The 107,469-nt window shown below is 62.8% G+C and carries 92 protein-coding genes, 1 tRNA gene and 1 pseudogene (1 of these 94 only partly in view); 45 read left to right on the forward strand and 49 right to left on the reverse strand.

Translation table 11 applies throughout. From position 1 onward, the window contains the following. From ACEWE8_RS15225 to ACEWE8_RS15235, 3 genes are all read left to right on the forward strand, one after another. Nucleotides 1–196, forward strand: partial view of an EAL domain-containing protein gene (locus ACEWE8_RS15225; RefSeq protein WP_046787565.1) — the 3' end only. 3,548 nt of this gene lie to the left of the window's left edge; the window shows 196 of its 3,744 coding nt (coding positions 3,549–3,744); its start codon lies beyond the left edge, outside the window; it ends in the stop codon at nt 194–196. Between the two features lie 16 nt (nt 197–212). Beyond that, nucleotides 213–289 (forward strand) — tRNA-Ile (locus ACEWE8_RS15230). A gap of 269 nt (nt 290–558) precedes the next feature. Then, complete coding sequence (locus ACEWE8_RS15235; RefSeq protein WP_046787564.1) at nt 559–1,698, forward strand: Fic family protein; 1,140 nt, start codon at nt 559–561, stop codon at nt 1,696–1,698. A gap of 120 nt (nt 1,699–1,818) precedes the next feature. Here ACEWE8_RS15235 and ACEWE8_RS15240 read toward each other — a convergent pair whose 3' ends face one another. After that, nucleotides 1,819–2,376 (reverse strand): serine acetyltransferase, encoded by a 558-nt coding sequence (locus ACEWE8_RS15240; RefSeq protein ID WP_046787563.1) that lies wholly within the window; start codon nt 2,374–2,376, stop codon nt 1,819–1,821. A gap of 124 nt (nt 2,377–2,500) precedes the next feature. Between ACEWE8_RS15240 and ACEWE8_RS15245 the strand changes: the two genes are divergently transcribed. From ACEWE8_RS15245 to ACEWE8_RS15290, 10 genes are all read left to right on the forward strand, one after another. Further along, complete coding sequence (locus ACEWE8_RS15245) at nt 2,501–2,962, forward strand: Lrp/AsnC family transcriptional regulator (protein WP_046787562.1); 462 nt, start codon at nt 2,501–2,503, stop codon at nt 2,960–2,962. 190 nt (nt 2,963–3,152) lie between these two features. Next, nucleotides 3,153–4,835: an NAD(P)/FAD-dependent oxidoreductase gene (locus tag ACEWE8_RS15250; protein ID WP_012316579.1), complete on the forward strand. Its 1,683-nt coding sequence runs from the start codon at nt 3,153–3,155 to the stop codon at nt 4,833–4,835. A 14-nt stretch (nt 4,836–4,849) separates the two neighbouring features. Next, complete coding sequence (locus ACEWE8_RS15255) at nt 4,850–5,644, forward strand: carbon-nitrogen hydrolase family protein (protein ID WP_046787561.1); 795 nt, start codon at nt 4,850–4,852, stop codon at nt 5,642–5,644. 65 nt (nt 5,645–5,709) lie between these two features. After that, complete coding sequence (gene pqqF / locus ACEWE8_RS15260) at nt 5,710–7,992, forward strand: pyrroloquinoline quinone biosynthesis protein PqqF (RefSeq protein ID WP_046787560.1); 2,283 nt, start codon at nt 5,710–5,712, stop codon at nt 7,990–7,992. Nucleotides 7,993–8,160: 168 nt separating this feature from the next. Next, nucleotides 8,161–8,232: a pyrroloquinoline quinone precursor peptide PqqA gene (gene pqqA, locus ACEWE8_RS15265; RefSeq protein WP_008365141.1), complete on the forward strand. Its 72-nt coding sequence runs from the start codon at nt 8,161–8,163 to the stop codon at nt 8,230–8,232. 89 nt (nt 8,233–8,321) lie between these two features. Further along, entirely contained in the window at nt 8,322–9,233 is a 912-nt protein-coding gene (gene pqqB, locus ACEWE8_RS15270; protein ID WP_046787559.1) for a pyrroloquinoline quinone biosynthesis protein PqqB, read from the forward strand. A 9-nt stretch (nt 9,234–9,242) separates the two neighbouring features. Continuing rightward, entirely contained in the window at nt 9,243–9,998 is a 756-nt protein-coding gene (gene pqqC / locus ACEWE8_RS15275; RefSeq protein ID WP_046787558.1) for a pyrroloquinoline-quinone synthase PqqC, read from the forward strand. Next, the gene (gene pqqD, locus ACEWE8_RS15280; protein WP_012316584.1) at nt 9,995–10,270 is read left to right on the forward strand and encodes a pyrroloquinoline quinone biosynthesis peptide chaperone PqqD; all 276 of its coding nucleotides are present in this window, start codon (nt 9,995–9,997) and stop codon (nt 10,268–10,270) included. Before pqqC ends, pqqD begins: the two co-directional genes overlap by 4 nt. Continuing rightward, complete coding sequence (gene pqqE, locus ACEWE8_RS15285; RefSeq protein ID WP_046787557.1) at nt 10,242–11,390, forward strand: pyrroloquinoline quinone biosynthesis protein PqqE; 1,149 nt, start codon at nt 10,242–10,244, stop codon at nt 11,388–11,390. The genes pqqD and pqqE overlap by 29 nt, the downstream gene beginning before the upstream one ends. After that, nucleotides 11,356–13,179, forward strand: coding sequence for a S9 family peptidase (locus ACEWE8_RS15290; protein ID WP_046787556.1), 1,824 nt, complete (start codon nt 11,356–11,358; stop codon nt 13,177–13,179). Before pqqE ends, ACEWE8_RS15290 begins: the two co-directional genes overlap by 35 nt. Nucleotides 13,180–13,210: 31 nt before the next feature. On the opposite strand, the gene ACEWE8_RS15295 is transcribed toward ACEWE8_RS15290, so the two are convergent. Together ACEWE8_RS15295 and ACEWE8_RS15300 are read right to left on the reverse strand one after the other, a co-directional pair. Then, complete coding sequence (locus tag ACEWE8_RS15295; RefSeq protein ID WP_012316587.1) at nt 13,211–13,369, reverse strand: YqaE/Pmp3 family membrane protein; 159 nt, start codon at nt 13,367–13,369, stop codon at nt 13,211–13,213. A 194-nt stretch (nt 13,370–13,563) separates the two neighbouring features. Then, nucleotides 13,564–14,844, reverse strand: a complete 1,281-nt coding sequence (locus tag ACEWE8_RS15300) for an aspartate aminotransferase family protein (protein WP_046787555.1) — start codon at nt 14,842–14,844, stop codon at nt 13,564–13,566. 208 nt (nt 14,845–15,052) lie between these two features. Here ACEWE8_RS15300 and ACEWE8_RS15305 point away from each other — a divergent pair, with 208 nt between their 5' ends. Beyond that, nucleotides 15,053–15,976: a LysR family transcriptional regulator gene (locus tag ACEWE8_RS15305; protein ID WP_046787554.1), complete on the forward strand. Its 924-nt coding sequence runs from the start codon at nt 15,053–15,055 to the stop codon at nt 15,974–15,976. 259 nt (nt 15,977–16,235) lie between these two features. Here ACEWE8_RS15305 and ACEWE8_RS15310 read toward each other — a convergent pair whose 3' ends face one another. From ACEWE8_RS15310 to bioB, 9 genes are all read right to left on the reverse strand, one after another. Continuing rightward, entirely contained in the window at nt 16,236–18,014 is a 1,779-nt protein-coding gene (locus ACEWE8_RS15310; RefSeq protein WP_046787553.1) for an acyl-CoA dehydrogenase C-terminal domain-containing protein, read from the reverse strand. A 123-nt stretch (nt 18,015–18,137) separates the two neighbouring features. Further along, nucleotides 18,138–19,421 (reverse strand): GGDEF domain-containing protein, encoded by a 1,284-nt coding sequence (locus ACEWE8_RS15315; protein ID WP_046787552.1) that lies wholly within the window; start codon nt 19,419–19,421, stop codon nt 18,138–18,140. A gap of 211 nt (nt 19,422–19,632) precedes the next feature. Beyond that, nucleotides 19,633–21,438 carry a phenylacyl-CoA dehydrogenase gene (locus ACEWE8_RS15320; RefSeq protein ID WP_046787551.1) on the reverse strand — a complete coding sequence of 602 codons (1,806 nt, stop codon included), beginning with the start codon at nt 21,436–21,438 and terminating at the stop codon, nt 19,633–19,635. A 307-nt stretch (nt 21,439–21,745) separates the two neighbouring features. Beyond that, complete coding sequence (locus ACEWE8_RS15325; protein WP_012316593.1) at nt 21,746–22,042, reverse strand: hypothetical protein; 297 nt, start codon at nt 22,040–22,042, stop codon at nt 21,746–21,748. Nucleotides 22,043–22,160: 118 nt separating this feature from the next. After that, a complete protein-coding gene (gene bioD, locus ACEWE8_RS15330; RefSeq protein WP_046787550.1) occupies nt 22,161–22,841 on the reverse strand; it encodes a dethiobiotin synthase in 681 nt (226 codons plus the stop codon). 10 nt (nt 22,842–22,851) lie between these two features. Continuing rightward, nucleotides 22,852–23,670: a malonyl-ACP O-methyltransferase BioC gene (bioC, locus tag ACEWE8_RS15335; RefSeq protein WP_046787549.1), complete on the reverse strand. Its 819-nt coding sequence runs from the start codon at nt 23,668–23,670 to the stop codon at nt 22,852–22,854. Further along, nucleotides 23,663–24,394, reverse strand: coding sequence for an alpha/beta fold hydrolase (locus ACEWE8_RS15340; RefSeq protein ID WP_046787548.1), 732 nt, complete (start codon nt 24,392–24,394; stop codon nt 23,663–23,665). The genes bioC and ACEWE8_RS15340 overlap by 8 nt, the downstream gene beginning before the upstream one ends. Continuing rightward, entirely contained in the window at nt 24,387–25,559 is a 1,173-nt protein-coding gene (gene bioF / locus ACEWE8_RS15345; RefSeq protein WP_046787547.1) for an 8-amino-7-oxononanoate synthase, read from the reverse strand. Before bioF ends, ACEWE8_RS15340 begins: the two co-directional genes overlap by 8 nt. A 1-nt stretch (nt 25,560) precedes the next feature. Continuing rightward, entirely contained in the window at nt 25,561–26,619 is a 1,059-nt protein-coding gene (gene bioB, locus ACEWE8_RS15350) for a biotin synthase BioB (protein ID WP_046787546.1), read from the reverse strand. 89 nt (nt 26,620–26,708) lie between these two features. Between bioB and ACEWE8_RS15355 the strand changes: the two genes are divergently transcribed. The 4 genes from ACEWE8_RS15355 to rarD all read left to right on the forward strand — a co-directional run bounded on the left by ACEWE8_RS15355 (nt 26,709) and on the right by rarD (nt 30,235). Beyond that, a complete protein-coding gene (locus ACEWE8_RS15355; protein ID WP_046787545.1) occupies nt 26,709–27,446 on the forward strand; it encodes a ComF family protein in 738 nt (245 codons plus the stop codon). 26 nt (nt 27,447–27,472) lie between these two features. Then, nucleotides 27,473–28,237: a TOBE domain-containing protein gene (locus ACEWE8_RS15360; RefSeq protein ID WP_046787544.1), complete on the forward strand. Its 765-nt coding sequence runs from the start codon at nt 27,473–27,475 to the stop codon at nt 28,235–28,237. Between the two features lie 71 nt (nt 28,238–28,308). Further along, nucleotides 28,309–29,283: a serine/threonine protein kinase gene (locus ACEWE8_RS15365; RefSeq protein ID WP_039602860.1), complete on the forward strand. Its 975-nt coding sequence runs from the start codon at nt 28,309–28,311 to the stop codon at nt 29,281–29,283. Between the two features lie 64 nt (nt 29,284–29,347). Beyond that, complete coding sequence (gene rarD, locus ACEWE8_RS15370; RefSeq protein ID WP_046787543.1) at nt 29,348–30,235, forward strand: EamA family transporter RarD; 888 nt, start codon at nt 29,348–29,350, stop codon at nt 30,233–30,235. 228 nt (nt 30,236–30,463) lie between these two features. Here rarD and ACEWE8_RS15375 read toward each other — a convergent pair whose 3' ends face one another. After that, a complete protein-coding gene (locus ACEWE8_RS15375) occupies nt 30,464–30,982 on the reverse strand; it encodes a glycine cleavage system protein R (protein WP_012316603.1) in 519 nt (172 codons plus the stop codon). 456 nt (nt 30,983–31,438) lie between these two features. Between ACEWE8_RS15375 and ACEWE8_RS15380 the strand changes: the two genes are divergently transcribed. After that, nucleotides 31,439–33,616, forward strand: coding sequence for a malate synthase G (locus tag ACEWE8_RS15380; protein ID WP_367903898.1), 2,178 nt, complete (start codon nt 31,439–31,441; stop codon nt 33,614–33,616). 96 nt (nt 33,617–33,712) lie between these two features. Here the strand turns inward: ACEWE8_RS15380 and ACEWE8_RS15385 are convergent, their stop codons facing one another. Next, nucleotides 33,713–34,156 (reverse strand): response regulator, encoded by a 444-nt coding sequence (locus tag ACEWE8_RS15385; protein ID WP_012316605.1) that lies wholly within the window; start codon nt 34,154–34,156, stop codon nt 33,713–33,715. A gap of 185 nt (nt 34,157–34,341) precedes the next feature. Between ACEWE8_RS15385 and ACEWE8_RS15390 the strand changes: the two genes are divergently transcribed. From ACEWE8_RS15390 to ACEWE8_RS15425, 8 genes are all read left to right on the forward strand, one after another. Next, nucleotides 34,342–36,279: a putative nucleotidyltransferase substrate binding domain-containing protein gene (locus ACEWE8_RS15390; protein WP_046787541.1), complete on the forward strand. Its 1,938-nt coding sequence runs from the start codon at nt 34,342–34,344 to the stop codon at nt 36,277–36,279. Then, entirely contained in the window at nt 36,276–36,986 is a 711-nt protein-coding gene (locus tag ACEWE8_RS15395) for a PolC-type DNA polymerase III (protein WP_046787540.1), read from the forward strand. The genes ACEWE8_RS15390 and ACEWE8_RS15395 overlap by 4 nt, the downstream gene beginning before the upstream one ends. A gap of 159 nt (nt 36,987–37,145) precedes the next feature. Then, nucleotides 37,146–37,664 carry an RNA polymerase sigma factor gene (locus tag ACEWE8_RS15400; protein WP_046787539.1) on the forward strand — a complete coding sequence of 173 codons (519 nt, stop codon included), beginning with the start codon at nt 37,146–37,148 and terminating at the stop codon, nt 37,662–37,664. Next, nucleotides 37,661–38,617: a FecR domain-containing protein gene (locus ACEWE8_RS15405; RefSeq protein WP_046787538.1), complete on the forward strand. Its 957-nt coding sequence runs from the start codon at nt 37,661–37,663 to the stop codon at nt 38,615–38,617. Before ACEWE8_RS15400 ends, ACEWE8_RS15405 begins: the two co-directional genes overlap by 4 nt. Nucleotides 38,618–38,777: 160 nt before the next feature. Then, on the forward strand, nt 38,778–41,213 hold the full coding sequence (locus ACEWE8_RS15410; RefSeq protein ID WP_046787537.1) for a TonB-dependent siderophore receptor: 2,436 nt from the start codon (nt 38,778–38,780) through the stop codon (nt 41,211–41,213). 55 nt (nt 41,214–41,268) lie between these two features. Further along, the gene (locus ACEWE8_RS15415) at nt 41,269–42,381 is read left to right on the forward strand and encodes a PepSY domain-containing protein (RefSeq protein WP_046787536.1); all 1,113 of its coding nucleotides are present in this window, start codon (nt 41,269–41,271) and stop codon (nt 42,379–42,381) included. After that, a complete protein-coding gene (locus ACEWE8_RS15420; protein WP_174141951.1) occupies nt 42,378–42,554 on the forward strand; it encodes a hypothetical protein in 177 nt (58 codons plus the stop codon). The genes ACEWE8_RS15415 and ACEWE8_RS15420 overlap by 4 nt, the downstream gene beginning before the upstream one ends. Nucleotides 42,555–42,620: 66 nt before the next feature. Continuing rightward, nucleotides 42,621–45,419: a dermonecrotic toxin domain-containing protein gene (locus ACEWE8_RS15425; RefSeq protein ID WP_367903897.1), complete on the forward strand. Its 2,799-nt coding sequence runs from the start codon at nt 42,621–42,623 to the stop codon at nt 45,417–45,419. On the opposite strand, the gene ACEWE8_RS15430 is transcribed toward ACEWE8_RS15425, so the two are convergent. The 8 genes from ACEWE8_RS15430 to glnE form a co-directional block, all read right to left on the reverse strand. Further along, the gene (locus ACEWE8_RS15430; protein ID WP_046787534.1) at nt 45,380–46,822 is read right to left on the reverse strand and encodes a lipopolysaccharide kinase InaA family protein; all 1,443 of its coding nucleotides are present in this window, start codon (nt 46,820–46,822) and stop codon (nt 45,380–45,382) included. The genes ACEWE8_RS15425 and ACEWE8_RS15430 overlap by 40 nt on opposite strands. Continuing rightward, nucleotides 46,822–47,574, reverse strand: a complete 753-nt coding sequence (locus ACEWE8_RS15435) for a lipopolysaccharide kinase InaA family protein (RefSeq protein WP_046787533.1) — start codon at nt 47,572–47,574, stop codon at nt 46,822–46,824. The genes ACEWE8_RS15430 and ACEWE8_RS15435 overlap by 1 nt, the downstream gene beginning before the upstream one ends. After that, the gene (locus tag ACEWE8_RS15440) at nt 47,571–48,305 is read right to left on the reverse strand and encodes a lipopolysaccharide kinase InaA family protein (RefSeq protein WP_046787532.1); all 735 of its coding nucleotides are present in this window, start codon (nt 48,303–48,305) and stop codon (nt 47,571–47,573) included. The genes ACEWE8_RS15435 and ACEWE8_RS15440 overlap by 4 nt, the downstream gene beginning before the upstream one ends. Next, a complete protein-coding gene (rfaP, locus tag ACEWE8_RS15445; RefSeq protein WP_046787531.1) occupies nt 48,305–49,111 on the reverse strand; it encodes a lipopolysaccharide core heptose(I) kinase RfaP in 807 nt (268 codons plus the stop codon). The genes ACEWE8_RS15440 and rfaP overlap by 1 nt, the downstream gene beginning before the upstream one ends. Continuing rightward, nucleotides 49,108–50,232 carry a glycosyltransferase family 4 protein gene (locus tag ACEWE8_RS15450; RefSeq protein WP_046787530.1) on the reverse strand — a complete coding sequence of 375 codons (1,125 nt, stop codon included), beginning with the start codon at nt 50,230–50,232 and terminating at the stop codon, nt 49,108–49,110. Before ACEWE8_RS15450 ends, rfaP begins: the two co-directional genes overlap by 4 nt. Continuing rightward, entirely contained in the window at nt 50,232–51,290 is a 1,059-nt protein-coding gene (gene waaC, locus ACEWE8_RS15455; RefSeq protein WP_046787529.1) for a lipopolysaccharide heptosyltransferase I, read from the reverse strand. The genes ACEWE8_RS15450 and waaC overlap by 1 nt, the downstream gene beginning before the upstream one ends. Further along, a complete protein-coding gene (gene waaF, locus ACEWE8_RS15460; protein ID WP_046787528.1) occupies nt 51,291–52,340 on the reverse strand; it encodes a lipopolysaccharide heptosyltransferase II in 1,050 nt (349 codons plus the stop codon). Nucleotides 52,341–52,512: 172 nt separating this feature from the next. Further along, nucleotides 52,513–55,446, reverse strand: a complete 2,934-nt coding sequence (gene glnE, locus ACEWE8_RS15465) for a bifunctional [glutamate--ammonia ligase]-adenylyl-L-tyrosine phosphorylase/[glutamate--ammonia-ligase] adenylyltransferase (RefSeq protein WP_046787527.1) — start codon at nt 55,444–55,446, stop codon at nt 52,513–52,515. Between the two features lie 383 nt (nt 55,447–55,829). Between glnE and aceE the strand changes: the two genes are divergently transcribed. The 5 genes from aceE to ACEWE8_RS15490 all read left to right on the forward strand — a co-directional run bounded on the left by aceE (nt 55,830) and on the right by ACEWE8_RS15490 (nt 64,484). Continuing rightward, the gene (gene aceE / locus ACEWE8_RS15470) at nt 55,830–58,475 is read left to right on the forward strand and encodes a pyruvate dehydrogenase (acetyl-transferring), homodimeric type (RefSeq protein ID WP_012316622.1); all 2,646 of its coding nucleotides are present in this window, start codon (nt 55,830–55,832) and stop codon (nt 58,473–58,475) included. A gap of 13 nt (nt 58,476–58,488) precedes the next feature. Then, entirely contained in the window at nt 58,489–60,132 is a 1,644-nt protein-coding gene (gene aceF, locus ACEWE8_RS15475) for a dihydrolipoyllysine-residue acetyltransferase (RefSeq protein WP_281868238.1), read from the forward strand. Nucleotides 60,133–60,392: 260 nt separating this feature from the next. Further along, nucleotides 60,393–63,083, forward strand: a complete 2,691-nt coding sequence (locus ACEWE8_RS15480; protein ID WP_046787526.1) for a bifunctional diguanylate cyclase/phosphodiesterase — start codon at nt 60,393–60,395, stop codon at nt 63,081–63,083. Nucleotides 63,084–63,188: 105 nt separating this feature from the next. Continuing rightward, nucleotides 63,189–63,857, forward strand: a complete 669-nt coding sequence (gene msrA, locus ACEWE8_RS15485; protein ID WP_046787525.1) for a peptide-methionine (S)-S-oxide reductase MsrA — start codon at nt 63,189–63,191, stop codon at nt 63,855–63,857. A gap of 3 nt (nt 63,858–63,860) precedes the next feature. After that, on the forward strand, nt 63,861–64,484 hold the full coding sequence (locus ACEWE8_RS15490; protein WP_046787524.1) for a glutathione S-transferase: 624 nt from the start codon (nt 63,861–63,863) through the stop codon (nt 64,482–64,484). Between the two features lie 153 nt (nt 64,485–64,637). On the opposite strand, the gene creD is transcribed toward ACEWE8_RS15490, so the two are convergent. The 4 genes from creD to ACEWE8_RS15510 form a co-directional block, all read right to left on the reverse strand. Next, a complete protein-coding gene (gene creD, locus ACEWE8_RS15495; RefSeq protein ID WP_046787523.1) occupies nt 64,638–65,966 on the reverse strand; it encodes a cell envelope integrity protein CreD in 1,329 nt (442 codons plus the stop codon). A 108-nt stretch (nt 65,967–66,074) separates the two neighbouring features. After that, nucleotides 66,075–67,508 carry a two-component system sensor histidine kinase CreC gene (creC, locus tag ACEWE8_RS15500; protein ID WP_046787522.1) on the reverse strand — a complete coding sequence of 478 codons (1,434 nt, stop codon included), beginning with the start codon at nt 67,506–67,508 and terminating at the stop codon, nt 66,075–66,077. Then, on the reverse strand, nt 67,508–68,188 hold the full coding sequence (gene creB / locus ACEWE8_RS15505) for a two-component system response regulator CreB (RefSeq protein ID WP_046787521.1): 681 nt from the start codon (nt 68,186–68,188) through the stop codon (nt 67,508–67,510). Before creB ends, creC begins: the two co-directional genes overlap by 1 nt. 89 nt (nt 68,189–68,277) lie before the next feature. Then, nucleotides 68,278–68,778, reverse strand: a complete 501-nt coding sequence (locus ACEWE8_RS15510; protein ID WP_012316630.1) for an ATP-dependent zinc protease — start codon at nt 68,776–68,778, stop codon at nt 68,278–68,280. 182 nt (nt 68,779–68,960) lie between these two features. Between ACEWE8_RS15510 and ACEWE8_RS15515 the strand changes: the two genes are divergently transcribed. Further along, nucleotides 68,961–69,848, forward strand: coding sequence for an acyltransferase (locus tag ACEWE8_RS15515; protein ID WP_046787520.1), 888 nt, complete (start codon nt 68,961–68,963; stop codon nt 69,846–69,848). Nucleotides 69,849–70,051: 203 nt separating this feature from the next. Further along, nucleotides 70,052–70,945 carry an RHS repeat-associated core domain-containing protein gene (locus tag ACEWE8_RS15520; protein WP_052750477.1) on the forward strand — a complete coding sequence of 298 codons (894 nt, stop codon included), beginning with the start codon at nt 70,052–70,054 and terminating at the stop codon, nt 70,943–70,945. 67 nt (nt 70,946–71,012) lie between these two features. Here the strand turns inward: ACEWE8_RS15520 and ACEWE8_RS15525 are convergent, their stop codons facing one another. The 3 genes from ACEWE8_RS15525 to ACEWE8_RS15535 form a co-directional block, all read right to left on the reverse strand. Continuing rightward, nucleotides 71,013–71,588 (reverse strand): DUF2780 domain-containing protein, encoded by a 576-nt coding sequence (locus ACEWE8_RS15525; protein WP_046787519.1) that lies wholly within the window; start codon nt 71,586–71,588, stop codon nt 71,013–71,015. Between the two features lie 183 nt (nt 71,589–71,771). Further along, nucleotides 71,772–72,044 carry a DUF3077 domain-containing protein gene (locus tag ACEWE8_RS15530; protein WP_012316633.1) on the reverse strand — a complete coding sequence of 91 codons (273 nt, stop codon included), beginning with the start codon at nt 72,042–72,044 and terminating at the stop codon, nt 71,772–71,774. Between the two features lie 18 nt (nt 72,045–72,062). Further along, entirely contained in the window at nt 72,063–72,311 is a 249-nt protein-coding gene (locus ACEWE8_RS15535) for a hypothetical protein (protein ID WP_046787518.1), read from the reverse strand. Nucleotides 72,312–72,720: 409 nt separating this feature from the next. On the opposite strand from ACEWE8_RS15535, the gene ACEWE8_RS15540 reads away from it, so the two are divergent. Then, nucleotides 72,721–73,602 carry an RHS repeat-associated core domain-containing protein gene (locus ACEWE8_RS15540; protein ID WP_080952174.1) on the forward strand — a complete coding sequence of 294 codons (882 nt, stop codon included), beginning with the start codon at nt 72,721–72,723 and terminating at the stop codon, nt 73,600–73,602. A 111-nt stretch (nt 73,603–73,713) separates the two neighbouring features. Beyond that, nucleotides 73,714–74,604 carry an RHS repeat-associated core domain-containing protein gene (locus tag ACEWE8_RS15545; protein ID WP_189339974.1) on the forward strand — a complete coding sequence of 297 codons (891 nt, stop codon included), beginning with the start codon at nt 73,714–73,716 and terminating at the stop codon, nt 74,602–74,604. 45 nt (nt 74,605–74,649) lie between these two features. Here the strand turns inward: ACEWE8_RS15545 and fdhA are convergent, their stop codons facing one another. The 7 genes from fdhA to ACEWE8_RS15580 form a co-directional block, all read right to left on the reverse strand. Beyond that, nucleotides 74,650–75,849: a formaldehyde dehydrogenase, glutathione-independent gene (fdhA, locus tag ACEWE8_RS15550; RefSeq protein WP_046787516.1), complete on the reverse strand. Its 1,200-nt coding sequence runs from the start codon at nt 75,847–75,849 to the stop codon at nt 74,650–74,652. A 273-nt stretch (nt 75,850–76,122) separates the two neighbouring features. Continuing rightward, nucleotides 76,123–76,980, reverse strand: a complete 858-nt coding sequence (gene purU / locus ACEWE8_RS15555) for a formyltetrahydrofolate deformylase (RefSeq protein WP_039603955.1) — start codon at nt 76,978–76,980, stop codon at nt 76,123–76,125. A gap of 10 nt (nt 76,981–76,990) precedes the next feature. After that, nucleotides 76,991–77,623 carry a sarcosine oxidase subunit gamma gene (locus ACEWE8_RS15560; protein WP_046787515.1) on the reverse strand — a complete coding sequence of 211 codons (633 nt, stop codon included), beginning with the start codon at nt 77,621–77,623 and terminating at the stop codon, nt 76,991–76,993. 179 nt (nt 77,624–77,802) lie between these two features. Then, entirely contained in the window at nt 77,803–80,820 is a 3,018-nt protein-coding gene (locus tag ACEWE8_RS15565; protein WP_046787514.1) for a sarcosine oxidase subunit alpha, read from the reverse strand. Continuing rightward, nucleotides 80,817–81,152: a sarcosine oxidase subunit delta gene (locus ACEWE8_RS15570; RefSeq protein ID WP_046787513.1), complete on the reverse strand. Its 336-nt coding sequence runs from the start codon at nt 81,150–81,152 to the stop codon at nt 80,817–80,819. The genes ACEWE8_RS15565 and ACEWE8_RS15570 overlap by 4 nt, the downstream gene beginning before the upstream one ends. Nucleotides 81,153–81,166: 14 nt before the next feature. Beyond that, nucleotides 81,167–82,417, reverse strand: coding sequence for a sarcosine oxidase subunit beta family protein (locus ACEWE8_RS15575; RefSeq protein ID WP_012316642.1), 1,251 nt, complete (start codon nt 82,415–82,417; stop codon nt 81,167–81,169). 15 nt (nt 82,418–82,432) lie between these two features. After that, on the reverse strand, nt 82,433–83,686 hold the full coding sequence (locus tag ACEWE8_RS15580; protein WP_046787512.1) for a serine hydroxymethyltransferase: 1,254 nt from the start codon (nt 83,684–83,686) through the stop codon (nt 82,433–82,435). Between the two features lie 324 nt (nt 83,687–84,010). Here ACEWE8_RS15580 and ACEWE8_RS15585 point away from each other — a divergent pair, with 324 nt between their 5' ends. Next, entirely contained in the window at nt 84,011–85,051 is a 1,041-nt protein-coding gene (locus ACEWE8_RS15585; protein WP_046787511.1) for a low specificity L-threonine aldolase, read from the forward strand. A gap of 106 nt (nt 85,052–85,157) precedes the next feature. Here ACEWE8_RS15585 and ACEWE8_RS15590 read toward each other — a convergent pair whose 3' ends face one another. From ACEWE8_RS15590 to ACEWE8_RS15605, 4 genes and pseudogenes are all read right to left on the reverse strand, one after another. Continuing rightward, nucleotides 85,158–85,895, reverse strand: coding sequence for a methyl-accepting chemotaxis protein (locus ACEWE8_RS15590; RefSeq protein ID WP_395589324.1), 738 nt, complete (start codon nt 85,893–85,895; stop codon nt 85,158–85,160). Between the two features lie 126 nt (nt 85,896–86,021). Beyond that, a pseudogene (locus ACEWE8_RS15595) lies at nt 86,022–87,095 on the reverse strand (cache domain-containing protein); the annotation flags it as partial. A gap of 135 nt (nt 87,096–87,230) precedes the next feature. Beyond that, nucleotides 87,231–87,533: a cell division protein ZapA gene (locus tag ACEWE8_RS15600; protein WP_012316646.1), complete on the reverse strand. Its 303-nt coding sequence runs from the start codon at nt 87,531–87,533 to the stop codon at nt 87,231–87,233. Continuing rightward, complete coding sequence (locus tag ACEWE8_RS15605) at nt 87,530–87,760, reverse strand: hypothetical protein (protein ID WP_012316647.1); 231 nt, start codon at nt 87,758–87,760, stop codon at nt 87,530–87,532. Before ACEWE8_RS15605 ends, ACEWE8_RS15600 begins: the two co-directional genes overlap by 4 nt. 276 nt (nt 87,761–88,036) lie before the next feature. On the opposite strand from ACEWE8_RS15605, the gene ACEWE8_RS15610 reads away from it, so the two are divergent. After that, on the forward strand, nt 88,037–89,662 hold the full coding sequence (locus ACEWE8_RS15610) for a methyl-accepting chemotaxis protein (protein ID WP_046787509.1): 1,626 nt from the start codon (nt 88,037–88,039) through the stop codon (nt 89,660–89,662). Nucleotides 89,663–89,813: 151 nt separating this feature from the next. On the opposite strand, the gene gbcB is transcribed toward ACEWE8_RS15610, so the two are convergent. Next, entirely contained in the window at nt 89,814–90,914 is a 1,101-nt protein-coding gene (gene gbcB, locus ACEWE8_RS15615) for a glycine-betaine demethylase subunit GbcB (protein ID WP_046787600.1), read from the reverse strand. A 296-nt stretch (nt 90,915–91,210) separates the two neighbouring features. Here gbcB and gbcA point away from each other — a divergent pair, with 296 nt between their 5' ends. Then, entirely contained in the window at nt 91,211–92,503 is a 1,293-nt protein-coding gene (gene gbcA / locus ACEWE8_RS15620) for a glycine-betaine demethylase subunit GbcA (RefSeq protein WP_012316650.1), read from the forward strand. An 8-nt stretch (nt 92,504–92,511) separates the two neighbouring features. Here the strand turns inward: gbcA and ACEWE8_RS15625 are convergent, their stop codons facing one another. The 7 genes from ACEWE8_RS15625 to ACEWE8_RS15655 form a co-directional block, all read right to left on the reverse strand. After that, on the reverse strand, nt 92,512–93,351 hold the full coding sequence (locus ACEWE8_RS15625) for an RHS repeat-associated core domain-containing protein (protein ID WP_395589323.1): 840 nt from the start codon (nt 93,349–93,351) through the stop codon (nt 92,512–92,514). Between the two features lie 393 nt (nt 93,352–93,744). Continuing rightward, a complete protein-coding gene (locus ACEWE8_RS15630; RefSeq protein WP_046787599.1) occupies nt 93,745–94,515 on the reverse strand; it encodes an electron transfer flavoprotein subunit beta in 771 nt (256 codons plus the stop codon). Between the two features lie 10 nt (nt 94,516–94,525). Then, on the reverse strand, nt 94,526–95,758 hold the full coding sequence (locus tag ACEWE8_RS15635; RefSeq protein ID WP_046787507.1) for an electron transfer flavoprotein subunit alpha/FixB family protein: 1,233 nt from the start codon (nt 95,756–95,758) through the stop codon (nt 94,526–94,528). After that, on the reverse strand, nt 95,758–97,710 hold the full coding sequence (gene dgcB, locus ACEWE8_RS15640; protein WP_046787506.1) for a dimethylglycine demethylation protein DgcB: 1,953 nt from the start codon (nt 97,708–97,710) through the stop codon (nt 95,758–95,760). The genes ACEWE8_RS15635 and dgcB overlap by 1 nt, the downstream gene beginning before the upstream one ends. 208 nt (nt 97,711–97,918) lie before the next feature. Then, the gene (gene dgcA / locus ACEWE8_RS15645) at nt 97,919–99,979 is read right to left on the reverse strand and encodes a dimethylglycine demethylation protein DgcA (protein ID WP_046787505.1); all 2,061 of its coding nucleotides are present in this window, start codon (nt 99,977–99,979) and stop codon (nt 97,919–97,921) included. A gap of 15 nt (nt 99,980–99,994) precedes the next feature. Continuing rightward, the gene (locus tag ACEWE8_RS15650; protein WP_012316656.1) at nt 99,995–100,525 is read right to left on the reverse strand and encodes a DUF5943 domain-containing protein; all 531 of its coding nucleotides are present in this window, start codon (nt 100,523–100,525) and stop codon (nt 99,995–99,997) included. 77 nt (nt 100,526–100,602) lie between these two features. Continuing rightward, nucleotides 100,603–101,580 carry a dipeptidase gene (locus ACEWE8_RS15655; RefSeq protein ID WP_003257506.1) on the reverse strand — a complete coding sequence of 326 codons (978 nt, stop codon included), beginning with the start codon at nt 101,578–101,580 and terminating at the stop codon, nt 100,603–100,605. 285 nt (nt 101,581–101,865) lie between these two features. Here ACEWE8_RS15655 and ACEWE8_RS15660 point away from each other — a divergent pair, with 285 nt between their 5' ends. Further along, nucleotides 101,866–102,267, forward strand: coding sequence for a lysozyme inhibitor LprI family protein (locus ACEWE8_RS15660; protein ID WP_046787504.1), 402 nt, complete (start codon nt 101,866–101,868; stop codon nt 102,265–102,267). Nucleotides 102,268–102,324: 57 nt separating this feature from the next. Here ACEWE8_RS15660 and ACEWE8_RS15665 read toward each other — a convergent pair whose 3' ends face one another. After that, nucleotides 102,325–103,269: a GlxA family transcriptional regulator gene (locus ACEWE8_RS15665; RefSeq protein ID WP_046787503.1), complete on the reverse strand. Its 945-nt coding sequence runs from the start codon at nt 103,267–103,269 to the stop codon at nt 102,325–102,327. 146 nt (nt 103,270–103,415) lie between these two features. On the opposite strand from ACEWE8_RS15665, the gene choX reads away from it, so the two are divergent. The 5 genes from choX (at nt 103,416) to ACEWE8_RS15690 (ending at nt 107,389) form a co-directional block, all read left to right on the forward strand. Beyond that, on the forward strand, nt 103,416–104,360 hold the full coding sequence (choX, locus tag ACEWE8_RS15670) for a choline ABC transporter substrate-binding protein (protein WP_046787502.1): 945 nt from the start codon (nt 103,416–103,418) through the stop codon (nt 104,358–104,360). Between the two features lie 166 nt (nt 104,361–104,526). After that, nucleotides 104,527–105,411: a 3-keto-5-aminohexanoate cleavage protein gene (locus ACEWE8_RS15675; protein WP_046787501.1), complete on the forward strand. Its 885-nt coding sequence runs from the start codon at nt 104,527–104,529 to the stop codon at nt 105,409–105,411. Nucleotides 105,412–105,427: 16 nt separating this feature from the next. After that, nucleotides 105,428–106,393, forward strand: coding sequence for an L-carnitine dehydrogenase (locus ACEWE8_RS15680; RefSeq protein WP_046787500.1), 966 nt, complete (start codon nt 105,428–105,430; stop codon nt 106,391–106,393). A 10-nt stretch (nt 106,394–106,403) separates the two neighbouring features. Beyond that, a complete protein-coding gene (locus ACEWE8_RS15685; RefSeq protein ID WP_115273095.1) occupies nt 106,404–106,877 on the forward strand; it encodes a thioesterase family protein in 474 nt (157 codons plus the stop codon). A gap of 254 nt (nt 106,878–107,131) precedes the next feature. After that, a complete protein-coding gene (locus tag ACEWE8_RS15690) occupies nt 107,132–107,389 on the forward strand; it encodes a hypothetical protein (protein ID WP_039604371.1) in 258 nt (85 codons plus the stop codon). Nucleotides 107,390–107,469 lie beyond the last annotated feature (80 nt).

The following is a 107,469-nucleotide window of genomic DNA, read 5'->3' on the forward strand; positions in this document are numbered from 1 at the left end:
CAGCATGCAGTTGACCATCATTGCCGAAGGCGTGGAGAACCAGGCGCAGCAACGGTTCCTGGCCGCCGAAGGTTGTGAACAGATCCAGGGCTATATCGTCAGCCTGCCGCTGCCACCAGATGATTTTGCAGCGGCGTTTCTTCGCATAGCACTAACCGATCTTTCGGATGGCACGCTTTCGAAACCCTCGTTATAATCCGGGCACTTACTGAGGGCCTATAGCTCAGTTGGTTAGAGCAGAGGACTCATAATCCTTTGGTCCACGGTTCGAGTCCGTGTGGGCCCACCAAACTCAAAGCCGCGCATTGCGCGGCTTTTTCATGTCTGCAGGAAAACAGCTACACCGATCCTACGGCCCAAGGGTAAAGATCCCCAAGATCGGCGCTTGCCTGCTGAGGAAGAACGCCCCCCGCCGCTGACAACACCACCACAAATGAGGCTTGTATTCTGAGTTCCTGACACTAGTGGAGTTGGACAGGGAGCCGAATAGCCGGCATTATCGGCTCACCAAATGAGCCGAATAAGCTCGTTAATCGGCTCAAAAAAGAGCACCCCTCCATGAATGAACCGCTCTGGATCTGGCAGCAGCCCAACTGGGCGCACTTTAGCTGGCAAGCCGATGCACTTGCCCCGCTGCTGCGCGCTTGCGGCCAGGCTCAAGGCCGCTTGCTCGGGATGCTGGGAGCTGTAAGTAGTGACACGCAAGTGCAGAGCAGCCTGGATGCCCTACTGCAGAATATCGTCACTTCATCCGCCATCGAGTGTGAGCAGCTGAATGTCGGCTCGGTACGCTCGTCGCTGGCGCGGCGCCTGGGGCTGAACGAGGAAGGTCGCACCACCTCTCGATCCGAAGGCCTGGCGCAACTGCTGCTCGATGCCACCCGCGCCTATCAGCAGCCGCTCGTTCTGCAGCGGCTGTTCGCCTGGCATGCTTGGCTGTTCCCCAGCGATGACCACTTGATGGCCCGCCCGCTACGCGTCGGCATGCTGCGCGGCGAAGAGCCCATGCAGGTAGTTTCCGGTCGTCTCGAGCGCCCTACCGTACATTTCGAGGCCCCACCTCGCGCCGGGCTGGAAGCGCAACTGGACGACTTCTTTGCCTGGTTCCAGAGCAGCCGCAGCGATGCGAGCCTCGACCCATTCTTGCGTGCCGGCATTGCGCACTTCTGGTTCGTTACCCTGCACCCATTCGATGACGGCAATGGTCGTCTTACACGCGCCATCACCGACTTGGCTTTGGCTCAGGGCGAACAGCAGGCTATCCGCTTTTACGCCATGTCGGCTAGCATCCTCGACGATCGTGCCGGCTATTACCGCATCCTGGAGGCCAGCCAGAAGGGCACGCTGGATATCACCGCCTGGCTGCAATGGTTCCTCGCAACGCTGCTCAAGAGTCTGGAGCAAGCCCTTGCTCGTATAGACCGCGTGCTGGCCAAGGCGCGCTTCTGGCAGGCTCACCGCAACCAAGCCTTATCTGCCGAGCAGGTCAAAGTGCTTAACCGCCTGCTCGATGGCGGCGAGAGAGATTTCGAGAACGGCATCAGCGCCGCGCAATACCAGGCCGTGGCCAAGGTCTCGAAAGCCACCGCCACGCGCCACCTGAGCGATCTTGTCGAGAAGGGCTGCCTTGCCCGACTGCCCGGCGGCGGGCGCAGCACGCGCTACCAGCTACAGCACCCGGAAAACGCTCAAGGCTGACCTCGCAGCGACAAAACAGCGCAACGCGACACGATCCTGCCATTACGCCAGTTCGAGTCCGTGTGGACACCCGATACAAGAAAGCCGCGCGATTGCGCGGCTTTCTTCATTTTCAGGCTCTCAAGAATCCTGCCGTGGCTGTAGATTCCGCTGGCGCGGGTTGTAGAAGGTGCTATCGGGAGGAATGTCTCGGGTCACCAGAGACATGGCCCCAATGACCACGTTGTTGCCGATGCTGATGTGGTCAGCAACGATGCAGCTATTGGCACCGAGGCTGACGTTCTCGCCTATGCACAGCGAGTAATGGTCCAGGCCAAGGGTCTTGATCCCGACCGAGCAATTCTGCCGTATGAAAAAGTTACGCCCGATGCTTGCGTGGCGGGTGATCACCACGCCTGGCAGATGGGCGATACGAAGGCCGGGAGCTATTTGCGCGCCGATGTCGATATCCACGGCGTACTTGAGATTGAGTCGCTGCTGCATGCCGCGGGCGTACCGCCTGCTCAGGCCGCCGCGGGCATCAAGGTACTGCGCCAGGCGGTAGGCGAAAAGAAAGCGCAGCTTGTTGTCCTTGCGCGCACGTCGCAGCACGTTGAAGAACAGGCTGGTACGGCGCCCGGGCTTTTTCTTGTTGGAGACTTCCTGCCGCCAGCATTCCAGCAAAGTTTCGAAGTTCACACGGTGGGTCCACTAAAGTCTGCCAATCATCATGCCGCAATTAAGTCAGCCACGCAGCAGCACTTTGCCTTGCCCTGATTGGCGCTGCGTGGCTAGGCTAGCAAGCCCACTGTAGAGACTCGCCATGTCGAATCCCCGCCCAATCGCCCTCGATGAAATCGATCACCAACTGATCGCCCTGCTGCAGATCAATGCCCGCGAAAGCGTCGCCACCCTTGCCCGCCATCTGGGTATCGCTCGCACCACCGTCAACTCGCGCCTGGCGCGGCTGGAGAAGGGAAAAGTCATCACCGGGTATGGCGTGCGCCTGGGCCAGCGCCTGGTCGATGGCGGCCTGCAAGCCTATGTCGGGATCAAGGTGCAACCGCGCTCCGGCAAGGACGTGGTGCGGCGCCTGGCTGCCATGGGGCAAGTGCAGCAATTGTGCGCGGTCAGCGGCGAGTTCGATTACGTAGCGTGGCTGCGCAGCGATTCGCCAGAACAACTGGACCAGCTGCTGGACCAGATCGGCAGCGTCGAGGGCGTGGAGAAGACCACCACCTCGATCATCCTCAGCAGCAAAGTGGACCGCGGCCAGCCCGTCTAGATGACAGCGGTACAGTTGCAGAGCAAAAATCGTCACAAGTATTTATAGCCATGTCGTTATGACGAAAATAAAGCCAATACGACGGCGTTTTGCATCTTAATTACGAACCCCCCGCTCCCTAAAATGACCACCAGGCATCTCCTATACTCAGGCTCCGCCCCTGCGCAGCCGCTCTGGCAAGGTCACTGCAATGAACAAGAAAAACCGCCACCCGGCCGACGGCAAGAAACCCATCACCATCTTCGGCCCGGACTTCCCGTTCGGCTTCGACGACTGGCTGGAGCACCCGGCTGGGCTGGGCAGCATTCCGGCTGATCGCCACGGTGAGGAAGTCGCTATCGTCGGTGCCGGCATCGCAGGCCTGGTGGCGGCCTACGAGCTGATGAAGCTGGGGCTCAAGCCTGTGGTGTACGAGGCCTCGAAAATGGGTGGCCGACTGCGCTCGCAGGCCTTCAACGGCACCGACGGGGTCATCGCCGAGCTCGGCGGCATGCGCTTTCCGGTGTCCTCCACCGCCTTCTACCACTATGTGGACAAGCTGGGCCTGGAAACCAAGCCCTTCCCCAACCCGCTGACACCGGCATCCGGCAGCACGGTGATCGACCTGGAAGGCCAGACCTACTACGCCGAAAAAGTCAGCGATTTGCCCAAACTGTTCCACGAGGTAGCCGATGCCTGGGCCGACGCACTGGAAAGCGGCGCGCAGTTCGCCGATATCCAGCAGGCGATCCGCGATCGCGATGTTCCGCGCCTCAAAGCGCTGTGGAACAAGCTGGTACCGCTGTGGGACGACCGCACCTTCTACGACTTCGTCGCCACCTCGCGCTCGTTCGCCCAACTGAGCTTCCAGCACCGTGAGGTGTTCGGCCAGGTCGGCTTCGGCACAGGCGGCTGGGACTCGGACTTCCCCAACTCGATGCTGGAAATCTTCCGTGTGGTGATGACCAACTGCGACGACCACCAGCACCTGATCGTCGGCGGTGTGGAGCAGGTACCGCAGGGCATCTGGCGCCATGTACCGGAGCGCTGCGCCCACTGGCCCGAGGGCACCAGCCTGAGCGCGCTGCATGGCGGCGCACCACGCACCGGGGTAAAGCGCATCGCCCGCGCAGCCGACGGGCGCCTGGCCGTCACCGACAACTGGGGCGACACCCGCCACTACGGCGCCGTGCTCGCCACCTGCCAGAGCTGGCTGCTGACCACCCAGATCGACTGTGAAGAGTCACTGTTCTCGCAAAAGATGTGGATGGCCCTGGACCGTACCCGCTACATGCAGTCGTCGAAAACCTTCGTCATGGTCGACCGGCCGTTCTGGAAGGACAAAGACCCGCAAACCGGCCGCGACCTGATGAGCATGACCCTCACTGATCGGCTGACCCGCGGCACCTACCTGTTCGATAACGGCGACGACAAGCCCGGCGTGATCTGCCTGTCCTACGCCTGGATGAGCGACGCCCTGAAGATGCTCCCGCACCCAGTGGAGAAACGCGTGCAACTGGCCCTGGATGCACTGAAGAAGATCTACCCCAAGACCGATATCGCCGGGCATATCATCGGCGACCCGATCACCATTTCCTGGGAGGCCGACCCGCACTTCCTCGGTGCCTTCAAGGGCGCACTGCCTGGCCATTATCGCTACAACCAACGGATGTACGCGCACTTCATGCAGCAGGACATGCCAATGGAGCAGCGCGGGATGTTCATTGCCGGCGATGACGTGTCGTGGACCCCGGCCTGGGTCGAGGGGGCAGTGCAGACTTCGCTGAATGCGGTGTGGGGTATCATGAACCACTTCGGTGGCCAGACCCATCCGGACAATCCAGGCCCAGGCGACGTGTTCGACGAGATCGGGCCGATCGCCCTGGCAGACTGAGACAAGGAGGCAGCATGCGCATCGCTCTGTTCCAGGGCACGCCCAACCCGCTGGACGTGCCCGGCAACCTGCAACGGCTGCGCCACCAGGCGCAGTTGGCGGCCGAGCGCGGCGCGCAGTTGCTGGTGTGTCCGGAGATGTTCCTGAGCGGCTATAACATCGGGTTGGCACAGGTAGAACGCCTGGCAGAGGCCGATGATGGCCCGTCGGCCATGGAGGTGGTGGAGATCGCCCAGGCGCATCGCATCGCCATCGTATACGGCTACCCCGAGCGCACTGACGATGGCGCGATCTACAACAGCGTGCAACTGATCGACGCCCATGGCCGCAGCCTGTGCAATTACCGCAAGACGCACCTGTTCGGTGAGCTGGACCGCGCCATGTTCAGCCCCGGTGCCGACCACTTTCCGGTGGTCGAGCTGGAGGGCTGGAAGGTGGGGCTGCTGATCTGCTACGACATCGAGTTTCCGGAGAATGCCCGGCGCTTGGCGCTGGATGGCGCTGAGCTGATCCTGGTGCCGACCGCAAACATGACCCCGTATGATTTTGTCTGCCAGGTGACCGTGCGCTCCCGGGCCCAGGAAAACCAGTGCTACCTGGTGTATGCCAACTATTGCGGGGCCGAGGGCGAGATCCAGTACTGCGGCCAGAGCAGCATCATCGGGCCGGATGGCAGCCTGCTGGCCATGGCCGGTCGGGATGAGTGCCAGCTGCTGGCACAACTGGAACATGAACAGGTGGTGCAGGGGCGCAAAGCGTTTCCTTACCTCGCAGATCTGCGCCAGGAATTGCATCTGCGGCGAGGCTGAGAACAGCCTCTGTCGGCGGTCAGGCCAACTAATTTGTTAGCATGAGTGCTTACCCCGGAGCCCCCATGCCTGATGCCACTCGCCACCTCGTATTAGCCAACGGCCTGCAGCTCACCCTGCGCCATGCCCCGCGGCTCAAGCGCTCGGCTGCTGCGCTGAGGGTCCACGCGGGCAGCCACGATGCCCCGGCAAAATGGCCTGGGCTCGCGCACTTTCTCGAGCATCTGTTCTTCCTCGGCACTCCTCGATTCGCCTTGGATGACGGCCTGATGCGCTACGTCCAGACCCTCGGCGGGCAGGTCAACGCCAGCACCCGCGAACGCACCACCGATTTCTTCTTTGAAGTCCCGCCCGCAGCCTTGGCCGGCGGGCTGGAGCGCCTTTGCCAGATGCTCGCCGAACCCGACCTGGGTAGCGAACGCCAGCGCCGCGAGCGTGAAGTGATCCATGCCGAATTCATCGCCTGGTCGCGCAACCCTAAGGCCCAGAAGGATTTTGCCCTGCTGCAATCAGTGTCGGCTGGCCATCCGCTAGGCGGTTTTCATGCTGGCAACCGGTATACCCTGGCGTTGCAGGATCCCGCCTTTCAGCGGGCCCTCACAGATTTCCATCAACGCTACTACCACGGTGGCCAGATCACCTTGAGCCTGTGTGGGCCGCAACCGCTGGATGAGCTCGAACAGCTTGGCAGGCACTACGCTGGTTTGTTTGCCTTCGGCGAACGCACGCCACAAACACCACCACCTGCCCTGTCGAACACGAACACAGCCCTGGTATTCACCCATGAAAACCTGCCCCCTGGTGGCGAACGAGCATTGGAGTTGCTGATTGCCGGTTTGAGCGACAGCAGGCCGGGCACCTGGCTGGATGCACTGCGCCAACGTAGCTGGCTGCAATCTTTCAAGGCTGAAATGCTGTATGCCTTCGCCGGGCAGATGCTCTGGCACATCGAGCTCGAACTCAGCGCAGACGCCTGTGCAGAGGAAGTACACGCCCTGCTGCACGGATGGTTCGGCTTTATCCGGCAATCCGGCCCGGCGCACCTGAACGCCGAATTCGGCCTTCTGCAACAGAGCCGCGAACGCAACGCCAGCCCCCTCGAGTTGGCCCGCCGTGACAGCGCAGGCCAGCCATTGGCGGCACTTGATGCACAAGCACTCTGCGCACTTCAGGCACTGCTCGAAGGCCTGCCATCGCGCAAGCATGGGCAATGGCAGCTGCCAGCACCCGAGCCTTTGCTGTTTACCGGCTTGCCCCCAACGCAGGCGCCTCAATTGCCTGCAGCGCTGACGGTCAGTGAGCAACTGCCGGCGGCACGCCAACACGGGGCAGTTCACCTGCGCTGGCAAGTGCCTTCGGCCCTGCGCCAGGGCTTGCACGCCGTGCTCGAACGCGCCCTGCAGCCGCTACAGGCGCGATGCGAGCGTGCCGCGTTGCAACTGCAGTTCAGTGCCGCAGGCGAAAATTGGCAGCTGCGTTGCATTGGCCTGCCCGCAGCGGTCACGAGGGCCGTCGAACTCGCGATGGCGTGCTTGCGTTCGCCCGCTGACTGGGAGCCTGCGACACAACAGCCCCCCTTGCTGATCCCGATCAGGGCCCTGCTCAACCAACTGCCAGATGCACTCACCGGCGCAGTGCCAACGCCCGAAGCAACCCGCGCGCTCAATCAACAGGCACTCGACGATGCATGGCAGCACAGCCGATGGCATGGCCTGGCTGTGGGGTTCGACGCAACCGCCCTGCAAGCCCTGAGCGCAGCATTGCAAGGCTGCCCCGGGCAGTTTGGCATGCCGGTACCGCCGCCCGACTGGCAGGGCCGCCGCTGGCATCACGCCAAGGTGCCGGGCAGCGAACCCGCACTGTTGCTTTTTTGCCCCGTGCCTGACCATCAGCAAGCCTGCGGCCGGCTTCTCGCCCAGTTGCTGCAAGGGCCCGTGTACCAAAGGCTACGGGTGGAATTGCAGCTGGGTTACGCGGTATTCAGTACCTTTCGTCAGGTCGAGGGCATCGGTGGGCTGCTGTTCGGCGTGCAATCGCCCCGTGCCACCCACGCCGAGATCCTCGGTCACCTGCTCACCCTCCTGCGCCAAGGTGTATGTCTCGACGCTGCTGCACGGCAAAGGTTGGCGGCGCAGTTCGACGAGCCAGCCATGGCCAACGCGGAGCTTGCAGATTGGGCATGGCAGACACACTTGGCTACACTACCCGGCGATCTGCCCGCGTTACGCGTGGCTATCCTGAAGACGCAACAGGCGCATCTGGACGATTTGCTGGGCCGCTTGCTCGCAGCCGATTCACCCTTGCTCTGCCTGGCCAATGGGCCTGCGCCAGCGGGGGCCTGGCACTGATCCGGGGTCAATTGTTACGTATACCGCAAGGGCGCTTTTCGAAGAATTAACCTTTCGGTACAAGATTTTCTTGTAAGATAACGCTATCTCAGCCGCCGGAACCTTCGGCGCGAGGCGACGCCAAACAAATAGCTGAACCCTCTACCCTAACCCGGAAGGAGCAAAACCATGTGGACCAAACCTGCATACACTGACCTGCGTATCGGCTTCGAAGTGACCATGTACTTCGCAAGCCGCTAAGCACTGCCTGCGTTTCAACGCCTCGGCCAGCCGGGGCGTTGTCGTTTTTTCGGCTACGGTTCTTCGCACAGTTCGGATAGAGAGCAACCATGTACATCCAGATTCTCGGTTCCGCCGCCGGCGGTGGCTTCCCGCAGTGGAACTGCAACTGCGCCAACTGCAAGGGCTATCGCGATGGCAGCCTGCGCGCCACGGCACGCACCCAGTCGTCGATAGCCCTGTCCGACGACGGTGTGCACTGGATCCTGTGCAACGCCTCACCCGACATCCGTGCACAACTGCAGGCCTTCGCGCCAATGCAGCCGGCCCGTGCCCTGCGCGACACTGGCATCAACGCCATCGTCCTGCTCGACAGCCAGATCGACCACACCACCGGCCTGCTCAGCCTGCGCGAAGGCTGCCCGCATCAGGTCTGGTGCACCGACATGGTCCATCAGGACCTGACCACCGGCTTCCCGCTGTTCAACATGCTCAGCCACTGGAACGGTGGCCTGCAGTGGAACCGCATCGAGCTCGAGGGCAGCTTTGTCATCCCGGCCTGCCCCAACCTCAGGTTCACTCCGTTCCCGCTGCGCAGCGCCGCACCGCCTTACTCCCCGCACCGCTTCGACCCACATCCGGGCGACAACCTGGGGCTGCTGGTGGAAGACACCCGCACCGGCGGCAAGCTGTTCTACGCGCCCGGCCTGGGCCAGGTCGACGACAAGCTGCTGGCAATGATGCACGGCGCTGACTGCCTGCTGGTCGACGGCACGCTGTGGGAGGATGATGAAATGCAGCGCCGCGGCGTCGGCACCCGCACTGGCCGCGAAATGGGTCACCTGGCGCAGAACGGCCCCGGCGGCATGCTCGAGGTGCTGGACGGTTTCCCACGCCAGCGCAAGGTACTTATCCACATCAACAACACCAACCCGATTCTGGACGAAGACTCCCCCGAACGCGCCGAGGTCCAGCGCCGCGGTGTGGAAGTCGCCTTCGACGGCATGAGCATCGAGTTGTAAGGAGGCCCGATGAGCGAGGCACTGCCACTGTCGCCTGCCGAATTCGAGCAGGCCCTGCGCGCCAAGGGCGCCTACTACCACATTCATCACCCCTATCACGTGGCGATGTACGAAGGGCGCGCTACCCGCGAACAGATCCAGGGCTGGGTAGCCAACCGCTTCTACTACCAGGTGAACATCCCGATGAAGGATGCCGCGATCCTGGCCAACTGCCCGGACCGCGAAGTGCGCCGCGAGTGGATCCAGCGCCTGCTCGATCACGACGGAGCCCCGGGCGAAGACGGTGGTATCGAAGCCTGGCTGCGCCTGGGCCAGGCCGTGGGGCTCGACCCGGACCAGCTGCGTTCCCAAGAGCTGGTGCTGCCAGGTGTGCGCTTCGCCGTCGATGCCTACGTGAACTTCGCCCGCCGTGCCAGCTGGCAGGAAGCGGCCAGCAGCTCGCTGACCGAACTGTTCGCCCCACAGATCCACCAGTCGCGCCTGGACAGCTGGCCGCAACACTACCCGTGGATCGATCCTGCCGGCTACGAGTACTTCCGCACCCGCCTGGGCCAGGCCCGGCGCGATGTCGAGCACGGCCTGACGATCACCTTGCAGCACTACACCACCCGGGCGGGCCAGGAGCGTATGCTGGAAATCCTGCAGTTCAAGCTGGATATCCTCTGGAGCATGCTCGACGCCATGAGCATGGCCTACGAGCTGCACCGCCCGCCGTATCACACCGTCACCCAGCAACGGGTATGGCACAAGGGGATTGCCCTATGAGTTTCGACCGCAAGCAAGTGCCGAACTGGCGCCCCGGTTACCGGTTCCAGTACGAACCGGCGCAGAAAGGCCACGTGCTGCTCTACCCTGAGGGCATGATCAAGCTCAACGACAGCGCCTCCCTCATAGGCGGCCTGATCGACGGCAAACGTGATGTGAACGCGATCATCACCGAGCTCGAACAGCAATTCCCTGGTGTGCCCGAAGTCGCTGATGACATCGAGCAATTCATGGAGGTGGCCCGTGGCGAACACTGGATCACACTCGCCTGAGGTACCGGTCGGCCTGCCGCTGTGGCTGCTGGCCGAACTGACCTATCGCTGCCCGCTGCAGTGCCCGTACTGCTCCAACCCCCTCGACTTCGCCGAACAGGGCAAGGAGCTGTCGACCGCGCAGTGGTTCAAGGTGATGGCCGAGGCCCGTGAAATGGGTGCCGCGCAGATCGGCTTTTCCGGCGGTGAGCCGCTGGTGCGCCAGGACCTCGCCGAGCTGATCGGCGAAGCGCGCCGGTTGGGTTACTACACCAACCTGATCACCTCCGGCATCGGCCTGACCGAGGCACGTATCGCCAACTTCAAGGAAGCCGGCCTGGACCACATCCAGATCAGTTTCCAGGCCAGCGACGAGCAGGTGAACAACCTGCTGGCGGGGTCGAAAAAGGCCTTCGCACAGAAGCTGGAGATGGCCCGGGCAGTGAAAGCCCATGGCTATCCGATGGTGCTCAACTTCGTCACCCACCGGCACAACATCGACAAGATCGACCGCATCATCGAGCTGTGCGTAGCGCTTGAAGCCGACTTCGTCGAACTTGCAACCTGCCAGTTCTATGGCTGGGCGCACCTCAACCGCCTGGGCCTGCTGCCGACCCGTGAGCAGCTTGAGCGCGCTGAACGCATCACCAACGAGTACCGTGCAAAGCTCAAGGCCGAAGGCAACCCGTGCAAGCTGATCTTCGTCACGCCGGACTACTACGAAGAGCGCCCCAAGGCTTGCATGAATGGCTGGGGCAGCCTGTTTTTGACCATCACGCCGGACGGCACTGCCCTGCCTTGCCATGGCGCACGTCAGCTGCCGGTGCAGTTCCCGAATGTCCGCGATCACGACCTCAAGCACATCTGGTACGACTCGTTCGGCTTCAACCGTTTCCGTGGTTATGACTGGATGCCCGAGCCCTGCCGCTCGTGCGACGAGAAAGAAAAGGACTTCGGCGGCTGCCGCTGCCAGGCCTTCATGCTCACCGGCGATGCCAGCAACGCCGACCCGGTGTGCGCCAAGTCGAGCGACCACCGCATCATCCTCAAGGCCCGCGAGGAGGCAGAAACGGCCGACCTCGCCATTGAACAGATGACCTTCCGTAATGAGCGCAACTCACGTGTCATTGCCCGCGGGTGAATTCAGTGCCGCGCAGGCCGTCGCCGCCGGCACCGATTTCGCCGAACTCAAAGCCAGCCCCCAAGGCCTGTTCTGGAATGAATTTCGCCCGGCCGACGGTGCTTGCCGCATCTGGTGCTGGCGTGACCAGCAGGCACGCTGCCTCACGCCTGACGGCTTCAGCGTGCGCAGCCGGGTCTATGAATACGGTGGAGGCAGTTTCTGCCTGAGCGATGACGCAGTGCTGTTCGTCAACGAGAAGGACCAGCAGGTCTATCACCAGGGACTTGATGGCGCGCCACCGCATGCGTTGACCCAGAATGCCCAATGCCGTTACGGCGACCTGCAATGGCACGACGGCCAAGTGCTGGCGGTCGAGGAGTGCCATGGCGAGAGTGTGGAACATCGCCTGGTGGCATTGGGTGAGGCCGCCGTTGAAGTGCTCGCCGCAGGCGCTGATTTCTATGCATCCCCCACGATCAGCGCCGATGGCACACGCCTGGCCTGGATCGAATGGGACCGGCCGGCGCAGCCATGGACAGTCACACGGCTGATGTGTCGCGAACGGCAAAGTGACGGTAGCTGGGGCGCGCCGCGCTGCATCGCGGCGAATGACGAGTCCCTTCAGCAACCTCGCTTCGACGCGCAAGGGCGCTTGTACTGCCTGTCCGACCGTAATGGTTTCTGGCAGCCCTGGGGCGAGTTGGACGGGCTATGGCAAGCCTTGCCCGCCGAGCCTGCAGACCACGCTGCCGCACCCTGGCAACTGGGCAACAGCACCTGGCTGGCAATCGGACCACAAAGCTACCTGGCCAGCTGGTTCGAAGGTGGCGTCGGGCAACTCGGGCTACGCACCGTCGACGGCCAGATGGAGCGTTTCGCCAGTGCCTATAGCCGTTTTCGTAGCCTGGCCATCGACGCCGGGCATCTCTACGCAATCGCTGCCTCGCCGATCAGCCCGCCAGCCGTCATTGCCATTGACCGGGCAAGCCACGAAGTACGGGTTCTGGCAGGCGGCGCCGAGTTACTGCCAGCCGATTGCATCAGCCTGCCGCAATCCATCCTCTACGACAGTGGCGGCGAGGTTGCCCATGGTTTCTTTTACCCTGCAGCCGGCGCCAAAGGGCCTTCCCCGCTGGTGGTGTTCATCCATGGTGGGCCAACCTCAGCCTGCTATCCGGTGCTGGACCCACGGGTTCAGTACTGGACCCAGCGTGGCTTCGCCGTTGCCGACCTGAACTATCGGGGCAGTACTGGTTATGGTCGCGAATATCGCCAGGCCCTGCACTTGCGCTGGGGCCAGAGCGATGTACAGGATGCCTGCGCGGCGGTCGAACACCTGGCCGAACGCGATTTGATCGACCCCCGCAAAGCCTTCATACGTGGTGGCAGTGCCGGCGGTTATACCACCCTGTGCGCCCTGGCGTTCCATGACGTATTCCGTGCCGGTGCCAGCCTCTACGGGGTAAGTGACCCGGTTGCGCTGGGCCGCGCCACGCACAAGTTCGAAGGCGATTACCTCGACTGGCTGATCGGTGACCCGCAACAGGATGCCGAGCGCTATCGCCAACGCACCCCACTGTTGCATGCCGACCAGATCAACGTACCGGTGATTTTCTTTCAGGGTGAACTGGATGCTGTGGTGGTGCCGGAGCAGACGCGCTCGATGCTTGAGGCGTTGAAGGCCAATGGCATCGAGGCCGAGGGGCACTTCTACGCGGGCGAACGGCATGGCTTTCGAAAGGCCGAAAACCTTGCACATGCCCTCGAGGAGGAATGGAAGTTCTATTGTCGGGTGCTGGCCCAGTGAAACCTGGGGCCGCCCTGCGGCCCCAGCAGATTCAGCGCTTGGCGATGATGTACACCGCATGCACGATACCCGGAATGTACCCCAGCAAGGTCAGCAGGATATTCAGCCAGAACGCCCCGCCGAACCCGACCTGCAGAAACACACCCAGCGGCGGCAGGATGATGGCGATGATGATGCGAATGATGTCCATGCAAGTTTCTCCTCAAAGGGTCTAAACAGAGACTAGCTGGGCATCGCAGAGGTTCCACCGGTGCATGCCGTGGTTTTTTTGCAGCGCTCAGGCACCTTGCCAAGGGCCTGCCCCCCACAAAAAAAACGCCCCGGGCCAAATGAATCAGGCCAGGGGCGATGCGCAGAAACGCCAGACGGTTCGTAGAATTCGTATCAGGCCGAAACTTCACGGCGGGCATGCTGCTGCGCGTGCAGGCGGGCGAAGGCCCGGGCCAGGCGCAGGAGCATTTCATCGATGTTGCCTTTGCTCACCGTCAACGCCGGTGTAAAACGCACCACATCGGCCTGCGGGGCATTCAAAAGCAGGCCCTCGTGCAAGGCCGCCTGCACCAGGTCCTTGGCCAGGTGTTCCTGTAGCTGAAGCGCCCAGAGCAGGCCTTGGCCGCGTACTTCGCCCTGGCCATAGCGGCCGGCCAGGCGGCTCAGGCCATCGCGCAGATGGCGGCCACTGTCCTGGACATGCTCGAAAAAGCCCGGCTCCAGTACGGTATCCAGTACCGCAAGGCCTGCAGCGCACATCAGCGCATTACCATGGTGGCTGCCCTCCAGCTCGCCGGGGGCCGCGCAGCAAGCGGTACCACGAGCAAGCAAGGCCGCCAGCGGCACGCCGGCTCCCAGGCCTTTGCCCAAGGTAATGATGTCAGCGCGCACCCCGTAGGTTTCCTCGGCCAGCAATGCTCCGCAGCGGCCAATGCCGGTCTGCACCTCGTCAAGGATCAGCAGGATGCCCAGCTCACGGCATAACCGCTCGACGCCTTTGAGGTATTCCCTTGTCGCGGGAATCACGCCTGCCTCGCCCTGGACCGGCTCGAGCATGATTGCCACAGTTCGCGAGTCGACTTCTGCATGCAGCGCCGCCAGGTCGTTGAATGGCACTTTGCTGAAGCCCGGCAGGCCGGGTTCACAGCGGTTGCACGGCAGCGGATCGGACGCCGACAGGGCCCCCAGGCTGCGGCCATGGCAGCCCTGGCTGGCAGTGATGATGTGATAGGCGCCATTGCGGTGTAGTTGGCCCCATTTGCGCGCCAGCTTGATCGCCCCCTCGCAGGCCTCGGCGCCACTGTTGAGCAGGTACGCCTGATCGCTACCGGTGCTCTGGCACAAGCGGTTGGCCAGCGTCAGCAAACCACGGCTATGGAAACCGGCCCCCGGGTTGATCAACGCCTGGGCCTGATTGCCAAGCGCCTTGACCAATACGCTGGGGCTGTGGCCCAGGCTATTTACCGCGCCGCCCTGGGTAAAATCCAGGTAGGCATGCCCTTCGTTATCCCACAACCAGGAACCCTGGCCACGCACGAACACTTGTGGCGCACGTTCGGCGCCGGGCATCAGGCGCTCGCGGGACAACGCCGATGCGTCTGGCACGCTTACCGGCGCACGCTTGGGCACGACAGCCGCGGCGGGGGCCGATCGGCGCAGGTTGAACAGGTTCATCGGGGGCTCCGGCCAGTCACGGCAAAGGGCAACGTCCGGTCTTGGCGCCGGCGCTTGATAATTTTGCCTTTCCTATCAAAAGTGTTTCTCAAACGGGGTAACAATGCGCGAATTGATCGCTGTAACCCGCTGGAATACGGCGATAGACTAGGCCTCGGCGGCGCTTGCGGCCATTCCGTTTTTTCAGCTTTTTCGATAAGTAATACTTATGGATTTTCGCCAACTGCGTTATTTCGTCGCGGTGTATGAAGAAGGCCATGTCGGCCGCGCTGCTGAACGCCTGTCACTGTCTCAGCCGGCCCTCTCGCAGCAGATCCGCCAGCTTGAGCACAGCCTTGACCTGAGCCTGTTCGAGCGCAGCAACAAGCGCCTGCTGCCGACCTTGGCGGCCCACACCCTGTACAACCACGCCCTGCCTCTGCTCGATGGGCTGCAGCGCGCCCACGAAGCGATGCGCAACTTCAAAGGCCAGTCCTTGCGCACGCTGGCCATCGGCGTACTACAGACGGTTCGGCCGAGCCTGGTGCCGCAGTTGCTTGAGCGGTTGCGCAAGGCCCAACCGCATCTTGTGGTACAGATCTATGAGCTGTCGGGGCTGGAAATCGAACGACGCCTGCTCAACGGCAACCTGGATATCGGTATCAGCTACCTGCCGCCACGCCAACCTGGGCTACACGGCTTGCTACTGTACGAAGATGAACTGCAGCTGGTGATCCCTGATACCCATCCGTTGAAGGACTTCAAGAAAGTCTCTATCAGACAAGCTGCAGAACTGCCGATGCTGATGCTTGGCGAGGAATTCCAGATCCGCCAGATCTGGAAGCAACAGTTGGCCAGCCTGGGGCGCAGGCCGCAGGTTCAGGCGGAGATGAACAACATGGGCGGCATTCTCGACAGCCTGGCCCACACCGCACTGGCCACTATCCTGCCTGGCCGCGCCAAGGAGGCTGCCGACGATGACCAAGGGTTGCTGTGGAAACCACTGAGCGAGCCGCGGGTGCCGTTGAAGGTTGGCCTGGTGTTTCGCGATGCCCAGCGCCAGCAGGCATCGGTCGAGTTGCTGCGCACGCTGCTCGAGGAAGAAGCCGACGCACGGCAACTGGGGGCTTCACCGCTGGATGTGCTTGGCTGAAATACACGCGCGCAAAGAAAACCCCGCCGAAGCGGGGTTTTCCCAGACTTTTTCCCTGTGACATCCCTATCGCCCCACCGTCCTGGCAGGAAATCCTTCGTTTGTCCCTGTTCTGTCCTTTGCGCTTCCTGCGCAACGTCCATGTAGCAAGATTAGCCGTGGATCCAATCTGACACCAGTGGCGAAAAGTCACCGCGTGATGTAGGAAAATGCTTACAAACAACGTTCATCAACAAACGTCGGGCGTATATCCCAGTCGTCAGAACTGCTCGGCATCCAGCAAGTACAACGACTCGCTCCCCGCCTTGACCGAAGCCACCAGCGAATCCACCCGCGGCAGCAGCCTGGCGAAGTAGAACCGCGCCGTCCCCAGCTTGGCCGAGTAGAACGCCTCATCGCCCTCGCCCGCCTTGGCCGCCCGCGCCATCAACGCCCACATGTAGGCATAGGCGACATAGCCAAAGGCATGCAGGTACTCGACCGACGCAGCACCAATCTCATTCGGGTTGCCCTTGGCCTGCTCCAGTACCCACTCGGTAAGGCCGTCGAGTTGATCGAGGTAGGCACCCAGCGGCTTGGCGAACTCATCCAGGTCGCCACCCGCGCTGGCAATGAACTGGCGAATCTCCTCAGAGAACAGCTTGTAGTAGGCACCACCACTGGCCACCACCTTGCGACCCATCAGGTCCAGGGCCTGAATACCGTTGGTGCCTTCATAGATCTGGGTAATGCGCACATCGCGTACCAGTTGCTCCTGGCCCCACTCGCGAATGTAGCCATGGCCACCGAACACCTGCTGGCCATGCACCGCACACTCCAGGCCCAGGTCGGTGAGGAACGCCTTTGCTACCGGCGTCAACAGCGCCACCAGCTCTTCACTGCGTTTGCGCGTACCCGGCTCTTCGCTGTACTTGGCGCTGTCCAGCTGCATTGCCACGTACGTGGAGAAGGCGCGGCCACCTTCGATCAGCGCTTTCATGGTCAACAGCATGCGGCGCACATCCGGGTGGACGATGATCGGGTCGGCCGCCTTTTCCTTGGCCTGCGGGCCGGTGGGCGCACGGCTCTGCAAACGGTCGCGGGCATACTCGACGGCATTCTGGTAGGAGCGTTCGGCCGTGGCCAACCCCTGAATGCCCACCCCCAGGCGCTCGTAGTTCATCATGGTGAACATCGCCGCCAGGCCCTTGTTCGGCTCGCCAACGATGTAACCTACAGCTTCATCGAAGTTCATCACGCACGTTGCCGAAGCCTGGATACCCATTTTGTGCTCGATCGAGCCACAGGTCGCCGGGTTACGTGCCCCAAGGCTGCCGTCATCGTTGACCAGGAACTTGGGCACCAGGAACAGCGAGATGCCCTTTGGCCCGGCCGGTGCGTCCGGCAGCTTGGCCAGCACCAGGTGGATGATGTTTTCGGTCAGGTCGTGTTCGCCGCCAGTGATGAAAATCTTGGTGCCGCTGACCTTGTAGCTGCCATCGGCCTGGGGCTCGGCCTTGGTACGGATGATGCCAAGGTCGGTACCGGCATGCGGCTCGGTCAGGCACATGGAACCTGCCCACACGCCGGAATACATGTTCGGCAGGTACTTTTCCCTGAGCGCTTCGCTGGCGTGGGCGTTGATCGACAGGCAGGCACCCGCAGTCAGCATCGGGTACAGGCCGAACGCCAGGCTCGACGCGTTGACCATTTCTTCAACCTGGGCCGAAATCGCCTTGGGCATGCCCATGCCACCGTACTGGGGATCGCCGCCCACACCCACCCAGCCGCCCTCGGCGTAAGTGTTGTAGGCTTCGATGAAGCCAGCCGGGGTGCTTACCGCACCGTTTTCCCAGTGACAGCCCTCTTCGTCAGCCGCTCGGCTGAGCGGGGCGATGGACTTGCTGGTGACCTTGCCTGCTTCTTCCAGCACGGCAAGTGCGGTTTGCGCATCGACCGTTTCGGCCAGCTCAGGCAATTGCGCCCACAGCTCTGCCACGTTGAAGACTTCATTCAGAACGAAGCGCATGTCGCGCAGCGGCGCTTTATATTCAGCCATGACAACCTCTCGCTGGTGGGGTCGGGGCGGTCTTGAAGGACCGCAGCACGGGGTTGAATCCAGTGTAACCGAACAACTTTTGCGAGACATAGGGTCATCACGCGACCATATAGTCAATTATGGTCACGCAGTGCGAACGGCTCCGCGCCGTGATTGTTGGCCGTAAACCATGACACAGTTACGGCCGGCACCTTTGGCGCTGTAAAGCGCCTGGTCGGCTGACTTGAGCACTTCTTCGGGGTTGCGGTGTTCGATAAGGCGCTCAGCGACGCCGATACTGATGGTCACCGATACCGTGCCAGCACCACTGCCGCTGCGGCGCTGGCGCCCGGCGGAATCGTCCTGTGGCCGGTTGTTCTGGTCACGCAGTTGCATCGTGTAGTTGGCGATCATCTCGCGCACGGCTTCCACATGCGGCACGCATTCCTCGGCGGTCTTGCCGGCGAAGACCAAGGCAAACTCCTCGCCACCGTAGCGGTAGGCGCGCCCACCACCGGTGACCTTCGACAGCCGGCTGGCGACCAGGCGCAATACCTGGTCACCGACATCGTGGCCATGGGTGTCGTTGAATTTCTTGAAGTGATCGACGTCGGTCATGGCAATCACGTAGTTGCGCCCCAGGCGCTGCATGCGTTCGTTCAACGCGCGCCGCCCAGGCAGGCCGGTCAGTTCGTCACGGAAGGCCATCTGGTAGGCCTCGTGAGAGACCGCCGCAGCGATCATCAGCATTACCTGGCTGCACATGATGTTCAGCGTGAACGGCAGGATGAACGTCTTGGGCAGCATCCAGAAGATACCGATCAGCCCGATGATCTGGGCTGCATGCAAGGGCCTTGGCTCACGCAGGTACTGCACCACCAGCAGCATGAAGACACCGATGAACAACGGGTAGACCATCTGGATCAGGCTCATCCACTGCCCATGCAGCGACGGCCAACGGATTTCCGCCAACCAGCCCAGCAGTGCCTGGGGAAAACTTTGCTCCAGTGCCACTGCCACGCTACCCACAGCGAACAGCACCGCAAACCGGGCAAGCAGGTCCTGGGCCAGGTGGGTGCGCTCCTGCCAGGCGCCAAATAGCCCGAACAATGCAGGCAGCAGCAGGCACACCAGATGGAAAATCACCGCTGCGTCCTCGCGCACACGCCCATGGTCACGGTAGTAGTCGGTCTGGGTATCGAGCAGAAAGTAGGCGATGTACACCGTGACCATCAAGAACAGCTCGCGCTGGCGACGGTAGACCGCGCAGTAGGCGCCGCCCAGCAGCAGGACCAAGGTGGGCAGGACGTTGAACAGTGATGTGAAGAAGACGCTGAGGTCTCTCACGTATGCCGCCGCAAGCCCTGCCAGCAAGAGGAACAGCGAAGGCAGGAAGTGGCTTGCGCGTACAGCGTTTAAACGAAACAAGGGTAATCTCCGACCCGGCAGATCAATAATGGCATTGTGCCTTTACTTCATCGGCAGCGCACATGAATAGATGAATGCACGGGGGGTTAACGGCAGCAGGGGCGGAGGGCTTGAGCTTTTCTTGTAACCGGATCTTGGGGCGTAGCGGCCCCAAAAATACGAAAACCCGCCTGCCGGTGAAGGCAAGCGGGTTTCAGTGACGCCTTGCGGCTTAGTAGGACAGGCCGAAGTGCTCTTCGTCCATCGCCATCAGGTTGCTGGCACCGGACAGCATGGTCGCCACGTGCGTGCGGGTGCGCGGCAGGATACGCTGGAAGTAGAAGCGCGCCGTCTGCAGCTTGGCGGTGTAGAAGGCTTCTTCCGAAGTGCCGGCAGCCAGCTTCTCGGCAGCCAGGCGTGCCATGTCGGCCCAGAAGTACGCCAGGCACGCATAACCGGAGTACATCAGGTAATCCACCGATGCAGCGCCTACTTCTTCGCGGTCCTTCATGGCGGCCATGCCCACTTTCATGGTCAGTTCGCCCCATTCCTTGTTGATCGCAGCCAGCGGCTCGACGAACTCCCTGACCGCCTCATTGCCTTCCTGCGCCTGGCAGAACTTGTGCACGATCTTGGTGAAGCCCTTGAGCGCTTCGCCCTGGGTCATCAGCACTTTGCGGCCCAGCAGGTCGAGGGCCTGAATGCCGGTAGTGCCCTCGTACAACATGGAGATACGGCTGTCGCGCACGTTCTGCTCCATGCCCCACTCGGCGATGAAGCCGTGGCCGCCGTAGATCTGCACGCCGTGGTTGGCCGCCTCGAAGCCGACTTCGGTCATGAAGGCCTTGGCGATCGGGGTCAGGAAGGCCAGCAGGGCGTCGGCCTTCTTGCGCTCTTCCTCGTCCTGGCTGTATTTGACGATGTCCACCTGCTTGGCGGTGAAGTAGACCATGGCGCGGTTGCCTTCGGCGAAGGCCTTCATGGTCAGCAGCATGCGGCGAACGTCCGGGTGCACGATGATCGGGTCAGCAGCCTTGTCAGGCGCTTTGGGGCCGGTCAGCGAACGCATCTGCAGGCGGTCACGGGCGTACTTCAGGCCACCCTGGAAGGCCACCTCGGCATGTGCCAGGCCCTGCAACGCGGTGCCCAGGCGGGCGGTGTTCATGAACGTGAACATGCAGTTCAGGCCCTTGTTGGCTGGGCCGATCAGGTAGCCGGTGGCGCTGTCGAAGTTCATCACGCAGGTAGCGTTGCCGTGGATGCCCATCTTGTGCTCGAGCGAGCCGCAGCTCACGCCGTTGCGCTCACCCACGCCGCCTTCGGCGTTGGGCAGGAACTTCGGCACGATGAACAGCGAGATACCTTTGGTGCCGGCCGGGGCATCCGGCAGGCGGGCCAGCACGATGTGGACGATGTTATCGGCCATGTCGTGTTCGCCGGCAGAAATGAAGATCTTGGTGCCGGAAATGCGGTAGGAGCCGTCAGCTTGCGGCTCGGCCTTGGTGCGCAGCATGCCCAGGTCGGTGCCGCAGTGCGGTTCGGTCAGGCACATGGTGCCTGTCCATTCGCCCGATACCAGTTTGGTCAGGTAGGTTTCCTGCTGCTCTACAGTACCGTGCGCAGAAATGGTGTTCATCGCACCATGGGACAGGCCCGGGTACATGCCCCACGACCAGTTCGACTCACCCACCATCTCGCTCAACGCCAGGCCCAGCGACTCTGGCAGGCCCTGGCCGCCATGGGCGACATCATGGGCAAGGCTTGGCCAGCCGCCTTCGACGAACTGCTCGTAGGCCTGCTTGAAACCGGTCGGGGTCTTCACACCGGACTCGCTCCAGGTGCAGCCTTCCAGGTCACCGACACGGTTCAGCGGGGCCAGCACCTGCTCACAGAATTTCGCGCCTTCTTCGAGGATCGCGTCGACCATGTCGGGCGTTGCGTCCTGGCAACCCGGCAGGCTCTGATAGTGCGCCTCATAGCCAAGCAGCTCGTCGCGAACGAAGCGAATATCACGCAAGGGGGCTTTGTAATCAGGCATTGCGATGAACCTCTGTGATGAGTCCGGTAGGGAGACCGCTGATACCGACCAGCTCTTGCCGGCTTTCGGTCAAACAGTTGTTTGAAACTTACGTTTAGGACTGACCGATGTCAAGGAGGGACTATGGTGCCATTTATGCCGCGAAACATGGCGTTTATGCCATCGCCTGAAAAGACGCCCACGACAATGGCAGCGGGCCTGCCCACGAAGGCGTCGGCTCAGGCAAAAAATCTAGCCTGATCAAACGCATCCGCAGGCAGGCCCGCTTCCACAGAGCACTGTGCAGGTTTGTGAAAGTGCCGCGCCTTCAGGCGTAGGTATCGATGAACCGACCGAGCATTTCGTCGGAAGCCTTGGCGACCTTCGCGCCCAGTTCGACCTCGGTTTTGCCCAGCGCCAGCTGTACAGTGCTGGTGGCAAGGTCCATCTGCTGGCTGCGGTCAACCGCACGCAGGCGCTCGGCCTGAAAATCGCTGGACTGGCTGGTGGCGGCGCGTTCGACAGTGTTGCTGGCGATCTGGCTGGCCGCCTGGTCGACGCGGTTCTGCCCGCTCTGGATGGCGCTGAGGCCCGCGTAGTAGGCGGAGCTACCGGTGATTTCCATGTCAAAACTCCAATGACGCTGGATGTGAACAGGCCTGATTAAAACAGGCCCGGGCCATAAAGGCCCGTTTAAATCGCTAATGGCCCCGTGCTATCTGATAGACGTGAGGCATGGCGCTTCAGTCCAGCAAGTCCAGCTGCAGATGTTCCGCGACTGCATCGGCAGTCGCTTGCTTGAGCTTGGGCACCCGCCCCAGGCAAGGCGCTGGCAAGCGCTCGGCCAGGCTGGCGAGGTTCTCCTCCAACCGCGACGTACGCGGGTCGATGACATTGGCCACCCAGCCTGCCAGTTGCAACCCGTCCCTGGCGATTGCCTCGGCGCTGAGCAATGCATGGTTGATGCAGCCAAGACGCACCCCTACCACCAGAATCACCGGCAACTTGAGGGCGATTGCCAGGTCGGACAGATTGGCATGGCCGGACAGCGGCACGCGCCAGCCACCGGCACCTTCGACCAGGGTGAAATCCGCGCCCTGATCCAGCACGTAGCGCATGGCCTTGAGCAGGGCCGGGACCTCCAGCGTCACACCCGCTTCACGCGCCGCCACATGTGGCGCGATGGCAGGTTCAAATGCAAAAGGGTTGATCGCTTCATAAGGCAGTTTGAGCGTGCTCTCGTCGATCAACGCCTGGGCGTCAGCGTTGCGCAGCCCCTTTGCGGTCACTGTGCAGCCGGACGCCACCGGCTTTGCCCCCAGCGTACTCAGGCCCTGCAGCCGTGCGGCATGCAACAGCCCGGCTGCGATGGTGGTCTTGCCGACATCGGTATCGGTACCCGCGATGAAATAGGCCTGGCTCATTTCGCTCCTCTCACGCCTTTGGCTTGCGCAACACACCATAGACCACCTGATAGGTGGCGGGCAGCCCTTGTGGCTGGCGGAATGCTTCATACGCCTGCAGCAGCCCCTGCATGCGGGTACGGCCAGTCAGGCCCGACGGCCGCCCAGGGTTGAGGTTGTGGGCGCCAAGTGCCTTTAGCTCATGGGTCAGGCCGCGCACATGCGGGTAGTGCAGCACATGCGCCTGCTGACGCAGGCCAAGCTGCTCCAGGCCGCTTGCCGCGCACAGTCGCTGATAGTCCTCGAACCGGCGGAAGCGGTTGACATGCACCATGCCATCCACGGCCTGCCAACTGGCGCGCAATTCATCCAGGGTACCGACACACAGGCTGCTGAAGGCCAGCACACCGCCCGGGCGCAATACCCGCCGTGCTTCTTCCAGCACGCTGGAGAATTGCGCGCACCACTGCACCGCCAGGCTGGAGAAAACCAGGTCGACGCTGTGATCAAGCAGCGGCAGCCGCTCGGCGTCGCCTGCCACATGGTAGCGGGCCCCGCCCTGCTCGCCTCGGGCATGGCGCAACATGCCTTCGGCGATGTCCACCGCCACGCCCGTCGCCGGCGTGAAGCGCTCGGCCAGCACCCGGCTGAAATGCCCCGTACCACTGCCCAGGTCGAGCCAGCGCGATGGCGTCAGTGCGTCCGGCAACTGCTCCAGCAGGGTCATGCCCACCGCGCGCTGCAAGGCCGCCACGCTGTCGTAGCTGGCTGCCGCGCGGGAGAACGAGGCCGCTACCTGGCGCTTGTCCGGCAGCGCGCCGGGCAGGGTTGGACGGGAAAGGTCAGTCATCGCCACTCTCATGCAGGAAACTCTTGATGCCCGCCGCCAGCTCCTGCGGGTACTCCAGCAGGAACGCGTGGGAACTCTCTTCAACCAGGCCGACTTCAACGTCGGGCAACAGCTCGCTCAGCGCTTTGGCCGCCTCGGGGGGCACCAACGCATCACTGCCGGCGAACAGGTGCAGTTGCGGGCCGCCGTACGCCTGCAGCGCTTCGCGGGTATCCAGCTGTGCCAGCACCTCAAGCCCGGTGGCCAGGTACAGCGGGTCGGTCTCCGGTACCCCCACGCCCAGCTGGCGCAGCAACGTGCGCGGCTGCAGGGCGCCGTCACTGCACAAGGTACGGAAACGCTTGAGGGTAACGGAGGTGTGGCTGCGGCAACCGTCGAGGAAGGTCCCGAAGGTGTCATCGGCCATGCCATGCGGCCAATCCGCCCGTGCCACGAAGCAGGGGTTGCTGGCCAAGGTCAACAGCCCGCAACAGTGGTCGCCACGCTTGCGAGCCAGCTCACTGGCGAGCATGCCGCCAAGCGACCAGCCGCCCAGCCAGGTATCACTGGGCAGTTTGCGGTCAAGGTAGTCGACCCACGCCTGTACATCGGCGTCGGCCAGCTCCGGCAGGGGCGCCAGCTCGACCTGCAGGCGCGCGTCCTGCGCACGCAGGCTGGCGGCCAGCGGCTCCAGGGCCGCAGTACCCAAGCCCCAGCCGGGAAGAAGGATCAGTCGGTTACGCATCGGCGGCCTCCAGCTGTGGATAACAATCGGCCAATGCATTCAACAATAGCTGTACCTGCGCCTCACTGTGCGCAGCGCTCAAGGTTACCCTCAGCCGTGCACTGCCAGCAGGTACGGTAGGCGGGCGGATGGCGGTGACCAACAGGCCGCGTTCGCGCAGCATCTGCGACAGGCGCAGTGCCTGTGCGCTGTCGCCGATCAGGATCGGCTGGATCGGAGTCGGGCTGTCCATCAGCTGCAGGCCGATCTGCACGGCCCCCTCGCGGAACTGCCGGATCAACCCGGCCAGGTGCTCACGGCGCCAGGTTTCGCGGCGCAGCAGCTCCAGGCTCTTGAGCGTGGCGCAGGCCAGTGCCGGCGGCTGGCTGGTGGTATATATGTACGGCCGGGCGAACTGCACCAGTGCCTCGATCAAATCATCGCTGCCCGCAACGAAGGCGCCCGCGGTGCCGCAAGCCTTGCCCAGCGTACCGATCAGCACGGGCACGTCATCGATGCCCAGGCCGAAGTGTTCGACGACACCGCCGCCCTGGGCACCCAAGGTACCCAGGCCGTGAGCGTCGTCGACCATCAACCAGGCGCCACGCGCACGCGCGACCTCGGCCAGTGCAGGCAGGTCGGCCAGATCACCGTCCATGCTGAAAACACCGTCGGTGACCACCAGGGTATTGCCGCAGGCCTTGCCCAGGCGGTTGGCCAGGCTGACTACATCGTTGTGCAGGTAACGGTTGAAGCGGGCACCACTGAGCAAGCCGCCATCGAGCAGCGAGGCATGGTTGAGGCGGTCCTGCAACACCGTATCGCCCTGCCCCACCAGCGCGGTAATGGCCCCGAGGTTGGCCATGTAGCCGGTAGAAAACAGCAAGGCACGCGGGCGACCGGTCAATTCGGCCAGCGCCTCTTCGACCTGATGGTGCGGCGTGCTGTGGCCGACCACCAGGTGCGAGGCTCCGCCACCGACACCCCAACGCTCGGCGCCGGCTTGCCAGGCGGCGATCACCTCGGGGTGGTTGGCCAGGCCCAGGTAGTCATTGCTGCAGAAAGCCAGCAACGGCTGGCCGTCGACCACTACGTTCGGCCCTTGCGGGCTCTGTAGCAGCGGCCGCTGCCGATACAGGTCTGCAGCGCGCCGTTCGGCAAGACGCGCTGCAAGATCGAAGGCCATCTCAGGCAGACGCGGCGTTATAGAAAAGCTCGCTGCTGCGTTGCTCGACCAGCGCCTGTTCGATGGCGGCCTGGTGCACTTCGTCGGCATGCTCTTCACGCGCTTCAGGCTTGATGCCCAGGCGGGCGAACAGCTGCATGTCCTTGTCGGCCTGTGGGTTGGCAGTGGTCAGCAGCTTCTCGCCATAGAAGATCGAATTGGCGCCGGCCATGAAGGCCAGCGCTTGCATCTGCTCGTTCATCTGCTCGCGCCCGGCGGACAGGCGCACGTGCGACTTGGGCATCAGCAGCCGCGCGACCGCCAGCATGCGGATGAAGTCGAACGGGTCGACATCTTCTTCTTCGGCCAGGGGGGTGCCGGCCACTTTCACCAGCATGTTGATCGGCACCGACTCGGGATGCTCGGGGAGGTTGGCCAACTGGATCAGCAGGCCTGCACGATCGTCGAGCGACTCGCCCATCCCGAGAATGCCACCGGAGCAGATCTTCATCCCGGCATCGCGTACGTAGGCCAAGGTCTGCAGACGCTCGCTGTAAGTGCGGGTGGTGATGATGCTGGCGTAGAACTCCGGCGAGGTATCGAGGTTGTGGTTGTAGTAGTCCAGGCCTGCCTGGGCCAGCGCCTGGGTCTGGTCCTGATCGAGCTTGCCCAGGGTCATGCAGGTTTCCAGCCCCATGGCCTTGACCCCTTTGACCATTTCCAGCACGTAGGGCATGTCCTTGGCCGAGGGGTGCTTCCAGGCGGCGCCCATGCAGAAGCGGGTAGAACCGATGGCCTTGGCCCGCGCCGCTTCTTCCAGCACCTTCTGCACTTCCATCAGCTTCTGTTTTTCCAGCCCGGTGTTGTAGTGGCCGGACTGCGGACAATATTTGCAATCTTCCGGGCAGGCGCCGGTCTTGATCGACAGCAGCGTGGAAACCTGTACGCGGTTAGGGTCGAAATGCGCCCGGTGCACGGTTTGCGCCTGGAACAGCAGGTCGTTGAACGGTTGCTGGAACAGGGCCTTCACCTCGGCCAGGGACCAGTCGTGACGTGTTGTTGCAGTTGTGCTGGCGCTCATCGGCGTTTCCTTGTTTAGGCTGTAGCTGGCGCCGGGACAGGAATGCCCGCCAGCGCATCACGGATAGCTCGCATAGTCATGGAAGGCCTATGAACTGTCAACCTTGGTTAAAAGCACTGGTTTACAAGTGTATAAATATTGAACATACCTGTTTGCTTTGCGGCGCTTCTGCCGAGCAGCCCCACCCCATCTGTATTGCGTGCGAGGAGGACCTGCCCTGGCTGAGTGAGTACTGCATGCATTGCGCGCTACCGCTGCCAATGGCCGGCCTGACCTGCGCCCAGTGCAGTCGCCGTGCCCCGGCCTTCGAACAAGTGGTGGCGCCGTGGTATTTCGGCTTTCCAGTGGACACACTGATCAGCCGCTTCAAACACAATCGCCAGTGGCCATTAGGGCGCTTGATGGCCGAAATGCTCAGCCTGGATTTGCGCCACCGCTTTGCCGATGGCCTGGCCAGGCCATCGCTGCTGTTGCCTGTGCCACTGGCAAAGCGTCGACAGCGCGAGCGTGGCTTCAACCAGGCAGGCATGCTGGCAAAGTGGTTGGCCAAGGCCCTGGCAATCGACTGCAACGAGCGATTGCTGCGGCGCACCCGCGAAACACCGGCGCAGCAAAGCCTGGATGCCAAGGCCAGACGGCGTAATCTGCAGCAGGCCTTTGCGGTGGTTGATGAAAGCGCATTGCACGGCCTGCATGTGGCCGTGGTCGATGACGTGCTGACCACCGGTGCCACGGCGCAAAGCATCGCCGCCCTGCTGCGCGGCGCCGGCGCACGCCGCGTTGATGTGTATTGCCTGGCACGCACGGCAAAACCGGGGCAAGCTTGACCGGTCAGTCCCAGATAGGCGCCATCATGACCCTGCCCGCCCTGCTCACCCAGCACATCGCTCGCCGCCCACAGCGCATCGCTTTGCTTCAGCATATCGCTGAGCAAGGTTCGATCACCCGCGCCGCGAAGGCGGCAGGCATAAGCTACAAAGCCGCATGGGACGCCATAGACGAACTCAACAACCTGGCCAGCCAGCCGTTGGTCGAGCGTAGCACCGGCGGGCGCGGCGGCGGTGGCGCTCGCCTGTCGGGCGAAGGCGAGCGGGTACTGCGCCTTTACCAACGCTTGCAGGCCTTGCAGGCCCAGATTCTCGAGGCTGCCGAAGAATCCAGCGATCTTGACCTGCTTGGGCGCCTGATGTTGCGCACCAGTGCCCGCAACCAGCTGCAAGGCCAGGTCAGCGGCTTGCGCCGCGAAGGGCGGCACGACCGCGTGAGCCTGGCGCTGGGTGGCGGGCTGGAAATCGAGGCACTGATTACCCATGACAGCACTGCACGCCTGGAGCTGACGCTCGGCACCATGGTGGTGGCGTTGCTCAAGGCCGGGTGGGTGCAGTTGTCGAGCGCCGCAGATGAAGCCGAAGCGGGCAGCAATGTGCTCAAGGCAACTGTGGAAGAGGTGATTGCGGATGGGCATGACACCAGTGAAGTGAGGCTGGCGCTGGGTAATGGCCAGACACTCTGTGCGTTTGCCGAGGCGCACTGGCTGGCACGAGAGGCAGTGACAACAGGTAGCCAGGTCCGGGTGCAGTTTCATCCCTCCCATGTATTGCTGGGGGTACCGGTGTAGGTTGGTCGCGCCACCCCGCCAGAGGGCCGGCACTGATACCATGAGCCCTTGCAGCCCACCCCGGAGCCACCATGTCTCACCCCTTCGCGACCCTCACCCCCGACCTGGTACTGGACGCCGTGGAGAGCCTCGGCTTTCTCAGCGACGCCCGCGTACTGGCCTTGAACAGCTACGAGAACCGCGTCTATCAAGTGGGTATCGAAGGCGAGCAACCACTGATCGCCAAGTTCTATCGACCCGGCCGGTGGAGCAATGAAGCGATTCTTGAAGAACACCGCTTCACCGCCGAGCTTGCTGAGTGCGAAGTGCCGGTGGTCGCCCCGCTGCAGCACAATGAACAGACCCTGTTCGAGCACCAGGGCTTTCGCTTCACGCTGTTTCCCCGCCGCGGCGGCCACGCACCGGAGCCGGGCAACCTCGACCAGCTCTACCGTCTGGGCCAGCTGCTGGGCCGCCTGCATGCCGTGGCGGCAACACGCCCGTTCGAGCATCGCGAAGCCTTGACTGTGGATAACTTTGGCCACGCCTCCCTGCAAACCCTGCTTGATGGCAACTTCGTACCTCGGGAATTGCTGCCTGCGTTCGAGTCTGTAGCGCGCGAGCTGCTCAAACGGGTCGAAGACATCTACGCACGCACCCCACATCAGGTCATGCGCCTGCACGGCGACTTGCACCCCGGCAACCTGATGCATCGCGACGACGTCTACCACGTCGTCGACCTCGATGACTGCAGGATGGGCCCGGCCGTGCAAGACCTGTGGATGATGCTGGCCGGCAGCCGTGAAGAACGCCTGGGCCAACTGGCAGAGCTGATCGACGGCTACAACGAGTTTCACGATTTCGACCCGCGCGAGCTGCCCCTGATCGAACCGCTGCGCGCCTTGCGCCAGCTGCACCATAGCGCCTGGCTGGCACGGCGCTGGGACGACCCGGCATTCCCGCGCAGCTTCCCCTGGTTTGGCCAACCGCGTTACTGGGGCGATCAGATCCTGGCCCTGCGCGAGCAAACAGCGGCACTCGACGAGCAACCCCTGAAATTGTTCTAAATGCCTGCAAAGGTCTGTCTACAATAGGCGTCGCTGTATTTAGCTACCTAAGCAAGGATTCTGCATGCACGCCGCAAACCCGCGTCGCGGGTACATTCTTGGCCTCTCGGCCTACATCATCTGGGGCTTGTTCCCCCTCTATTTCAAAGCCATACAAAGTGTCCCGGCGGTTGAGATCATCGTGCACCGGGTGCTCTGGTCCGCTTTGTTCGGTTCGCTGCTGCTGTTGGTGTGGAAGCACCCAGGGTGGTGGCGCGAGCTGCGCGACAACCCCCGCCGCCTGGCCATTCTTGCCCTCAGTGGCGCCCTGATTGCCGGCAACTGGCTGACCTACGTATGGTCGGTCAACAACGGGCGCATGCTCGAGGCCAGCCTGGGCTACTACATCAACCCGCTGGTGAACGTGCTGCTGGGCATGCTTTTGCTGGGTGAGCGCCTGCGCCGCCTGCAATGGCTGGCAGTGGGCATGGCCGCAGTAGGTGTGGCGCAACAGGTGTGGCAAGTCGGTAGCCTGCCTTGGGTGTCATTGGTACTGGCGCTGACGTTTGGCTTCTACGGCCTGATCCGCAAGCAGGCACCGGTGGCGGCGCTGCCCGGCCTGGTGGTGGAAACCTGGATGCTGGTGCCCCTAGCGCTTGGCTGGCTGCTGCTGCACCCTGCCGCGATGAGTGCACAAGGCAGTTTCTATACCAGCAGCGAAGCGCTATGGCTGATCGCAGCCGGGCCGGTAACGCTGATACCACTGGTGTGCTTCAACGCCGCTGCGCGGCACTTGCCCTACACCACCCTGGGCTTCCTGCAGTATCTGGCGCCGACCTTGGTACTGCTGCAAGCGGTACTGCTATTTGACGAGCACCTGTCTTCCAGCAGCCTGATGGCTTTCTTGTGCATCTGGGCTGGCCTGGCGCTCTACAGCGTCGATGCCTGGCTGAACCTGCGCAAGCGCGCCTGATCAAAAAACGATCAAAACTCTGCAGGCCACGCCGGCCGTGGCCTGGCAGAACATCTCCAGAGGTTATCCACACCCTCGTCCCCGTGCTTTGTGCACAAGCCATTGATTAGTGGCTGTTTTTTGACCAAACAGCGGGAGAGCTCGCCATCCCTGGGCTAGCGAGGAGCGCCCCCAGGTTATCCACAGGGCCGTCCCCGGTTAATCGGGATAACCCGCTACCGCCTCGGCTCAATCCTGGGGCCGCAATTTCAACTCCACCATCAAGTCATCCGCCAGGCTCTCCAGCTTCTGCTGCAGATCATCCAGCGACAAGGTCAATGGCAGCGCCAGCAAGGCATCGGCATGGAACAACGGCTCGCTGCTCATCGGCGCCGGGCGCACTTCGGTGGTGAAGCGCTCAAGGTTCACCCCTTGGTCAGCGAGCAAGCGGGTGATATCACGTACGATGCCTGGGCGATCATTACCCACCAACTCCATCGCGATCGGCTTCCAGGTACAGGAAGGCTCGATGCCGCTTTCTGCGATCAGCACACGGATATCGTACTGCCCCAGGGCCTGAAGCGATTTCACCAGCTCATCGTAGCTCTCTGCCGGCACCGCGACCCGCAGGATGCCGGCGAACTGCCCGGCCATACGCGACATACGGCTCTCCAGCCAGTTACCGTTGTGGTCGGCGATGCACTGGGCAATCCGTTCGACCTGGCCGGCCTTGTCAGGAGCAATCACGGTCAGTACAAGATGATCCACAGGGCTTCCTCTGCGTCGTGCCGCCTGCAGCGGCGAGAATACGGGGGGATTGGTTCAGTATAGGCAAGGCGCGGCAACCTGCCGCAGGACGGTCTGCCGAACTAATCGTGTACTGTTTCAAGATTTATCTGGAACAATCCACCGGTTTTTTGCGAACATAGCCACTCCCAGCGTGACCCTCCGCGACCAATCGGTCGCGGAGCGACGCTTTTAGTCTGATGTTCACCGGCCTGCTGCTTCATGTAGTATGCCTCGGCGCGGACTACAAAACGTCGTTACGATGTCTGCCAAGGCGCCTGTGAAAACACGCCAACCGCCCGCCAGCCTTTCTGGCGAGCCGCACCCAGCCGCTCTCGTGAGTGGTGAGAGCATGTACTGGTGCCGTGTTTAGAGAAGCGCTACAGGCTTAATACAGAAGAGCGAAAGCGAAATAGCTGAGCAAAGGTGAGGCAAGCAATGACTGGATACGTTCAAGTCGGTGGCCTTCAGGTCGCCAAGGCCCTGTACGACTTCGTCAACAACGAAGCGATCCCTGGAACCGGCGTCAAGGCCGATGCGTTCTGGGCCGGGGCAGAAAAGATCATCAACGACCTCGCCCCAAAGAACAAAGCCCTGCTCGCCAAGCGCGACGAGCTGCAAGCCAAGATCGACGCCTGGCACCAGGCACGCAAAGACCAGGCACACGACGCCGTCGCCTATAAAAGCTTCCTTCAGGAAATCGGCTATCTGCTGCCACAAGCCGACGATTTCCAGGCCACCACCCAGAACGTGGACGAAGAGATCGCCCACATGGCCGGCCCACAGCTGGTCGTGCCGGTGATGAACGCCCGCTTTGCCCTGAACGCCGCCAACGCCCGCTGGGGCTCGCTGTACGACGCACTGTACGGCACCGATGCCATCAGCGATGAAGGCGGCGCCGAAAAAGGCCAGGGCTACAACAAGGTCCGTGGCAACAAGGTCATCGCCTTCGCCCGCGCCTTCCTCGACGAAGCCGCGCCGCTGGCCGCTGGCTCGCACGTCGACTCCACCGCTTACCGCATCGAAGGCGGCAAGCTGGTCGTTGCCCTCAAGGGCGGCAGCAACAGCGGCCTGCGTGACGACGCCCAGCTGATCGGCTTCCACGGCGATGCCGCCGCGCCAACCGCCGTGCTGCTCAAGCACAATGGCCTGCACTTCGAAATCCAGGTCGATGCCAGCACCCCGGTCGGCAGCACCGACGCCGCCGGTGTCAAAGACATCCTGATGGAATCGGCGCTGACCACCATCATGGACTGTGAAGACTCGGTCGCTGCCGTCGATGCCGACGACAAGGTCATCGTCTACCGCAACTGGCTGGGCCTGATGAAAGGCGACCTGGCCGAGAGCGTCAGCAAAGGCGGCAAGACGTTCACCCGCACCATGAACCCGGACCGCGAGTACGCAGCGCCCAATGGCGGTACCGTGACCCTTCACGGTCGTTCGCTGCTGTTCGTGCGCAACGTGGGCCACCTGATGACCAACCCGGCCATTCTCGATGCCCAAGGCAACGAGATTCCCGAAGGCATCCAGGACGGGCTGTTCACCAACCTGATCGCCCTGCACAACCTCAACGGCAACACCAGCCGCAAGAACACCCGTACCGGTAGCGTCTACATCGTCAAACCGAAGATGCACGGCCCTGAAGAAGTGGCGTTCGCCGCCGAGATCTTCAGCCGCGTCGAAGACCTGCTGGGCATGCCGCGCAACACCGTCAAGGTCGGCATCATGGACGAGGAGCGCCGTACCACGGTCAACCTCAAGGCCTGCATCAAGTCGGCAGCCGAGCGTGTGGTGTTCATCAACACTGGCTTCCTCGACCGAACCGGTGACGAAATCCACACCTCGATGGAGGCCGGCGCCGTGGTGCGCAAGGGCGCCATGAAGAACGAAAAGTGGATCGGTGCCTACGAGAACAACAACGTCGACGTCGGCCTTGCCACCGGCCTGCAAGGGCGTGCGCAGATCGGCAAAGGCATGTGGGCCATGCCGGACCTGATGGCTGCCATGCTCGAGCAGAAGATCGCTCACCCGCTGGCCGGTGCCAACACCGCCTGGGTACCGTCGCCGACCGCCGCCACCCTGCACGCCCTGCACTACCATAAAGTCGACGTGCAGGCGCGTCAGCGCGAGCTGGCCAGCCGCGCCCCGGCCTCGGTCGACGACATCCTGACCATCCCGCTGGCAGCTGACACCAACTGGTCGGCCGAAGAGATCCGCAACGAGCTGGACAACAACGCCCAGGGCATCCTCGGCTATGTGGTTCGCTGGATCGACCAGGGCGTGGGTTGCTCCAAAGTGCCGGACATCAACGATGTGGGCCTGATGGAAGACCGCGCTACCCTGCGTATCTCGGCCCAGCTGCTGGCCAACTGGCTGCGCCATGGCGTGGTTACCCAGGAGCAGGTGCTGGAAAGCCTCCAGCGCATGGCCGCCGTGGTCGACAAGCAGAACGCCGGTGACGCCCTGTACCGCCCGATGGCGCCGAACTTCGACGACAACGTGGCATTCCAGGCTGCAGTGGAACTGGTAATCGAGGGTGCCAAGCAACCGAACGGTTATACCGAGCCGGTACTGCACCGTCGCCGCCGCGAGTTCAAGGCGCGTAACGGGCTGTAAGACACCGGGGCCGCTCCACCAATTACAGGAGGATCGCATTCCCCTGTAGGAGCGGCCTTGTGTCGCGAAAGGGCTGCAAAGCAGCCCCATTCCCGCTCACTCAAGCTTCAATTCTTTCTTCACCAACCCCAGCAGTTTCCCCAGATCCACCGGCTTCAGCAAAAAATCCACCACCCCCAGGTGCATCACATCCACCGCCTCCTTCACATCGGTGTCGCCTGACACCACGATGATCGACAACGCCGCCCGTTCCGACTCACGAATCTGCCGGATAAGCTCCAGGCCATCCTTGGGCTGCATGCGCAGGTCGGTGATCATCAGGGCGATGCGCGGTTCGTAATGCAGTTTGAACATCGCCTCCTGAGCACCATCGGCCTGCATGCAGTCGATCCCCCTGCTCTTCAGGTAAAGGCACAGGGCCTCACTGTTCACCGGGTTGTCATCAACCACCAATACCACCGGCCTGGGCGCAACAGGTGCACTCAACCCGGCCAGTGCCTCACGTTCGGCGTCACTCAGGATGTCGTCATGCTCAACCATGGTCGTCTCATCAAATAGTCTTGCTCACCGGTAAGACCGCAGCTTGCGATATTGATCACACTACGCTCATAGACTTACGTCCAATGGGCACCGCACGGCCGTCAGCCGACCATGGGGACCGAGAACAACAAGGCCGCACCTATATATAGATATATATAGTTCGGCGTAGCGATACGGTCAGTGTCATGAGCAAAAACGACGCCTACAGCCAGGCGGGCAGAACTGCCGTTCTGCAGAACATTCAGGGCACCCTGCAGTTTTTGCAGCGTTTCCCGCCGTTCAACCAAATGGAACACAGCCACCTGGCGTTCCTGGTGGAACAGTGCCAGTTGCGTTTCTACGCCAGCGGGGAAAGCATCATCAAACCCGCTGACGGCCCGGTGGAGCACTTCTACATCGTCAAACAGGGGCGCGTGGTCGGTGAGCGCCAGCACCTGGTCAAGCCCGGCGTGGAAACCACCTTCGAGATCACCAGCGGCGAGTGCTTCCCGCTGGCCGCCCTGCTCGGCGAGCGCGCTACCCGCACCGAGCACCTGGCGGGCGAGGACACGTTCTGCCTGCAATTGAACAAAGCCGCCTTCATCCGTGTGTTTTCCCTGTCGGATGTGTTTCGGGATTTTGCGCTGCGCGGTGTCAGCAGCCTGCTTGACCAGGTCAACCAGCAGGTGCGCCAACGAGCGGTGGAAACACTCGGCACCCAATACTCACTGAACACCCCGCTGGGTGAACTGGCCATGCGTCACCCGGTGGTCTGCACCCCGGACACGCCGCTGCGCGACGCCGTGCGGTCGATGCACGAGCAGCAGGTCGGCAGCATCGTGGTGGTCGATGCGCAGCGTTACCCGGTGGGCATCTTCACCCTGCGTGACCTGCGCCAAGTGGTGGCTACTGTCGATGCCGACCTCGGTGCCGCCATCGAACGGCACATGACCGTCAAACCCTTCTACCTCAACCCGCAGGCCAGCGCCTTCGACGCGGCCATGGCCATGACCGAGCGACACATTGCCCATGTTTGCCTGGTGGACAACCAGCGCCTGTGCGGCGTGGTCTCGGAGCGCGACCTGTTTTCCCTGCAACGGGTCGACCTCGTGCACCTGGCCCGCACCATCCGCCATGCACCGCGCCTGGACTCCCTGGTGGCGCTGCGTGGCGAGATCGGCCAGCTGGTGGAGCGCATGCTCGCCCACGGCGCGTCGTCGACCCAGATTACCCAGATCATCACCCTGCTCAACGACCACACTGTCTGCCGGGTAATCGAGCTGGCTCTGGCCGAACGCGGCGACCCTGGGGTGCCGTTCAGCTGGCTGTGCTTTGGCAGCGAAGGGCGCCGTGAACAGACCCTGCATACCGACCAGGACAACGGCATCCTGTTCGAGGCAGCTGACAGCAGCGAAGCCGAAGCCATTCGCGCCCGCCTGCTACCACTGGCCCACTACATCAACCAATGCCTGGCCCAATGCGGCTTCACCCTGTGCAAGGGTAACGTCATGGCAGGCAACCCCGAGCTGTGCCTGTCGCGCACTGAATGGGCACGGCGCTTCGCCGGCTTCATCCGTGAAGCCAGCCCAGAGAACCTGCTCGGCTCGAGCATCTATTTCGACCTGCGTGTGGTCTGGGGCGACGAACAGGGGTGCGAACAGCTGCGCCAAAGCGTGCTGGAACAAGTAGCCGAGAACCGCATTTTCCAGCGCATGATGGCCGATAACGCCTTGCGTCAGCGGCCTCCGGTAGGCCGCCTGCGCGAATTCGTCCTGACCCGCCAAGGCAACGACAAGGCCGCTACCCTGGACCTCAAGGTCCAGGGTCTGACCCCCTTCGTCGATGGTGCGCGGCTGCTGGCCCTGGCCAATGGCATCGGCGCCTGCAACACCCTGGAGCGCCTGCGCCAGCTGGTCGACAAAGGCGTTATCGAGGCGCTCGACGGCGCGGCCTACGAAGAGGCTTACCATTTCATCCAGCAAACGCGCATGCAGCAGCACCAGCGCCAGACCCGCGACAATCAGCCGTACTCCAACCGCCTCGATCCGGACAGCCTCAACCATCTGGACCGGCGCATCCTGCGTGAGTCCCTGCGCCAGGCGCAGCGCCTGCAAAGCAGCCTGGCCCTGCGGTACCAGCTATGAGCCTGTTCGCCTGGCTGCGCCCTGCCGCGCCGGCCCTGGACGGTGCACTGCATCAACGCCTGGCGCGCCTGCCAAAACCCGCACCGCTGGGCGTGTGCTCGCTGCGTGAGCAGCGCTGGGTGGTGCTGGACCTTGAGACCAGCGGCCTGAACCCCAACCGCGACCAGGTGCTGTCGATCGGTGCCGTAGCCATCGAAGACGGCGCCATCGACTTCTCCCAGCAGTTCGAGCGCACCCTGCACCGCCCGGCCCAGAAAACCAACGCCAGTGTACTCATTCACGGTCTGGGCCCGAGCGCCCTAGCTGCAGGCAGCGACCCGGCCGAGGCGTTGCTCGACCTGCTCGAGTTCATCGGTGACAGCCCGGTGCTGGCGTTCCATGCACCGTTCGACCAGCGCATGCTGGCTCGGGCATTGAAAGAAACCCTTGGGCATCGCCTGCAACAGCCCTTTCTCGATGTTGCTGAACTGGCGCCCATGCTCAACCCTGACACGGTACTGCGCGAAGCAGGGCTGGATGACTGGGTGGCGCGCTTCGGGCTGCAGGTGGATGAGCGCCACCACGCCAGCGCCGATGCCCAAGTCACCGCTGAACTGGCGTTGATCCTGTTCAGCCAGGCCCGTCGCCAGCAGCTGGACAGCCCATTGCAGCTGGAGCAGCGCTTGCGCGGGTGGCGGCGGCGCAATGTGCAGGGGCATGGGCTTTAGAAACATACCCTTTGAAGGGGCTGCACCTGTGATATCGGGCACCGCCCCCACCATGACAGTGGCAACCCGATAAGCGTCCATTGCGCCACGCCCCCCGCCTCTGCAACAATCGCGAATAATTATCGTTAGTTAACGCATTCGTTCCGGGGGGGACACTGCTTGTCTTCTGCTCAGAGCCCACACGCCGAACTGGTCGGTGCGCTGTACCGCGACCATCGCAGCTGGCTGCTTGCCTGGCTGCAACGCAGCATGGCCTGCCGCCAGCGTGCCGAAAACCTGAGCCAGGACACCTTCGTGCGCCTGCTCGGGCGCGAACAACTGGACACCCCCCGTGAGCCGCGCGCTTTCCTGGCTGCAGTGGCCAAGGGGCTGATGTTCGACCACTTTCGCCGCGCAGCCCTGGAGCAGGCCTACCTGGCCGAACTGGCCCGCTTGCCGGAAGCCGAGCAGCCCTCCCCGGAACTCCAGCACCTGATCCTCGAAGACCTCAAGGCCATCGACCGCCTGCTCGGCAAGCTGTCGAGCAAGGCACGCACGGCGTTCCTGCACAATCGCCTGGACGGCATGAGCCACGCCGAAATCGCCGAGCGCCTGGGCGTATCGGTGTCGCGGGTGCGCCAGTACATCGCCCAAGGCATGCGCCAGTGCTATGTGGCCCTGTATGGGGAGCCGACGTGAACAACTCACCGGTTTCTGCCGGGGTCCTTGAAGCTGCCATCGCCTGGAAACTGAGCCTGGACGACGGTACCGGTACGCCCGACGAACGCAGCGAGTTCATGCGCTGGCATGCCGCCAGCGAGGAACACGCTCGCGCCTGGCGCCAGTTGGGCACCCTCGATCAGCGGGTCAGTGCCGCCGCCGGCCCCGCGCGCCAGGCCCTGCAGCAATCGCGCGCAGGGTTGCGCCGGCGGGTGGCCAAGGTGGGCGGCGGCCTGGCTGGCATGTTCCTGCTCGGCACACTGTTGGCCTGGGTCGGCGCGCCGTCGCTATCGGCAAGCTACTGGCTGGCCGATCAGCGCACCGCCACCGGCGAACTGCGGACCCTGCGCCTGGAGGACGGCACGCTGCTGAGCCTGAACACTCATACCGCGGTCGACATCGACTACGAAGGCGACCAGCGTGTACTGGTGCTGCACCAGGGTGAAATCTCGGTGGAGACCGGCCACCAGGACCCTCGCCCGTTGCTGGTGCGCACCGACGATGGCCGCCTGCGCCCCTTGGGCACGCGCTTTCTGGTGCGTCGCGAAAATAACGGTACCCGCCTGGAGGTGTTGCAGTCCTCGGTCGCAGCGCAGCCGCTCAACAGTGGCGACGAGCAGGTACTGCGCGAGGGTCAGCAGGTGCTCATGAACGCCAATGGCCTGGGCCGCATCGCACCCGTGCAAGCCGGTGCGGATGCCTGGACCCGCGGCATGCTGGTGGTGGACAACATCCGCCTGGCCGACCTGGTAGCGCAGCTGGGCAAATACCGTAGCGGCCACCTGGGCGTGGCCGATGAAGTGGCCGACCTGCGCGTGACGGGGAGCTTCCCGCTGACCGATACCGACCTGGCCCTCGCTTCGCTGGTGCCCGCGTTGCCGGTGAAGATCGAGCGGCATACCCAGTGGTGGGTGAGCGTGGTGCCCAAGTAGCACCAAAGCGCCCCCATGGGGCGGGCTTGCCGGCGATGAGGCCTAAGCTGGCTGCGTACAAATACAAACCATTTCCACTTTATTTCCAGATACCCCTGTCACTTCTGAAATCTCGCTCGGCAAGGAAGCAATTAGCACTTATCCGTCGAGGAACCGCTGCATGTCCCGTGCCGTTGATCGTATCCTGCGCCCCAGCCTGATGGCCTTGGCCATCGCCCTGGCTGCCCCGTTGGCCAGCCCTGCCCTGTTCGCCGCCGAGCAGTCCGCACAGCGCGCCTACGACCTGCCCAGCGCCCCGCTGGCCACCACCCTGAACCAGATCGCCAGCCAGTCGGGCATCACCCTGGCCATCGACCCGGCATTGGTCAGCGGCCGAAACTCGGCGCCGGTCAACGGCCAGTACGACGGCCTCGGCGCCCTGCAGGCCGCCCTGCTCGGTACCGGCCTGCAGCTACAGCAGAGCACTGTCGGCAGCTACAGCCTGGTGGCTGTTCCTGATGGCACTCTGGCGTTGCCCGAGACCGCGATCAATGCCAATGCATCGTACGAAAGCGCTTGGGGCCCGGTTGAGGGCTACACGGCAACACGCACCGCCGCTGGCACCAAGACAGACACAGCCATTGCCGAACTACCACGTTCGGTGACGGTGATCACCCGCCAGCAGATGGAAGACCGCCCGGTCCTCAATCTCAACGACGCCTTGCGCTACACCGCTGGCGTACAGAGCAGCGGCTACGGCTCCGACTCGCGCAGCGACTGGCTGTTGGTGCGCGGCTTCGTGCCCACCCAGTTTCTTGACGGTCTGCCATTGCCAAAGGGTAACTATGCGTCGCCGAAAATAGAGCCCTGGAACCTGGAGCGCATCGCGGTACTGCGTGGCCCGGCCTCTTCCGTCTACGGCCAGACCCCTCCCGGCGGCTTGCTGGACATGACCAGCCGCCGCCCGGATTTTGAAAGCAGCCACGAAGTTGAAGCCCAGGTTGGCAGCAACAACCACAAACAGATCAACTTCGACAGCACTGGCAAGATCGATGACGCGGGACGGTTTCTCTACCGTGTGAGCGGTACCGTGCGCGACAGCGGCACACCGATCGATCATATTCCGGACAAGCGCTACAACATCGCACCCAGCTTGACCTGGAACATCAATGACGACACCAAACTGACGTTCATTACCCAGTACACCCGCGACGATACCGGTATCACCGGCCAGTTCCTTCCCTTGCAGGGCACCAAACTGGACAGTCCTGCAGGCAAGATCTCCCACCACAAGAACCTGGGCGACCCGGACTGGGAATCCTACGATCGCACTTACTATCATTTGGGCTACGCGTTCGAGACCCGCCTGAACGACACATGGCAGTTCCGCCAGAACCTGCGTTACGCGCGCAACGAGCTGGACTTCAAGGGCATCACCGCCGGCGGTTCGATCTGGCCGGCAGGCCCGGACGAAGCAGTCAGCGCCGATGGCACGGTGCAACGCACCGCCGGCATCGTCGAGGAAGATATCTCCCAGTTCGCGGTGGATAACAACTTCCAAGCGGACTTCCAGACTGGCATGGTCGCCCATACCCTGCTGCTGGGGCTCGATCACCAACGTTCGGACAGCAATGCCCGCTGGCGCTGGGGTTCGGCCGGCGTGCCGCCAAGCAATATCCACAACCCGATCTACGGCCAGGATTTCTCGAACGTCCAGTACTTCGACATGTATGACTACGATCAGAAAACCCAGCAGACCGGTCTGTATGTCCAGGATCAGATGGCCCTGAACAACTGGCGCCTGGCCTTGGGCGGCCGTGAAGACTGGGTACACACCGGCACCACCTTCCACAACCAGGGCGACGCCACCAATACCCAGCGTGACAAGAAATTCAGCGGTAACGCAGCACTGAGCTACGTTTTCGACAACGGCATTACCCCGTACTTCTCGTATGCCGAGTCGTTCCAGGCCGCAACCGGTGCCGCAGTGAACAGCACCGATGCTTTTAAACCTACCGAAGGCAAACAGTACGAACTGGGCATCAAGTACCAGCCCCCTGGCAGCAAGACACTGCTTAGCGCAGCGGTATTCGACCTGACCCAAGAAAACATGTCGGTAACCGAGGGCGGTGTGACTCGCCAAGTAGGTGAAGTTCGCGTCAAAGGCCTGGAGCTTGAAGCCACATCGGATGTAACCAAGAACCTGAAATTGATCGGTTCCTACACCTATAACGACAGCGAGATCACCAAAGGCAACGACGGTGAGAAGGGCAAGCGCATGGCCCAGGTCCCTCGTAACCAGGCCACTGCCTGGGCCGACTACACCTGGCACGAAGGTGCGCTCGATGGCTTTGGCGTGGGCGTCGGTGTGCGCTATGTGGGTGACACCTATGGCAACACCACCAATACCGACTGGGGCCATGTGGGCTCATACACCGTCTACGATGCCTCGGTGCATTACGACTTGGGCCGCCTGAACCCAACCCTCAAGGGCGTGACCGTTGCCGTAGATGCGAAGAACCTGTTCAACAAGGATTACCTGTCGACTTGTGACGGTTACTACTGCTACTACGGCGACGAACGCAACGTAGTGGCCAGCGTCAATTATAAGTTCTGAGCGAATCGGGGCCGCTGTGCGGCCCCAGGTTCCATCAGGCACATTCGGTACCGTGATGAAAAGCCAAACCATCCGCCGCTGGTCCGTGATTCACACCTGGAGCAGCCTGGTCTGCACCCTGTTCCTGCTGTTACTGGCCCTCACCGGCCTGCCGCTGATCTTCCACCACGAAATCGAGCATCTGCTCGGCGACGCACCAAAGCTGCGCGAAATGCCTGCAGGCACCCCGCACCTGGACCTGCAGCAACTGGTGCTCAAGGCCGAGCAGCATCGTCTAGGCGAGGTAATGCAGTACTTCGGCTATGACGAAGACGAACGCAACGGCGTGGTGGCGATCACCGCTGCCACTGCCGGCACCGAACCCAATTCGTCACACACCTTCATGCTCGACGCCCGCACCGGCGAAGCCGTCGCCATGCCGGCCGCCAACGGCGGTTTCATGATGATCATGCTGCGCCTGCACGTCGACATGTTCGCCGGGCTGCCCGGCAAGCTGCTGCTGGCGTTCATGGGTGTGCTGTTCGTTGTCGCGATCATCTCCGGCACAGTGCTCTACGCACCGTTCATGCGCCGCCTGCAATTCGCCACGGTGCGCCACGAAAAATCCCGCCGCCTGCGCTGGCTCGACCTGCACAACCTGATCGGGGTGGTGACACTGGCCTGGGCGCTGACCGTCGGTGTAACCGGGGTCATCAGCGCCCTGTCCGACCTGGTCATCGCCGCCTGGCGCAACGACAGCCTGGCCGCAATGGTCGCGCCCTACCGTGACGCCCCGCCACTCACCGAGCGTGCACCGGCCAGCCGCCTGCTGGACATCGCCGAGCAGGCCGCACCCGGCATGCGCCCGGACTTCATCGCCTTCCCCGGCACGCGGTTCTCCAGCGAGCACCACTACGCCGTGTTCATGAAAGGCGCCACCCACCTGACATCGCACCTGCTCACGCCCGTGCTGATCGATGCGCGCAGCTTGCAGGTGACGGCAGTGGGCGAACGCCCCTGGTACATGGACGCCATGGGCCTCTCGCAGCCACTGCACTTTGGCGATTACGGCGGGCGTCCGATGCAGATCCTCTGGGCAGTGCTCGATGTGTTGACCATCATCGTGCTCGGCAGCGGCCTTTACCTGTGGTGGGGCAAACAGCGCAAACCCCGGGAGGCGCGGGCATGAGCCACAAATCGCAACCGACCCTGCGCATCTTCACCTGGCCGGCCGCCATCGGCCTGCTCGGTGCCGCCGGCCTGTTTGCCGCCTTGCTGGGTGACGGAGCGTGGGATGCCCTGGCCTGGCTGGGCCTGGGCGTGCCCGTCATCCTCAGCCTGCGCGGGTTGTGCCGGCGATAACCGGCTACCGCTTCGGTCCTTGCCCTGGGGCCTAACGTTGCGCCTCCCTGACCGAAGGAGCGCAACATGCTACCGCTGGAACGTATCGAATTCGTCGACCAACAGATCATCGCCCTGCTGGCACAATTGCCAAGCCCCGACCGGCCGGGGCTCACCCGTCATCAGCTACAAGGCGAACTGGCTGAATACTGGGCAGCCTGCGACCCCCAGGGCCGCTCGCGCAGGGTCCGCCTGTGCGATCTGCGCCGCGCCCTGATGCATGCCGAGTTGACCCTGCGCCAGGGCGACCGGACCTTGCCCGCCCCCCAGGCCGATGCCCTGAGCCTGTGCCTGGACCTGCCCAACGCCTGGCAACGCCGGCCCCAAGCGATGGCCACACGTGCCCAGGTGTACCGCCTGGTCCTCAGCCGTAGCCAGCCCCACAGCCGAGCGGTGCTGCCAGGCATGTTCGTGGTCATCACCGGTAACGACGAGGCTGCCGAACTCACCCCGGAGCATGCCCGCGGGCCGGCGTTGCTGTGCGGCCTGACCCAAGGCATCGAAGCCTACGCCTCGCTGGCCGGCTTGCACCTTGAGCTGTGCGAGCGCCTCGACGACCCGCTGCAGGGCCCGCCACTGCTGCGCCTGCTGGTCGATGCCGAACGTATAGAGAACGCCGCCAAGGCCGACCGCCTGCGCTACGAATGGTATGCCGATGACCCGGTGCAAGCCCAAGTCGACACCCTGATCGAAGCGCAGCGCCTGCGTGTCAACCACGCCTGGGCAAGCGCCCATGGCGCCCTGGCACCCGCCGCCGAGGCGCTGCGCAATGCCCTGTCACTGGAAGCCGAAGTCGGCAAACAAGCGTTGCTCGACACGCGCTACGGCCTGCTGCTGGAAAAAAACCTGCCCAACTGGTTGAGCACCGCAGGGCCCCAGGCGCTTACGCACATCATGCAGACCATGCAAAAACTGGTCGCCGCCGGCAATCGCATCGCCGCGCCGGGCATCCTCACCCTGGCGCAGTTCCGCGAGCAGCGCAGCTTGCAGGGCTGGGCCCGCGCGCGCGTAGAGGAACGCTTGCGCCACGATCATGGCCTGCGCTACGCCGCCGCCGACATCATGGTTCATGTTGTGCACAGCCGTCAGGCAGGTCCGCAGTTGAACCCCTTCACCCCTTCGAGCTACGTCACCTGGCGAGGTTTGGAGCACGTCGGCGGGCAGTTGGTCGAGCTGACCAGGGAGAGCTATCCGTTGGACGAACTGGCACTGCGCAACCTGAACTGGTTCGACTACGACTATTGGCTCACCGCCCGCGTAACACACCGTCACGACAAGCCGCTACCCGAAGCGCTGAACCCGGCCTACATCAAAGCGATGATCAGGCACCTGAATGTCGGCGGCAGCTATGAGGCCTACCTGAAGACCCAATTGATCGACTCCCCGGTCGGGGGCTGGAGGCTCAATGCCCATGCCCTGATCAACCGAGCCCGCATGCGCGCCGAGGCAGCCAAGGCGCGTTATGCCGGGCACCTTAGCGCCTTGGGTGAACAAGGCTACCGTTGGGTACGGCAGGTACTGGACTACCCGCACAACGCGCTGCGCCCAGCGGTGGACAACCAGCGCATCACCGTGCGGCAATTGACGATCCATGGCCATACCCTGCAAGGCGTTCTGCTGATCAATGCCGAAGGCTCCGGCACAGGCGCTTTCGTCCTGTACACACCGGACGCACCCGACCGCCGCGCCTGGCGCGGGCTGAGCAACGCGCGCGAACTGATGCGTTTGCTGCGCAAACAACCTGCCTTGCGCGCCTACGTGGCGAGCCGCCTGCCCCTGCTGGCACCTGTACGCATCGATAAACTACTCAGCAAGGGCCGGCTCGGCCCCGCACTGCGCACCCCGGCAATTGAGGAAGAGCTGTTCTTCGCCTACTACATGGCAGCGGTGCGCGGCTGGTTGGCAGTGGTCGATGCCCAGAGCCGCACCACCGGGGAGGCAGATCTCCAGCAGGGCATCGATCTGGTATGGCGCCTGCTCGACCTGATCAGCCTGGGGCTGCCTGCCCCTGTACAGGTCCCCCTGGCCCTGGGACGCATGGTGATCGAAACCTGGGATGGCCTGGAAGCCTTCAGCGAGGATGATATCAACGGCGTGCTGACCCATACGTACAACGCCCTGAGCTATGCCAACGACGCTGGTACCAGCGCGGTCAGCACCGGCCTGATGCGCCGCATGATGCGGGGCATGCCGACGCAACCACCGCTGCCACTGCCCGCGCGCTACAGCATCACGCCTGCGCTCGAGCACCTGCGCTACAGCATTGACGGTGTGCACGGTGAAGGCGTCTTTGAAAAAGCATCAGCATTCGAAGGGCTGACCCAGTATTTCATCCAGGACGCCCACGGCCGGTATTACAAGGTCTCATTCGACGGCCACCGTTGGCGGGTCATCGACCCGACCCAACCCGACGCTTACCTGCAGCAGCCGGTCAAACGCCTGGCCAATGGCAACTGGGTCATCGACTCACCGGTGCTGTGGTACGACGGCTTGCCCGATCTGCCGCAATTGCTGGCTAGCTGCCGCCTGCAACCACCGTTGGCAGGTGAGGCGGTGGGCACGCCGGCAGGGCTGTGTCGGGCAGACGACCAGCTTTATCTGCAAACCCCTGCCGGACAACTGCCAGTGCGTGCGCACCTGCTCGCCGGGCGCTACCACCTGTTGATACCGCACGCCCGGGAAGCTGGCGTGGTGCCGTGGGCGATCCTGCGCTGGCAAGACCGGCAGTGGCGCATCCGCGTGCGCCAGGCAGGGCGCAGCAGCGATTGGCTGGCGCTGCCGGATGACTACTCACCGAGCCGTGGCAACAACCGGTCGAGCCGCTGATGCAAGGCACTGCTGCTCGGCCAGTTGCGCAGCAGCCGCGCCCGATCACGGGCGTAGGCCGGGGCAAAGCTGAGCCCGGTGGCGTGCTGGCACATGGCGTCGAGGTCGATCAATGACCATTGGCCGTCGTGCCAGAACAGGTTGTGGCCCTTGAAGTCGCCGTGGCTGATACGCTCGCGGATCAGTTGCTGCATCAGCTCCACCAAGGCATCGACTTGCTCTTCAGGCACCTCGCCGCTTTCCACATAAGGCGCGAAGCACGCGGTCAGGTCCGGGCCATCGACATGTTCAGTGACCAGGTACGCCCGGCTGCGCAGGCCCATGACGCGCTGCTCCAGCACCGCCAACGGGCGCGGCGTGGCGAAGCCCAGGAACTCCAGGCGGTGGCCTTCAATCCAGGAGTGCCAGGCCCGGCTCGGGCGCCAGAACCGCTTGAGCCAGTGCGCGGTGTTCTTGATGTTGTAGCGCTTGAGTACCAGTGAGCGCCCACCCACCTCGACACGCGCCACGCTGGCCGCCCCGCCTGTCTTGTACAGGTGGCCCTGGTCGATCAAGGTATCGGCCTGTTCCAGTACCGGCAGCATGGCCTGGACTTCGCCACGGCGAATCGCACGCAAGCCCGAAAGGCTGCGCTCGACGCTGAACAGCGTGCATTCGCGCCCGGCCTTCTCCAGGTAATCCTTGAGGCGCCAGGTGCGCACCTTGTCCACCTGTTTCTGCAACGCTTCCATCGGCAACGCGTGCTCGGCATTGGCCAGCAGGTAATGCACCAGCAGCGCTTCGATGAATGGCTCCAGGCGCTTGGGCAACTGAGCGAAGAACACCCCGAGGTTTTCCAGCACACGCGGGCGCGACAGCTGCTGGCCCGGCGTTTCGGCCTTGATGCCGGCGCCATCGATCAGGTACAGCTTGCCGCCGTGGCGCAACAGGTTGTCCAGGTGCAAATCTTCCTGCCAAAGGCCCTTGGCATGCATCTGCGCCACCGCGGTCAGGGCTTCGCCCAGCACCAGGTGCTGTTCGTCGGCCAGCACCGGCAGGTTCGCCACCTTGTCCCAGGCATCGGCCAGGCTTTCGGCGCCGTCGAGGAACTCGAACAGCAGCCAGCCCCCCTCACCTTCCTTGAGCCCGTCGGCAAGCAGCTTTGGCGTTGTCAGGCCCTGTTCGGCCAGCAACTTCACACCCTCCAGCTCACGCTGAAAATGGCGCGCAGCATTGCCGCCTACCAGCAACTTGGCCAACACCGGCGTACCGCGCCATACACCGGCACCGACATAGCGCTGGCCCGGCAATACGCGCAGCAGGCTGAGCAGCTGCAGTTCGGCGTTGCCAGCGGCGTCGGCCAAGCTGACCGAGAGCGGCAGTGAAGGGCTGCGCCCGGCATCTTTCAATTCAGACAAACGCATCAGCGGGCCTCTTTTTCACGACGGCGTTGCGTCAGGCGTTGCAACCAGGTGCCAACCAGCACGCTGTCGGCCGGCTGGGCAAGATAGGTGGCAAGCAGCGCGCGCACGTTCAACTCGTTCCAGGCGCGGGCACGGCGCAGCAGCGGCTCCAGATCCTTCAGGCGGTCACGCATGCCGAACAACAGCGGCCGGGTCTTCTCCAGGTCGATCAATTGCGCGTCCCAGCCTTCGCGGCGTTGGCGCAGGAAGATATGCTTGGGGTAGAAGCAGCCGTGCACCTGGCCGGCGCTGTGCAGGGTGCGCGCCAGCTGGCCACAGGCCTGGAGGATGCCGTTGCGCTCAGGGTCACTGAGCTGCGGCCACTGGCCCAGCAGGCTTTCCAGGTCGCTCCAGTCATCCAGGGCACGTGTCAGCAGTATCGCCCGGTGCTGGCCTGCATGCTTGCGCTCACCGTAGAACACCGCCTGCAGGGCCGGGATATGCAGCTTCTGGTAACGGCTGATGTTGCGGAACTCACGGGCGAAGGTCGGCTCGCCAAAAGGGCGATGCAAGGTGCGGGTCAGGTAGTCGCTCTGGCGCTTGAGGTAATACCCTTTGCCCTCGAGCTCCAGGCGATAGACGCTGCTCCAGCCGCCACGGCCAGTGTTGGGTTCGTCCACGGCATCGAGCTGCAGCGCCCACAGCGCCTCGAAGTCATTCAGGCCATGGCGTTTGAGCAGCGCGAGGTCCGCGCTGGCCAGGTAATCGGTCATTCCCTTCCCTCGAAGAAGCTCAGTACCTGACGGACCCGGCGCTTGTCGCGCGCATTCAGGCGCTGGCGCCCGCGGTACTGCAGATAGAAGCGCAGGCGCTGGGTCGCCGTCAGGTGGTATTTGGCGACCTTGTCCAGGCATGCCAGGTCCTTGATCAGCCGGTGGCGCCACATGAAGCCGCGCCAGAAGTCACCGGTCGGGCAGTCGATGAAGAATAGCGTGCCCTGGTCATCGACCAACAGGTTGCGCCACTTGAGGTCGTTGTGGGCGAAACGGTGTTCGTGCATGACCCGGGTATGGCGCGCCAGCTGTCGGCTGATGTGGTCGACCCAGGCACGATCAGCCAGGCGCGGATCATTGCGCTCAGCCAGCACCGACAGGTCTTCGGTGCGCGGTAGCTCGCGGGTGATCATCGCGCCGCGGCCAAATGCCAGGCCATTGCGCTCCAGGCCCCAGGCCACAACTTCAGCGGTCGGGATGTCCCATTTGGCGAACTGCTTGAGGTTCTGCCATTCGGCCTTGATGCGCGGCCGGCCCAGGTAACGGCGCATGTGCTTGCCGGCACCGGTGTACCGCTTGACGTAATAGTTGACCCCGCCACGCTCGACGCGGACCACCTCGCTGAGCGGGTCACGGGTCAGGCGTTCACCCTGCAGGGCAAACACCGCATCAAGGCTGCCGAAGTCCGCCGCCAGGTGTTCGTAGCCTGGCGCCAGTGTCCAGCCCGCCATCAGAGTGCGTCCCCATAGCGTTGCTTGCGATCGTAGAGTTTCTGCGCCTTGCGGTCGAGCCAGGCCAGCAGCGCGGCCTCCTCGCTGAGGATCTGACGCAGCGGGCGCTGGAAGTAACCGCGCAGGAAACGCAGCTTGTCGCGCCGGGTCAGGCCGATATCCAGCGCCGAGAAGTACAGCGCGGCCAGGTCCTTGTCCCGCCAGCGGCGGCTGATTGTCGCCCGGGTCTGGGCGCGGTGCAGGTCGATTACCGACAATTTGAAGTCTTGCGCCGTCACCGGGCGGTCGGTGTGCAGCAGAAAGTGGCAGATGTAGCAGTCACGGTGGTTGACCCCGGCGCGGTGCATGCCGCCGGTCATCTTCGCCACTTCGGCGATCAGCGCGCGCTTGAGCGCCGGCTCAGGCGGCTGCTTGGCCCAGTCGATGCTGAAGTCTTCCAGGCTGATGGTCGGCGCCAGTTCTTCGGTGACGATGAACGAGTGCTGCGTGGCCGGGTTGCTGCCACGCTCGCCATAGGCCACTGCAGTCATGGTCGGCACGCCGACTTCATGCAGGCGCTCGATGGCCCGCCATTCCTGCCCGGCACCCAGCACCGGAAGCTTGGCGGTGAGCAGGTTCTTGAAGATTTCGCCCCAGCCGATGCCACGGTGGATCTTGACGAAGAAACCTTCGCCATCGACCTCGGTGCGCAGCGTGCGGCGGCCTTCCAGCTCTCGGTACACCTCGCCTTGCAGGGCTTCCACGGCATCAAAGGCATCACGCCCGGCCCACAGGCGCTTGAACGGTTCGGCCAGGATCAGCTTCATGCGCTCTCCTGCCCCAGAATCACGTCGGCGGCGTGCTGCGGCATGCTGTAAAGGTCGGCGGTTTCGGCAAAGGCCAGCCCGTTGCGCGACCACTCGGCACGCGCCTCTGGCGCTTCGAGCATGCGCTGCAGGTAGCCGTTGAGCTGTTCCTGCTCGAACGGCTCGTCCAGCACCAGGCCGCTGTCGGCCTCGGCAATGTAATGGGCGTAGCCGCAAACTTTGGAAACCAGCACCGGCAAGCCAGCCACCAGCGCCTCGAGCAACACCGTACCGGTGTTCTCGTTGTAGGCCGGGTGGATCAGCAGGTCGGCACCCAACAGGAAGCGCGGGATATCACTGCGGCCCTTGAGGAACTGCACCTGTTCGCCCAAGCCCAAGGCTGCGCTCTGCAGCTGGAACACCTTGGGGTCGTCCTGGCCGATGACCATCAGCCGGGTGCGCTTGCGCAGAGACGCTGGCAGCGCGGCCAGGGCCTTGAGGCTGCGGTCGAGGCCCTTGGTCTTGAAGCCGGAGCCGATCTGTACCAGCAGCAGGTCGTCATCGCCCAGGTTGAACTCCTTGCGAAACTCCGCGCGGATCTCGGCGGCATTGGCCGGTGCGCGGCGGTCCTGGGAAATGCCGGGCGGCAACAGGTGGAAGCGTTCAACGGGGGTGCCGTAATGCTTGATGAACAGCGGTTGCTGCACCTCTGAAATCATCAATATCTCAGTGCGCGCATCCTTGGCGAACACAGCCCGCTCGTACTCGGCGAAGTGCCGGTAGCGGCCCCAGCGGCGGTAAAGACCGCCACGCAAGGTCTGGGCCTTGTCCTCGAAACAGGCGTCGGCCGCGTAATACACGTCCAGGCCCGGCATCTTGTTGAAGCCGATCAACCGGTCTACCGGGCGCTTGGCCAGATCGGCTTCCATCCAGGCAGTGAGTTTTTCGTTGCGACGGTGATTGAACAGCGCCTTGACCGGCGCCACCAGCACTTCGAAACCGGGCGGAATGTCGCCTTCCCAAATCAGCGTGTAGACACGGATCTGGTGGCCCCGCTTCTGGCATTCCAGGGCGATGCGCATGAAATCGCGCTGCAGCCCGCCGAAGGGGAAATATTTGTAAAGCACGAAAGCCAGTTGCATCAACGGACATCCTCAGCCAGCAGCAACGCGCTCAAGCGGCTCGCCACATGCTCTGGATTCAGGCGAGTGAAGCACAATGGCCACTCGCGTTTGAGATCGAACCGGCGCAGGTCGTCGGCGCTCGGTTTGTAGGTGCACTTTTTCTGCAGGCACGGTGCACAGGGGAAATCGCTGGCCTGGTGCACCTGCACACGGCCATAGGCGCCAGTCAGGCCCGGGTTGGTCGGCCCGAACAGCGAAATGGTCGGCACATCCAGCGCTGCGGCCAAGTGGCCCAGCCCAGTGTCCACCGCCACACAGGCCTTTGCCGCCGCCAGCACGCGGGCGACGCCGGCAAGGTTCAATCTGGGGAGCACCTGGCAGTTGTTCAAGCCTTGGGCTATACGCTCGGCGCGGTCTTTCTCGGCCTGGTTGCCCCATGGCAGGCATACCTGCAGCCTGCTGCGGCCCAGCCGTTCAGCCAGCTCTCGCCAGTAGGCCTCGGGCCAGTGCTTGGTCGCCCAGGTAGTGCCGTGCAGAAACACCACATACGGCGCCGCCGGGGGCAGTTGCAGGCGCTCCAGGTCCAGGCCGTAGTTGCCGATGCCTTCGGGCAGGTCATAGGCCAGCGCCATGGCGAACAGCTGGCGCACGCGCTCTACCGCATGCTGGCCGACGGCGACCGAAAGGCGCCGGTCATAGAAACGGCTGGCCAAGCCTTCACGCGCCGAGTAACGGTCCAGGCCGGCCACCGGCGCCTTGACGTAGCGGGTCAGCCAGGCCGACTTGACCAACCCCTGGGCATCGATCACCAGGTCGTACTTGCGCTCGCGCACGCGTTGCTTGAACGCCTTCCACTCGCCGCTCTTGATGGTCTGCCAGACATTCTTGCGCCAGCGCCGAATGGCTACCGGTATCACCTGGTCGACCGCCGGGTGCCAGCTGGGTATCTCGGCGAAGCCTTCTTCCACCACCCAGTCGAAGCGGATGCCCGGGATCGCATGGGCGGCATCGGTGAGCGCCGGCAGGGTGTGGATCACATCACCCAGCGACGAGGTCTTGATGATCAGTACCCGCACTTACTCGACCTCGGCCACGGTATCGATCAGGTTCGGCCCACCCAGGCTGTGCAGGGCGGCGATGACTTTGCCAGGCTCCAGCAGACGCAGGCAGTTGTAGTGGCCGAAGCGGCAGGTGCGGTCGAAGCATGGGCTGCACTCGATGCCGGTGCGCACGATCTCGACCTGCTCGGCCAACGGCGGGGTAAAGCCCGGCGAAGTCGAACCATAGACGGCAACCAGCGGGCGGTTCAACGCCGCCGCCACGTGCATCAGCCCGGAGTCGTTGGACACCACCGCGTTGGCACAGGACATGAGGTCGATCGCCTCGGCCAACGAGGTTTCGCCCGCCAGGTTATAAGATTCTTCACGCAAACCCGGGATCAGCCGGTCGCGGATCTGCTCGCCGACCGGGTGATCGTTCTTCGAGCCGAACAGCCACACCTGCCAGCCCTGGCGAATCATGGCGTCGGCAACGCTGGCGTAGTGCTCTGCCGGCCAGCGCTTGGCTTCACCGAACTCGGCACCTGGGCACAGCGCAAGCACCGGGCGGTCCAGCTCCAGGCCGAACTTGGCCAGCGCGGCCTCACGGCTCGGCGCCTGGATCTGCAGCTCAGGCCGCGGATAAGGCTGCGGCAGCTCGGCACCCGGCGCATAGGCCAGTGCCATGAAGCGCTCGATCATCAGCGGGTAACGCGCCTTGTCCAGCTTGCGCACATCGTTGAGCAGGCCGAAGCGCATTTCGCCACGCCAGCCGGTGCGTTTGGGAATGCCGGCAAAGAACGGCACCAGCGCCGACTTCAGCGAGTTGGGCAGCAGGATCGCCTGGTCGTACTGGCCGGCCAGGGACTTGCCGATGCGCCGGCGCGTAGCCAGTTCCAGCGCGCCATGGCCGAGCGGGAAGCTCAAGGCCTGACGCACTTGGGGCATGCGCTCAAGGATCGGCCGGCTCCACTCGGGTGCCAGCACATCGATCACGCAGTCGGGGTGCTGCTGTTTCAGGCACTGGAACAAGGTTTGCGCCATCACCATGTCGCCGACCCAGCTGGGGCCAATGATCAGTATTCTCATGCTTAGTCCAGAAAAACTCGGGGAGGCTGCAGGCTGCGGTACAGCCTGGCCTCCCCTCTTTATATTCAGGCTATGTGGCGGACAGTGTAACACCGGTGGTGGAACATCGGCCTTTAGGCCCCTGTGGAGCGGCCTTGCGCCGCGAAAGGGCCGCAAAGCGGCCCCAACAATCTCATGCCAATCCCAGTTCACCCCAGATCCGCCGCACCTCGCGACGCTCATCGGCAAACTGCGCCGCATCGATCACCCCGGCCTGCTTCTGCAGGGCCTGGCGGTGCGAGGCTGAGCGAAACGCCTTGTACACTTCACGCAACAACACCGCATCGCTGGCCGGCATCAAGCCCGCCTGCTCCAGCTCTTCCAGAATGCGAATGTTATCGGTCCAGCGCAGTATGGCCGGATGGTCGTGGGACCAGGCCAAAGCGGCGTATTGCACCATAAATTCGATATCGACGATACCGCCGGCATCCTGCTTGATATCGAACGCCACGCCTGCATCGAAGGCATTGGCCGCAGTGCCCGCGGCGGTGGCCTTGGTGCCGAGGTTGTCACGCATCTTGGCGCGCATTTCGCTGACCTCGCTGCGCAGCTTGTCCAGGTCACGGGCCTGGCCCAGAACCTTGGCGCGCACACCCTCGAACGCTGCCGCCACCTGCTTGCAGCCCACCAGCACGCGGGCGCGCACCAGAGCCTGATGCTCCCAGGTCCAGGCTTCGTTCTGCTGGTAGCGCTCGAACGCGCCCAGCGAGCTGACCAGCAGCCCCGCTGCGCCCGATGGCCGCAGGCGCATGTCGACGTCATAAAGCTGGCCGGAGTTGGTTTGCGTGGTCAGCAAATGGATGATGCGCTGGCCCAGGCGCGTGAAGAACTGCGCGCTGTCGATCGGCTTGGCGCCATCGGTTTCCGCCTGCGGGTCGCCGTCGTGGATGAACACCAGGTCCAGGTCCGAGCCATGGCCCAGTTCAAGGCCACCCACCTTGCCGTAGCCGAGGATGATGAAGCCCGGGTCGCACAGGCTGCCGTCGCTGCGCTTGGGCTGGCCGTGGCGCGCCACGGTCTGGCGCCAGGCCAGCGCCAGCACCTGGTCGAGAATGGCTTCGGCCAGCCAGGTCAGGTAATCGCTGACTTTCATCAACGGCAGGTTGCCGCTGATTTCGGAGGCTGCCACGCGCAGGCTGTGGGCCAGCTTGAAGTGGCGCAAGGCCTCCATCTGTTGTTCAAGATCGTCCTCGGGGATGCGCGTCAGCCGCTCGCGCAGCTCGGCGGCCAGCTCCGGCGCCAGCGGCGGGCTGAACAAGCGGCCTTCATTGAGCAACTCATCGAGCAGCAATGGGTAACGGGCGATCTGCTCGGCGATCCACGGGCTGGCGGCACACAGGGTCAGCAGGCGGCGCAAGGCCCCCGGGTTTTCAGTCAGCAGCACCAGGTAGGCCGACCGCCGCGCCACAGCTTCGACCAGCGGCAGTACACGTTCCAGCACCAGGTCCGGGTTGTCATGCTCAACCGCCTGGGCCAGCAGACGCGGGATGAAGGCATCCAGACGCTCACGGCCGATGCGCTGCATAGAACGCAACTGTGGGCTGGCACGCAGCCCCGCCAGCCTGCGCAAGGCTTCGGCGGGCTGCTTGAAGCCGGCCTCTTCCAGCTGACGGCCGGCGGCCTCCTCATCCTGCGCCTGCTCCCACAAGGGCGACCACTCACCGCCAACCACCAGGTCACCCTCGCCTTCTTCTTCATCCGGGTCGGCGATGACCTGGCGGAAGTGCCAATCGACACGGCCGCGCCAGTGCATCAACTGGTCGTGGAAGCTCTGCCAGCCGCTAAAGCCGAGCATATAGGCCACGCGCTCACGGTCGGTCTCGTCATCAGGCAGCATCTGTGTCTGGCGGTCGGCAATGGCCTGGATGGCATGCTCGGTATAGCGCAGGAACTCATACCCTTCACGCAGCTCCGCCACCACCGCCGGCGGCAGGTAGCCTTGGCCCTCCAGGGTCGCCAGCACTTTCAGCAATGGCCGCTGCTGCAGGCTCAGGTCACGCCCGCCATGGATCAGCTGGAAGGCCTGGGCGATGAACTCCACTTCACGGATGCCACCGGCGCCAAGCTTGATGTTCTCGGACATGCCCTTGCGCCGCACCTCCTGCTGGATCAGCTGCTTCATGGTACGCAGCGCTTCGATCGCCGAGAAATCCAGGTAACGCCGGTACACGAACGGGCGCAGCATCTCCTGCAGTTGCGCGCCTGCCGCCTGGTCGCCGGCCACCACCCGCGCCTTGATCATCGCGTAGCGTTCCCAGTCGCGGCCTTGGTCTTGGTAGTACTGCTCCAGGGCATTGAAGCTGAGCACCAGCGAACCGGCCGAGCCGTAGGGGCGCAGGCGCATGTCGACGCGGAACACGAAGCCATCGACGGTGACCGGGTCGAGCGCCTTGATCAGGCGCTGACCCAGGCGGGTGAAGAACTCCTGATTGTCCAGCGAGCGCTTGACCCCTTCGGTCTCACCGCCTTCAGGGAAGGCGAAGATCAGGTCGATATCCGATGACAGGTTGAGCTCGACCGCCCCCAGCTTGCCCATGCCCAGCACCACCATATGCTGCGGTTCACCGCTGCGGTTGCCGATCGGCGTACCGAACTGCTGGCAGTGGCGCGGGTACAGCCATTGATAAGCTTCGTCGATCGCCGCGTCAGCAAGGTCGGACAGGTCGCGACAGGTCTCGCCCAGTTCGGCCTGGCGGGTGATATCACGCCAGATGATGCGCAACTGCTGGCGGTTGCGCTCGCGGCGCAGGTTGCGTGCCAGCTCTTCTTCACTCGACGCCGCCTGGGCCGCTGCCGCGATCTGCCCACGCAGCTCGCCCGGCGCATACCGGCGGTCCATCTCGCCGCTGGCCAGCAGGGCAAACAGCATCGCCGGCTCACGCTGGGCCAGGCCGAGCACGAAGTCGCTGGCGGCGGCCACCTGGTCGAACTGGTGCTGGTGAGCCGGGCTCCAGGCGGTCGGATCGAGCGCCGGGTGGCTGCTCAGGGCATCGAGCAGAAACTGCCGATTACGGGCGACCAGCGGTTGCAGGGAGGCAGGCAGTTCGAGCGGCAAAGGCAGGCGCATGGTCTATCCTTGATCGGCGTGAAAGTGAGAGTAAAAAGCGGCCACGAGGAAACCGGACCCCGGTTGGACTGTCGTACAAAAGTTGGAAATAGCTGAAAAAAACGAATCATTGGCATGAAACATCAAGAATCACCCGCTCGCAGCACAACGCCAACCAACATGAACGTTTTTCCTCACAAGCCAAGGTGCGACCAAACGTCGCATTTGTGTAGTTTTACTACTACCCCGACCGTGCAAAAGCATGAAATGCGAAAGCAAATGTAGTAAAACTACACGCCGCCGGGTCACACTCCGGTAATCCAAGAATTCACGACGTCTGCCCATAAGGCCAGTCGCAAACTCAGGCCCCCGATTCTGGTGGCCTTTCCGCCCTGGAGCAAGCCATGCAAGACCTCGATCCAATCGAAACCCAGGAATGGCTGGATGCCCTGGAGTCGGTCCTCGACAAAGAAGGCGAAGACCGCGCTCATTACCTGATGACCCGCATGGGCGAGCTGGCCACCCGCAGTGGCTCCCAGCTGCCATACGCGATCACCACGCCATACCGCAACACCATCCCTGTCACCCACGAAGCACGCATGCCTGGCGACCTGTTCATGGAACGCCGCATTCGCTCGATGGTGCGTTGGAACGCGCTGGCCATGGTGATGCGCACCAACCTGAAGGATTCGGACCTGGGCGGCCACATCTCCAGCTTCGCCTCCAGTGCCACCCTGTATGACATCGGCTTCAACTACTTCTTCCAGGCCCCGACCGAAGAACACGGCGGCGACCTGATCTTCTTCCAGGGCCACGCTTCGCCAGGCGTTTACGCCCGTGCCTTCATGGAAGGCCGCATCAACGAAGAGCAGATGAACAACTTCCGCCAGGAAGTGGACGGCAAAGGCCTGTCTTCGTACCCGCACCCATGGCTGATGCCTGACTTCTGGCAGTTCCCGACCGTTTCCATGGGCCTGGGCCCGATCCAGGCGATCTACCAGGCGCGCTTCATGAAGTACCTGGAAGCCCGTGGTTTCATTCCGGCCGGCAAGCAAAAAGTCTGGTGCTTCATGGGCGACGGCGAGTGCGACGAGCCGGAATCCCTCGGTGCCATCGCCCTGGCAGGCCGCGAGAAGCTGGACAACCTGATCTTCGTCATCAACTGCAACCTGCAGCGCCTCGACGGCCCGGTTCGCGGCAACGGCAAGATCATCCAGGAACTCGAAGGCGTGTTCCGTGGCGGCGGCTGGAACGTCAACAAAGTCGTCTGGGGCCGCTTCTGGGACCCACTGCTGGCCAAAGACACCAACGGTGCCCTGCAGCGCCGCATGGACGAAGTCATCGACGGCGAGTATCAGAACTACAAAGCCAAAGACGGCGCGTACGTTCGTGAGAACTTCTTCAACACGCCAGAGCTCAAGGCCATGGTCGAAGACCTGTCCGACGACGAGATCTGGAAGCTCAACCGTGGCGGTCACGACCCGTACAAGGTCTATGCGGCCTACCATCAGGCGGTCAACCACAAAGAGCAACCGACTGTCATCCTGGCCAAGACCATCAAGGGTTACGGCACCGGTGCTGGCGAAGCCAAGAACACCGCGCACAACACCAAGAAGGTCGACGTCGACAGCCTGCGCCACTTCCGTGACCGCTTCGACATCCCGGTCAAGGATGCCGACCTTGAAAGCCTGCCGTTCTACAAGCCCGAAGAAGGTTCGGCCGAAGCCAAGTACCTGGCCGAGCGCCGCGCAGCCCTGGGTGGCTTCGTACCGCAGCGCCGCGCCAAGAGCTTCAGCGTGCCGACCCCGCCCCTGGAAACGCTGAAAGCGATCCTGGACGGCTCGGGCGACCGCGAAATCTCCACCACCATGGCCTTCGTGCGTATCCTCGCGCAGCTGGTCAAGGACAAGGACATCGGCCAGCGCATCGTGCCGATCATCCCGGACGAAGCCCGTACCTTCGGTATGGAAGGCATGTTCCGCCAGCTGGGTATCTACTCGTCGGTCGGCCAGCTCTACGAGCCAGTCGACAAAGACCAGGTGATGTTCTACCGCGAAGACAAGAAGGGCCAGATCCTCGAGGAAGGCATCAACGAAGCCGGCGCCATGTCGTCGTTCATCGCTGCCGGTACCTCGTACAGCTGCCACAACCAGCCGATGCTGCCGTTCTACATCTTCTACTCGATGTTCGGCTTCCAGCGTATCGGCGACCTGGCCTGGGCCGCTGGCGACAGCCGCACCCGTGGCTTCCTGATCGGCGGTACCGCCGGCCGTACCACCCTCAACGGTGAAGGCCTGCAGCACGAAGACGGTCACAGCCACATGATGGCGGGCACCATCCCGAACTGCCGCACCTATGATCCGACCTACGGCTACGAGCTGGCGGTGATCATCCAGGACGGCATGAAGAAGATGACCGAAGAGCAGCAGGACATCTTCTACTACATCACCGTGATGAACGAATCCTACCAGCAGCCAGCCATGCCGGCCGGTGTCGAGGAAGGCATCATCAAGGGCATGTACCTGCTCGAAGAAGACACCCGCGAAGCCGCGCACCACGTTCAGCTGATGGGCTCCGGCACCATCCTGCGCGAAGTCCGCGAGGCCGCGAAGATCCTGCGTGAAGAGTTCAACGTCGGTGCCGACGTGTGGAGCGTCACCAGCTTCAACGAGCTGCGTCGCGACGGCCTGGCCGTGGAACGCGCCAACCGCCTCAAGCCTGGCCAGAAGCCTCAGCAGACTTACGTCGAAGAGTGCCTGGCCGGTCGCAAAGGCCCGGTCATCGCGTCCACCGACTACATGAAGCTGTTCGCCGAACAGATTCGCCAGTGGGTGCCGAGCAAAGAGTTCAAAGTCCTGGGTACCGATGGCTACGGTCGCAGCGACAGCCGCAAGAAGCTGCGTCACTTCTTCGAAGTCGACCGCCACTTCGTGGTGCTGGCTGCCCTGGAAGCCTTGGCTGACCGTGGCGAGATCGAACCGAAGGTGGTGGCCGACGCCATCGTCAAGTTCGGCATCGATCCGGACAAGCGCAACCCACTGGACTGCTGAGGAGTATTTTTAAGTGAGCGAACTCATTCGCGTACCTGACATCGGCAGCGGTGAAGGTGAAATCATCGAGCTGTTCGTCAAGGTCGGTGACCGTATCGAGGCTGACCAGAGCCTGCTGACCCTGGAGTCCGACAAGGCCTCCATGGAAATCCCGGCCCCCAAGGCCGGTGTCATCAAGGAACTGAAGGTCAAGCTGGGCGATCGCCTGAAAGAAGGCGACGAGCTGCTGGTCCTGGAAGCCGAGGGCGCCGCTGCGGCGCCCGAGGCGCCAGCCGCCGCACCTGCCCCGGCCGCAGCTGCGGCTGCTGCCGAAAAGCCGGCTGCCGAAGCCGCCCCTGCGCCGGCTGCAGCCCCTGCTGCCGCCAGCGTGCAGGACATCCACGTGCCGGACATCGGCTCGTCGGGCAAGGCCAAGATCATCGAAGTACTGGTCAAGGTCGGCGACACCGTCGAAGCCGACCAGTCGCTGATTACCCTGGAGTCTGACAAGGCCTCCATGGAGATCCCTTCGCCCGCCGCTGGCGTGGTCAAGGAAGTGATCGCCAAGCTGGACGACGAAGTCGGCACCGGTGACCTGATCATCAAGCTGGAAGTCGCCGGCGCCGCCCCGGCTGCTGCGCCAGCGCCTGCCGCTGCTGCACCGGCCAAGGCTGAGGCTGCTCCGGCCGCCGCGCCTGCTGCCGCTGCCCCAGCTGCTGCCCCGGCACCGGTCGCTACCGCACCGGCTGCCGGCAGCAACGCCAAGGTTCACGCAGGCCCTGCTGTTCGCCAGCTGGCCCGCGAGTTCGGCGTAGAGCTGGGCGCGGTCACCGCGACCGGTCCGCACGGCCGTATCCTGAAAGAAGACGTGCAGGTCTACGTCAAGTCGGTCATGCAGAAGGCCAAGGACGCACCGGCAGCTGCTGGCGCGACCGGCGGCGCCGGCATCCCGCCGATCCCGGTGGTGGACTTCAGCAAGTTCGGTGAAGTGGAAGAAGTGGCAATGACCCGCCTGATGCAGGTCGGTGCCGCCAACCTGCACCGCAGCTGGCTGAACGTGCCGCACGTGACCCAGTTCGACTCCGCCGACATCACCGAGCTGGAAGCCTTCCGCGTTGCGCAGAAGGCCGTGGCCGAGAAGGCTGGCGTCAAGCTGACCGTGCTGCCACTGCTGCTCAAGGCCTGCGCCTTCCTGCTCAAGGAACTGCCGGACTTCAACAGCTCGCTGGCGCCAAGCGGCAAAGCCGTGATCCGCAAGAAGTACGTGCACATCGGCTTTGCCGTGGACACCCCGGACGGCCTGCTGGTCCCTGTGATCAAGAACGTCGACCAGAAGAGCCTGCTGCAACTGGCTGCCGAAGCCGCGGCCCTGGCCGAGAAGGCGCGCACCAAGAAGCTGTCGGCTGACGACATGCAGGGCGCCTGCTTCACCATCTCCAGCCTCGGCCACATTGGCGGTACCGGCTTCACGCCGATCGTCAACGCGCCCGAAGTGGCGATCCTCGGTGTGTCCAAGGCAACCATGCAGCCCGTCTGGGATGGCAAGGCCTTCCAGCCCAAGCTGATGTTGCCGCTGTCGCTGTCCTACGATCACCGTGTGATCAACGGCGCAGCCGCCGCGCGCTTCACCAAGCGCCTGGGCGACGTGCTGGCGGATATCCGCACCATGCTGCTGTAACACGCAGCCAGCCTGCCCTCCTTCAAGGGGGCAGGTACCCTTTTCGAGCTGCCACGCTCGTACCTCAACCCCGCCAATTGGCGGGGCTTTTTTTGCCTGCAGCGGCCCCCGTTTTTCAGCAGCCCTAAGGATTCCCGCCCCGCAGCCGAAAACATATACATGACATCCCTCATGGCCGCTTGCCAGCCTTCGGGACATGATGCAACCTTGCCAGATGCGCCGCCGCCCAGGCCGCGTCACCCTCTTCAAGCGAGTCTTCGATGAAAAGCCAACCCGATGCCGCCAGCCGTGTGGCGGCCGAGGTCGTCACGCAGCTTCCCGTGCCTTCACGGCTCGGCATGCTGCGTTTCGAAAGGCTCAACGAAGCCACCTGGGCAATGCTTTACCTGGACCCGGCCTGCGAACGCCAGTTCGGGCTGGCGGCCTCCCAGCTGTGCGCGCTGATCGATTCGCCGTACGCCAGCCTGATGGAGCCTGAAGCCCGCTACCGGCTGCACGACGAGATCCAGCGGCAACTGAGCACTCGCGGCTACTATCGGGTGCGCTACACCCTGCACGCCCAGCCGCGCTCGCTGCGTCTGCTCGAAGCGGGTGAAGCCTACAAGCAGCACAACCGCCAGCTGTTACGCGGCTTTCTGACGGTACTCGACGACCAGCCTGAAGACGCTGTCGAAGTGGACGCCGACGACCTCGAATCGCGTAACAGCCGCCTGCAACTTGCCCTGCAACTCAACCAGCGCGCCCAGCAGGAGCAGTTGGAACACCTTGAGCGCGTACGCAGCCAGCAGGACCTGATCCTGCGCCTCGCCCGCCAGCGCTACAGCGCGGAAAACTCGCTGCTCGAAGCCGCCCAACTGATTACCCGCAGCGCCTGCGAGATCTACAAGGTGGACTGCGCCAGCATCTGGCACCTGGAAGACCAGCGCCTGGAGCCGATCAGCGCCTGGTTGCGCAATGAGCAAGTGCATCGCCTGCCCGAAGCGATCGATGCCAGCCGCTTCCCCGATTACCTCGACGCCCTGCACGCCAGCCGCGCCATCGATGCCCACAACGCCAACCACGACCCGCGCACCCGTGAACTGGCCGAGAGCCTGTACGCCGACAACAATGCCATGCTCGATGCCAGTATCCGCGTCGATGGCCAGGTGGTTGGTGTGCTGTGCCTGGAGCAGACTGGCCAGCCGCGGGCCTGGCAGTCGGACGAAATCGCCTTTGCCGGTGAGTTGGCCGACCAGTTCGCCCAGGTCATCACCAACCATAACCGGCGTACCGCCGCCAGCGCCCTGCACCTGTTCCAACGTGCGGTGGAGCAAAGCGCCAGCGCCTTCCTGCTGGTGAACCGCGACGGCGTGGTGGAGTACGTCAACCCCAGCTTCACCGCGATCACCCAGTACAGCACCGATGAGGTGCAAGGCCACCACCTGGCAGAGTTGCCCGCGCTGGAGAACCTCAGCGAACTGCTGTTCGATACCCCGTCGAGCCTGGCCATGGGCAACAGCTGGCAGGGCGAATTCAAAAGCCGGCGCAAGAACCTTGAGCCCTACTGGGGCCAGCTGTCGATTTCCAAGGTGTATGGCGACAACCGTGAGCTAACCCATTACATCGGCATCTACGAAGACGTCACCCAGACCAAGTTGGCCCAGCAACGCATCGAGCGCCTGGCCTACACCGACAACCTGACCAACCTGGGCAACCGCCCGGCGTTCATCCGCAGCCTTGACGAGCGCTTCGCCCGCGATGCCCAGAGCCCGATCTGCCTGCTGCTGGTGGACATCGACAACTTCAAGCGGATCAACGACAGCCTTGGCCACCAGACCGGTGACAAGCTGCTGATCAGCCTGGCCCGGCGCCTGCGCAACAGCCTCAGCGTTGGCGGCGTGCTGGCCCGCTTTGCCAGTAATGAATTCGCCGTGCTGCTCGACGACACCAGCCTGGAAGACGGCCAGGGCGTCGCCCAGCAACTGCTGCGCACCCTCGACAAGCCGATGTTCGTCGACAACCAGCTGATCAACGTCACCGCCTCGGTTGGCCTGGCCTGTGCGCCGCTGCACGGCAGTGACCCGACCACCCTGATGAAGAATGCCGGCCTGGCCCTGCACAAGGCCAAGGCCAACGGCAAGCATCAGGTGCAGGTATTCACCGAAGTGCTCAATGCCGAAGCCAGCTACAAGCTGTTCGTCGAGAACAACCTGCGCCGCGCCTTGACCCAGAACGAGCTGGAGGTGTTCTACCAGCCCAAGCTGTGTCTGCGCAGCGGCCGCCTGCTGGGGCTGGAAGCACTGCTGCGCTGGAACCACCCCGAGCGCGGCATGATCCGCCCGGACCAGTTCATCAGCGTGGCGGAAGAAACCGGCCTGATCATCCCCATCGGCAAGTGGGTGGTACGCCAGTCGTGCCGCATGAGCCAGCAACTGCGCGAGGCCGGCATGGGCAACCTGCACGTGGCCATCAACCTGTCGCCCAAGCAGTTCTCCGACCCCGACCTAGTGGCTTCGATCGCCTCGATCCTCCACGAGGAAGCCCTGCCTGCGCACCTGCTGGAGCTGGAGCTGACCGAGGGCCTGCTGCTGGAAGCGACCGAGGACACCCACCGTCAGCTCGACGAACTGAAGGCATTGGGCCTGACCCTGGCCATGGATGACTTCGGCACCGGTTATTCGTCGCTGAGCTACCTGAAGAAATTCCCGATCGACATCATCAAGATCGACCGCAGCTTCATCAACGAAATCCCCGACAACCAGGACGACATGGAGATCACCTCGGCGGTGGTGGCCATGGCTCACAACCTCAAGCTCAAGGTGGTGGCAGAAGGGATCGAGACGCCCGAGCAGCTGGCCTTCCTGCGCCGGCACCGTTGCGATGTGGGCCAGGGGTATCTGTTCGACCGGCCGATCCCGGGGCGGGAGCTGGCCGAAAGACTCAAGCGCTATCCGCGCGGTCCAATGGCCTGACAGCTGCGTAATCCTCGGGCACTATAGAACCCATTCGGGCCTCATCGCCGGCAAGCCGGCGATGAGGCCAACACCTGTCCAACTGAAAAACACAGAGGAACGGCCATGGTCCTGCGTTCGGAAATCCTGGTGAACAAAAACGTCATGCCAACCGCGGAGCAGGCCCTGCCTGGCCGCGAAACGCCAATGTCCCTGCCCGAGTTCCACTACGTATTCAAAGACACTCCACTGCTCGGCCCGTTCTTTGAAGGCAGCATCGACTTCGCCATCTTCGGCCTGGGTTGCTTCTGGGGCGCCGAGCGCCGCTTCTGGCAGCGTGAAGGCGTGGTCAGCACCGTGGTCGGCTATGCGGGCGGCTTCACCCCGAACCCCACCTACGAAGAAGTCTGCTCGGGCCTGACCGGCCACACTGAAGTGGTACTCGTGGTGTTCGACAAGGACAAGGTCAGCTACCGCGAGTTGCTGGCGATGTTCTGGGAACTGCACAACCCGACCCAGGGCATGCGCCAAGGCAACGACGTCGGCACCCAGTACCGCTCGGCCATCTACTGCACCTCGCCACAACAGCTCGAAGAAGCCAACGCCAGCCGCGACGCCTTCCAGGCCGAGCTGAACAAAGCCGGTTACGGCGAGATCACCACCGAAATCGACCAGGCGCCGACCGTGTACTTCGCCGAGGCCTACCACCAGCAGTACCTGGCCAAGAACCCGGACGGCTACTGCGGTATCGGCGGCACCGGCGTGTGCCTGCCACCCAGCCTGCAAGGCAACTGAGCCATGAGCACGATGACCCTGTTCCACTCACCGCTGTCGCCATTCGTGCGCAAGGTGATGGTCGTGCTGCACGAAACCGGGCAGCTTGAGCGCGTTGCGCTGCAGGGGGTGAACATCACCCCGGTCAGCGGCGACGACCAGCTCAACCACGGCAACCCGATCGGCAAGATCCCGGCCCTGCGCCTGGAAGACGGCACTGTGCTGCATGACAGCCGGGTCATCTGCGAATACCTCGACCTGCAGCATGTCGGCCTGCCGTTGCTGCCGCGCGAGGGCTCGGCACGCTGGCGGCGCATGACGCTGGTATCGCAGGCGGATGCGATCATGGATGCGGCGGTTTCCAGCCGCTATGAGAGCGTCCTGCGGCCTGAGGACAAGCGCTGGGACGGCTGGCTTGAAGCGCAGAGCGAGAAAATCCGCCGCAGCCTGGCCAACCTGGAGCAGGAGCACCTGGCAGAGCTGATATCCGGCTTTGATCTGGCCGCAATTGGCGTGGCCTGTGCGCTTGGGTACCTGGACCTGCGTCAGCCTGGTTTTGGCTGGCGTGAGCGCCAGCCCGGGTTGGCAGCGTGGTATGCCGAGGTGGCCAAGCGGCCGTCGATGGTCGCCACAGCACCCGACACCTGATACACCGCAATCGCCGGCAAGCCGCCCCCCACAAGGAGGGAGCCGGCTTCCCGGCGATTGGGCCGCAAGGCAACCCTCGGCCTCAGCGGGGTATCACAGGAAACAACTGCCCAATCCTGCGAGCCAGCCACCGCCCGATCTCTCTGTCCTCCCTCATGCCGCCCTCCCCACCCGCGCCCAGTCCAGGCGACGGGTCAGCACCATGAACACACCCAGCAAGCCAAAGCACAGCAGCGACCCCATCAACAGCGCATAGTCCTCGGCACTGAGCAGCCCATAGAGCATCGCGTACAACACCGCCAACCCCGCCGCAAAACCCACCCCACGCACCAGGCTGCGCAATACGTGGCTCAGGTAGAAGCCGAGCAGCAACACGCAGGCCGAGGCCGACAGGCCATACGCCAGGCCAAACCCGATGTGCTCGGACAACGAAAGCAGCAGCAGGTAGAAGAACGCCAGGGCCACCCCCACCAGGATGTACTGCACCGGGTGCACACTGAGATTCTTCAGCACCTCGAACAGGAAGAAACCGGCAAAGGTCAGGGCGATGAACAACAACGCGTATTTGATCGCCCGCTCACTCTTGAGGTATTGGTCCACCGGGTCGATGAAGCTTACCCCGAAGGTCCGCTCGCTGAACTCCGCACACTGCCCGCCGCTGGCACATTGGCGCAGGGCATCTTCGAGGTTGGTGGCGAAGAATGACGTCTGCCAGTGCGCGCTGAAGCCTTTGTCGTCGATTTCGCGGCGGTTGGGCAGGTAACTGCCAACGAAGCTGGGGTGCGGCCAGTTGGCGCGCATGTCCACGCTGCTGGTGCGGCCCACTGGCAACAGGTGCAGTTGCCCGGTGCCTTGCAGTGCCAGATCGAAACCGTAGTTGAACCCGCGGGCATGCTGGCCATCCAGTTGCGGCAGCGCGACGTGCACGCCACTGCGCAGCCAGTCCAGCCCGGTACCGGCTTCAAACGCCAGGCGCTGGTTATCGATGTTGAGTTCCAGGGCATTTTCAATGCCGCGGATGTCGCTGATGCCAACCACCAGAAACGGCTTGTCGAAGCGGTAGTCATCGAAGTCCTTGTCGATGCCCCAGCGCTCCGGCAGCTGGAAACGCCCCGAAAGACGCCCTTGGGCATGGAACAGCCGCGCCTGGTAGATACCCCGCTTACGCAGTTCGGTGTCCACCCCTAGGTCTGCATCGAAGGTTTCCGGGAGGAAGTACAAGTGGCCGGCGATAGTGCTGGTCTCCTGCACACTCTGGCCGTCCTTGTCGATCCAGCGGCGCTGCACCTTGCGGTACGGCACCACCAGCAGCGGGCCACTGATCTGCTGGTCAAAACTGGCGCTACGGGCGATGTCGTGCAACACACCGTCGCGCAGGTTCTGGCGCTCGTCGATCAGGTTGTCGATCATCAACAGGGGAATCAGCAACAGCAAAATCAGCAGGGCAATGGTGCCGAGCTTGAAACCGAGAGTCTTGTTCATGGGGCCTCCTGTGGCAGTGGGCGCAGTGTCTGCGCCCTGCGTGGAGGCCTTGGGGAGATTGTGTGGAGATTCGGTGTTTTTTGGGGCAACGCAGCGGCCCCGACAACCTCAGCTGATGCGCCGCTCCGGCAGCCAAAGCCTGACGCGTACCCCGCCATCGACATTGCTCACCGCCAGCGCCCCGCCATGCAGTTGCATCACCTCGGCCACGAAGTTCAGCCCCAGCCCGGTACTCTTGCGCCCACTCCCCGGCCGCGGCAGCGAATAGAAACGCTCGGCAACCCGGCCGATGGCGTAGGCGGGTATCGCCTCCCCCTGATTGAACAGGCTCAGCGCCACACGCTCGCCATCGCGCTCCAGCTCGAACAGCAGCGCGCCGCCCGGCGGGGTGAAGTCCAGCGCATTGTCGAGCAGGTTGGCCAGTGCCTGGCGCATGAGAAACGGATCGCACAGCAGCCACAACCCCGCCGGCACCCGCTGGCGCACCTGCAAGCCGCTTGCGTCGATGCGGGCGGCATGCGCCAGCAGCAGCTCATCGACCAACGCCGCCAAGGCAACCTGCTGCTCATCTTCCAGCGCCTGCATCTGCTCGACCCGCGCCAGGTTGAGCAAACGCTCGATCATCTGCTGCAGCCGCTCGCTTTCGCGCTCGATGTTGCCGGCAAAACGCGCCCGCTGCTCGGCCGGCATATCACCCTGGAGCAATTCAGACGCACCGCGGATAGCCGCCAAAGGGCTCTTCAACTCGTGGGTCAGGGTATGCACGTAGCGTTCGACATACGCCTTGCCCTCAAGCTGTGTGCGCATGCGTTCCACCGCATTGGCCAGGTGCGCCAGCTCACCGCCCTTGTAGTAAGGCAGCGCGGCGCGCTGGCCTTCGCTGACCGCCTGCGCATAGCGGGCCAGCCTGCGCAGGGAGCGGGCCAGCCACCAGGACAGCGCGGCGCCGACCAACAGGCCCATGCCGATCAGCCCCAACCCCAGGCCAAGCAAACGCTGTTCGGAACGGTCGATGTACGGCTGCAGTGAACTGTTGGGCTTGGCCACGGTGACCACGCCGATAACCTTGCCCTGGTCAACGATCGGCGCGGCCACGTGCATCACCGAGGTGCTTTCATCCTCTTCGACGCTGCGGGTGGAACGGGCACCGTACTGGCCGCGCAGCGTCAGGTACACGTCGTTCCAGCGCGAATAGTCCTTGCCCAGGTCCTGGCCGCTGGAATCGAGCAGCACGATGCCTTGGGCATCGGTAACGTAGATGCGGTGGCTGACCTGGTTTTTGGCCAGGCCCCAGATCTGCGCGCCGGGGCTGCGCAAGCCATACGCCTTGAGCACCTCAGGCAGGCGGCTCTGGGCAAGGGTGCCGGCCTTGACGTCATCGTGAAGGATCTCGGCCAGCAGGTTGGCGGTGTCTACCAGGGTTTCCTCGGAAGACTGGCGTACCACGGGGCGAATCTGCTCGCGCACCGTATTGAGCAGGAAGTAACCCGCCAAGCCGACGAACAGGAAGTACACCAGAAAGATCCGAATGCCCAGGCGCATCAGGCGTGTTCCGGGCTGTAGCTGTAACCCAGCCCACGGTGGGTCTGGATCGGTTCGGCATGGGCAGCCACCTGCCGCAGCTTGGCGCGCAGGCTCTTGATATGGCTGTCGATGGTGCGCTCGTAACCCACGTCGGAGGCCACTCCCAGCGCATCGAGCAACTGTTCGCGGCTGAATACACGCTGCGGTTGCTCCAGCAGGCATTGCAGCAAACGGAATTCGTGGCGGGTCAGGCTCAGCGGCTGGCTGCGGTAGCTGATCAGCATGCGCAGGGTGTCGAGCTGGAACACTGCCGTTTCGGCGGGTGGCGCGGCCCGTGGCGCCATGCGCTTGAGGATCGCCCGCACCCGAGCCGCCACTTCCCGCGGGCTGAAGGGTTTGACCACGTAGTCGTCGGCGCCTATTTCCAGGCCTACCACCCGGTCGATTTCACCGTCTCGGGCGCTGAGGAACATGACCGGCACCTCGGTGAACCGGCGTAGCTGGCGGCAGGTGTCAAAACCACTGATGTCGGGCAGCCCGATGTCGAGGATCACCAGGTCGGCCGGCCGCTGGCGCTGCTGCTCCAGGGCCGCGGTGCCCAGGGTCACCCACGCGGTGCTGTGGCCGTCGGCCTGCAGGGCGTAGATCAGGGTATCGGCGATGGCGGCTTCGTCTTCGACGATGAGAATGTGGGGCATGGCATCCGGCCTTGCTGAGAGCGAAGCTGGACATATAGGCAAGTTTGAATGAAGACGCAATCCTCTGTAGGAGCGCGTCGCCCTGCGGATCAGCAGTCAGGCTTGCCCGCAGTGAAACGTTTGGCCGGGTTTACCGCAGCCTTGAACTCGCGCAACGCCTTGGCCCCCACCAGCAACGGATAGTTGAAGCTGCTGCGGTCGACCAGGTTCACTTCCACGGTGCGCTTCTCATCCCCCAGGCACAACTCAAGGTCGATTACCGGCCTGCGCGAAAGCTCGGGCGCATCGCCTTCATCGTCTTCGTCGGCGCGGTTCTTGATCTTGCTGATGCGCGAAACCTTATGCTCGTACACCTTGCCGTCGGACTCTTTGGTCGCCAGGCGGAAGCGCACCCAGTCCTCGCCATCGCGCGTGAAGCGCTCGATGTCCTTGGCCGACAGCGAAGCGGTGTACGCCCCGGTGTCCATCTTGGCCTTCAGGGTTTCGCCGAGTTCAGGCAGGGAGATGTTCTCATAACGGCCGTAAAGCGTAGGTTCTGCGGCCATTACCGGCAGCGCCAACAGCGACAACAGGGCTAGCATTGGTTTCACAGGCAGGCTTCCTTGAATGGGGTCAGTGCTTAGACTGTGCAAGCAGGATAGGTTCGCTGTCACAAGGGTAAACAACATAATGTGAAACATTTGTCCGCGCCGCTGGGCATTGGACATTTGGCGTAGGCTGCGGCGCTGCTTATCATTGCCGCCCGTTCAAATCCCACAACAAGAGTTTCCCTATGCGTCGCCTGCTGACCGGCATTCTTACGACCATCCTGCTGCTGCTCAACACCGTGGTGCTGATCTGCCCGCTGCTGGTCTTCGCCCTGCTCAAACTGGTGCTGCCGGGCCGGTGGCGTGATTATGCCTCCGCTGCCGTAATGTGGGTCGCTGAAGCCTGGTCGGAAATCGACAAGGCCATTTTCGCCCTGTGCATCCCTACCCAATGGGACATCCGCGGCGTCGAGAGCCTGCGCAAGGACACCTCCTACCTGGCCGTGAGCAACCACCAGACCTGGGTAGACATCCCTGCGCTGATCGAAAGCCTCAACCGCCGCACGCCGTTCTTCAAGTTTTTCCTCAAGAAGGAGCTGATCTGGGTACCGCTGCTGGGGCTGGCCTGGTGGGGCCTGGACTACCCGTTCATGAAGCGCTACAGCAAGGCGTTTCTGGAGAAGCACCCCGAGCTCAAGGGCAAGGACCTGGAAATCACCAAAGCCGCCTGCGAACTGTTCAAGCGCCAGCCGGTGACTGTGGTCAACTACCTCGAAGGCACCCGCTTCACCAAGGCCAAACGCCAGGCACAGCAGTCGCCATACCGTTACCTGCTCAAGCCCAAGGCCGGCGGCGTGGCGTTCGTGCTGGCGGCGCTGGGCGAGCAGCTGGATGCGCTGCTGGACGTGACCATCGTTTACCCCGGCAACAAGGCTCCGGGGTTTTGGGACCTGCTCAACGGCAGCATCAGCCGGGTGATCATCGACATTCAGGTGCGTGAATTGGACCCGGCGTTGTGGGCAGGGGATTACGAGAATGATCCGCAATTCCGACAGACCGTACAGGCTTGGGTGAACCAGTTGTGGATGGAAAAGGATCAGCGGATAGAGCGGTTGCGTGGGGAGATGGCCTGAGTCATTTGCCTGAAAAGCCCCTATCGCCGGCAAGCCGGCCACACAGTACTGTGGTCAGGCTGGTGAACTTCTCCGAGGCGGACTTAGCCTTCAGAACCATTCTCGGCACGGCGGTGCCGTCTACCTGGCATTTTTGTCAGTTGTGGCAGATGCATCTGGCGGGGAGACTGGACTGAACACAGCCCCCGCACGAGCCCTCCATCGTGAATCAACGCCTGTACTTCTACCATCGTGAACAGCTCGCCGTTGAGATTGAGGGTATGAACAGTCTGACGCTGCTGCGGGGAGCAGATCAGCCGTTGGCTGAACGGCGCAGCGACAACCTGGGAGCTGAAACCCGGTTGTTGATGACGGATGTGCAGAAGTCGTTACTGCAGATGCACATCGGGCAGGCTCAAAGGGTGTATGCCTACACGGCCTATGGGCATGACTCACGCGCAGAACCCACTGCGCCCCGTATGGGCTTTAACGGTGAATACCGTGAGCATCTTACCGGGGCGTATCTGCTGGGTCAGGGGTATCGTGCTTACAACTCGATTCTGAGGCGTTTCCAGGCGCCTGACAGCCTGAGTCCGTTTGGTGATGGCGGAGTCAATGCCTATGGTTATTGTGGCGGTGATCCGGCCAACTATTCGGACCCGACGGGGCATAAGCCCAGAGCTTGGCTGAGGACGCCACCATTTAAAAAGCAGCCTGCCAGAACCCTGAATCAATCACCACCAACCAAACCGCCTGGTGAGCGTCGCACTACACGTCAAGTCAGATTCCTCGACACAACTGAAGTCACCACTTTTCATAAAGATGAGGCGCCGATACTCATATCGAAACCCTCTGATTCGCCGATAAAAACATTCAAGCAGAGAAAGAAAATCACGATACAGGCGGGTGAGGTTTACCGGCAACTCCTTGAGCTAGAACGGCACTATGCAGGAGCGCTTTACTACTCCGGAAGATCGGACCAGGCCAGACGACCACCAGGGAAACTAAGCGCAGGAAAACTGAGGCTTATCGGCAATCAGATCGCGGACAGGCGTCAGCAGCTATTTGACCTTCGCGATGCAGCCGATCGCCTGAGAAGCAAAATACCGGAAGCATGAACCCACTGACCGCCTTGCGCGAACTATCTACTGGGGTACGGTTGCATATGGACATCTCTGAGCGGGTTCAGACCGAAGGCGTACTCGCCGGTGCCGGCGTGGTCCAGAGGCTACCCAGGTTCTGCAGCAGCGCCCCGGCGATACCCTGCTGGCCAAGGTACTGCAGGATCAGCGGGGCAAACTGGCCGATCATTCCGGTATCCATCCCCAGCGCCTTGAAGGCATTGTCCAGGTCGCTGCGGTTCTCAACGTTGTTACCCAATGCATTGCTCAATGCCGACTGGTTTTGGCTGTTCTTGCCCAGCATTTCGCCCAGCCCACTCAACCCGCCCAACATGGCGGCTCCAGACAGCAAGTCCAGCCCCGGCACAGCCTGGGTCAGCTGACCGTAGTCGTCACTGCTCAGGTTGTTGCGCGCCAGCCCCAGCATCGCCCCTGCCCCGCCCACGGCCTGTTCCGGGGTGATGTTCAGTTCGCTGCCCAGGGTGTTGAGCAGATTGGCCTGGGCCTCAGGCGCCTGCACCTGGGTTTGCTGATTCTGGTTTTGCACGGCCGACACAGCATTGGCGGCATCGCTGAGGTTGAAGGCGAACACCGGGCTTGCGGCCAGGGTCATCAGGGTTGCCAGGGTGAATGCTTTCATCGGGGGGGGCCTCGTAGGCCGGAATGGCCTGGGAAACGAGGCATTCGACTGAGTGTTCAGAGGTTTGTTCCGGGCCGCGCATCGGGCAGGCCCGCATCAGCCCCCGTTCAGCTGCAGGAGCGGCCTCGTGTCGCAAAAGGGCCGCAAAGCGGCCCCAGCAGCCCGACTGCCAGCCTCAGGTAATCAACGCACCCTGTTCCGGGCAATTTCGATGTCATCCATGATTGCCTTGGCAAATGCACTCAGGTAATCCGCCGCACCGAGCAGCTTGTGGTCATCCTCCATATCACCTTCGCGCACCAGGTGCTTGATGTACCCCAGCAGCACCGACACCTGTTCATAGGCGTGCTCGAACGGCACGCCCGGCATCACCCGGAAAATATGGCAGGGCTTGTCACCGGCCTCGCAGAACGTCTCGACGCCAACGGTCATGTTTGCGTGTGTGTCTTCACTCATCGTATTGCCCCCAAACCTTCACATGCGCTCAAGCGCATGCTCGATCAACGCATGTGCGGTATCGGCGCTGTGCACGGCATTGGTGAGCATGTGCACGCCCGGCTCGCCGGTATGCGCGCGGCAATACTCGCCGACGACTTCCGAAATACCCAGCAGCATCTCGCTGGCGACCGCCAAGGCCTCGGGTGGGATCAGCTCGGGGTGGATGGAGGAATAGAGGGTGTTGAACAGTTTGAGACGGGGTGGATCGGGGACTATTTTTTTCATGACAGCTCCACATTTGTGAGCTGCCCCCTTCGTTTCCACACATTGGGCGGCAGCTGTACACGGGGTGGAAAACCAGGCATGTGGAAAACCCGGCAGGTCCGAAGACCTCCCGCGTACAGCTGCCATAACGACAACTTCCACATGACTACCGGGTTTCCACGCCCGATCGCTGAGCCATTCAGCGACTCGAACAGGCTAGAGGGTGAGGATTCCAGGGGCAATCAGACGGCGGTCGACAGAATGCGTAGGGTATTTCCTACTACCTCAACGAGTAAGTAGGAAATTACCCATCGCTACGTGGGCAGTTTCCGCATACCTATCATTTTTGCCAGTAGCCGCCGATCTCGCTCGCGACCAATATCCTGCTGTAGTACCAATCAGCACTAGTGATGGTCCCGGGAGGTCCTTAATGAAAAGGCAGGCGGATACTGCACAATTTTTCTACCAGAATGGAAAGCTCATCACCATCAAACAAGCTGCGCAACAGCACGCGATCTTTCGTACCGGCGAGGCTCCACTAGCAGAAAGTGATATCAAACTGGCGGGAGGCCCTGCCCTTCTAGCTATAGACCAAAGTGGCTCTGTACTGGGTAGAAGTTGCAACGGAGAACGAGAACCACTGGTGTATACCGCTTATGGGCACGACGCTGCCAACGCTAGCGCGCGCGCTATATTACGGTTCAACGGCCAGCATCCGACACCATATGGACACTACGTGCTAGGTAATGGATATCGCACCTATGACCCTGCTCTGATGCGTTTCTATGCTCCTGACGGCCTTAGCCCCTTCGCGGAGGGCGGCTTGAATTCTTACATGTATTGTAACGGTGACCCTGTAGGGAAAGTTGACCCCTCCGGCCACGTACCTGTTTTTCTCAAGCCGTTCAGAAGTTTCTACAAGGGCATCAAAAACAAATTTTTTGGTCGCACGCCCAAATCGCAGCGCATTCCGGTTGAACAGGAAACATCACGAAAAAATAGCCCCGCGGAAACGGCAAGAAAACAAAAAGAACCTTCAACAAATCCATACGTACAGCAGATAGCTCGCTTTGACCGTCAAGGCCTTTTGCAACTGCAGCAATCCGACCTCCGAGATTTTTATACATACGATCTCTCAACTGTACCCGCTAAGTTATTCTCAGAAAGACTTGAAATTTTTAATAATAGAAAACAGCTTATCCAAGATTTAACTACCAAACACAGGCTAGAGCCAGCGCCACATTTTACTTCGGCTCCGCCCAATCAAGACGTATGGCCGTCCCAAACTGCCCGCGACATTCGCCACGAATAACAGCACTCGTACAATATGGCTTGCCTGCCACGCCCACCAAATCAACCATCATTACAACTCAGACCAGCGCCAGAACCAAAATCGACAATTAGATCAACAGGTGACCGAATCATGAATCAGCCCGCGAACAGCTCTCTCTTCTTCTACCAAAACGGGAAGCTCGTCACCGTAAAACAGGGCAACCAGCAACGCGCCATCTTGCGCAATGACGACATGCCCTTGGCTGAGGTTCAAACCGGCGAAACAGTTGGCACTGGGTTGCTGGCAACCGATGACAAGGGTTCCGTTCTCAACGTTCAAGATACGGAGGACCTGGAAGGCCACAACTTTTCAGCCTACGGGCATGATCCGAACTTGCCCGCGATGCGAATAACGCTTGGCTTCAATGGCGAAGCTTACGTGCCAGGTGCGGCCTCCTACCTACTTGGGCTTGGATACCGCAGCTATTCTCCGCGCCTGAGACGTTTCCTGGCTGCAGACAGCTGGAGCCCATTCGGGCAGGGTGGATTGAATGCTTACTGCTATTGCGAAGGCGACCCGGTCAATTTCATCGACTCAAGCGGGCATATGCCAAAAAGGGTTTTTAATCCACCGCCTAGAGTGAGGCGGGTTGAACTCCCAAATGGCGAGATATTCAAGGTTAGCAAGAACATCGCCGTGAATATCGGTCCGTCAACAGCAAAAAGTTCGTCGAATAGTTCGCTGACACCCTCTTCTCAAGCCGGAGGGCACACCGCTCATAAAGAAGCCGGACTAACGTCGGGCGAAACAGCGGTCCGACGGGATTCGACCCCTACAATCCCAAAAATGCCAACGCCCGACTCGCCAATAGCATCGACGGATAGCTCACCTGCAGGATCACGCAGCGTGAGCCCGGTGCCCCAGCAGCCGCAGTTCACCAGAAGCTTTTTTGAATCACAGCGGTCGAGGTTTCATTCCAAGGCTAGCGAAATCAGGGAGCCCACTGATAAGTTCCCAAAGGCTCCGTCACGTTGGGACTAACGGATAGCAAAAAGCCCCACTCTCGTGGGGCTTTCTGTTTTTAAATTATGCCGCGCTAAACGTCTTGTGCGGGTCAATCACAAACTTCTTCGGCACCCCGGCATCGAACTCGCCATACCCTTCTGGCGCCTGATCCAGGCTGATCACCTGCACGCCTACGACCTCGGCGATATTGATGCGATCCCACATGATCGCCTGCATCAATTGGCGGTTGTATTTCATGGTCGGGGTCTGGCCGGTGTGGAAGCTGTGCGATTTCGCCCAGCCCAGGCCAAAGCGGATGCTCAGCGCGCCGATCTTGGCGGCAGCATCCACCGCGCCTGGGTCTTCGGTCACGTACAGGCCCGGGATACCGATGTTGCCGGCAACGCGCGTCACCTGCATCAGCGAGTTCAGCACGGTTGCCGGTGCTTCATGTTTGGCGCCTTCATGCCCGTGACCACGTGCCTCGAAGCCGACGGCGTCGACGGCACAGTCCACTTCCGGCTCGCCAAGGATGTCGACGATCTGCTCGTGCAGCGGGGTGTCCTTGGACAGGTCGACCACTTCGAAGCCCTGGGACTTGGCGTGTGCCAGGCGCAATGGGTTGAGGTCGCCGACGATGACGCAGGCAGCGCCCAGCAGGCGGGCAGAGGCGGCGGCAGCCAGGCCGACCGGGCCAGCACCTGCGACGTAAACGGTGCTGCCTGGGCCTACGCCAGCAGTCACGGCACCGTGGTAGCCGGTTGGCAGGATGTCGGACAGGCAGGTCAGGTCACGGATCTTCTCCATGGCCTTGTCGCGATCCGGCAGTTTCAGCAAGTTGAAGTCGGCATACGGTACCAGCACGTATTCAGCCTGGCCGCCGGTCCAGTCGCCCATGTCGACATAACCGTAGGCACCGCCGGCACGGGCCGGGTTGACGGTGAGGCAGACACCGGTGTGCATCTCTTTGCAGGAGCGGCAACGGCCGCAGGCGACATTGAACGGCACCGACACCAGGTCGCCGATTTTCAGGCGTTCGACGTCACGCCCCATCTCGACGATTTCACCGGTGATTTCGTGGCCCAGGACCAGGCCGACCTGGGCAGTGGTGCGGCCGCGGACCATGTGCTGGTCGGAGCCACAGATGTTGGTGGAGACCACCTTGAGGATGACGCCGTGCTCGATCTTCTTGCCGCGCGGGTCCTGCATCTTCGGGTAGTCGATCTTCTGCACCTCGACCTTGCCAGCGCCCAGGTACACCACTCCACGATTGCCAGACATGCTCTTACCTCGCTTGATTTGTATTTATGCAGCGTTGGTTGAAGCGCCGCCGTCCATGGGCGACATGTGTTGCTGGAATGCAGGGAATTGTGGGCTTGATGGAGCGCAAGGCACTGACTGAAAACGACAGGGGGATGCCTTTTTACGGCAGGCCAAAAGCGGGGGCCGCTTTGCGGCCCTTTCGCGACACAAGACCGCTCCTACAGGGGACGCGAATCGCCTGTAGGAGCGGCCTTGTGTCGCGAAAGGGCTGCGCAGCAGCCCCAGAATTGGTCAGAGAACGACAGTACGATTGGCGTTGAGAAACACCCGCCGCTCGATGTGATACCCGACCGCCCGCGCCAGGGTCAGGCATTCGATGTCACGCCCCTTGGCAATCAGGTCCTCGGGGTAATGGCTGTGATCCACCACCTCGACGCCCTGGGCGATGATCGGCCCTTCATCGAGGTCGTTGTTGATGTAGTGCGCCGTGGCGCCGACCATCTTCACACCCTTGTTGTACGCCTGGTGATAAGGCTTGGCGCCCTTGAACCCCGGCAACAATGAGTGATGGATATTGATCGCCCAGCCATCCAGACGCCGGCACAGTTCAGGCGACAGCACCTGCATGTAGCGGGCAAGGATAACCAGCTCGGCGCCGGTCTCTTCGATCACCTGCAGCACCTTGCGCTCTTGCCCGGCCTTGTCGTTGGGGTCGAGTGCGAAGTGGTAATAGGGAATCTTGTGCCAGTGGGCAAGTGGCTCGAGGTCGGGGTGGTTGGACACCACCGCGACCACGTCCATGCCCAACTGCCCGATACGCTGGCGATAGAGCAAATCGTTCAGGCAGTGGTCAGCCTTGGACACCATGATCACCACCTTGGGGCGGTGATTGGGTGCGGTCAGCTCGAACGCCATGCCGAACGCATCACCGCGCTCGGCGAGGCCGGCACGGAAACCGACCTCGTCAAAATCGTCCGGCTGGCGGAACTCGACGCGGATGAAAAAGCGCCCCGACTGCCGGTCATCGAAGGAGTGGTGCTCGGTGACGTAGCAGCGCTGCTCGAAGAGGTAACGCGTCACCACGTCGACGGTGCCGAGCATGCTCGGGCAGTCGGCGGTGAGAATCCAGGTATCCGGTGCCCGACTCATGTTGCTCTCCTTAGGCTTCGATGCTCAGGCCGTATTCGGCAGAAGCGTCCTGCAGCCACAGCCACCAGTAATCGGCGAAGCTGCGGCGAATCACCAGCTCCCAGGTGTCCTCGGCCGTGCGGCGAATCACCAGTTGCGACTTGGCGAACACGGTACCCACCGCCTTGCCGACCGGGAAGTTGTTCGGGTGAACATCATAGCTGGTGGACTTCATCAGCACTTCGCGCACGTGCGGGCCGCGCAGCTCCAGCAGGCTTTGCCCGCCGCTGACGTTGACCACCTGGATGTGCTGGCCTTCAAGGGCCGCGCGCAGCTTTTGCTCGACGGCGAACTCCTGGCCGCCAGGGACGATCAGCAGCCACTCATCAGGGCCGAGCCACTGCAGCGACATGTCGCTGTTGGCGACCACGGTCAGGGCCACTGGCAGCTCCAGGCCAAGGGCCTTGTGCACGCCTGCGGCGAACTCCGGGTCGTGGCCATTGCCACGAAGGGTCAGGTGGCCGAGGAATTTCTTTTCACGCAGGGTTACGCCTGCGTTCTTGCGGCCCTTGCCAACCAGGCTGGCCAGGTCGGCGTGGTGCAGCGGCGACTGAGCCTTGGCGTCGGCGCCGGGGTTTTGCTGGAAGACGTTGATAGCGCTCATTTCTTACCTGCCTTGAATTCTTGGTCGTCGATACGACGCAGCTTGCAGGGTGTGTTTGCCGGCCTCATCGCCGGCAAGCCGGCTCCCACAGGGACCGCACCTACCTTCACAACTGCATCGATCCTGTGGGAGCCGGCTTGCCGGCGATTGGGCCAGCCGGCTCGTCACAGGGCCCGGAGTCAAACGTTCTGCCGCTCACCCTTCGGGTCGAAGAACACCGAAGACACGATTTCTGCCTCGATCACGCTGCCATCGGCCTGCGGCGAATAAACGCGCTCGCCCATGCGTTTCAGGCCGCCTTTGACCACACCCATGGCAAACGAATAACCCAGGGAGTTGGCCGCGTAGCTGGAGGTGACGTGGCCGACCATGTCCATCGGGATCGGCTGCTTGGGGTCGAATACCAACTGGGCGCCTTCGGGCAGCCACTTGGTCGGGTCCACAGGCTTGAGGCCCACCAGTTGCTTGCGGTTTTCCCGCACACAGTCCTCGCGGTTCATGCCACGCAGGCCGATCCACGAGAACGGCTTGTTGCGGCCCACGCACCAGCTCATGTTGAGGTCGTCCGGGGTCATCGAGCCGTCGGTGTCCTGGCCAACGATGATGAAGCCCTTCTCGGCACGCAGCACGTGCATGGTTTCGGTGCCGTACGGGGTCAGGTTGTACTTCTTGCCGGCTTCGATGACTTTTTCCAGCACGCCCATGGCGTAGTTGGCCTGCACGTTGACTTCGTACGACAGCTCACCGGTGAACGAAATACGGAACACACGGGCCGGTACGCCACCGACAGTGCCTTCCTTCCAGGTCATGAACGGGAACGCGTCCTTGTCCAGGTCGATGTCGTCGGTCAGCTCGCTGAGCAGCTTGCGGCTGTTGGTGCCAGACAGGGTCAGCGTGGCCCAGTGGTCGGTAACCGAGGTGAAATACACCTTCATCTCTGGCCATTCGGTCTGGTGGTACAGCTCCAGCCACTGCAGCACGCGTGCGGCGCCGCCGGTAGTGGTGGTCATGTAGAAGTGGTTGTCGCCGACACAGGCGGTCACGCCGTCGTCGAAGACTATGCCGTCTTCTTTGCACATCAGGCCATAACGGGCCTTGCCCACGTCGAGCTTGGTCCAGGCGTTGCTGTAGATGCGGTTGAGGAACTCGCGGGCATCCGGGCCCTGGATATCGATCTTGCCCAGGGTCGAGGCGTCGAGCAGGCCCACGCTGTCGCGCACGGCCTTGCACTCACGGGCCACGGCAGCGTGGATGTCTTCACCGGCCTTGGGGAAGTACCAAGGGCGCTTCCATTGGCCGACGTCTTCGAACTCGGCGCCGTTCTTCACGTGCCAGGCATGCAGGGCAGTGAAGCGCACGGGCTCGAACAGGTGGCCACAGTGACGGCCCGCTACCGCACCGAAAGTCACCGGCGTGTAGTTGGGGCGGAACATGGTGGTGCCCATTTCCGGAATGGTGATACCGATCGAACGGGCGGCGATGGCCAGGCCGTTGATGTTGCCCAGTTTGCCTTGGTCGGTACCGAAGCCCAGCGCGGTATAGCGCTTGACGTGCTCGACCGACTCGAAGCCTTCGCGGGTGGCCAGTTCGATACCGGCGGCGGTCACATCGTTCTGCTGGTCGACGAACTGCTTCGGCCCCTTGCTGCCCTTGTCGTGCGGCACCTGGAACAGCGCCACGGTGGCCTCTTCCTTGCGTGCAACGGTCTTTGGCAGCGTGCCGGTGGTAGCCTTGAAGCCGGCTTCGGTGGCGGCGCGCACGCCGCCTTCGAAACCATCGGCAATCACATCGCCCAGTGCATACACGCCGTTGATGCCACCCACGCACACGCGCTTCTGCGGCGCATCACCGGGCACGAAGCCAAGGATATCGTCACGCCATACCGGGCGACCGCCCAAGTGCGAGGCCAGGTGGACGATCGGGCTGTAGCCGCCGGAGGTTGCGATCAGGTCGCATTCGAGGGTTTCGCCTGGGCTGGTGACCTTGTGTGCCTGCACATCAATGGCCGCCACGCGGGCACCGGTGACATGCTTGCTGCCTTTGGCCTCGATCACAGCGCTGGAAGTGAGGATGCGGATGCCTTTGGCACGGGCTTCCTCAACCAGCGAACCACGGGGGTTGTGGCGGGCGTCGGCGATGGCGACGACCTGCAGGCCAGCGTCATGCCAGTCCAGCGCAGCGCGGTAGGCATGGTCGTTGTTGGTCGACAGCACCAGCTTGCGGCCCGGCGCCACGCCGTAGCGGCGCACATAAGTGGAGACAGCACCGGCCAGCATGTTGCCCGGCACGTCGTTGTTGCCGTACACCAGCGGGCGCTCGTGGGCGCCGGCGGCCAGTACAACGCGCTTGGCACGTACACGGTGCACACGGTGGCGAACCTGGCCGATCGGGGCGCGGTCACCGAGGTGGTCGGTAAGGCGCTCGTGAATGGTCAGGAAGTTGTGGTCGTGGTAACCGTTGACCGTGGCGCGTGGCAGCAGGGTCACTTCCGGCAGGCTTTCCAGCTCTTTGACCACGGCGTTGACCCAGTCAGCGGCCGGTTTGCCGTCGAGGGTCTCGCGGCTGTCGAGCAGGCTGCCACCGAACTCTTCCTGTTCGTCGGCCAGGATCACCCGGGCACCGCTGCGCGCAGCGGCCAGGGCTGCGGCCAGGCCTGCAGGACCGGCACCGACGATCAGCACGTCGCAGTGCTGGTTCATGTAGTCGTAACTGTCCGGGTCGTTCTGCAGCGGCGCACGGCCAAGGCCTGCCGCCTTACGGATGTACTTCTCGTAAGTCATCCAGAACGATTTCGGGTACATGAAGGTTTTGTAGTAGAAGCCCGGCGGCATCATGCTGCCGCCGACCTTGCCGAGGATGCCCATGACGTCGTTGTTGACGTTCGGCCAGCCGTTGGTGCTGGTGGCGACAAGGCCTGCGTACAGCGCCTGCTGGGTAGCGCGCACGTTGGGGATCTGCGTGGCTTCGCTGGAGCCGATCTGCAAGATGGCGTTCGGCTCTTCGGTACCGGCGGCGATGATGCCGCGTGGGCGCGAGTACTTGAAGCTACGGCCAACGATGTCGACGCCATTGGCCAGCAGCGCGGCGGCCAGGCTGTCACCGGCATAACCCTGGTAGGTCTTGCCGTTGAAGGTGAAGTTCAGGACCTTGCTGCGGTCGATACGGCCGCCGCTGGCGAGGCGATAGGTCTGGCTCATACTTTTTCCCCTTGGCCTTTGGCGGTCGACGGTGCGCTGCTTTGCTTGCCGCCTGCGGTCACCTGCGGCTTCTCGCCGATCTTGTAGGTTTCCAGAATTTCGTAGGTCACGGTGTCGCGGGTGACGTTGAAGTACTGACGGCAGCCGGCAACGTGGTCCCACAGTTCATGGTGAATACCGCGCGGGTTGTCGCGGAAGAACATGTAGGTGCCCCACTCCTCGTCGGAGCAGGCGTTGGGGTCCAGCGGGCGGGCGATGTGCGCCTGGCCAGAGGCGTGGAACTCTTCTTCGGAGCGCAGCTCGCCGCAGTGGGGACAGAAAATATGCAACATGACGGTGTCTCCGGTTAGTGGGCGACGGCGGCGGCGCCGTGTTCGTCGATCAGTGCGCCGTTGTAGAAACGGTCCATGGAGAACGGCGCAGCCAGCGGGTGCATCTCGCCTTTGGCCAGGCTTGCGGCGAAGACGTTGCCCGAGCCCGGGGTCGCCTTGAAGCCGCCGGTGCCCCAGCCGCAGTTGAAGAACATGTTCTTGACCGGGGTCTTGGAGATGATCGGGCAGGCGTCCGGCGAGGTGTCGACGATGCCGCCCCACTGGCGGTTCATGCGTACGCGCGAGAGGTTGGGGAACATCTCGACGATGGCCTGCAGGGTGTGCTCGATCACCGGGTACGAACCGCGCTGGCCGTAGCCGACCCAGCCGTCGATACCGGCGCCGATCACCAGGTCGCCCTTGTCGGACTGGCTGATGTAGCCGTGCACGGCGTTGGACATGATCACGCTGTCGATGATCGGCTTGATCGGCTCGGACACCAGTGCTTGCAGCGGGTGCGATTCCAGCGGCAGGCGGAAGCCGGCCAGCCTGGCCATGTGCCCGGAGTTACCGGCAGTGACCACGCCGACGCGCTTGGCGCCGATGAAACCTTTGTTGGTTTCCACACCGATCACTGCACCGTTTTCCTTACGGAAACCGATCACTTCGGTCTGCTGGATCAGGTCCACGCCCAGGGCGTCGGCGGCACGGGCGTAACCCCAGGCCACGGCGTCGTGACGGGCGACGCCACCACGGCGCTGAACGGTAGCGCCGAGGATCGGGTAACGGGTGTTCTTCGAGCAGTCCAGGTACGGGATCTCGGCCGCGACCTGGGCAGTGTTGAGCAGTTCGCCATCGACGCCGTTGAGGCGGTTGGCGCTGACGCGGCGCTCGGAGTCACGAATGTCCTGCAGGGTGTGGCACAGGTTGTAGACGCCGCGCTGGGAGAACATCACGTTGTAGTTGATGTCCTGGGACAGGCCCTCCCACAGCTTCATGGCGTGCTCGTACAGCTGCGCCGACTCGTCCCACAGGTAGTTGGAACGCACGATGGTGGTGTTACGGGCGGTGTTGCCGCCGCCCAGGTAACCTTTCTCGACCACCGCGACATTGGTGATGCCGTGTTCCTTGGCCAGGTAGTAGGCCGTGGCCAGGCCATGGCCGCCACCGCCGACGATGACCACGTCGTAGACCTTTTTAGGGGTCGGCGTGCGCCACATGCGCTGCCAGTTCTCGTGGTGGCTGAGGGAGTGTTTGAAGAGGCCGAAGCCCGAGTAGCGTTGCATGGTCGTTTACTCCACTCAGCGGTAAACAGGGAAGTCGGCGCACAGGGCCGCAACGTTCTTCGCCACATCGGCTTCGACGTCAGCGTCACCGAGGTTGTCGAGGATGTCGCAGATCCAGCCGGCCAGGGCCACACACTGGGCGACCTTGAAGCCGCGGGTGGTGACAGCCGGGGTGCCGATGCGCAGGCCGGAAGTGACGAACGGCGACTGCGGGTCGTTCGGCACGGCGTTCTTGTTGACGGTGATGTGCGCGCGGCCCAGGGCAGCGTCGGCATCTTTGCCGGTCAGGCCCTGGCGGATCAGGCTGACCAGGAACAGGTGGTTGTCGGTACCGCCGGAGACCACGTCGTAGCCGCGGTCGATGAACACCTGGGCCATGGCCTGGGCGTTGTCGATGACCTGCTTCTGGTAGCTCTTGAACTCAGGCTCCTGAGCTTCCTTGAAGCACACAGCCTTGGCGGCGATGACGTGCATCAGCGGGCCGCCCTGGGCGCCGGGGAATACTGCGGCGTTGAGCTTTTTCTCGATCTCTTCGTTCGACTTGGCCAGGATCAGGCCGCCACGTGGGCCGCGCAGGGTCTTGTGGGTGGTGGTGGTCACCACGTCGGCGAACGGGATCGGGTTCGGGTACAGGCCAGCGGCAACCAGGCCGGCAACGTGGGCCATGTCGACGAACAGCAGCGCACCGACCTTGTCGGCGATGGCGCGAAAACGCGGGAAGTCGAGGGTCTTGGAATAGGCCGAGAAGCCGGCAACGATCATCTTCGGCTTGTGCTCGACGGCCAGGCGCTCGACTTCGTCGTAGTCGATCAGGCCAGTGTCGGTGTTGATGCCGTACTGCACGGCGTTGTAGAGCTTGCCCGAGGACGACACTTTGGCGCCGTGGGTCAGGTGGCCGCCGTGGGCCAGGCTCATGCCCAGGATGGTGTCACCGGCCTGCAGCAGAGCCAGGTACACGGCGCTGTTGGCCGAAGAGCCGGAGTGTGGCTGAACGTTGGCGTAGTCGGCGCCGAACAGCTGCTTGGCGCGCTCGATGGCCAGCGCCTCGACCTTGTCTACGTGCTCGCAGCCACCGTAGTAGCGCTTGCCCGGGTAGCCTTCGGCGTACTTGTTGGTCAGGCCGCTGCCTTGGGCCTGCATGACGCGCTTGCTGGTGTAGTTCTCCGAGGCGATCAGCTCGATGTGATCTTCCTGGCGCTGTTCTTCGGCATTCATCGCCGCCAGCAGTGCGTCGTCGTAACCCTGGATCTGGTCTTGCTTGCTGAACATCGTGGTTCTCCCGGCAGCGATCGTTTCTTGTCTGTAAGGCACTGTGGCCCTTTATGGCGATGGTATGACTGGCCGGGGTGGGTCAGATGCCTGCGCACGCCTTGCAATGGCGCGTTTACGACATTCGCCCGTCGGTTGCTCAAATCCCTGTAGGAGCGGCCTTGCGTCGCGAACGGGTCGCGCAGCGGCCCCAAGCTTCAGCAGCGCTTAAGCAATGGCTGGGGTCGCATCGCGACCCGTTCGCGACGCAAGGCCGCTCCTACATAGGCAACCGCTGAATCGATGGTTTAGAGTGCTGTTCTGCGTTGTTCACAGGACCGTGTCATGACAGATAAAAGCCAACAATTCGCCAGCGACAATTATTCCGGTATCTGCCCCGAAGCCTGGGCAGCGATGGAAAAGGCCAACATGGGCCACGACCGCGCCTACGGCGACGACCAGTGGACCGAGCGTGCCGCCCAGTACTTCCGCGAGCTGTTCGAAACCGACTGCGAAGTGTTTTTCGCCTTCAACGGCACCGCCGCCAATTCGCTGGCCCTGGCCTCGCTGTGCCAGAGCTACCACAGCGTGATCTGCTCCGAGACCGCCCACGTCGAGACCGACGAATGCGGCGCGCCGGAGTTTTTCTCCAACGGCTCCAAGCTGCTCACCGCGCCTAGCGTCAACGGCAAGCTGACGCCGCAATCGATCCGTGAAGTGGCGCTCAAGCGCCAGGACATCCACTACCCCAAGCCGCGTGTGGTGACCCTCACCCAGGCCACCGAAGTGGGCACCGTGTACCGCCCCGATGAGCTCAAGGCGATCAGCGCCACCTGCAAGGAGCTGGGCCTGAACCTGCACATGGACGGCGCGCGGTTCACCAATGCCTGCGCATTCCTAGGCTGCAGCCCGGCCGAGCTGACCTGGAAGGCGGGCGTGGATGTGCTGTGCTTTGGCGGCACCAAGAACGGCATGGCGGTGGGTGAAGCGATCCTGTTCTTCAACCGCGACCTGGCCGAAGACTTCGACTACCGCTGCAAGCAGGCCGGGCAACTGGCCTCGAAGATGCGCTTTTTGTCGGCGCCCTGGGTCGGGCTGCTGGAAGACGGCGCCTGGCTGCGCCATGGCAACCACGCCAACCATTGCGCGCAGTTGCTGGCGTCGTTGGTGAGTGACCTGCCGGGGGTGGAGCTGATGTTCCCGGTGGAGGCCAACGGGGTGTTCCTGCAGATGCCGGAGCCGGCGCTGGAAGCACTGCGTGGCAAGGGCTGGCGGTTCTACACCTTCATTGGCAGTGGCGGGGCGCGGTTCATGTGCTCCTGGGATACCGAAGAGGCACGCGTGCGCGAGCTGGCGGCGGATATCCGCAACATCATCGGCGCCTGACAGCTTGCCGGGAGGGCTTTGCCCTCCTTTCGCGACGCAAGGCCGCTCCAATCGTCTGTAGGAGCGGCCTTGTGTCGCGAATGGGCCGCAAAGCGGCCCCAGCGATCTAAAGTTTGAACCCGCCCATCTGCCGCGCAAGATCATCGGCCAGCCCACGCAACGCCTGGCACTCCTCGCGACACCCCTGCACTTCCGCCGCCGTTTCCCTGGCCAGGTCAGAAATCCCCTGCACCGTCCGGTTGATCTCCTCGGTCACCGCCGACTGCTCTTCCGTCGCCGTAGCCACCTGATGGTTCATGTCGCTGATGTGCTCGACCTGGTCGGTAATCGCCCCCAACGAGGCCCCGGTTCGCTGGCTCGACTCCACGCCACTGCCCGTCGCCTGCTGCCCCGCCTGCATCGACGTGACCGCCGAACCTGCCCCGTGCTTGAGGCGCTGGATCATCTGCTGAACTTCATCCGTGGACACCTGGGTACGCCGCGCCAGCGTCCGCACCTCATCGGCCACCACGGCAAAGCCGCGCCCCATCTCCCCTGCCCGCGCCGCCTCGATGGCAGCATTGAGCGCCAGCAGGTTGGTCTGTTCGGAAATGCTGCGGATCACCGCCAATACTTCATCGATAGAAGCGACTTCGTCGGCCAGTTGCGCCACCGCATCCGCAGCCTTGCCGATGTCACCCGACATGCCCTCGATACCCTGGATCGACCGGCGCACCACCTCACGCGCCTGCAAGGCTTCCTCGCGCGCTGACTGCGAAGCCTGCGCAGCATCGCCGGCGTTGCGCGCAATGTCCTGCACGGTCAGCCCCATTTCGTGCACGGCGGTGGCAACCATTTCGGTCATTTCCTGCTGCCGTCCGGAACGTTCGGCCGTGTTGTCCACTACCTGAGTCACCTGTTCGACCGCCCGATGCAAGCGCTCGGTGGTGCGCAGCACCTCGCCGATCAGCCCGCGCTGGCTGTCGAGAAAACGGTTGAAGCCGCGTGCCAGATCGCCCAGTTCGTCCTGACGCGAATCGTCCAGGCGATGGCTGAGGTCACCGGCACCGCTGCCAATCTGCACCAATGCGGCGGTCACACGGCGAATAGGCCGCACCAGCCCCCGCGCCAGCAGCACCACCAGCAACAACGAGAGCAGCGCCACACCCCCACCGATCAACGTGGTAAGCCACAGCGCCTGACGCATCTGCGCATAGATCTCTGCCTCCGGCACCTCGGCAACCAAGGTCCAGTTCAGGTCGCGCAAGGGCAAGCCCAAGGCCAGATAGTCTTCGCCATCACGCTGGAAACGGCTGGTGCGCAAACCCGGCTCACCACTGATCACCGCCTTGGCGGCCTTTTCATCAAGCTGCTGCGCGAGCTGTCGCTTGCCGCTGAAGGCATTGTCCGGATGCACCTGGATCAAGCCATCGTTGCGTACCAGAAACACCTTGCCGTGCTCGCCAAAGCTGAAGTCGTGGATCAGTTTCGACAGCTCGGTCATGCGCAGGCCCATGCCGGCCACACCGACCAGCTTGCCGTCCTTTTCCACGCGGTAGTCGATGAACAGCGCCAGCTCGCCAGTGGCACCATCGATGTCGATATTGATCAGGCGCTCGGCGCCGCTGTCGATGTAGCCGTAAAACCACTTGTCTTTGGGGTTGTCGCGGCTGAGGGTGCGGTCCAGGCCATTCTCGTTGTAGTAGTGGCCGGTCTCGGTCGAGGCGAAGAGTGTGGTGAAGGCTTGGTTGCGCTGCTTGGCGGCCTGCAGGTATTCGACAAAGCGCGGCAGTTCGCCAGCGTCTTCACCATCTGCCAGCCAATCACGCAGCAGCGTGTTGCCGGCGATGTCGGCTGCGGCTACCAGCGGCTGGCCAAGCATTCGCTCGATATCATTGCGGATGGCTTCGATGCTGGCCGGCAGCGCCGTGTCCACCAGGTAGCGATCGGTGAGGCGGTTGAGCGCCACGGTGAAAATGATCACGACCACCAGGATGCTCGCCAGCAGGGCCGCGCCCATGCTCGCGATCAACTGCCACTGGATACTTCGACGCCAGATACCCATGCCCCTTCCTCCCCAGGAATTTTTGTTTGGGGGAAAGTGTATACACTCAGGTATCCAGTTGTACCAGTGATCTGCAACAAGGATGAAGACGCGGTGGGGCAGGCAAGCCCGTCCCCACAGCGTTCAAGGTGGCTCTTACTGTTCGGCGATGGTCCGAACGATCGCGTCCACCGTGGCGTCGATCTGCGCCTGGGTACGCTCCAGGGTCTGCTGATGTTCCTTCTGCAGTTCAACCTGCTTGGAACACAGATTCAGGGCGGCCAGCACCAGCAGCTTGTCGCCGATCAGGGTCGGGTACGAACGTTTGGTTTCGGCAAGGGCGGTGTTGAGCATGCGTACCGCCTGCGCCAGGGTTTCTTCCTGGCCTTCGGGCGCCTTGATCGAATAGTCGTTGCCGAGGATCGACACGACATTGACCGGCTGCGCTTGCAGTCTCATGCGCCGACAACACCTGCACTGGCGCGCTCAACCAACGCCTGGATGCGCGCGGCGGTGGCGCCGTGCTTCTCTTCCTGCTCCATCAGCGACAGCTGCAGGGTTTCGTTCTCTTCCTTGGCCTGGGCCAGTTCCTGGCCAAGGGTGGTGTTCTGCTCGGTGAGTTGAGCGTTTTTCTGCATCAGGTCGCTGACCAGTTGCTCGAGTTGATTCAGGGAGGCTTCCAGCATGGGGTCTATCTCGGGTTGTTGCAAAGGGCGCACACGATAAAGAAAAGTGTGAGCCATCGCCATTAAATATCGGATTCTCAAGGTTTCTAACCCGCAGATTGACAGGGTATCGGGCCCCTTGTTCCGACCTGGGTCAACCGCTGGTCAGGTAAATGGATAGCTGGCTCACAACTTTCGCCGTTCACGCTCAAGACTGGCCGGTCACGACCGATAGCCAGGCAAGTCATATTTCGTCGCATGGAACGCGTCCACTTCTCTGTCTGGATTCCTCCTTCCATGTCCCTACGCAACATGAATATCGCCCCGCGCGCCTTGCTCGGGTTCGCCCTGATCGGCTTGCTCATGCTCGGCCTTGGTGTCTTCTCGCTCATGCAGATGGGCAACATCCGCCAGGCGGGCCTTGCCATCGAAAACATCAGCGTGCCCAGTATCAAGACCCTGGACGAACTGACCTCGCTCAACCTGCGCCTGCGCACCCTCTCCTACCGCTTGCTGCTCAACCGCGAGCCGGAAGTCCAGCGCGACACCTTCAACCTGCTGGACCAGCGCAACGCCGAGATCGACCGTGCTCGCCAGGCCTACCTGCCACTGATCAGCGCGGCTGACGAACAGGCCGCCTTCGACCAGTACACCGAACTGCTCAACCAGTACCGCCAACTGGAAGCACGCATGCGCAGCATGAGCCAGGCCAACCGCACCGACGAACTGCGTGGCCTGCTCAACCGCGACCTGTTGGCCAACTCCGAGCAGATCAACAAAGTCATGAACACCTTGGTGCGCATCAACACAGAACAGACGCGCGCAACCAACGAAACCGCTGCCAATCAGTATGCCGCGGCCTTCGCGTTGGTGATCGGCCTGCTGATTGCCGCAGCCGTGCTGACCTTCCTCTGCGCGTTGCTGCTAACCCGCAGCATCGTCAAGCCCATCGACGAAGCCCTCAAAGCCGCCGAGCAGATTGCCGACGGTGACCTGACCCATACCATCCGCGCCGAAGGCACCGATGAGGCCGCGCGCCTGCTGCGCGCGATGGCGCGCATGCAGGAAAAATTGCGCGACACCCTGCAGCTGATTGCTGGCTCCGCTACCCAGCTGGCGTCGGCCGCAGAAGAGCTGAACGCCGTTACCGACGAAAGCGCGCGTGGCCTGCAACAGCAGAACAACGAAATCGAGCAGGCCGCCACGGCGGTGACCGAAATGACCAGCGCCGTCGAGGAAGTGGCACGTAACGCGGTAAGCACCTCCGAAGCCTCCAGCGAAGCCAGCCGCTCGACCGGCGACGGCCGTGACCTGGTGCTGGAAACCGTGGGTGCCATCGAGCGGATGAGCGGTGATGTGCAGGCTACCGCCAAACTGATCACCCACCTGGCCGAACAGTCGCGCGACATCGGCAAGGTACTGGATGTCATCCGTGGCTTGGCCGACCAGACCAACCTGCTGGCGCTCAACGCCGCGATCGAGGCAGCCCGCGCGGGTGAAGCAGGCCGTGGCTTTGCCGTGGTGGCAGACGAGGTGCGCGCACTGGCCCACCGCACCCAGCAGTCGACCAGCGAAATCGAACGGATGATCGGCAGCATCCAAGGCGGCACCGAACAGGCGGTCGAATCGATGCGCACCAGCACCGAACGCGCCGAGTCGACGCTGAACATCGCCAAGGGTGCCGGCATGGCGCTGGACACCATTGCCGGGGCAGTGGCGCAGATCAATGAGCGCAACCTGGTAATCGCCAGCGCGGCGGAAGAACAGGCCCAAGTGGCGCGGGAAGTGGACCGCAACCTGGTGAATATCAATGACCTGTCGGTGCAGAGCGCAACCGGCGCGCACCAGACCAGCGCAGCGAGTGCCGAGCTGTCGCGCCTGGCTGTGGATTTGAATGGGCTGGTGGCACGTTTTCGTACCTGACATCGCCGGGGCCGCTTTGCGGCCCAATCGCCGGCAAGCCGGCTCCCACAAAGATCTGTGCCAGCTGTGCCATTGACAGCAGCGCTGCCGAACCTTGTGGGAGCCGGCTTGCCGGCGATTGGGCTGCAAGGCAGCCCCAGCAGTTTCCGGATCAGTAATCGATCCGCACATCCCCTTTCGGTACGCTGCAGCACGACAGGATGTAGCCCTCGGCTTCGTCCTCTTCGGTGATACCGCCGTTGTGCTCCATCTCCACTTCCCCGCCCAGCTTGAGCACCTTGCACGTCCCGCAAATGCCCATGCCGCAGGCTTTGGGAATCATCAGGCCAACCTTGGCCGCCGCCGCATGCACGGTCTCGCCTGGGGCAACCCGGATGCTCTTGTCGCTGCCGATGAACTCCACCAGGTTGAGCTCGGACACGTCCACTTCCGGCGCATCGGCCGCCTGCTCGGCATGCTCCACGGCATCGGCCTTGGCCTCTGCCGGCGTCGCGCCGAACGACTCCTCGTGGTAGTTCTTCATGTCAAAGCCGACAGCTTCGAGCATGCGCTTGACCGCGGTCATGTATGGCGTCGGGCCGCAGCAGAACACCGTGCGCTCCATGTAGTCAGGCGCGATCAACTCCATAAGCCGCTGGTTCAGATAGCCGCGATACCCCGCCCAAGGCTCACCCAGCCCGTGCTTCTCGCAAATGATGTGCAGGCTGAAGTTGGGGATGCGTGACGCCATCTGCTCCAGTTCGCGGTGGTAGATGATGTCTTTGGGCGAGCGGGCGCTGTGCACGAAGACCATGTCGACATTGGCGTTGGTGTCGTAGAACCAGCGCGCCATGGACATCACCGGCGTGATACCGACACCGCCGGAGAGGTAAAGCACCTTGCCCGCCGGGAAGTCGATGGCGTTGAACAGCCCCACAGGGCCGTGCACCGGCACTTCAAAGCCCTCGTGCATGGTGTCGTGCAGGTAGTTGGACACATGCCCGCCTGGCACCCGCTTGACCGTGATCGAGAAGCTGTAGGGCACCGACGGCGAACTGGAGATGGTATAGGAACGCATCACCGGCTTGCCTTCGATCTCCAGCTCCAGGGTGACGAACTGCCCAGGCTTGAAGAAGAACATGATCGGCTGGTCGGCCATGAAGCAGAAGGTGCGCACGTCCCAGGTCTCCTGGATGACCTTGACGCAGCGCACGATGTGGCGGCCATTGGCCCAGGTCTGGGTGGTGACCGGATTGAGGAAAGTATCGGACATGTTCATCTCCAGCGGCCGACAATTGGCCCTTTTCATGGCTGCGATAATGCGCAAGCTGAAGGCGCCGCACATTCCTGCCTGCGACATCGGCGTGCTTATCGCGACCAGCCCCGTGCTACAAGGGCTGGGGCGTCGTAATTCAAATCGGCCATGTCGCCCATGGATACGGTTCGCGGCGTCTTCGGACGCACACTCCACGGCAAAAGAACCTGCTGTTTTTTGACAGATGCTCTTGCGGCACCACAACAACGATTAGCCACCTTTTGCCGGCCGCATACGGCCCCGAGGATTACACGATGGACGTCACCGCAACCCTGAGCCTGGGCGATCCACTGGAACCTGCACGCAAGGCCACCGCCGAGATGCTGCAGACCCGCGAGCGCACCTACTCGCTGCCCCAGCCGTTCTACACCGACGAGCGTCTGTTCCAGATCGACATGCAGGAGATCTTCCACAAGGAATGGCTGATTGCCGGCATGACGTGCGAAATCCCGGCCAAGGGCAACTACATCACCCTGCAGATCGGCAAGAACCCGATCATCGTGGTGCGCGGTAGCGAAGGTAAGGTGCATGCCTTCCACAACGTCTGCCGCCATCGCGGCTCGCGCCTGTGCGTCAGCGAGAAAGGCAAAGTGGCGAAGCTGGTCTGCCATTACCACCAGTGGACGTATGAACTGGACGGCCGCCTGCTGTTCGCAGGTACTGAAATGGGCGCCGACTTCGACATGAAGGAGTACGGCCTGAAACCTGTGAACGTAAAGGTCGCCGGTGGCTACATCTTCATCAGCCTGGCGGAAAACCCACCTGCTATCGACGAGTTCCTGGCCACCCTGGACCACTACATGGAACCGTATGACATGGAGAACACCAAGGTGGCAGTGCAAACCACCTTGATGGAAAAAGCCAACTGGAAGCTGGTGCTGGAAAACAACCGCGAGTGCTACCACTGCTCCGGCTCACACCCGGAGCTGCTGCAAACCCTGCTGGAGTGGGACGACACCAACGACCCGCGCGCCAGCCAGGAATTCAAGGACCACGTGGCCGCCTCCGCCGCAGCCTGGGAAGCCGAGAAGATCCCGTACCTGCACAAGAGCCATGGCCTGCGTAACCGCATCGTGCGCATGCCGCTGCTCAAGGGCACCGTGTCGATGACCATGGACGGCAAGCAGGCCTGCCAGAAGCTGATGGGCCGTATCAAGAACCCGGACCTGGGCTCGATGCGCATCCTGCACTTGCCGCACTCGTGGAACCATTGCATGGGCGACCACATGATCGTCTTCACCGTATGGCCGATCAGCGCCCAGGAGACCATGGTCACCACCAAGTGGCTGGTGCACAAGGATGCCGTGGAAGGTGTCGATTACGACCCGGAACGTATGCGCAAGGTGTGGGATGCCACCAATGACCAGGACCGCCGATTGGCGGAAGAGAACCAGCGGGGCATCAACTCCACGGCTTACCAGCCGGGGCCGTACTCCAAGACTTATGAGTTTGGCGTGGTGAACTTCATCGATTGGTACAGCCAGCGCGTGCTGGAGAACCTTGGTGCAGAGCCGGCTGCGTACCTCAAGGAAGTGCAGGCTCAGTAAGTAGCCGTTCACCTTCGGCCAGTGGCGCCCGCCACTGGCTCAAGCTCGCTCCAAGATTGCCTTATGACGTTTACAGCCGCGCTGTTCCGCCTAACGGCCGAAGGCATCGGGCTTGCTGAACCTGCCCGGTTGGTGCCGTACCACCGAGCGGTAATGGGATATCGCTCCCACGACCTGGCCTGGGCCAACGACCACACCTCTTTGACCGATGTGCCCAGCGATATGACGGTCAGGGTCGCCAACGCCCATGTCTGCCAGTCTTCTCCTGGCTCCACGGTTCGGCTGATGCCCAGGGTGATGCCTAAAGCGGCACTGACACCACTTATCCCTGTGAACGCCCAATCGACCGATGACGGCGGTGATGTATGACTTTCCACGGTGCCATAGGTCATAAAGCCACCACGGCTGGCAGGATAGGATCCCGTTGCTTGGTGCATCTGGCGGGTTCGCCACATCGATCGCAGCCGTAGGCCACTGGTGAACGCACCCGCAAGGTTGGAAAGGATGCTCAGGATGGGAAACAGATAGTCAGTGGCCTCCTGGCCTGTCGGATCGCGATGGTTGATCGGGTCTCCAAGGCAATAAGCGTAAGCATTCAGGCCACCCCGAGCGAACGGGCTGAGTCGGTCAGGCGAACCAAAGCGCATCAGTGCCGGGCTAAAGGCACGGTGCCCGTTACCCAGCAGGTAGCAGCCACTGGCGTGATCGAGGTGGGCGTCTGAAAACCCCAACCAAGCGCCATCATTCGGCCTGAACCCGCCATAGGGGGTATAGCGTCGATGCAGGGGATTCCCGCTGCGCAGCACGGTGCGCTGGAGATCAGTCGCCAGCAGTGTGGTCGTGCCCATGGCAACGCTCCAGACCATTTGTGCCCTAACGTTAACAAGGGCTGTATGGAACGTTAACTGGCAGAAATGACAGTTACAGCTGGACCGGAGCGAAGGTCAGCCTCGTCAGATCATTTTTTGATCAAAACCCTGCAAGCCTTTGAAAGCAATGGCTGTAGCACTTACCAAACAACTTGCCCACAGGTTGACTAACAGACATTGTGGGCAAGTCATAGGGATGTTGATAACTGCTGTGGATAACAAAGCAAAACCTTAGGGGCCGTGGTGTTTAGACCCAGGTTTGAAGTAATTGGCGATTATTTGATCATATCCTTCAAGACGGCGTCCTTGCTGGCTTGCAGCGTTTGACAAACACTTTATCCACACCTTGGCGAACAGATTCCGTGGGTAACCTCAGCGCAATACGCCCTCCTCCACCAGCAACTTGAGAATCGCCTCGGCGCCTTCCTGTGGAGAAACGTCTTTCAAGACCTTACCGCCACCACCACTGGCCTTGGCCGTCGCGGCCTTCATCCGGTCGGCGCCGCTTTTGGCCTTGATCACCTTCAGGCGCTTGGGCCTTGGGCGGGCTGGTTGCAACTGCGCTTCGCCCAGCAGTTCATCCTCGACGATGGCGACATTGCGCGCCGCCAACACACCGCGCCGGGCCGGACCGAACGCGCTCTGCCGCGGTTTGGGCGCCGCGTTATCCACAGTTGCCAGCAACGGAAGACGTACCTTCAGCCTGCGCCGCTGCCCGCGAGGCAGCGCCTGCAGGACCTGAGCGGTGCCGTTGTCGATCGATTCCACTTCGGCCAGGCCGACTATCAGCGGCCAACCCAGTTTCTCGGCCAGCAGGAACGGCAACATGCCCGAACCCTCGCCGGTTTCAGCCTGGCTACCCGTTAGCACGAGCTGCGCACCGGCATCACGCAGGTAATCCCCAAGCACGCCCAGCACATCGGCTCCTGCCGGCTGCTCTAGCACATCGAGGTGGTCCAGGCCCATGCCCAGGTAAGCACGCAACGCCTCTTCATGCGGGTCGCCAGCATGCACCACCTGCAAGTTATCCCCAGCCAGCTGCAAGCCCAGCTCCACCGCACGGGCATCCTGCTCGGCGCGGCGGGCGCGGCCGGAGCTCGGGTGGGCACCGACGGAAACCAGGCTGATGACTTTAGTACTCATGCTCATGCCCCTATGCTGCGTCGCGCTGGCCGCCGCTGCGGAAGTTGTCCACAGCCTCGATCAAAGCCTTCAGAATCGCCGAGCTGTCGCCAATCACCGACAGGTCGGCCCGTTTGATCATGTCGCAGCCTGGGTCCATGTTGATCGCCACCACTTTGTCGCAGGCACCGATGCCTTGCAGGTGCTGGATCGCACCAGAGATACCCACAGCCACATAGACCCGTGCGGTAACCCAGGTGCCGGTTGCGCCCACCTGGCGGTTACGCGGCATGAAGCCATCGTCCACCGCCACCCGCGAAGCACCCTCGGTTGCCCCCAGGGCAGCAGTCGCCTGGTGGTAGAGGTCCCAATCCTTGACGCCGTTGCCCCCCGAGACGATGAATTCGGCCTCGGCCATGGCGATGGTCGCCGGGTCGACGGCCACCGAGCCAAGGTCCTCGATGCGCGGCAGGCTGCGCACCACGCCTGTGGACAACTCCACCGGCAATGCTTCGTGCCGGGTTTCGCTGACCGGTTCGGCGCATTCGGCGGCGCCCAGGATCAGGCGCGGCACCGCGCGTTGCAAGTCCTGCTGACCCGCACCAGCACGGCCGATGCACTGGCCGTCCTTGACCTGCCAGACGCGCGTCGCCGGGCGTTCGCCCAAGGCTGCAGCCAAGCGCCGGCCCAGTTCACCACCCCCGGTGCGGCTATCGGGCAACAACCAATGGCGTGGCGTGAACTGGTTATCCACAGCGCGCAGGCCCTGCACCCGTTGCTCCGGTGCATAACCTTCGAACTGTTCGCCGTCGATGACCAGCAAGCGGTCGACACCTGCTGTGGAAAACTTGCTTTCCTTGTGCTCACCAAACACCACGGCCAATACCGCGCCGTCACTGCCGGCCAGGCTGTGGGCGAGGCCGAGCAGGTCACGGTCATGGCTGCTGAGGCGGCCGCCCACCATGTCGGGCACCACGGCGATGTAGAACGCAGGCGCTGGCACCTGATGCAGCGGCAATTGCACTTCGGCCGCCGCGCTACGCCGCCCGCCGCCAGCGGTGCCCTGTTGAGCACCGCTACGGTCGATGCGCTTGAGGCCATTGGGGCCAATGAAACCGGCGGCAATGGCATGCGGGTTCTTGCGCATAAGGCCATTGGGGCCCAGCCAGCGGGTTTGTTGCGTCTGCAGCGCCGCATGCAGCGGATGCAGGCGGTTACGGGCGATCCACTCGGCGCGTGGGTCGCGGCGGATGATGTCGCTCATCAGTGCACCTCCGCAGGTTCACGTTCTACCGTTGGCGACTTTGGGGCCGCGGGCGTTTCCTCTTCGATCAGCACATCGGCTACCAACTCGGCGAGGTCCTTGATCTGTGGGCGCGGTTCGACCACCCCTTCGAGCATCGCAGTGCACTGCGGGCATCCCACCGCCACCAGCTCGGCCTGGGTCTGGCGAATGTCATCCATGCGCATGTCGGGGATACGTTGCTTGCCCGGGATGTCGGTGATCGGCGCACCGCCGCCACCGCCGCAGCAGCGGGAACGGAACCCCGAGCGCTGCATTTCGCGCACTTCGATACCCAGCGCCTTCAACACTTGCCGCGGGGCCTCGTATTCGCCGTTGTAGCGGCCCAGGTAGCAGGGGTCGTGATAGGTGACGCTGCCGCCCTTGTGCTGGCCGAGGTTGAGCTTGCTGGCTGCGATCAGTTCGGCGATGTAGGTGCTGTGGTGCTGCACCTGGTAGTCACCGCCCAACGCGCCGTACTCGTTCTTCAGCACATGGAAGCTGTGCGGGTCGCAAGTGACGATGCGCTGGAACTTGTACTTGGCCAGGGTCTGGATATTGCGTTTGGCCAACTGCTGGAAGGTCGCTTCGTCACCCAGGCGGCGCGCCACATCGCCGCTGTCACGCTCTTCCAGGCCGAGCACGGCGAAGTCCACGCCCGAGGCCTTGAGCACTTTGACGAACGACCGCAGGGTGCGCTGGTTGCGCATGTCGAACGCGCCGTCACCGACCCAGAACAGCACTTCGGTGGTTTTCACGTCAGACAGCAGGTTCAGGTTGAGATCAGCGGCCCAGTTCATCCGCCCGCCAGGGGCAAAGCCGCCCGGGTTGTCGGTCGCGATCAGGTTATCCAGCACCTCGGCGCCCTTGTTCGGGGTTGCGCCCTTTTCCAGGGTGAGGTGGCGGCGCATGTCGACGATGGCATCGACGTGCTCGATCATCATCGGGCATTCCTCGACGCAGGCACGGCAGGTGGTGCACGACCACAGTGTTTCGGCGTCGACCAGGCCGTTGACGATCGGTTGGTGTGGATTACCGCCGTGTTCGCCGATCGGCTTGCCAGGGTACGGGCTGCCGGCGAACTTGGCATCGGTGCCACCGGCCAGGCCGATGACCATGTCCTGAATGAGTTTTTTCGGGTTCAGCGGCTGGCCCGCAGCGAACGCCGGGCACACCGCCTCACATTTGCCGCACTGCACGCAGGCGTCGAAGCCCAACAGCTGGTTCCAGGTGAAGTCCACCGGCTTTTCCACGCCCAGCGGGGCGTTCGGGTCTTCCAGGTCCAGCGGTTTCAGGCCGGTTGAACGGCCACCGCCGAAGCGTTCGGCGCGGCGGTGCCAGGCCAGGTGCAGAGCCCCGGCAAAGGCGTGTTTCATCGGGCCGCCCCAGGTCATGCCGAAGAACAGCTCCGACACGCCCCACAGCACGCCCAGGCCAAGTACCGCGACCATCACCCAGCCGCCGGTGTTGGCGGGCAGGATGCCGGCCACCGGCAAGGTGGCGATGAAGAAGCTTGCGGCGAACACCAGCAGGCTTTTCGGCAGGCGCATCCATGGGCCTTTGGACAGGCGCGATGGCGGGTTGAGCCGGCGCTTGAAGACGAAGATGGCACCGGTGAACATGATTACAGTCGCCACCAGCAAGGCGTAGCCAAGGATCTTGCTCTGCAGGCCGAAGCCGTGCACCAGGATTGCCAGCACCGCCGACAGTACAAAGCCGCCCGCAGTGGCCACGTGGGTCTTGGACATGTACTTGTCGCGCTCGACCACGTGGTGCAGGTCCACCAGGTAGCGCCGCGGCATGGCCAGCAAGCCGCCGATCAGGTCGACCTTGGAGGCTCGGCCACGCCGCCACATGCGCACCCGGCGCAGGGCGCCGAGCACCGCCAGGCCAAGGGCAGCGAACAGCAGGATGGGTAACAGGGTGTTCAACATGGGGGGCTCCCACAACAGCTGGATTCTTGCGCTGCCCCGAAGGCCAGCGCGGACCCCATGTAGGAGCGGCTTTGTGTCGCGAAAGGGTCGCGAAGCGGCCCCAAAATCTATAGTGCTGTGAAGATCTTGGGGCCGCTTCGCGACCCTTTCGCGACACAAGGCCGCTCCTACACGGGGGGCCGGTCCCGCCCCTAGAGAGGCGGTGCGATCAGAAATCCTTGCACAGGCGCAAGGCGTCGTAGATCGCCGCATGCACGTTGCGCTGGGCCACGCAGTCGCCGATGCGGTACAGCAGGTAGCCCTCGCCCGGCTGGCTGAGGATCGGCTGTGGCTTGATGGCGAACAGCGCCTCCACGTCGATCTGGCCCTTGTTGCGCGAGCCTTCCTTGAGCGCGTAGTACAGCGCTTCGTCAGGGCGCACACCGTTCTCGACCACCACCTGGTCGACCACGCGCTCTTCCTTGGCGCCGGTGTATTCGTTCTCCAGCACCGCCACCAGCTTGTCGCCTTCGCGGTAGACCTTTTCCAGCATCATGTCGCCAGTCATGATCACTTCTTTGGGGTACATGCTGCGGTAATAGGTCGGGAAGCTGGTGCCGCCCATGGCAACGCCCGGCTTGATGTCGTCGGTGACGATTTCGACCTGGCTGCCCTTGTCGGCGATGAAGTCGGCCACCGACATGCCGGTGAACTCGCAGATGGTGTCGTACACCAGCACGTTCTTGCCCGGCGCAACCTTGCCGTCGAGCACGTCCCAGCTGCTGACCACCAAGCCTTCGGCAGCGCCCCAGTGCTCGTTCTGTTCCAGGAACGAGTGCCCGCCTACTGCCAGCACGATGACGTCCGGGCGCAGGTCTTCAATGGTCGCCACGTCAGCGGCAGTACCCAGGCGCAGGTCGACCTTCAGGCGTGCCAGCTCCAGCTGGTACCAGCGGGTGATACCGGCAATCTGGTCACGCTGCGGCGCCTTGGCGGCAATGGTGATCTGCCCGCCGATCTGGTCCTTTTTCTCGAACAGGGTCACGTCGTGGCCGCGTTCGGCAGCAACGCGCGCCGCTTCCATGCCGGCAGGGCCGGCGCCGACCACCACCACCTTGCGCTTGACGCCGGTGGTCTTCTCGATGATGTGCGGCACGCCCATGTATTCACGGGAGGTCGCGGCGTTCTGGATGCACAGCACATCCAGGCCCTGGTACTGGCGGTCGATGCAATAGTTGGCACCGACGCACTGCTTGATCTGGTCGATCTGGCCCATCTTGATCTTGGCGATCAGGTGCGGGTCGGCGATGTGCGCACGGGTCATGCCGACCATGTCCACGTAGCCGCCTTCGAGGATACGCGTGGCCTGGTTCGGGTCTTTGATGTTCTGCGCATGCAGCACCGGGACCTTGACCACTTCCTTGATGCCGGCTGCCAGGTGCAGGAACGGCTCTGGCGGGTAGCTCATGTTGGGAATGACGTTGGCCAGGGTGTTGTGGGTATCGCAACCCGAGCCGACCACGCCGATGAAGTCGATCATGCCGGTAGCATCGTAGTAGGCGGCGATCTGCTTCATATCCTCGTGGCTGAGGCCATCGGGGTGGAACTCGTCACCACAGATACGCATGCCCACGCAGAAGTCGTCACCGACTTCGGCTCGCACCGCTTTGAGCACTTCCATGCCGAACTTCATGCGGCCTTCGAAGGTGCCGCCCCACTCGTCAGTACGTTTGTTGACCCGCGGGCTCCAGAACTGGTCGATCATGTGCTGGTGCACAGCCGAAAGCTCGACACCGTCCAGGCCGCCCTCTTTTGCGCGCCGCGCAGCCTGCGCGTAATTGCCGATCACCCGCCAGATCTCCTCCACCTCGATGGTCTTGCAGGTGGCGCGGTGCACGGGTTCACGGATGCCGGAAGGCGACATCAGGGTCGGCCAGTTGAAACCGTCCCAGCGCGAGCGGCGGCCCATGTGAGTAATCTGGATCATGATCTTGGCGCCATGCTTGTGCATGGCGTCGGCCAGGTTCTGAAAGTGCGGGATGATGCGATCGGTCGACAGGTTGACCGACGACCACCATTCCTGCGGGCTGTCGATGGCCACCACGGACGAGCCGCCGCAGATCGCCAGGCCGATGCCACCCTTGGCCTTCTCTTCGTAGTACTTCACATAGCGGTCGGTGGTCATGCCGCCGTCAGTGGCGTAGACCTCGGCGTGCGCGGTGCTGAGCACGCGGTTGCGGATGGTCAGTTTGCCGATCTGGATCGGCTGGAACATTGCTTCGAATGCCATGACGCTATCTCCGGCTTACAACGGCTTTGTAACGAACAGGCCATCTTCGTGGCCTTCTTCCGACCCGCCATAGACCTGCTCGGCCACGGTGCGGATCGAGCTGCCACGGGCAGCGAGAATCTGGTCCATTGCGCCGGCGAACCAGCCGGTGAACATGTAGTCGACCTTGCGGCCGCACTTGCCATACACGTACACGAACGCCGAGTGTTTGAGCTTGACGCTGCAGGTGCCTTTGTCCAGGTCGATGTCCTGGATCTCGAACAGGCCCCAGCCACGCTGGGACAGGCGCTTCATGTAGTGCTCGAACACCGCCACGCCTTCCAGGCCATGGCACTCGGCTTCCTTCTCGCACCAGTGCCAGGCCGACTTGTAGCCTGCCTTGTAGAGGATCTCGGCATAGGCGTCGGCACCCAGCACTTCCTCGATGCCCATGTGGTTGTTGACGAAGAAATGGCGCGGTACATACAGCATCGGCAAGGCGTCGCTGGTCCAGACACCGGTTTCGCTGTCGACTTCGATTGGCAATTGCGGGGCGATCTTGGCCATGGAAACTCAACTCCATAAAAATTTGTTTTTGGCTGCCCCGACGTTGCTGGCCGGGGCCTTAAGGCTTGGAGAGCGGCTTACTCGCCCCAGACGTCCTTGAGAACGTTTACCCAGTTCTCGCCCATGATCTTGCGCACCACACGCTCGGAATGGCCGCGCTTGAGCAAGGTCTCGGTGAGGTTGGGGAACTCGCCGACGGTGCGGATGCCCAGCGGGTTGATGATCTTGCCGAAATTGGTCAGGCGACGGGCGTAACCCTTGTCGTGGGTCAGGTACTCGAAGAAGTCCTGGCCGTGGCCCTGGGTGAAGTCGGTGCCGATGCCGATGGCGTCTTCACCGACGATGTTCATGGTGTACTCGATGGCTTCGGCGTAGTCGTCGATGGTGGAGTCGATGCCCTTGGCCAGGAACGGCGCGAACATGGTCACGCCGACGAAGCCGCCATGGTCGGCGATGAACTTCAGCTCTTCATCCGACTTGTTGCGCGGGTGTTCTTTGAGGCCCGAGGGCAGGCAGTGGGAGTAGCAGACCGGTTTTTTCGACTCCAGGATGACCTCTTCGGAGGTCTTGGAGCCAACGTGGGACAGGTCGCACATGATGCCCACGCGGTTCATCTCGGCGACGATCTCGCGGCCGAAACCGGACAGCCCGCCATCACGCTCGTAGCAGCCTGTGCCGACCAGGTTCTGGGTGTTGTAGCACATCTGCACGATGCCCACGCCCAGCTGCTTGAACACATCCACGTAGGCAATCTGGTCTTCGAAGGCGTGAGCATTCTGGAAGCCGAAGAGGATACCGGTCTTGCCCAGTTCCTTGGCCTTGCGGATGTCGGCGGTAGTGCGCACTGGCATCACCAGGTCGCTGTTGTCGCGGATCAGCTTCTGGCTGGCAGCGATGTTGTCGACGGTGGCCTTGAAGCCTTCCCAGACCGACACCGTGCAGTTGGCTGCGGTCAGCCCGCCTTTGCGCATGTCCTCGAACAGTTCGCGGTTCCACTTAGCGATGATCAAACCGTCGATGACGATGCTGTCGGCGTGAAGCTCGGCTGGGCTCATCAGGCTGTCCCCTTTTATTGAGTGGGTTCGTGCCGAACGTTGTGCCGGCGCTTTGGGGCCAGCATATGCCTGTGCCCAAGGGCGCCCCGATGCAAAAACGACAGGGGGTTTGCCGAAAGCGTCAATGCGCGACATGACCGCGTCTGGCATGCCGTTCGGGGATGCGAGACAGTCTCGATAACGACCCTTTGCGGCCGTTGCATGAACATTTGCCTGGGGAGCTATCGCCAACTCTGCAGCTGAGCGAGAATCTTGGCGATTCGACAGCCTGTTGAGGAGAAACGGATGAAATCAATGGCATGGCTGGTGCTGCTGGCCATCATGAGCGGGGCCCAGGCCGGTGAGGAAGAAAGCACGCCTTGCGACAATGTCGAGACCGACCAGCAGATGTTCGCCTGCGCGGCATTCAACAAGCAGACCGCCGAGCGTGAGCTGAAATCGGCTTACGATGACCTGATCCAACGTATTGGCGACCAGTATGCCGACGAAGCGGACAAGGCCAACGCGCTCAGCGGGCGCATGGAAGCCGCTGAAAAGCTCTGGACGCAGCTGCGTGATGCCGATTGCAAGGTCGAGACTTACGCCGAGCAGCCTGGCAGCAAGGCGTTTGAAGCCGCATGGAATAACTGCGTGGCGCAGCGCAGTGATGACCGCTCGGAATACCTGCAGTCCATAGGGCAGCAGTAAACATCGACTTGCAACTCAATCCCCATGTAGGAGCGGCCAGCGCCCGGGCACGGATCTTCACACCGTTCTGGCCAACCGATCCTCCCGGGGGCAGCGTTCGTACCGCGCCCGGTAGCAGCGGGTGAAATACGACGCCGACTCGAACCCACACGCCACCGCCACCTCCAGCACACTCATCTCAGTCTGGCGCAACAACTGCCGTGCCTTGTCCAGCCGCAGGCGCAGATAAAAGCCGCTTGGTGTGTCATCCAGGTGCAGGCGGAACAGCCGCTCCAGCTGCCGCCGGGTCACCTGCACCGCATCGGCCAGCACCTGCGTATTGAGCGGCTGCTCGGTGTTGCGCTCCATCTCGCCAATCACCTTCACCAGCTTCTTGTTGCTGATGCCATAGCGGCTGGCAATCTGCATGCGCTGGTGGTCCTGGCGCGGGCGGATACGCCCGAGCACGAACTGCTCCGATACCTGCACCGCCAGCTCGCTGCCGTGGGCCTGGGCGATCAGGTCGAGCATCAGGTCGATAGAAGCCGTGCCCCCGGCGCAGGTGATGCGCCGACGGTCGATCTCGAACAGCTCCTGGGTCGCCTGCAAGCGTGGGTAGCGCTCCTTGAAGGCGTCCAGCGCTTCCCAGTGCAGGGTGGCGCGATGGCCGTCGAGCAAGCCCGCCTCGGCCAGCACCACGGGGCCAGTGTCGATCCCGCCAAGGATGACCCCTTCGTGATCGAGGCGGCGCAACGCCTGCTGCAACGCAGGGCCGTAGCTGGCCAGCGGATCGAAGCCGGCGACGATCAACAGTATTGCGCCCGCCTCTCCTTCTCCCAGCGCGCCATCGGCATTCACCGACATGCCATTACTGGCCTCCACCGCGCCGCCATCCAGGCTCAGCACCCGCCAGCGGTACGACGGCGCCTTGAACCGGTTGGCCACGCGCAGCGGCTCCAGGGCACTGATGAAGCCCATGGCCGAGAACCCCGGCAGCAGCAGGAAATGGATCAGTTGCGGCATTGCTTGCTCCACGTCACAGGTGGTCGCTTCCGTGCAAGTGTTGGTCGCCAGGGTGCGATTTTCCACCCTGGCGCCAGCGTAGCGTATTCACACGGTCCGCAGAGGCCGCCCTCAATAACAATATGCACTGCCGATGGAGAGCCACCATGCACAGCTTGATCCGCCGCAGCCTGTTGTCACTTGCCCTGAGCAGCATCGTTGCCACACCGCTTTTCGCCGCAGAACCTGCGGCCTGCAAGAACGTACGCCTTGGCGTGGTCAACTGGACCGACGTCATCGCCACCAGCGCCATGGCGCAAGTGTTGCTCGACGGCCTGGGTTACCAGACCAAACAGACCAGCGCCTCGCAGCAGATCATCTTTGCCGGCATCCGCGACAAGCGCCTGGACATGTTCCTGGGTTACTGGAACCCGATCATGACCCAGACCATCACGCCGTTCATCGATGCCCAGCAGGTCAAGGTGCTCGACGCACCCAGCCTGGAAGATGCCCGGGCCACCTTGGCCGTACCCAAGTACCTGGCCGACAAAGGCCTGAAGAGCTTCGCAGATATCCACAAGTTCGAGAAAGAGCTGGGCGGCAAGATCTACGGCATCGAGCCCGGGTCCGGCGCCAACACCCAGATCAAGGCGATGATCGCCAAGAACCAGTTCGGCCTGGGCAAGTTCCAGCTGGTCGAGTCCAGCGAGGCCGGCATGCTCGCCGCAGTCGACCGCGCCGTACGCCGCAAGCAGGCCGTGGTGTTCTTCGGCTGGGCGCCGCACCCGATGAACGTGAACATCGACATGGTCTACCTGGGTGACAGCCAGGATGCCCTGGGCCCTGACGAAGGCCGCGCCACGGTGTGGACCGTCACCGCACCGGACTACGCCCAACGCTGCCCCAACGCGCATCGCCTGCTGGCCAACCTGAAATTCAGCGCCGAAGACGAGAGCCGCATGATGCAGCCGCTGCTCGACCACAAGGACGCGCTGGAGTCGGCCCGCCAGTGGCTCAAGGACCACCCCGAGGACAAGGCGCGCTGGCTTGAAGGGGTAACCACCTTCGATGGCAAGCCTGCAGCGGACAACCTCAAGCTCACCGCCAACTGACAGGGCCCCATCGCCTGTAGGAGCGGCCTTGCGTCGCGAAAGGGCCGCAACGCGGCCCCAGGATCTGTGCGCGCTGCACAAACCCAAGGGCCGCTATGCGCCCCCTTCGCGACACAAGGCCGCTCCTACGCCGATTGGGCCACCACAACCCTGACAAGGAACCACCATGAACCACGACGTCATCATCACCTGCGCCCTCACCGGCGCCGGCGACACGGTCGCCAAGAGCCACCTGGTCCCGGTCACCCCCAAGCAGATCGCCGAGTCCGCCGTAGAGGCCGCCAAAGCCGGCGCCACCGTGGTCCACTGCCACGTCCGCGACCCGCAAACCGGCCGTTTCAGCCGCGACGTGAACCTGTACCGCGAGGTCATGGAACGCATCCGCGAAGCCGACGTGGACATCATCGTCAACCTCACCGCCGGCATGGGCGGCGACCTGGAAATCGGCCCGGGCGAGTCGCCCATGGAATTTGGCCCGGGCACCGACCTGATCGGCCCGCTGGAGCGCCTGGCCCACATCGAAGCACTGCTGCCGGAAATCTGCACGCTCGATTGCGGCACCCTCAACTTCGGCGACGGCAACGCCATCTACGTCTCCACACCGGCGCAATTGCGCGCCGGCGCCAAACGCATCACCGAACTGGGCGTGAAAGCCGAACTGGAAATCTTCGACACCGGCCACCTGTGGTTCGCCAAGCAGATGATCAAGGAAGGCCTGCTGCATGACCCGCTGTTCCAGCTGTGCCTGGGCATACCGTGGGGCGCACCGGCCGACACCACCACCATGAAAGCGATGGTCGACAACCTGCCTGCCGACGTCACCTGGGCCGGCTTCGGTATCGGCCGCATGCAGATGCCCATGGCGGCACAGGCGGTGCTGCTGGGCGGCAACGTACGGGTGGGCCTTGAGGACAACCTGTACCTGGACAAAGGCGTGTTGGCCAGCAATGGCCAACTGGTAGAGCGCGCGAGCGAAATCATCACCCGCATGGGTGGGCGCATCCTCACCCCGGCAGAAGGCCGGGAAAAAATGAACCTCAAACGCCGCTGATACCCCGGAGTCCGATATGCCTTTCATCACCGAGATCAAGACCTTCGCCGCCCTGGGTAGCGGCGTGATCGGCAGCGGCTGGGTTGCCCGCGCGCTGGCCCATGGCCTGGATGTGGTCGCCTGGGACCCGGCACCCGGCGCCGAGCAGGCCCTGCGCAAGCGTGTCGCCAACGCCTGGCCGGCGCTTGAAAAACAAGGCCTGGCCCCTGGCGCAGCACAGGAGCGCCTGACCTTCGTCAACACCATCGAGGCGTGTGTGCGTGACGCCGACTTCATCCAGGAAAGCGCACCCGAACGCCTGGACCTCAAGCTCGACCTGCATGCAAAGATCAGCGCCGCGGCCAAGCCGAACGCGATCATCGGCTCCAGTACCTCGGGGCTGTTGCCCAGCGAGTTCTATGAGGCCTCCACTCACCCCGAACGCTGCGTGGTCGGCCACCCGTTCAACCCGGTCTACCTGCTGCCATTGGTGGAAATCGTCGGCGGTAACCATACTTCGCCTGAGGCGATCGACGCCGCAAAAACCATCTACACCGCGCTCGGCATGCGCCCGCTACACGTGCGCAAGGAAGTCCCCGGCTTCATCGCCGACCGCCTGCTCGAAGCGCTGTGGCGCGAGGCGCTGCACCTGGTCAACGACGGTGTGGCTACTACTGGCGAAATCGATGATGCCATCCGCTTCGGCGCTGGCCTGCGCTGGTCGTTCATGGGCACGTTCCTGACCTACACCCTGGCCGGTGGCGATGCCGGCATGCGCCACTTCATGTCGCAGTTCGGCCCGGCGCTGAAACTGCCCTGGACCTACCTGCCGGCACCGGAGCTTACCGACAAGCTGATCGACGATGTGGTGGACGGCACCGCCGAGCAACTGGGCGAACGCAGCATCGCCGCGCTGGAGCGCTATCGTGATGACACCCTGCTGGCGGTGCTGGAAGCGGTGAGGACCAGCAAGGCCAGCCACGGCATGTCGTTCAGCGACTGAGGAGACCACGATGCCCGCACTGATCACCTACCGCACCCCAGTCCAGGAGGACTGGGTCGACTACAACGGCCACCTGCGCGATGCCTATTACCTGCTGATCTTCAGCTACGCCACCGATGCGCTGATGGAGCGCATCGGCCTGGATGCCGATAGCCGTGGGCAGAGTGGGCATTCGCTGTTCACCCTGGAGGCGCACATCAACTATTTGCATGAAGTGAAGCTTGGCACTGATGTGTGGGTGCAGACGCAGATCATCGGGTTCGACAAGAAGCGCCTGCACGTTTACCACAGCCTGCACCGCGCAGGGTTCGACGAAGCGCTGGCGGCCAGCGAGCAGATGCTGCTGCATGTGGACCTGGCAGGGCCGAAGGCGGCGCCGTTCAGCGAGGGCAGCATGGCATTGCTGCAGGGCCTGGTGGATGAACAGCGTCATCTTCCAGCGCCAGCCTATGTGGGACGTGTGATTGGCCTGCCCAAAAAATAACCCCGCAAAGCCGTGAGCCAGCGGGGCCAAGAGCGAGCAACATCCACTGTGCATGTGTGAGGGTGACCAAACCCTGCGGTACCGTGAATGAGGCCAGTGTGCGATCTTCCCGGCACTGGGAATTAGCCGGGAACGACCTGTTCTTAGCCAAAGCAGTCATGCCGGCATTCTGTGGTTGCGGCCGTGTCGCTGGCGACACAGAATCGATCGTAAATCACAGCAGCACTCTTTTCGCGATAAAAGGGACAACAGCCATGATGCATGCGGATTTGATTGATCAGGACGACCTCGCCGGCCAACTGCGCGCGCGCGGGTTCGACATCCCTGCCGGGGCCAGTGCCGAGCAGGCCTGCGAGGCGGTGGTGCGTGGGCTGACCGAGCCTAACGCGCGGGCGCTCAAGGGCATGGTCGAGCAAATGTACACAGGCAGTGCGACGATTCTGCCGGCGGTGCGCCAGGCGATCGACAAGCAGTTGCTGCCAGCGCTTGCAAGTTTCAACAAGCGCGCCTGATCGCGTATTTCTGTACTGGCCTCATCGCCGGCAAGCCGGCTCCCACAGATTCACCACCAAGCCCGAGAGCGGTGTGGAAC

It is taken from the genome of Pseudomonas sp. TR47 (assembly GCF_044143025.1).
Lineage (GTDB): Bacteria > Pseudomonadota > Gammaproteobacteria > Pseudomonadales > Pseudomonadaceae > Aquipseudomonas > Aquipseudomonas putida_E.

Bases quoted from the DNA above. Each gene is read 5' to 3' on its own strand.
- ACEWE8_RS15235 (WP_046787564.1), top strand. From the start codon at position 559: ATGAATGAACCGCTCTGGATCTGGCAGCAGCCCAACTGGGCGCACTTT.
- ACEWE8_RS15245 (WP_046787562.1), top strand. From the start codon at position 2,501: ATGTCGAATCCCCGCCCAATCGCCCTCGATGAAATCGATCACCAACTG.
- ACEWE8_RS15250 (WP_012316579.1), top strand. From the start codon at position 3,153: ATGAACAAGAAAAACCGCCACCCGGCCGACGGCAAGAAACCCATCACC.
- ACEWE8_RS15255 (WP_046787561.1), top strand. From the start codon at position 4,850: ATGCGCATCGCTCTGTTCCAGGGCACGCCCAACCCGCTGGACGTGCCC.
- pqqF (WP_046787560.1), top strand. From the start codon at position 5,710: ATGCCTGATGCCACTCGCCACCTCGTATTAGCCAACGGCCTGCAGCTC.
- pqqB (WP_046787559.1), top strand. From the start codon at position 8,322: ATGTACATCCAGATTCTCGGTTCCGCCGCCGGCGGTGGCTTCCCGCAG.
- pqqC (WP_046787558.1), top strand. From the start codon at position 9,243: ATGAGCGAGGCACTGCCACTGTCGCCTGCCGAATTCGAGCAGGCCCTG.
- pqqD (WP_012316584.1), top strand. From the start codon at position 9,995: ATGAGTTTCGACCGCAAGCAAGTGCCGAACTGGCGCCCCGGTTACCGG.
- ACEWE8_RS15290 (WP_046787556.1), top strand. From the start codon at position 11,356: ATGAGCGCAACTCACGTGTCATTGCCCGCGGGTGAATTCAGTGCCGCG.
- ACEWE8_RS15295 (WP_012316587.1), bottom strand. From the start codon at position 13,369: ATGGACATCATTCGCATCATCATCGCCATCATCCTGCCGCCGCTGGGT.
- ACEWE8_RS15300 (WP_046787555.1), bottom strand. From the start codon at position 14,844: ATGAACCTGTTCAACCTGCGCCGATCGGCCCCCGCCGCGGCTGTCGTG.
- ACEWE8_RS15305 (WP_046787554.1), top strand. From the start codon at position 15,053: ATGGATTTTCGCCAACTGCGTTATTTCGTCGCGGTGTATGAAGAAGGC.
- ACEWE8_RS15310 (WP_046787553.1), bottom strand. From the start codon at position 18,014: ATGGCTGAATATAAAGCGCCGCTGCGCGACATGCGCTTCGTTCTGAAT.
- ACEWE8_RS15320 (WP_046787551.1), bottom strand. From the start codon at position 21,438: ATGCCTGATTACAAAGCCCCCTTGCGTGATATTCGCTTCGTTCGCGAC.
- ACEWE8_RS15325 (WP_012316593.1), bottom strand. From the start codon at position 22,042: ATGGAAATCACCGGTAGCTCCGCCTACTACGCGGGCCTCAGCGCCATC.
- bioD (WP_046787550.1), bottom strand. From the start codon at position 22,841: ATGAGCCAGGCCTATTTCATCGCGGGTACCGATACCGATGTCGGCAAG.
- bioC (WP_046787549.1), bottom strand. From the start codon at position 23,670: ATGACTGACCTTTCCCGTCCAACCCTGCCCGGCGCGCTGCCGGACAAG.
- ACEWE8_RS15340 (WP_046787548.1), bottom strand. From the start codon at position 24,394: ATGCGTAACCGACTGATCCTTCTTCCCGGCTGGGGCTTGGGTACTGCG.
- bioF (WP_046787547.1), bottom strand. From the start codon at position 25,559: ATGGCCTTCGATCTTGCAGCGCGTCTTGCCGAACGGCGCGCTGCAGAC.
- bioB (WP_046787546.1), bottom strand. From the start codon at position 26,619: ATGAGCGCCAGCACAACTGCAACAACACGTCACGACTGGTCCCTGGCC.
- ACEWE8_RS15355 (WP_046787545.1), top strand. From the start codon at position 26,709: ATGAACTGTCAACCTTGGTTAAAAGCACTGGTTTACAAGTGTATAAAT.
- ACEWE8_RS15360 (WP_046787544.1), top strand. From the start codon at position 27,473: ATGACCCTGCCCGCCCTGCTCACCCAGCACATCGCTCGCCGCCCACAG.
- ACEWE8_RS15365 (WP_039602860.1), top strand. From the start codon at position 28,309: ATGTCTCACCCCTTCGCGACCCTCACCCCCGACCTGGTACTGGACGCC.
- rarD (WP_046787543.1), top strand. From the start codon at position 29,348: ATGCACGCCGCAAACCCGCGTCGCGGGTACATTCTTGGCCTCTCGGCC.
- ACEWE8_RS15380 (WP_367903898.1), top strand. From the start codon at position 31,439: ATGACTGGATACGTTCAAGTCGGTGGCCTTCAGGTCGCCAAGGCCCTG.
- ACEWE8_RS15385 (WP_012316605.1), bottom strand. From the start codon at position 34,156: ATGGTTGAGCATGACGACATCCTGAGTGACGCCGAACGTGAGGCACTG.
- ACEWE8_RS15390 (WP_046787541.1), top strand. From the start codon at position 34,342: ATGAGCAAAAACGACGCCTACAGCCAGGCGGGCAGAACTGCCGTTCTG.
- ACEWE8_RS15395 (WP_046787540.1), top strand. From the start codon at position 36,276: ATGAGCCTGTTCGCCTGGCTGCGCCCTGCCGCGCCGGCCCTGGACGGT.
- ACEWE8_RS15410 (WP_046787537.1), top strand. From the start codon at position 38,778: ATGTCCCGTGCCGTTGATCGTATCCTGCGCCCCAGCCTGATGGCCTTG.
- ACEWE8_RS15415 (WP_046787536.1), top strand. From the start codon at position 41,269: ATGAAAAGCCAAACCATCCGCCGCTGGTCCGTGATTCACACCTGGAGC.
- ACEWE8_RS15420 (WP_174141951.1), top strand. From the start codon at position 42,378: ATGAGCCACAAATCGCAACCGACCCTGCGCATCTTCACCTGGCCGGCC.
- ACEWE8_RS15425 (WP_367903897.1), top strand. From the start codon at position 42,621: ATGCTACCGCTGGAACGTATCGAATTCGTCGACCAACAGATCATCGCC.
- ACEWE8_RS15430 (WP_046787534.1), bottom strand. From the start codon at position 46,822: ATGCGTTTGTCTGAATTGAAAGATGCCGGGCGCAGCCCTTCACTGCCG.
- ACEWE8_RS15435 (WP_046787533.1), bottom strand. From the start codon at position 47,574: ATGACCGATTACCTGGCCAGCGCGGACCTCGCGCTGCTCAAACGCCAT.
- ACEWE8_RS15440 (WP_046787532.1), bottom strand. From the start codon at position 48,305: ATGGCGGGCTGGACACTGGCGCCAGGCTACGAACACCTGGCGGCGGAC.
- rfaP (WP_046787531.1), bottom strand. From the start codon at position 49,111: ATGAAGCTGATCCTGGCCGAACCGTTCAAGCGCCTGTGGGCCGGGCGT.
- ACEWE8_RS15450 (WP_046787530.1), bottom strand. From the start codon at position 50,232: ATGCAACTGGCTTTCGTGCTTTACAAATATTTCCCCTTCGGCGGGCTG.
- waaF (WP_046787528.1), bottom strand. From the start codon at position 52,340: ATGAGAATACTGATCATTGGCCCCAGCTGGGTCGGCGACATGGTGATG.
- glnE (WP_046787527.1), bottom strand. From the start codon at position 55,446: ATGCGCCTGCCTTTGCCGCTCGAACTGCCTGCCTCCCTGCAACCGCTG.
- aceE (WP_012316622.1), top strand. From the start codon at position 55,830: ATGCAAGACCTCGATCCAATCGAAACCCAGGAATGGCTGGATGCCCTG.
- ACEWE8_RS15480 (WP_046787526.1), top strand. From the start codon at position 60,393: ATGAAAAGCCAACCCGATGCCGCCAGCCGTGTGGCGGCCGAGGTCGTC.
- msrA (WP_046787525.1), top strand. From the start codon at position 63,189: ATGGTCCTGCGTTCGGAAATCCTGGTGAACAAAAACGTCATGCCAACC.
- ACEWE8_RS15490 (WP_046787524.1), top strand. From the start codon at position 63,861: ATGAGCACGATGACCCTGTTCCACTCACCGCTGTCGCCATTCGTGCGC.
- creD (WP_046787523.1), bottom strand. From the start codon at position 65,966: ATGAACAAGACTCTCGGTTTCAAGCTCGGCACCATTGCCCTGCTGATT.
- creC (WP_046787522.1), bottom strand. From the start codon at position 67,508: ATGCGCCTGGGCATTCGGATCTTTCTGGTGTACTTCCTGTTCGTCGGC.
- creB (WP_046787521.1), bottom strand. From the start codon at position 68,188: ATGCCCCACATTCTCATCGTCGAAGACGAAGCCGCCATCGCCGATACC.
- ACEWE8_RS15515 (WP_046787520.1), top strand. From the start codon at position 68,961: ATGCGTCGCCTGCTGACCGGCATTCTTACGACCATCCTGCTGCTGCTC.
- ACEWE8_RS15525 (WP_046787519.1), bottom strand. From the start codon at position 71,588: ATGAAAGCATTCACCCTGGCAACCCTGATGACCCTGGCCGCAAGCCCG.
- ACEWE8_RS15530 (WP_012316633.1), bottom strand. From the start codon at position 72,044: ATGAGTGAAGACACACACGCAAACATGACCGTTGGCGTCGAGACGTTC.
- ACEWE8_RS15535 (WP_046787518.1), bottom strand. From the start codon at position 72,311: ATGAAAAAAATAGTCCCCGATCCACCCCGTCTCAAACTGTTCAACACC.
- ACEWE8_RS15540 (WP_080952174.1), top strand. From the start codon at position 72,721: ATGAAAAGGCAGGCGGATACTGCACAATTTTTCTACCAGAATGGAAAG.
- ACEWE8_RS15545 (WP_189339974.1), top strand. From the start codon at position 73,714: ATGAATCAGCCCGCGAACAGCTCTCTCTTCTTCTACCAAAACGGGAAG.
- fdhA (WP_046787516.1), bottom strand. From the start codon at position 75,849: ATGTCTGGCAATCGTGGAGTGGTGTACCTGGGCGCTGGCAAGGTCGAG.
- purU (WP_039603955.1), bottom strand. From the start codon at position 76,980: ATGAGTCGGGCACCGGATACCTGGATTCTCACCGCCGACTGCCCGAGC.
- ACEWE8_RS15560 (WP_046787515.1), bottom strand. From the start codon at position 77,623: ATGAGCGCTATCAACGTCTTCCAGCAAAACCCCGGCGCCGACGCCAAG.
- ACEWE8_RS15565 (WP_046787514.1), bottom strand. From the start codon at position 80,820: ATGAGCCAGACCTATCGCCTCGCCAGCGGCGGCCGTATCGACCGCAGC.
- ACEWE8_RS15570 (WP_046787513.1), bottom strand. From the start codon at position 81,152: ATGTTGCATATTTTCTGTCCCCACTGCGGCGAGCTGCGCTCCGAAGAA.
- ACEWE8_RS15575 (WP_012316642.1), bottom strand. From the start codon at position 82,417: ATGCAACGCTACTCGGGCTTCGGCCTCTTCAAACACTCCCTCAGCCAC.
- ACEWE8_RS15580 (WP_046787512.1), bottom strand. From the start codon at position 83,686: ATGTTCAGCAAGCAAGACCAGATCCAGGGTTACGACGACGCACTGCTG.
- ACEWE8_RS15585 (WP_046787511.1), top strand. From the start codon at position 84,011: ATGACAGATAAAAGCCAACAATTCGCCAGCGACAATTATTCCGGTATC.
- ACEWE8_RS15590 (WP_395589324.1), bottom strand. From the start codon at position 85,895: ATGACCGAAATGGTTGCCACCGCCGTGCACGAAATGGGGCTGACCGTG.
- ACEWE8_RS15600 (WP_012316646.1), bottom strand. From the start codon at position 87,533: ATGAGACTGCAAGCGCAGCCGGTCAATGTCGTGTCGATCCTCGGCAAC.
- ACEWE8_RS15605 (WP_012316647.1), bottom strand. From the start codon at position 87,760: ATGCTGGAAGCCTCCCTGAATCAACTCGAGCAACTGGTCAGCGACCTG.
- ACEWE8_RS15610 (WP_046787509.1), top strand. From the start codon at position 88,037: ATGTCCCTACGCAACATGAATATCGCCCCGCGCGCCTTGCTCGGGTTC.
- gbcB (WP_046787600.1), bottom strand. From the start codon at position 90,914: ATGTCCGATACTTTCCTCAATCCGGTCACCACCCAGACCTGGGCCAAT.
- gbcA (WP_012316650.1), top strand. From the start codon at position 91,211: ATGGACGTCACCGCAACCCTGAGCCTGGGCGATCCACTGGAACCTGCA.
- ACEWE8_RS15625 (WP_395589323.1), bottom strand. From the start codon at position 93,351: ATGGGCACGACCACACTGCTGGCGACTGATCTCCAGCGCACCGTGCTG.
- ACEWE8_RS15630 (WP_046787599.1), bottom strand. From the start codon at position 94,515: ATGAGTACTAAAGTCATCAGCCTGGTTTCCGTCGGTGCCCACCCGAGC.
- ACEWE8_RS15635 (WP_046787507.1), bottom strand. From the start codon at position 95,758: ATGAGCGACATCATCCGCCGCGACCCACGCGCCGAGTGGATCGCCCGT.
- dgcB (WP_046787506.1), bottom strand. From the start codon at position 97,710: ATGTTGAACACCCTGTTACCCATCCTGCTGTTCGCTGCCCTTGGCCTG.
- dgcA (WP_046787505.1), bottom strand. From the start codon at position 99,979: ATGGCATTCGAAGCAATGTTCCAGCCGATCCAGATCGGCAAACTGACC.
- ACEWE8_RS15650 (WP_012316656.1), bottom strand. From the start codon at position 100,525: ATGGCCAAGATCGCCCCGCAATTGCCAATCGAAGTCGACAGCGAAACC.
- ACEWE8_RS15655 (WP_003257506.1), bottom strand. From the start codon at position 101,580: ATGAGCCCAGCCGAGCTTCACGCCGACAGCATCGTCATCGACGGTTTG.
- ACEWE8_RS15660 (WP_046787504.1), top strand. From the start codon at position 101,866: ATGAAATCAATGGCATGGCTGGTGCTGCTGGCCATCATGAGCGGGGCC.
- ACEWE8_RS15665 (WP_046787503.1), bottom strand. From the start codon at position 103,269: ATGCCGCAACTGATCCATTTCCTGCTGCTGCCGGGGTTCTCGGCCATG.
- choX (WP_046787502.1), top strand. From the start codon at position 103,416: ATGCACAGCTTGATCCGCCGCAGCCTGTTGTCACTTGCCCTGAGCAGC.
- ACEWE8_RS15675 (WP_046787501.1), top strand. From the start codon at position 104,527: ATGAACCACGACGTCATCATCACCTGCGCCCTCACCGGCGCCGGCGAC.
- ACEWE8_RS15680 (WP_046787500.1), top strand. From the start codon at position 105,428: ATGCCTTTCATCACCGAGATCAAGACCTTCGCCGCCCTGGGTAGCGGC.
- ACEWE8_RS15685 (WP_115273095.1), top strand. From the start codon at position 106,404: ATGCCCGCACTGATCACCTACCGCACCCCAGTCCAGGAGGACTGGGTC.
- ACEWE8_RS15690 (WP_039604371.1), top strand. From the start codon at position 107,132: ATGATGCATGCGGATTTGATTGATCAGGACGACCTCGCCGGCCAACTG.